Source organism: Facklamia lactis (assembly GCF_015863205.1).
In the GTDB taxonomy this organism is placed as follows: domain Bacteria; phylum Bacillota; class Bacilli; order Lactobacillales; family Aerococcaceae; genus Facklamia; species Facklamia lactis.
In genome coordinates this window covers 1-115,343 of record NZ_JACBXQ010000003.1, presented here as the reverse complement: position 1 = coordinate 115,343, position 115,343 = coordinate 1, and the positions used below count along the sequence as shown (strand labels likewise).

The following is a 115,343-nucleotide window of genomic DNA, read 5'->3' as shown; positions in this document are numbered from 1 at the left end:
GCAATCTATGCTAAACATTGATGATAATAAGTACACATTCGAAGTTGATCGTCGTGCTAATAAAACTCATATTAAACAAGCGGTTGAAGCTATGTTTGAAGGGGTTAAAGTTTCAAAAGTAAACACAATCAATGTCGATGGTAAAGCAAAGCGTATGGGTCGTTACCAAGGATTCACACGTAAATATAAAAAAGCGGTTGTTACCTTAACTGAAGATTCAAACCGCATTGATTTATTTGGCGAAGAAGCTGAATAGTATAAAAATACTTATATAGGAGGGTAACAGAGTGGCAATTAAACATTATAAAGCAGTCACTAACGGTCGTCGTAATATGACGGGTTATGACTTCTCAGAAATCACAACAAAAACTCCTGAGAAAAAATTGCTGATATCACAAAAGCAACGTGCTGGACGTAGCCGCCAAGGTAAAATCACAGTGCGTCACAAAGGTGGCGGAAATAAGCGTGCTTATCGCGTGATAGACTTTAAGCGTAATAAAGATAATATGGTTGGAACAGTTTCAACTATTGAATATGATCCAAATCGTTCTGCGAATATCGCTTTAATCCATTATGAAGATGGCGTTAAAACTTATATTCTAGCACCTAAAGGTCTTAAAGTAGGTCAAAAAATTGAATCAGGCGATAATGCTGATATTCAAATTGGGAATGCTTTAACTTTAGCAAATATTCCAGTAGGTACAGTCGTTCATAATATCGAATTGAAACCTGGTAAAGGTGGACAATTAGTAAGAGCTGCTGGGACAAGTGCTCAAGTATTGGGTCAAGAAGGAAAATATACTTTAGTAAGATTGAATTCTGGAGAAGTTCGTATGATCTTATCAACTTGCCGTGCAACAATTGGTACAGTTGGGAATGAGCAACATGAGCTGATCAACATTGGTAAAGCTGGACGTTCACGCTGGTTATCAAAACGTCCAACTGTTCGTGGGTCTGTTATGAACCCTAATGATCACCCGCATGGTGGTGGTGAGGGTCGTGCTCCAATTGGTCGTCCATCACCAATGACACCTTGGGGCAAGAAAGCAATCGGTGTTAAAACACGGAATGCTAAGAAAAAATCTAGCAAACTTATTGTTCGTGGCCGTAAGAAATAATCGCCAATAAAAATCGAAGGGAGGCTACAGTGTGACTCGTAGTTTGAAAAAAGGACCTTTTATAGATGAACATTTAATGAAAAAGGTAGAAGCGCAACAAGATGCTCAGAAAAAACAAGTGATTAAAACTTGGTCTCGTCGTTCAACAATTTTCCCTAACTTTATTGGGTTAACAATTGCTGTATATGATGGTCGTAAACATGTTCCAGTATTTATTCAAGAAGATATGGTTGGTCATAAATTAGGAGAATTTGTACCAACTCGTACTTATAAGGGACACGTTGATGAAGACAAGAAAACTAAGAAACGCTAATAAGAGGAGGTTAATAAGATGGCAGAACAAATAACATCTGCAAAAGCAATGGCTAAAACAGTTCGTATTGCTCCTCGTAAAGCACGTTTAGTAATGGATCTTATTCGAGGTAAGCAAGTTGGAGAAGCAATGGCAATTTTGAAATTTACTCCAAAAGCTGGATCGCCAATCATTGAAAAAGTCTTAAAATCAGCAATTGCAAATGCTGAACATAATTTTGACTTAGACTTAGAAACTTTATTTGTAAGTGAAGCCTATGTGAATGAAGGACCGACGATGAAACGTTTCCGTCCTCGTGCAAAAGGTTCGGCTTCACCAATCTTAAAACGTACAAGCCACATTACGATTGTGGTATCAGAAAAAGAGGAGGCTTAATTAATGGGTCAAAAAGTACATCCAATTGGAATGCGTGTTGGCGTAATTCGCGACTGGGATGCTAAATGGTATGCCGACAAACAATACGCTGACTATTTACACGAAGACATTAAAATTCGTGAATATCTATATAATAAATTGTCAGATGCCTCTGTTTCAACGATTCAAATTGAACGTGCAGCTAATCGTGTAGTAGTATCTATCCATACTGCTAAACCAGGAATGGTAATTGGTAAGGGGGGTTCTGAAGTTGATACTTTAAGAGCACATTTAAATAAACTTACCGGTAAACAAGTTCACATCAACATTGTTGAAATCAAAGAGCCAGCATTAGATGCAAAATTAGTCGCTGAGGATATTGCGCAACAATTAGAAAATCGTGTTGCATTCCGACGTGCACAAAAACAAGCAATTCAACGTGTAATGAAAGCAGGAGCTAAAGGTGTTAAAACAATGGTTTCTGGTCGTTTGAATGGTGCAGATATGGCACGTACTGAGCATTATACTGAAGGAACTGTTCCGCTTCATACACTACGTTCTGACATTGACTATGCCTGGGAAGAAGCCGATACACAGTACGGTAAGCTAGGAGTCAAAGTATGGGTTTGTCGTGGCGAAATTCTTCCTACAAAAAACGTTAACGAAAATTCTCAGAGAGGAGGGAACTAATCGTGTTAGTACCTAAACGTGTAAAACACCGTCGTGAATTCCGTGGTAAAATGCGTGGAGAAGCTAAAGGTGGTAAAACAGTAGACTTTGGATCATACGGTCTACGTGCGGTTGAAACTGGTTGGATAACAAACAGACAAATAGAAGCAGCTCGTATTGCGATGACTCGTTATATGAAGCGTGGAGGGAAAGTATGGATTAAACTTTTCCCTCATAAATCCTACACGAGCAAGGCAATTGGAGTTCGTATGGGTAAAGGTAAAGGGGCACCTGAAGGATGGGTTGCACCGACAAAACGTGGAAAAATTATGTTTGAAATTGATGGGGTAAGCGAAGAAGTAGCACGTGAAGCTTTTCGTTTAGCATCACATAAATTACCTATTAAGACTAAATTTGTAAAACGTGAAGAATATGGTGGTGAATCGAATGAAAATTAATGAAATAAGAGAATTATCCACTGCTGAAATGGTTGAGAAAGAAAAAGAATTCAAGCAAGAACTATTTAACCTTCGATTCCAATTAGCAACAGGACAATTAGAAAACACTGCCCGTTTACGTCATGTACGTAAATCAATTGCTCGCATCAAAACAGTCTTGCGTGAGCAAGAGTTGTCTAAGTAATAACGACAAAGGAGGCACTAATTAATGACTGAACGTAATCAACGTAAAGTATACCAAGGACGTGTGGTCTCAGATAAAATGGATAAAACGATCACTGTTCAAGTTGATACTCGTAAAACACATCCTAAGTATGGTAAACGTGTAAAATATTCAAAAAAATATAAAGCTCATGATGAGTTAAATCAAGCAAAAGAAGGCGACATCGTACGTATCATGGAAACTCGTCCATTATCAGCTACGAAACGCTTCCGTTTATTAGAAATTGTTGAAGAAGCAGTGATTATCTAATAATTGTAGAAATCGGAAGGAGGATTACTAAATGATTCAACAGGAAAGTCGATTAAAAGTTGCTGACAACTCCGGAGCACGTGAAGTTTTAACTATTAAAGTTCTGGGTGGTTCAGGTCGCAAAACAGCAAACATTGGGGATGTTATAGTTGCAACAGTCAAGCATGCAACGCCAGGTGGAGTTGTCAAAAAAGGCGATGTAGTAAAAGCTGTTATTGTTCGTTCGAAATCAGGAGCACGCCGTAAAGATGGTTCATATATCAAGTTTGATGAAAATGCTTGTGTAATTATTCGTGACGATAAGAGCCCACGTGGGACACGGATCTTTGGACCAGTTGCACGCGAGTTGCGTGATAACAACTTTATGAAGATTGTTTCATTAGCTCCAGAAGTTCTGTAATACTAGAAAAAGGAGGAAACAGTTCATGCGTATAAAATCAGGCGATAAAGTACAAATTATTGCAGGTAAAGATAAGGGCAAGCAAGGCACAGTTCTTAGCACAATGCCTAAAGAGAATAAAGTAGTTGTAGAAGGAATTAACATTGCAAAGAAACATCGCAAGCCTACACAAACACAAACTGGGGGGATTGAAGAATTCCCAGCACCTATTCACGTATCAAATGTCAAATTAGTAGATCCGGCAACAGGAGATGCTACACGTGTAGGGTATCGTTTTGAAGATGGTAAAAAAGTTCGTTTCGCTAAAAAAACAAATAATACTATTAATTAATTGGAAGGGAGGACATATTCATGGCAAATCGTTTGAAAGAAAAATATCTTAATGATGTAGCACCAAAGTTAGTTGAACAATTTAGCTATTCATCAATTATGCAAGTTCCGAAAGTTGAAAAAATTGTTATTAACATGGGTGTTGGAGACGCAACAGGTAATGCTAAAAATTTGGATAAAGCAGTTGATGAATTGACTTTACTATCTGGACAGAAGCCAGTGATTACTAAAGCGAAGAAATCAATTGCTGGATTCCGTTTGCGTGAAGGAATGCCAATTGGGGCTAAAGTAACTTTACGTGGCGAAAGAATGTACGAATTTTTAGATAAACTAATCTCTGTCTCATTACCACGTGTACGTGACTTCCAAGGTATTAGTAGCCGTTCATTTGATGGGCGCGGGAACTACACATTAGGTATTAAAGAACAACTAATCTTCCCAGAAATTAGTTATGACAACGTAGACAAAGTACGAGGAATGGATATCGTATTTGTAACGACTGCAAAAACTGACGAAGAATCTCATGCCTTATTAAAAGAATTGGGCATGCCATTTAAGAAATAATAAAGGAGGCATTATCATTGGCTAAAACATCAATGAGAGAAAAGAACCATCGTAAACCAAAGTTCAAAGTTCAAGAATATACACGATGCGAACGTTGCGGCCGTCCACATTCTGTGTACCGTAAATTCAAGCTTTGCCGTATTTGCTTCCGTGAACTTGCTTATAAAGGCCAAATTCCAGGCGTTAAAAAAGCAAGCTGGTAAGATATTGAACTAATAATTAAAGGAGGTAAATCCACATGGCAATGACAGATCCAATTGCAGATTTTTTAACTCGCATTCGTAATGCAAATAGTGTCGGACATAAAACTGTAGCAGCTCCATCTTCAAATACTAAAGTGGCAATTGCTGAAATCTTAAAACGTGAAGGTTTTATCAAGAACTATGAGGTTACTGAGGATAACAAGCAAAATGAAATCAAAATCTTCTTAAAATATGGTCGTAATAATGAAAAAGTAATTTCTGGCATCAAACGTATTTCTAAACCAGGCTTACGAATTTATGCTAAAACAGAAGATATCCCTAAAGTCCTTAACGGATTAGGTATCGCAATCATTTCAACATCTAATGGTGTTGTCACTGACAAAGAAGCTCGTCAAAAAGGTGTTGGTGGCGAAGTTCTAGCTTATGTTTGGTAAGATTAAATAAGAGTATAAAAAAAATAAGGAGGTGCAGCCCTGTGAGTCGTATTGGGAAATTACCTGTAACAATTCCAGCTGGCGTAACCGTATCAAAAGATGGTCATACAGTGACTGTCAAAGGACCTAAAGGTGAATTAAGTCGTCAAATAAGTCCAAATATTGAATTGAAAATAGAAGAAAATGAAATCACATTCGTTCGTCCTAATGATTCTAAAGAAAACCGTTCTTTACACGGAACAACACGTTCTATCGTAAACAACATGGTAGTAGGTGTTTCTGAAGGATTTAAAAAAGAACTTCAATTAATTGGGGTAGGGTATCGTGCTCAAAAACAAGGAAATAAACTTGTTCTGAATGTTGGTTTATCACACCCTGTTGAATTTGAAGCATCTGAAGGCGTATCTTTCGAAGTTCCTTCTAATACTCAAATTATTGTAGAAGGTTTCAACAAAGAAAAAGTTGGAGAACTTGCTGCCAATATTCGTGGTGTTCGTCCACCAGAGCCGTATAAAGGAAAAGGTATTCGTTATGTTGATGAATATGTTATCCGTAAAGAAGGTAAAACAGGTAAATAGAATTATTCTAACTTACCTACTCAAAAATAAACAAAAAAGAGGTGACCATTGTGATTACAAAACCAGATAAAAATAAATCTCGTAAAAAACGTCATAATCGTATTCGTAATAAACTTTCTGGTACTGCTGAGTGCCCACGCTTAAATGTGTTTCGTTCAAACACTAACATCTACGCTCAATTAATTGATGACGTAGCGGGTGTGACGCTTGCAAGTGCCTCTAGTACAGATGAGTCAATTGCTCAAGGAAATAAAACCGAGCAAGCAACTGCAGTTGGGAAATTAATTGCTGAACGTGCTAGCGAAAAAGGAATTAAGCAAGTAGTATTCGACCGTGGTGGATTTATCTATCATGGACGTGTTAAGGCACTAGCTGAAGGTGCACGTGAAAACGGACTAGAATTTTAAGAAAAGGAGGAAACCGATCGATGGTATTTATTAATCCAGATAATTTAGGCGAAATCGAGGAACGCGTTGTTGCTATTAACCGTGTTACAAAAGTTGTAAAAGGTGGACGTCGCTTACGTTTCTCTGCACTTGTGGTTGTTGGAGACAAGAACGGACATGTTGGCTTTGGTACAGGTAAAGCACAAGAAGTTCCAGAAGCAATTCGTAAAGCGATTGAAGATGCTAAGAAAAACTTATTAGCGGTTCCAATGGCAGGCACTACGATCCCTCATGAAGTAATCGGTGAATTCTGTGGTGGGCGTGTACTATTAAAACCAGCTCAAGCCGGTTCGGGAGTTGCAGCGGGTGGACCAGTACGTGCAGTTGTTGAATTAGCAGGTATCGCGGATGTAACTTCAAAATCATTAGGCTCAAATACACCAATCAATATGATTCGTGCGACAATGGAAGCTTTGAAGCAGTTGAAAATTGCTGAAGAAGTGGCAGAATTGCGTGGAAAATCTGTTGAAGAATTATTAAGTTAGGAGGACGATCCATGGCAAACTTAGAGATCACTTTAAAACGCAGCCTAATTGGCCGCAAAAAGAATCAAATTGCAACAGCTAAAGCATTAGGTTTAACTAAGACTCATAAGACAGTTGTTCACTCTGATAACGAAGCTGTTCGTGGAATGGTCCAATCCATTAGTCATTTAGTTGAAGTAAAAGAGGTTTAATTTTAGTATACTAGTATAAGGAGGTGCCAAAATGAAATTACATACATTAACTCCTGCGGCAGGCGCACGTAAGGAACGCAATCGTGTTGGACGTGGACAAGGTTCTGGTAATGGTAAATTAGCTGGACGTGGACAAGGTGGACAAGGTCAGCGCTCAGGTGGCGGTGTAAGATTAGGATTTGAGGGTGGACAACAACCACTTTTCCGTCGTTTGCCAAAACGTGGATTCCAAAATGTAAACCGCAAAGAGTATGCAATTGTAAACCTCGAGACTTTGAATAAATTTGAAGAGGGAACAGTTGTAACACCAGCATTATTAATTGAAGCTGGAATTATTAAGAAAGAATTATCAGGAATTAAAATTTTAGGTGAGGGCAAACTAGAGAAACAATTGACTGTTCAAGCAAATAAATTCTCTAAATCTGCAGAAGAAGCAATTATTGCAGCAGGCGGATCAATCGAGGTGATCTAATGTTTTCATTTATAAAAAATGCTTTTAGCTCACGCGATGTAAGAAGACGAATTCTTTTTACATTGTTTGTATTGGCAGTTTTTAGGTTAGGTTCTCATATCCCAGTACCTGGGGTGAACGCAAATGTGTTAGATTCATTAGCGACGAGTGGTTTGTTAGGTATATTGAATACTTTTGGTGGTGGAGCCTTAGGGCGGTACTCTTTATTTGCAATGGGAGTCTCTCCTTATATTACTTCATCTATCATTGTTCAATTGCTTCAGATGGACATTATTCCCAAGTTTACTGAATGGGCAAAGCAAGGTGAAGTAGGTCGGAGGAAGTTGAATCAATGGACGATTTACTTGGCCATTATTATTGCCTACATTCAATCAATTGGATTATCGTTTGGGATGAATCAGATGTCAGGATTAGGGCTCATTTCTAATCCTACGACCACTACTTATATGACAATTGCATTAGTATTAACAGCTGGAACAATGTTATTAGTTTGGTTAGGAGAGCAGATTACTCGTAACGGAGTGGGCAATGGACTTTCAATGCTGATTATGGCAGGTATTGTCGCTCAAGTTCCTAAAGAAGTCTATACTTTTGTGAATTCAATGTTGATCGGCGCTGGAGATAAATTAACAAGAAATGTTTTGATTGGTTTAGGAATTATCTTAGCCTTATTAGTTATGACAGTTATTGTGGTTTTAATGGAGCGTGCGCAGAGAAGAATTCCGATTCACCATTCGAAGAAATCAACAGGAGCACGACATATGGCTCATCTACCGTTGAAAATCAATTCGGCTGGTGTAATTCCAGTGATTTTTGCAACGTCCTTCCTTACAACGCCTCAGACAATCATTGGTTTGGTTAATCCAAATCCTGATGGAGCTGTTATGCAATTTGTATCTAAATTATTTAATATACAACATCCTTATGGGGCTGTGTTATATACAATTTTACTTATTGCATTTACTTTCTTTTACTCGTTAATTCAGGTTAATCCTGAGAAGGTTGCAGAAAATTTACAAAAGCAAAGCGCTTATATTCCAAGTGTAAGACCTGGAAAAGATACAGAAAACTTTATCACACAAATGATTAATCGTTTGAGTGGAGTTGGAGCTATCTATTTAACTGTTATTGCATTATTACCAATTGTTGTAAGTTTTATCTGGAAAGTACCAGGAAACATTGCTTTATCTGGAACCAGCCTTCTAATTGTAGTGGGGGTAGCTATTGAAACTGCTAAACAGATTGAAGGTCGTATGATCAAGCGTCGCTACCAAGGTTTCTTAAATTTATAATTGCAAGATGACAAATATAAAGGATGATTAATTTATGAATATATTATTAATGGGTTTACCGGGTGCTGGTAAAGGGACACAGAGTGAACAAATCGCAAATGATTATCTGGTCGTTCATATTGCCACTGGCGATATATTCAGACAAGCGATCAAAGAAGAAACACCTCTTGGTTTAGAGGCGAAGAGATATACTGACCACGGAAATTTAGTACCTGACGAGATTACAAATGGACTTGTTCGGGAGCGCCTGAGTCAAGAGGATGTGAAAGCTAATGGCTTCATGTTAGATGGTTATCCACGAACAATTCAACAAGCAAAAGCATTAAGTGAAAACATGGATAGTCTTGGTTCAAAAATCGATGCAGTAATTTATATAGATGTAGATCCAGAAGTTTTAAAGGCTCGACTCAGTGGCCGGATTTCATGTGGAAATTGTGGGGCAACCTATCATAAACTATATAATCCACCTAAGGTTGAAGACACTTGTGATGCATGTGGTGCTCATGAATTCTACCAAAGAGAAGATGATAAGCCTGAAAAGGTCGCTCACCGCATAAATCTCCAAATGGAATCAATTCAACCGATTTTAGAATATTATGAAGAACTAGGATTATTGCATAGAGTTAATGGAGACGATTCAATCGACCAAGTTTATAACAATATTCGCAAAATTTTGGGTTAGGTTGATTTCAAATTAAGGAGGCATACGAATGGCAAAAGATGATGTAATTGAAGTGGAAGGCACGGTTATTGAAACCTTGCCAAATGCTATGTTCAAAGTTGAGCTTGAGAACGGGCATGAAATTTTAGCACATGTGTCTGGTAAGATTCGTATGAATTATATTCGTATCTTACCTGGGGATAAAGTGACCATTGAGTTATCACCTTATGACTTAACACGCGGTCGCATTACCTATCGATTTAAGTAGTAATTTGAACTGAGGAGGTAAATAAGTGAAAGTAAGAGCATCAGTTAAACCAATATGTGAAAAATGTAAAGTGATTCGCCGTAACGGAAAAGTTATGGTAATCTGTTCAAATCCAAAACATAAACAACGTCAAGGATAATTAACTAGAAGGAGGTAAATGAATGGCTCGTATAGCAGGAGTAGATATTCCCCGTGAAAAACGTGTCGTTATTTCTTTAACTTATATCTATGGTATCGGTAAAACGACAGCACAAAAAGTTTTATCTGAAGCAAACGTTTCAGAAGATACACGCGTTAAAGATTTAACTAATGATGAATTAGACCGTATTCGTGAGATTATTGACAGAATTCGGGTTGAAGGAGATTTACGTCGTGAAGTATCAATGAATATCAAACGTCTACAAGACATTGGATCATATCGTGGATTACGTCACCGTCGTAATTTACCAGTTCGAGGTCAAAATACTAAAAACAATGCTCGGACTCGTAAAGGTCCTAAGAAACCGATTAGATAATTAATTTTTAAATAAAGGAGGTATAATTCATGGCAAAACAACAAGCACGTAGAGGACGCCGTCGTGTTAAAAAGAATGTAGAAAAAGGAATTGCGCATATTCGTTCAACATTCAATAACACAATCGTGATGATTACAGATGCGAATGGTAATGCAATTTCTTGGTCATCTGCAGGATCTTTAGGATTCCGTGGTTCAAAGAAAGCTACTCCATTTGCTGCTCAAATGGCATCAGAAGTTGCAGCTAAAGGTGCAATGGAACATGGAATGAAAACTGTTGAAGTAACAGTAAAAGGTCCTGGATCCGGTCGTGAGTCCGCTATCCGTTCATTGCAAGCGACAGGACTAGATGTTACTGCAATTCGTGATGTTACACCAATTCCACATAACGGTTGTCGTCCACCAAAACGCCGCCGGGTATAATGATAATTGTGTAAAAAATCGTTTGAGACTGAATTATCATCGCGACTAACGTTTTGAAAGGGGCAAATAAATCGATGATCGAGATTGAGAAACCAGATATTAGAACCATTGAAATCAGTGACGATGCTAAATATGGCAAAATTGTCGTTGAGCCACTAGAGCGTGGTTATGGAACAACCCTTGGAAATTCATTACGTAGAATTTTATTATCTTCGCTACCAGGAGCGGCTGTCACAAGCGTTCAAATCGAAGATGTTTTACATGAGTTTGCGACTGTTGATGGTGTTGTTGAAGATGTTCCGACATTAATCCTTCACATCAAAGAGCTAGCTTTAAAAACACATAGTGAAGATGATAAAGTAATTGAATTAAATGTTGCAGGTCCTAAAACAGTTACAGCTGCTGATATTATTCATGATAATGAGGTAGAGATCTTAAACCCAGACTTGTATATTTGTACATTGGCTGAAGGTGCACAATTAAATATGCAGATGAATGTGGCGAATGGACGTGGTTATGTTCGAAGTGAGCATAATAAACGTGAGGATATGCCAATTGGCGTATTACCTATAGATTCAATCTACACCCCAATCAAAAAAGTTAACTATCAAGTTGAAAATACAAGAATTGGGCAACGAAATGTCTATGATAAATTAACTTTGGATATTTGGACAGATGGTTCCATTAGTCCGGAGAAGGCGCTTAGTTTAGCTGCTAAAATTTTAACAGAACATTTAAATATTTTTGTTGATTTAAGTGATGAAGCTCGCCAAGCAGAAATCATGGTAGAAAAAGAAGAAGCTGAAAAAGAAAAAGTATTGGTTATGACAATAGAAGAGTTAGATCTTTCTGTTCGATCATATAACTGCTTGAAACGAGCAGGTATCAATACGATTCAAGAGCTAACTAATAAAACAGAAGCTGAAATGATGAAAGTTCGGAACTTAGGTCGAAAATCATTGGATGAAGTTAAGAATAAGCTCTCAGCTTTAGAATTAAGTCTACGCGAAGAAGATTAGCAAATAGTAAAGGAGGAAACCGAATGTCATACCGTAAATTAGGACGTAAAAGCGCACAACGTAAAGCTTTGTTACGAGACTTGACCACAGATGTCATCATCAATGAACGTATTGAAACAACAGAAGCTCGTGCAAAAGAAGTCCGTAAAACAGTAGATAAAATGATTACTTTAGGTAAAAAAGGTGATTTGGCTTCTCGTCGCCGTGCTGCAGCTTTTGTTCGAAATGAAATTGCTGATGCACGTATTGAAGGCGAAGAAGTTGTTGTTGAATCTGTATTAAATCGTTTATTCGATACATATGCTGAGCGTTATGCAGAACGCAATGGGGGTTATACACGTATTCTGAAAAAAGGTCCTCGTCGTGGCGACGGAGCACCGATGGTAATCTTAGAATTAGTGTAATAGTTTCAACATTTTGAATTCAAACGAGTTCGTAATTCACTTTTATGATGGAGAGTGTTATGATTTCAGAAATTCTAGAAGTCTAGCTCTATAGCAACCATAGAAATCTATGGATGGATTGAGGTGCTTACCTCAATCCTTGCTATCATCTTAAAGTGTTTTTTTTTAAGCTTTTTCAATATTAAAGTTAAGACGATAATAGTAATTGTAGTTTTAGCTTTGCTATAGAGAAAATTAAAAAGGGAGCAAAATATGTCGAAAGAAATAATTCGAGTCGAAGGGATCTCCTTTCGTTATCCAAATGGAGAGCATAATGCTCTAAGTAATGTTTCTTTTTCTATTAATCAGGGAGAATGGATTGCTGTTATTGGTCCCAATGGATCGGGGAAATCAACTATGGCCAAAATGCTGAATGGTTTGTTAGTCCCATTTGCAGGAGAAGTTCATGTTAATGGCATGCACCTTAATGATGAAACAGTTTGGGCTGTCAGAAAAACAATTGGAATGGTTTTTCAAAATCCTGATAATCAATTTGTAGGGGCCACGGTAGAAGATGATGTTGCTTTTGGCTTAGAAAATAATGGAATCGAACGTAACGAAATGAAGCAAAGAATTCAGTCAGCATTAGAGCAAGTTAGAATGCATCATTTTATGAAGAAAGAACCTGCCCGTTTATCTGGCGGACAAAAGCAAAGAGTGGCGATTGCCGGTATAATAGCTTTGTTACCAGATGTTATTATATTAGATGAAGCAACCGCTATGTTGGATCCATTAGGACGTGAAGAGATCATTAATGTAGTGAGAGAAATTAAAGAAAAATACAATTTGACGGTCATTTCTATCACGCATGATATTGATGAAGCAAATCATGCTGATCGAATTCTTGTTTTTCAAGAAGGAGAACTTCGCTATCAAGGGAGTCCCGAAAAGATATTTTCTGTAGGAGATGAGTTAATCAATATGGGCTTAGATATTCCTTTTACTCACAAGCTAAAAGCAGCTTTAACTACAAAAGGTGTTGAAGTTCCCGAAGAATATTTAAATGAGGAGGAGCTAATTCAATGGCTGTCCCAATCACTTTTGAAAATGTAGGTTTCACTTATCAACCGAACACTCCTTTTGAAGTAAAAGTTTTGGAAAATATTAATTTAAGTCTCCCTGAAGGTAAAGTGACGGCAATCATTGGTCATACAGGGTCAGGGAAATCCACCTTAATTCAGCATCTTAATGTACTATTAAAGCCGACTAAGGGGAAGGTATGGATAGATGGAAGAGAAATTTCAGCTAATTCAGATAATAAACAGTTAAAAAGTTTAAGAAAGAAAATAGGCGTGGTATTTCAATTTCCTGAATCTCAACTATTTGAAGAAACTATTATTAAAGACGTTATGTTTGGTCCTATGAATTTTGGTATTGAAGAAGAGGAAGCTGAACGAATAGCTAAAGAAAAACTTGCCTTAGTTGGGATTGACGAGGAGTTATTTGAACGCTCGCCGTTTGATTTAAGTGGAGGCCAGATGCGTAGAGTAGCAATTGCGGGGGTTCTAGCTTTAGAACCTGAAGTGTTGGTACTGGACGAACCCACAGCGGGACTAGATCCTAAAGGTCAATTTCAAATGCTAGAAATGTTTATGGAGTTGCAAAGAAAGAAAGGATTAACTTTAGTTTTAGTAACGCATCAAATGGATGATGTAGCTCAGTATGCTGATCAGGTTGTTGTCATGGAGAAAGGACAAATTGTGAAGCAGGGAAAACCGATAGAAATTTTTGCTGATCCTACTTGGTTAAAAGAGAAACAGCTCGGTTTACCTACAACATTAGAATTTTTAGAGCAATTAAATTCAGCTTTACCCTATGACCTTTATCAATATATCGAAGAAATTCCGTTGACAGTGAACCAATTATCAGCCAGCATCTTCAAACTATCTAAATTACCTAAAGTATAAGGAGAAGATCAAAAATGTCTGATAAAATTTTAATGGGTAGATATATACAACTGGAATCTGTGATTCATCAGCTAGATCCCAGAACAAAATTAATGGCAACTTTTTATTTTATTCTGATTGTTTTTTTAGCAGATAATCTTTTGGCATATGGAGTCTTACTTGGGCTAATTTTATTGGCTGTTTTTCTTAGTGATATTCCCATTGGATTCTTTTTAAATGGATTAAAACCAATGTTTTGGATTATCTTTTTTACGGTTATTTTTCAAGTGTTATTTACGCAAGGTGGAACCGTTTATTTTCAATTGGGCCCTATGATGATTACTTCATTGGGGTTAATGAATGGGTTATATATTTTTTTACGATTATTCTTAATTATTATGATGTCGACGATCTTAACTTTAACGACTGCACCTTTAGAATTAACGGATGGAATTGAGCATTTAATGAGGCCGTTGACAAAATTAGGTTTCCCTTCTCATGAAGTAGCCTTAATGCTCTCAATAGCTTTGCGCTATGTCCCCACTCTTCTAGACGAAGCTCAAACGATTATGAATGCCCAAAGGGCTCGAGGAGTGGAATTTGATGAAGGTTCTATTATGGATCGGATGAAAGCTATCATTCCTATCTTAGTTCCTCTTTTTATAAGTGCATTTAATCGAGCTGAAGAGTTAGCGACTGCGATGGAGGCTCGAGGTTATCAGGGGGCTGAAGGGAGAACGAAATATAGACAATTAGCATATGGGAAGAATGATCTCTTTGCTTTGACTTTACTGGGAATTGTGACAGTTTTAATTTTATTTCTTCGCTTTTATTAATAACGAGGTCTTTTTATCGCTATTTTTTCTTTGAAAGTAAAAATAGAGGAGTAAAAAGGCTTTTTTTTATTTGTAAAACTATGGGAAATTTAATTTACCCACTATAGAAAACGCATACATTTTCTGGTAAGGTATATTTGTTAGTGCTCAGAACGTTAAGAAGATGATAGGATTGAAGGAGGAAGTATTTTGAAAAACAGACTGGGTTTTGTGGGTGTATGTGGATGGGCGTTACTGACAGTAGGATTTTTGGAAGAAGTGAAGGCACAGACAATTGAAGAGAATAGCACGGTAGAAGTAAGAATGGCTCCTTTGCTAGAGGAAGAAGAGAATTCAATAGGAACATTTGAAACGGTAGACATCGTTGAGACTCCTTTAACTGAAGAAATGACAGCGTTTTCAGAACCGGGGAATTTAGAGGAAACGACTATCTTCGAAGAAGAGGTTACTCACACTGAAAACAAAGAGGAAGTTTTTTTGTCTGAGCCAATTGAAAGCACTCCTCAGAATACTACAAACGAGATTCCTATCATAAGTCATGGCGAGGTTGATCCAGATAATGACTCGGAAAATATGACTGAGGAAATGTATCGAGTGATCGTTCAAACTGATACTTTATCTGCCATCGATAAAGTAACTGATAGACATCATCCTGACTACCAGTTGGCTGTGAAAGAAAGTGAAGCTGAGGTCATTGCTCGCTATAATGAAATTCGAGATCTCCTCGCTTTACAGGGAACAACCTTAATTAAAGAGAAGGACTATTCAGGAATTTTTACGGGTTTTTCAGCGATTGTATCGCAATCTACGATTGAACAATTAAAGAATATGGAACATATTTTATCGGTTAATATTCAAAAAGAATATACAGCTCCTGTAGCAGAAGCCAATATGGTTAATTCCGGACAACTAATTGGATTGGATTTGTTATCGGAATATCAGTCCAAATACAAAGGAGAAAATATTCTAGTCTCAGTGATTGATACGGGATTTGATCCTTACCATCGGGATTTTATTTTAGCAGATGATATTGAAAAACGTTATGATCAAGCTGAAATGGAAACCATGATTAAAGAACTTGATTTACCCGGGAAGTGGTATTCTAATAAGGTAGTGTATGGGTATAATTATGCGGATAATGTTGATAGTTTACTGTCAACGGATGAACACGGCAATCATGTTGCGGGAACGATAGGTGCGAATGGCAAACTTGAAGAAGGTGGAATACAGGGAATAGCTCCCCATGTCCAACTGTTATTAATGAAGGCGTTCTCGGAAGATCAAATTAATAGTGCTGTTTATGAAGACGTGTGGCTGAAGGCTTTTGATGATTCTATTAAATTAGGGGCGGACATTATCAATATGTCATTAGGAATGCCGAGTGGCTTCAATATGCAAGGAGATACTCCAATGGCTTATGTGATTCAGAAAGCGCGAGAAAAAGGCATATTGCCAGTTATTGCTGCAGGAAATGATCGTAATTCAACTTGGGGAACAGATTATACCAATTTAGCATCTAACCCTGATAATGGTTTAGGAGGCTATCCAGCGAATGTTGAAGATTCACTTTCCGTCGGTTCTTTTGATAATATAAGTCAGATGCGTCGATATGTTGAAGCTAAATTTGGAGGAGAAACTGAAAAATTTATAGGAAGTTTTACCTATCCGGAGGGGGTCACTGATTATTTACCTTTAATGGAAGTAGGCAAAGGGACTTCGCTAGATTATGAATATTTTATTAGTGAAATAGGTGGACCTCTTAATTTGAGTGGGAAATTGGTGATAGTGGAGCGCGGTGAGATTTCATTCAATGAAAAATATCAATTAGCAAGAGATCATGGAGCAGCAGGAATTATAATTTATGACAACGTGGACGCGGAAGACACGTTTGAAATGACAGGAATTGAAAATCCAACGATTCCCATTATGTTTGTGACTCGAGATTCAGGTTTGCGTTTAATTGATCTATCAAAACAACAGAATGCCCTTACGGTTAAAATCTCTAAAGATCTCTTACCTTTTCCTGTTAAAACGGCAGATAATTTAAGTGAGTTTTCTTCTTGGGGCCCTGCAACAGATTTAACCCTTAAGCCAGATATATCAGCTCCTGGAGGTAATATTTATTCTCTAATGAGCGATGATCGTTATCAGGGAATGTCTGGAACTTCAATGGCAACCCCTCATATTGCAGGAGCAGCTGCTATCTTAATGCAGCGTCTTTATGAAGAAGGGATACTAAACGAAACACAAATAAGTAATAATCCACTTCAGGATGATTTAGTCATGTTGATGTTGATGAATACAGCTGTTCCAAAACTTAATACGCTAGATGCAGGTGCAAGTTACTATAGTCCTATTCAACAAGGAGCAGGCCTTTTAAATCTTTTTAATGCATTGAATAATCATGTGACGGTTATCGCAACTAACCAAACGGATACACGCAAAGATGGTAAATTGGAGCTTAAGGAAGTCACTGAACAATTTGATGTTCAATTATTTTTGCAGAATTATGGCAAAAAAGATATTACTTATCAACTGACCTATGCTTTGTTAAAAGATAAGGTAGGACCTAGTGGCCGTTATACAGAAACAACAGAACTTGTTCATGAAGGAGCATTAGGAAGCCTTACGGTTAAAGCAGGTCAGCAAGCAACAGTTAACCATCTAATTAGTACATTCGGAATCGATCAGAATCAATATGTTCAAGGTTATTTTTTCTTGACGAGCTCTGATGATTCGGTTAGTCCACTTTCCGTACCATTCTTTGGATTTAAAGGCGATTGGGATGCTTTGCCAATCCTTGATCAGATGGTTGATTTTGCTTCAGAAAATCAGGTTAATTTTAAACCGATAGTGTATGAGGATGGAAATCTTGATAAAACTGGCTTTGTAAATAAACGGCTTGATCAGGGCTGGGAGTTTTATAATGCTTGGAATATTGAGGAAGCTCCCTATGTGTTTGTTAACAGTCATGCACAAGAAGGCTATAAGAATACGGTTAGCCCAATATTATCATTTTTAAGAAATGCTGTAGATGTTCGTTTTAGTGTTGAAGATCATTTAGGTAATAAAGTGCGAGATTTAGTCATTCAAAATCGCGTGACTAAAGTGAACCGTCTTTATCAAAATGAGTATAATTTTCTTCAGGATTTAATGGGAACAGGTTGGGACTATACAAATACATTTGGTGAAAAAGTACCTGAAGGAATATATCGATATATTATTGAGGGTAAAATCGATATGAAGGATGCAATTACTCAACGATATGAATTTAATATTGTTTTAGATAATTCTCCTGTCGAACTGGTTGCTGAAAGAGAAGATCAATTTCTTTACCTTGATATAGAAGACCATTTATCTGGTATCTATGGTTATGAAATTTATAGCCAAGAAGGTGAACTAATTGATTGGTTAGCTGTTAATAAAGAAGAAACGCCTCAACTATTACAGAAAAAATTTACTTGGAAGATAGATGAGAACTACTTAGACCAGCCATTAATAATCTACGCATATGATAATTCCAGAAATAAAGTCAAGTTTGAGGTAGGAGTTGATGGTAGCTTAACAGTTTTACCTCTAACAAATGAAAATCAAACTCCAAGTCCTGAAGTACCAGTCGTGGAAGAGACTCGATTTAAACAATATGGGCAAAAGCCTGTTAACTTAGATGAATATGTCGATGAATCACAACTAGATACCATTGATTTGCCTCTTGTTACGACAAATTCTCCATGGGAGTACATGGGAGTTGGACAAAATGTAGATGAGGTTGAACTGAAAGGGATGATTAACAATTATCAAAAGGTTCATTATATTGAATATCGTGTGCTAACTGATACGGGAGAATTAGTTTTAGATTTTCAACCGGTTGCTTTTGAAGAAATAGATGAAAGTGTAGAGTTTTACAGTCCTATTCCATTACAAAATTTTGAAAAGAATGGCCTCTATTTGATTGAAACGATTGCTTATGTGCAAGCTCCTAGTGGGAAATTCATTCAACATCAAGTAGGACATCGGATACGTGTGGATCGAGAAGCACCTCAAATAAAGTTAGAACAAGTCTTCGGAGAGGATGAGGATCTCTTATATTTTGCAATTGATTTTACCGATAATATGAACTATGTAGAGCTATGGGCTGGAAACGATATGATTGGTAGAGTAGACAAAACATACGATTCTTTTGAACCTATTTTTGTTTCCGGACAACTACTTTATTCCATTGCAAAAGATCATATTGGTAAGGAGTTAACATTTTTTGTCTATGATGATTTTGGCAATCAAAGTGAAGAATCTTCGGTTTTAGTTCAACTGTTAGACTTAGTTAAGTTGCCTTTCGAAATCGAAAAAATCTTTAATCCAAATTTAGCAATAAATGAGGTGAAAGTGATTCAAGAGGGAGAAGAAGGAAAAGCCAATTTAGCTTTAGATGGAAGTCTTATTACGCTTACACAGCCTATTAATAGTATTATGGAATATGGTCCCGTTGAATTAGCTTTTGAATGGATTTATCAAATCAATGAAGCTTTACCTAAAGGAATCGAACGATTGATCCAACAAGGTGTGCCAGGGTTAATTAATCCTATTTCGGGTGAAATTTATCTGGATCCAATTGACCAAATTATTGAGGTAGGTGAAAAAATGGTTCCCATCACAGAGGTCAAAGACCATCCGAAGCCAGAGGACAAGTTACCAATTGTTAATGAGGGGTCGACTATTACCATTGAAGATGTGCTATTCTATTTAGAGCGTTTGAAAGAAAAAATGGCCCACCTTGAGGATTATTATCAAGGGCCTGATTTTGATTATGAGTTAGCTTTAGCTTTGATTGAAGAAGTAGAGAATAAAATATACAATCAGCCAAATAATGAAAAGTTATTAAGTTGGCAAAATGACTTGACTAAATATTATATGGCTCTAACACCTAAAGGTGGAACAACAATACCAGCGGGAGAAGCTTTTGATTCAGTAATGAAGACAGATGAGGCTTCTATCTTACCTGAAACAGGCGAAAAACCTCTATGGAATTCTAAAGTTTGGGCAGGGATTTCAAGTGTAATGGGAGTGTTAGGGATAGGATGGACGGTTAAGAAGAAACAATCATAAAATTTGATCTAAAAGAGCTAATAGTTAATCACTATTAGCTTTTTTTGTGTTTGATTTGCAAGTCTGACAAGGAAGCTTATAATAGAAAACAAATAGAAAAGAGGTGAATCGTTGCCCCGTTACGCAATAAAGTTAGAGTATGATGGTAGTAATTATGTAGGTTATCAAGTACAGCCCAATGGTCAATCGATTCAATCAGAACTTGAGAGAGCACTTAAGTTAATGGCGAAATTACCGAAAGATGAGCATATTCCCACTTCAGGATCGGGACGGACTGATTCAGGGGTTCATGCTCTCGGTCAAGTCGTTCATTTTGATTATCCAGTGCAGATCGCACCTCATAATCTGATGATGGCTTTAAATAGTATTTTGAGAGATGATATTAGAGTCATTAAGGCGAATCAAGTCTCAGCTGATTTTCATGCTCGATATGATGCCATAGGGAAACATTATAAATATCGGGTAGACACTCAACGTTTTCCCGATCCTTTTAAACGCAATTATACTACCCACCATCCATATCCTTATTCGTTTGATAGAATTCAGGCCGCTTTAGTCTCTTTACAAGGCAAGCATGATTTTACTAGTTTTTGTTCCACTAAAACAGACAAGCAAAACAAAGTTCGAACGATCTATCGACTAGAGCTAGAAGAAGATCAAAAAGCTCAGGAAATGGTTTTTTATTTTCATGGAAATGGTTTTTTGTATAATATGATTCGAATTATAGTGGGTACAGCTTTACAAATTGGTGATGGATTGAAACCAGTAGACGAGATGGAAAGGTTGTTAGAGATAAAAGATCGTAATCAGGCTGGACCCACAGCTCCTGCGCAAGGATTATATATGGTGGCTGTGGATTATGTACAGGATCCTTTTGAGAAAGAGGGGATGGATAATGACAAAGTGGAAGGTTAGAAAAGCAAATAAGCAAGATTTGCCACATTTACAAGCAATTTATGATTTAGGACGTTCTTTTCAGTTACAGACTGGTAATTTACAACAATGGGAAGCAGGCTATCCAGGACAGGCACAAATTGAACGAGATTATCAAGCAGGTCACCTTTATGTTTTAGAGGTAGAAGAAAGCGAGACTCTTCTTGCCGTTATGGCTTTAATTCCGGGTAAAGATCCTTGTTACGATCAAATAGAAGGATCTTGGTTGAATGAAGATGAGTATGTTACCATTCATCGTATTGCCAGTAATGGGCTGGTTAGAGGAGCAGGACGGTATCTATTAAAATGGGCACAAGATCGATATCCAAATATTAAAATTGATACCCACCAAGATAATGGTCCCATGATTCATCTTTTAAATAAGCTGTCTTTTGTAGAATGTGGCATTATTTATTTAGAAAATGGCGATCCAAGGAAGGCGTTTCAATACTATAAACGATAGGGAGTGAGCGGGAAATGTTAAAAGAATTTGATTTTGATAAAGTGGATAAAAGATTTGATTCATTTAAGCGGTCGGAATTAGGAGAACAGCTAGATCAATTGCAACGAATTGTTCAAGGTCTAAAAATACCTGTCTTAATTTTAGTAGATGGGTGGGAATCGTCGGGAAAGGGAGCAATTATCAAGGATCTGACCAGAGAGCTCGATCCCCGTTATGTTAGAGTAGAAGTCTTTGAAAAAGCAAATGATATTGAAAAGGCACATCCAGCATCATGGCGTTTCTGGCAAAAGATTCCTTCTAATCAAGAGATCGTAGTTTATGACCGATCTTTCTATTACCATGTTTTTAATCATGATAAAAAGAATCAGAAAAAATTAGACCAACGGGTGCGAGAACTATCTGAGTTAGAGAAGACTTTAATTGACAATGGCACGATTGTCATAAAACTTTTCTTAAACATTACGCAAAAGAACCAAAAGAAACGAATTCAAGAATTAGAAAAATCTTCACGAGCTAAGCTTTTATTATCAGACGAAGATTATCAGCAGAACGAGGATTATGAAAAGTATCAAGATTGGTTTGATCAAGTACTAGACGCGACCGATCAAAAATATAGTCCATGGCATATTATTGGAGCGGAAGACCGAAAATTAGCTTCAAAAACAGCTCTTGGAATTGTGATTGAAGAAATAAATAATGGCATGGAAAGAATTATTCAAATGCGCCAGCAAGAAGAATCAGTCAGCCGGGATCGCGAAAAGACTTATCGTTTATTAGAAGAGGTTGATTTAACACAAACAATTAGTGATGAAGCGTATGAGGAAGAGCTTCAACCATTGCAAGAAGAAGCCGCTGAATTAGTTTACCAATGTTACAGTGAAGACATTCCGATTGTCTTAGCCTTTGAAGGAATGGATGCTGCAGGAAAGGGAGGAGCGATTAAACGATTAACTCGTTACATAGACCCTCGTTCCTATAAAATTTATGGGATCAATGCTCCTGATTCTGTAGAAGATACGTTTCATTATTTATGGCGTTTTCAAAAGGAGCTTCCAAAGGATGGAGAGATGGTTATTTTTGATCGATCATGGTATGGACGTGTTTTAGTAGAGAGAGTAGAAGGGTTTGCACCTGAACGTGATTGGGAAAGAGCCTATGATGAGATTAATCAGATGGAGAGAACACTTTACGATCATAATACAGCAATTATGAAATTTTTCTTATATATTGATAGTAATGAGCAGGAGCGTCGATTCCAAGATCGAATGGAAGAACCGGCTAAAAATTATAAAATTACAGCTGAAGATTGGCGTAACCGAGATAAGACACCGCAATATATTGAAGCGATGAACGAAATGCTGAAGCGTACAGATACTGACTATGCGCCTTGGTATATAGTCGCAAGCAATCAAAAGAAGTATGCAAGGATTCAAGTTTTAAAACACTTTATTGCTTATCTTAAGGAACACTTATCACAGTAATGTGCTGTGAGATTTTTTAATCGTTTAGAAGTTCATAGAAATAGTAATAATTGTTGGGGAATCTGTTTACATATAATAAAATTAGAACACTCCTATTGCATTTATTGATGAAGAAATGTGACAGGAGTGTTTTAGAGTTTAAGGGAAAAAGCCCTTGAGAATTTATGGATCGTAAAAATTTTTCTAGACATCTAATCATTTTTTAATTTAACTCTTGAAAATATTTGAAAGGTTCATTATACTTTATTTTCAATGATTTAGTTTAGAGACGGTATGAGATGACTGGTTGCTCAAGAGAGTTTCAGATGCTACAATCATAGACGCTGTTATTTTTATTCGATTATTAGTATTTTTAAAAAATTGTGAGTAAAATATTTTTAGTTTTGGAATAGCTTGTGCGGCAGGTTTTTTTAGGATGATTACACTATTTAGGTAACGATAGAGTGAGAATGAAGTGATACATTAAGTAGCAATAATATTTGGCTACTTCTTGTGGAGTAGGGGAGAAAATAAATTGAAAAAGATAAGTTTTAAAATAGCAATAATTATTAGCTTAATTTACATGGTATTCTTACCATCTGTATTAGCACAAGAGGAAGGACTTGAAAAACCAGGAGTGCTTCAAGTAGGATTAGAAGCCAACTATGCGCCTTTTAATTGGTCACAGACTACAGCTGCAAATGGTGCTGTGCCAATTTCAAACTCAGAAGGTGAGTATGCAAATGGTTATGATGTTCAGATTGCAAAACAGCTAGCTGAAAGCTTAGGCCTGGGTCTAGAAATTGTTAAATTGGAGTGGGATGGGTTGCCTCCGGCTCTTCAATCTGGAAAAATTGATGCCATTATTGCTGGGATGTCACCTACACCTGAACGTAAAGAGCAAATTGATTTTTCGAATTCGTATTATACGTCCGATATTGTCCTAGTGGTTGAAAAGGAAAGTCAATTTGCTAATGCTAAAGCGTTGGAAGATTTTGAAGGGGCAAAAGTCACAGGTCAATTAAATACTTTTCACTATGACTTAATTCAACAGATTCCTAGTGTTGATCAGCAAACAGCAATGGATTCTTTTCCCACTATGATATCCTCTGTTTTAAGTGGGAAATCAGATGCTTACGTTTCTGAAAGACCTGGGGCAATGGCTGCTACTGCAGCTAATTCAGCTCTCACTTATATTAACTTTGAAGAAGGACAAGGCTTTGATACAGGAGAAATTGATACTTCTATTGCAATTGGTCTGCGTAAAGAATCACCTTTGCTTGATTCAATTAATACAGCTTTATCAGAGATTTCGGAGAAGGATCGTAATGATTTAATGCAAAAAATGGTTAATCTCAATGAAAGAGGTGAATCAGCAGGCTTTTGGTCTGAGGTAGCAGGACTATGGTCGACTTATAGCGGTCAATTTCTAAAAGGAGCACTGGTCACTCTACTAATTGCGACATTTGCAACACTTGTTGGATTCTTAATTGGCTTGTTGATTGCAATTTATCGATCAATTCCAGTGGAACAGAATGCTCATCCTCTACTTTATGGCTTGCATAAGATTGGGGATTGGATAGTTCTTGCCTATATAGAGATTTTTCGTGGAACGCCGATGATGGTTCAAGCCATGTTAATATATTACGGGTCAAAGTTATTTTTTGATCTTGACATGAGTTCTATGGTAGCTGCACTTTTGATTGTTTCCATTAACACCGGAGCTTATTTAGCGGAAGTTATCCGTGGGGGGATATCAAGTGTTGATAAGGGACAAAGTGAAGCTGCTAAAGCGATTGGAATGAATCACGTGCAGACAATGACACATGTTGTTCTACCTCAGGCAATTAAAAGTATTCTACCAACACTCGGAAATGAATTCGTCATTAATATTAAAGATACATCCGTCTTAAATGTTATCGCAGTAACGGAGCTATTCTTTGTGACTCGCTCTGTTTCTGGCTCTACTTATATGACGTTTCAGACTTTCTTTATTGCAGCAGTGATATACTTTATCTTGACATTTACTGCTACCCGTCTCTTAAACTTCTTTGAAGCAAAGCTTGAAGGAACTGACAATTATCAAGTATACACCTCGTCATCATATCCAGATCCAAAGGAGTTGAAGAAAGATGGCAAATAAAGTGATAGAAGTAGTCCATTTAGAAAAATCATATGGAGATCATCAGGTATTGCGAGATATAGATTTTATAGTGGAAAGTGGAGAAGTGATATCGATTATAGGGTCTTCCGGATCAGGAAAATCGACCTTGCTAAGATGCCTTAATCTTTTAGAAGAACCGACAAAAGGAGATATTCTATTTCACGGAGCATCCATTTTAAATAGTCGTTTTTCTAGAACCTCTTATCGAGCGAAAGTTGGAATGGTTTTTCAATCGTTCAATCTTTTTAAAAATATGAATGTTTTACAAAATTGCATATTGGGTCAGAAAAAAATATTAGGTTATTCAGAAGCAAAAGCTGAAGCGATTGCGCTGGAAAATTTGGATAAAGTTGGAATGGCTCCTTATCGCGAAGCGATGCCGCACCAATTATCAGGAGGACAACAGCAAAGAGTAGCAATTGCCAGAGCATTATCGATGGGTCCTGAAGTTCTATTGTTTGATGAGCCTACTTCTGCGTTAGATCCGGAAATGGTAGGAGAAGTACTGGATACGATGAGTCAATTGGCTAAAGAGGGCTTGACCATGATTGTGGTGACTCATGAAATGTCTTTTGCTCGTGATGTTTCTACACGAGTTGTATTCATGGACAAGGGATATGTGGTCGAAACAGGTCATCCACGACAAGTCATTAATCAACCTCAAAATGAGCGTACAAAAGCGTTTCTTTCTCGTTATTTAAATGATGATCGTCAATAAAAGAAATAAAAGACTTAGACAGCTGTCTAAGTCTTTTATTTAAATTATAAAGCTTTTCTTAACATGTCGTGTGGGGCAACTTGCTGTTTGACTTTCATTGTGACAATTTGCATCGCATGTGGAGCGACCTCGATTTGTTCTCCTTTATCATCCCACATACATTCAAGGGTCTCTTCATGATTATTAAGGCCAGGACCGTAGAATTCGATTTTTTCTCCTACCTTAAAGTTGTTTCGCTGTTGAACAGTAGCGATTTGAGTTTCAGGATTGTAATCAAGAACTTCACCGATAAAGGTATAATGAGGACGACGACGACGTTTACCAAATAATTGTTCATTTTCACTGGGTTCATTATAGAAGAAACCAGTCGCTAGCTCTCTCTGGGCAACTTTCCATAGCTCATCCTCCCATTCTTTCTTAAATGAATAAGCTTCAGGATCTTCAAGATAGGAATCAATGGCCTTTCGATAGACGTTCACAACGGTTGAAACATAATGAATTGACTTCATTCGACCTTCAATTTTTAGAGAGTCTATTTGGGCATCAATGATATCAGGAATATGGTGGATCATACCTAAATCGACGGCCGACATGGAGAACGGCTCTTTGATACCTGGTTCTCCTGCTCCGACCGCTTTCTTATGGTCAAGTTCTGGTAATTCGAATAAACCGTATTGCCAACGACATGATTGACAACAACCACCACGATTCGCATCACGGTTAGCCATATGATTGGATAAGGTACAACGTCCTGAATATGAAATGCACATGGCCCCATGAATAAAAGCTTCAATTTCAACGGAAGTATTGGCGCGAATTTCTTTGATTTCCGCCATAGAGACCTCTCTGCCTAGAACACAGCGGGTAAGGCCAGCTTCTTGCCAGAAATTTAAAGTTTCATAATTGACTGCTGATTGTTGAGTAGAGAGATGCATTTCTAAGCCAGGAGCTTCCATTGCACAGATTTGCATTAGAGCAGGATCCGAGATAATCACAGCATCTATGCCAATATCTCGAATCGTTCTGAAGAAATCACTCGCCCCTAATTCGTTGTGTTGATGAGTGACCATGTTAGCTGCTAAATAAACTTTAGCTTTGTGGTGATGAGCAAATGCAACACCTTCAGCCATTTCCTCAAAACTAAAGTTTCCTGCTCGACTTCGAAGTCCATATGCGTCCCCGCCTATATAGACAGCATCTGCTCCATAATGAATAGCTGTTTTCAATTTTTCTAGTGTTCCAGCTGGTGCTAACAGTTCTGGTCTTTTTAAATGGATTTTATTCACTATTGTCACCTACTTTACTTGATCTGCTTCATAAAGAAAGAAGCCTGTATCTAATTCACGATTTTGTGGATGAGAAACCCTGATTGTTTGATTTAAATCCTGTATAATTTGAGGATTAAAAGTACCCTCTAGAATATGGTTTCGTGCCTTGACAAAGCTGTCTGCGATCTCAATAAAATTTCTTCCCTGATTGAACAATCCGTCGATATACCAGTTTTGTACGTCAATACGATTCAAGTCTTCAAGATAGGCAAGTAAATTGAGATCCTTGTTCGCAAAGATGTGAGTCCCATGACTATCTGTATAGATTGAATAATGAGTATCTTCTTTATTAGGTTCAGAAAGGAAAAGTTGGCGATCGGTTACTTCTTGGCTCTCTTTCCCAATATAATTAAAATAATTCTTTAATAACTGGCGTTTGCTTTGGTGAATGCAAGACGCTCCATATACTTGATAAACGAGAGGGAGTTGAGCCAATGGAGAAATATCTTTCAGCTCAACAAAGGGGACTTCATTGGCGATGAGGGCACGTTTGGCCCCATACTTCGCCCAAAAATTTACTTGACCGGCACTCGTGACCAAAACAGCGGCATCGTAAAGGTATGGAAGAGCATAGTTAGGGTCTTTTAAAATTTGAATAAGCCCAGTGTCTCCTACAATGATTTCTTGAATACCTATATTTTTAATCATTTTTAAAAAAGGTTTCGCTTGAGCTATTTTGTCGTTATGTAAAATAGCATTCATGGCTACTATCACATGTTTATCATTTTTTAAAGCGTAGTCATTAATTTCTTCCATTTCTTCAATGGTAAAATAACCGGGGAGTCTTAATCCAAATATTTCCTCCCCAATAATAATTTCATCAATACCAATATCAATTAAGCATTTTGCTTGTTCAATTGATTCAGCTGTTGCAATCAACTTAATCATTTGAAACCTTCTTTCTTAAGATAATTTTCACAAATATATTTCCATTATATACAAATTCATGTTAAATTTAAATATGGGTCGTATTTTCTTCAGTTTTTCTGAAAAAAAGTCATTGTAGAAATGGAATAAGTGGGAATTTCTCTCATGAAATTTTAAAAAATATTATGAAAACTGATGTAAACGATTTCCGTTTCGTGTATAATATCAAAATATAGGGGGTGAAGTGATGGCAAACTTAGTTGACCAAATTAATTCACTTGAACAATTATCAGCAAGTAAAGAGGCTGAATATCAAGAAAGACTTGTTCAAATGAATAAGAAATTTGAAGACACTAAGCAAGGGCTTCAGCAAACAGCCGATGATGAGCTTGCTCAGTTTAGAGCAAAAGTTCAAGAATCGATTCAAAGTAAATTTAGTGTCACTGAAGCTAAATTGAGACAGGAAAATCAGGCCGAAATCGAAGAAATTGAAAAAGACCTGACGGACCGACGTGAAGAACTTGCACAGAAAATTGCTAAAAAGGTGGTGGAACAAATATGGCAATAGCGAAAATGGCTAAATTATCTGCTATTGTTGAAGAGAGTAATCGCAACCTTTTAATGAAGGAACTCCAAGTTTTGCAAAGGGTCGAAGTCAAACCGATTGATCCTACAGACTTGGCTGTTGAGCTCAATGCTGAAAAGAAAACAAGTTCTCAGTTTGAGGATCAGTTGGAAGATGTACGTTCAGCAATGAGATTTTTAGATAGTTACTTACCTGCAGCTAGCTTCAAAGAAAAGTATTTGACTCCTTTATCTGATATGTCATATGCTCAGCTTGAAAATCAGTACCAAGCGGAGGAAGTAAATCAGATTACGGCAAAGGTCTGGGAACAAAAACAGACTCTTGAGAAGATCGATTCAGAATTACAATCTTTGAATAATGAAGCAGACTTTCTCAACAAGTGGCGGAATTTAAAAGCTTTACCAGAATATAATGATGAAGCTTACAAACACACTAAATTGTATCTTGGGACAATTCCGCAGACTAGCGATAATGAGTTTATCAATGCAATAAAAAATGAACCAAAGTTATTAGTCGAAGAGATTTATCAGAATAAAGATGAAATAGGCCTAGTGATGGCAGCTGATCTTGATGATGCGTACGAGGTGAATCAAGTGTTAGCGCATAATCGTTTTCAAGCCTTAGAATATAAATTCACTGATTTACCAGCTAATATGTTACAAGAACGTCATGCTAAAGCTGAAAGTTTAAGAAATAAAGCAACTCAAACTCGTAAAGAGATTTCGACAATGAAAGCAGAGTATGAAGAATTAAAAATAGCTGAGGAGATGCTCTATGCTAAAGTGGAGAGAGAAAAAGCTCAAGACTTAGCATTATCAACAGAGCGCCTTTTTGCTGTTGAGGGATGGGTAGTAGCTGATGAAGCATCGGCCGTTATTAATAAGATTGAACAAACCTTAGGCTCGAATGTCTACATCGAGGTTTCTGATGTTGAAGAATCAGAGTACGAAGAGGTTCCAGTTGAATTAAAAAATAATCGTTTTGTCGAACCATTTGAAACAGTCACTTCAATGTATGGCTTACCAAAATACAATGGTTTTGATCCATCCGCTTCATTGACACCTTATTATTGGATTTTCTTTGGAATGATGATTGCCGATTTAGGTTACGGAATGCTATTATGGGTCGGAACTTTTATTGCACTTAAAGCTTTTAATTTAGATGCTGGAATGAGGAAGAATGTTCGCTTCTTCCATTATCTGAGTTACTCGGCGATGCTATGGGGCTTAATTTATGGATCGCTCTTTGGTGAATCCTTACCATTCCGTTTACTTTCTCCAACGGAAGATGTGATTGAAGTATTAGCGCTATCTATTGCTTTAGGTTTAATTCAAATTATTCATGGATTAGTTCTAAATACAATGATTAATTGGAAGAATGACCGGTTAGAAGCCGTCAAAGGTGGGGCAGCATGGATCGTGATGTTAATTGGTTTCTTAGTGGCTGTGCTTGGTCCAATGCTGTTTAATATTCAATCGTTACAACAGGTCGGTTTATGGATGTCAGCAATAGCGGCCTTAACGATCCTAGGTATTGCAATTATTAAAAGTAAAAATAAAGCTGCTGGATTGGCAGCGGGTCTATATGACTTATATGGTGTTTCGGGCTATTTAGGAGATATTGTGTCATATAGTCGTTTAATGGCCTTGGGTATTTCAGGTGGGTCTATTGCATTAGCCTTTAATATTTTAGTAGCCTATTTACCACCTGTAGCTCGTTTCTCAATTGGTATCTTTTTAATCATAGCATTACAATTATTTAACTTTGGATTATCAATGTTGAGTGCTTACGTGCATTCTGCGCGTTTGATTTTCGTGGAGTTCTTTGGAAAGTTCTACGAGGGTGGCGGAAGAGCATTTGCGCCATTAAAACTTTTAGGTAAACATATAAATATTAAATAAACTTTAGGAGGTTTTTTTATGGAATTCATGCAAGAACACGGTGGTTATATTTTAGCAGTTTTAGGTATTGCAGTAGCAGTAGTTTTCTCAGGGTTTGGATCTTCGATAGGTGTAGGAGAAGCTGGTTCTGCAGCGGCCGCTCTAACAAAAGATCAGCCTGAAAAATTCGTTCAATCTTTAATTCTACAATTATTACCAGGTACACAAGGACTTTATGGTTTCGCGATTGGTTTCTTGATCTTCTTACAATTAGATCCAGCAATGGATTTAGCTTTAGGACTTAAATTATTAATTGCTGCTCTACCAGTTGGTTTTGTTGGTTGGATGTCTGGTAAATATCAAGGTAAAGTATCTGCAGCAGGTATGCAAATCTTGGCTAAGCGTCCAGAGAAAGTTATTAATGCAATTATTTATGCGGTAATGGTAGAGACATACGCGATCTTAGCATTTGTATTCTCATTCTTATTAGTTCAAGGTTAAGGAGGACGAGCTTGTGGGGAATATCGAAACATTACAAAAAACAATAATGGAGAAAGTTCAAGCCACAGGTGAAGCCAAAGTTCAAGAACATCAACAAGCATTGACGGAAAAGCTTGACCAATTCAAAGCTAAACTTGCTGAACAAACTCAGCAACAACAGAATCACTTTGAACGTCAAGAGACACGTCGTATGGAAATCAAACAACAATCTTTAGAGAATGAATTACGTAATAGTCGTTTGTCTCATAAACAGGCTATGTTGAAGGATATTATTCGTGCAGTTGTACCTAAATTGAATGAATTAGAACCTGAGAAGTTTGTGGAACTTATTCACACTGCAATTGGTAAGATTGATAGTCAAGCACCATTTACAATAAAATTAGGTGCCAATTCACAATCATTTGCGAATGAAGAGTTAAAACAACAACTTAGAGGACAATATCCTCAAATAAATTTTGATGACCAATTGCTAGCTGATAAATCCGGTTTTATGTTGTCACAAGATGGCATAAATTTAAATTATACATTTGAAGATGTAGTGGATGAACTTACACCTCAGCTGTTAATTGAACTAGAACAAGAATTGAAAGCTTAAGGGGGGCTAATTATGACAGAGTTAGCGTATTCGGGTCTTAATACGACATTGCGCCTCTATGAAGCCCAACTATTGACACATTCTGATTATGATACGATGTTACAGATGGACTCAGTCGATAATGTCTTAGATTATCTTTCTAAGAGTGCATATGTTGTAACAGACGATGCTAAAAGAGAACGGAATTTTGAACCGATTCTTCAACAAAGATTGGAGCTGGTTTATCGCGAACTTTTAGAGGCGTGTCCAGACCCAAGAGTGATTGAAATATTTAGTTTGAAATATACATATCATAATTTGAAATTGTTGATTAAACAAACTTACTTAAATGTAGATTGTGAACATCTACTTATTCCAATCGGTAGTTATAGTATCGATCAATTGAAACAAGTGGTTGAATCCAAAGGTGTCAATGAAGATTTACATCCAATTCTGCAACAAGCAGTTTATGATGCGATTACTTCCGTAGAAGATACAAATGATATTTTTTCAATTGAAGTGATTATGGATACCGCTTATTTGCATCATATTCGTGAGAATGCAGAAGAGATAAATCATCCTGATGTCTTACGCTTTACTAAAATGAAAATTGATTTTCAAAATCTATTAACATTTGTAAGGGCTTATAACCAAGGACAGAGTAAATCTTTCGTGTTTGCGGCTTTATCTGATCAAGGTGCTGTAAGTCGTGATGATATTATTGAAAATTGGCGTAATCAAGATTTAAATGGTTTGGTTGATTCTTACCAAACAGCGGAATATATGATTAATTTGGATCCGATTTGGGATCAATTACATAATCAGACAGTTAATCCAACTGAAAATACCGCAGTCATTCAAAAAGAGTTCAGTGAAATTTTAAGATCTTATTCATTTGAACCTTTTGGTCCGATGCCAGTCTTAACTTATCTCTATTTCTTAGAAAATGAATTAGATAATGTACGTTTAATTTTAATTGGAAAAGAAAACCAATTAGATTCAAGTCTAATTAAAGAAAGGATGCGACCAATTCATGGCATATAAAATGGCAGTAGTAGGGAACCGTGATGTCGTCCTTGCTTTTAAATTGTTGGGCTTTGAAGTTTTTCCTGTTACTAAAGGAGATGAAGCAAGACAAATTCTTCATCAATTGGCTGAGGAAAAATTTGGCGTTATTTTAATGACAGAGAATATAGCAAAAGAAATACCAGATACAATTCGTCACTTTGACACCTTACCTACACCGGCAGTTATTTTAATCCCAACTCATAAGGGATCAGAGGGTATTGGAAAAGCTAAAGTGAATGCGAATGTTGAAAAAGCAATCGGACAAAATATCTTATAAAAGGAGGAATTATATGAGTACTGGAATCATTACTGAAGTTTCAGGACCTTTAGTTAAGGCTAAAGATATGGCAGATTCTTCTATTCGTGAAATTGTTTATGTAGGGAATTTGCAATTAACTGGTGAAATCATTGAGATGCACCAAGATATCGCATCAATTCAGGTTTATGAAGAAACTTCAGGTATTAAACCCGGTGAACCAGTTACAGCAACCGGACATCCTCTTTCAGTAGAATTAGGACCTGGATTATTAACTAAAATGTTTGATGGAATCCAACGTCCACTACAAGATTTCATGGTGAAAACTGAAAGTAACTTTTTAGTAAGAGGAACAAATGTTGAAATTTTAGATCGTGATCAGAAATGGGAGTTTAAACCTTCTAAATCAGTCGGCGATCAAGTTGTTGCAGGGGATATTATTGGGGTGGTTGATGAGACAAATATTATTGAGCACCGCATTATGGTACCTGTTGGGGTTGAGGGAACCATTAAATCGATTGAATCAGGCGAATTCACTGTTACTGAAACAGTTTGTGTAGTTGAAACAAACGAAGGTGATCGTGAGTTAACCATGATGCAAAAATGGCCAGTTCGTATTGGGCGTCCATATAAAGAAAAGACAACACCCAAAGCTCCTTTAAAAACAGGTCAGCGGGTGATTGATACCTTCTTCCCTATCACTAAAGGTGGGGTAGCAGCGGTTCCAGGTCCATTTGGAGCAGGAAAAACAGTTGTACAGCATCAAATTGCTAAATATGCAGATGTAGATGTGGTAGTTTATGTGGGATGTGGTGAGCGTGGAAATGAGATGACGGATGTTATCAATGAGTTTCCAGAATTGGTCGATCCTAAAACGGGCGAATCCATTATGCAACGAACCATCTTAATCGCTAATACGTCTAACATGCCAGTGGCCGCTCGTGAGGCTTCTATTTATACTGGTATTACGATTGCAGAATATTTCCGTGATATGGGATATTCCGTTGCTATTATGGCAGACTCGACTTCTCGTTGGGCTGAAGCGCTTCGTGAGATGTCAGGTCGTATGGAAGAAATGCCAGGTGATGAAGGATATCCAGCTTACTTAGGATCACGTATTGCAGAATACTATGAGCGTGCTGGTTTGGTGAAAGTATTAGGATCGGATGAACGAGTTGGTTCGGTATCAGCTATTGGAGCGGTTTCGCCTCCAGGAGGAGATACTTCGGAGCCTGTTACTCAGAACACTTTGCGTATCGTGAAAGTATTCTGGAGCCTAGATTCTAAATTGTCACAACAACGACACTTCCCAGCGATTAACTGGCTAGATTCTTATTCTCAATATTCAGCTGATGTACAGTCTCATAATGACCAACAAGTCGAAGCAGGATGGGGAGAAAAAGTACGTCATTGCTTGGCTTTACTTCAAGAAGAGTCCAGCTTGCAAGAAATTGTTCGTTTAGTAGGTCTAGATTCTCTATCTGAGAAAGATAAATTAACCTTGGCAATTGCGGCAATGATCCGTGAAGACTTCTTACAACAGAATGCGTTTGATGAGGTTGATACAACTACTTCAGAGCAGAAACAATTGAAATTATTGAAACTTATTACTTCTTTTGAAGATGAGTCTCGTCGAGCGATGGAGTTGGGAGCATACTATCAGGAGATTATGGATGGAACTTCAGAAGTTCGTGAACAAATTGCACGAGCTAAGTTTATACCGGAAGAAAACATCACTCAACTCGATGAAATTCAGGAAAATATTGTAAATAGTCTTCAAAAAGTCTTAGAGCAAGGAGGTTCACATCATGTTTAAGGAATATACGAATATCTCAGACCTATATGGACCTCTGATGATTGTAGATGGTGTAGAAGATATTGGCTATGATGAATTAGTAGAGATTGAAATGCATGATGGCGAGAAACGGATGGGCCAAGTATTAGAAGCTCAAGAAGGTAAAGCAGTTGTTCAGATTTATGGTGGAACTTCTAATATGAAGCTGTCAAATACAAAAGCGCGTTTCAAAGGAAAACCATTAGAATTTGCTTTATCAGAGGACATTGTAGGACGCATATTTGATGGAATGGGTAATATTATGGATAATGGTCCAGAAATTATTCCTGAAAAATTTGCTGATATTAACGGCCAGGCTATTAATCCAATGGCGCGTGACTATCCAGATGAATTTATTCAGACTGGAATTTCAACGATTGACCATTTAAATACCTTGGTTCGTGGACAAAAATTACCTGTATTCTCTGGTTCAGGCTTACCACATAAAGAATTAGCTGCTCAGATTGCTCGTCAAGCTACCGTATTAAATAGTGAAGAGAACTTCGCTGTTATCTTTGCAGCAATGGGAATTACCTATGATGAGGCCGAATATTTCATGGAATCATTCCGTGAAACAGGAGCGATTGACCGTTCAGTAATGTTTGTTAACTTAGCGAATGACCCAGCGATTGAGCGATTAGCAACGCCTAAAATTGCTTTAACAGCTGCCGAATATCTCGCTTTTGAAAAGGACATGCATGTTTTAGTCATCATGACAGATATGACCAATTACTGTGAAGCGTTACGTGAAGTTTCAGCAGCTCGTCGTGAAGTGCCAGGTCGTCGTGGTTATCCAGGATACTTATATACCAACTTATCGACCCTTTATGAGCGTGCTGGACGTCTAGTTGGATGTAAAGGATCTGTTACTCAAATTCCGATTTTAACCATGCCAGAAGATGATATTACGCATCCAATTCCTGACTTAACAGGTTATATTACCGAGGGACAAATCATTCTCGATCGTTCATTGGATAATCAAGGAGTACAGCCTCCAATTAATGTGCTTCCATCACTTTCACGTTTGAAGGATAAGGGTACGGGTGAAGGTAAGACACGAGGAGATCATGCTGCGACAATGAATCAGCTTTTCTCTGCTTATGCTAAAGGAAAAGAAGCAAAAGAATTAGCGGTTGTTTTAGGTGAATCAGCCTTATCAGACGTCGATAAAAAATATGTAGAGTTTACAGATGAGTTTGAAAAACTTTATGTTAACCAAGGTTTTGAAACGAATCGTGACATTTTTGAAAGTTTAGAAATTTCATGGAAATTACTTTCAATCTTACCTAAGAGTGAATTAAAACGTATTAAAGATGATATGATTGAGCAATACTTACCGGAAGGAGAGTAATGCTATATGGCAAACGTATTAGGTGTAAAGCCAACACGGATGGAATTATCGGCACTGAAGGGCACTCATGCGCTTGCAACACGAGGACATAAATTACTGAAAGATAAGCAAGATGAATTGATGCGAAACTTTATTGATATGATTCGTCGTAATAATGAATTGCGCGATGAAGTGGAAGCTAAACTGACTCAAGCTTTAAAATCTTTTGTTATGGCCAAATCATTAATGAATGAAAATTTCATTGAAGAAATTGCGGCGGTAACACAGAGTAATGTTGAATTAGATATTCATATGAAGAATATCATGAGTGTGAATGTTCCTGATATGGATTTTAATCTTGATGCGAAGCAGGGACCTATTCAATATGGTTATCTTAATTCTAATGCTGAATTAGATGAAGCATTAGCTGGCCTTAATCAATTACTTCCTAAGTTATTAGAATTAGTAGAAATTGAAAAAGCATGTCAGCTCCTTGCAGACGAGATTGAAAAAACACGTCGCCGTGTAAATGCGCTAGAGTATCGGATGATTCCTGATACTGAAGAAACCATTGATTATATCTCTATGAAGTTAGAAGAGAATGAGCGGGCAAATATTACCCGAATGATCAAGATTAAAGACTTATAGAATTTGTATTTAAAATACCCACTGCATTTTTGCAGTGGGTATTTTATTATATTTAAATTAAAATTGATTAATCTTCAAAGGTGTATTATAATCTTTTTATCATCAAAATTTAATTTTTTAAAAAGGAGAATAATATGGTCAAATACATTTCAAAAAGGACTTTTTATAGTCTGTTATCATTATTTGTGATTGTAACCATTACCTTTTTTCTGATGCGTTTGGCTCCAGGTAGCCCTTTTGCAGCAGATAAACAAGTAACTGCCCAAATCCAAGAACAACTTAATGAGCAATATGGACTTAATGATCCTTGGTATGTTCAGTATTTTAATTATTTAAAAAATGTTGCGATGTTTGATTTTGGCGAATCGATGAAATACAAGGGACGATCTACAAATGACATGATTGCGGAAAGTTTTCCTGTATCAGCTGCTCTAGGCGCCGGATCTCTTATTTTTGCCATTGTATTTGGCGTTCTTTCAGGCATTATTTCAGCAATGAATCACAATAAGTGGCCCGATTATTTGGCTACTTTATTAGCGGTTTTGGGGATATCGATTCCTTCGTTTGTTTTAGCAGGTCTTTTACAATATATTTTAGGTTCACAGTTACAGTTACTTCCTATTTCAGGATGGCAAGGCCCTGAACATATGATATTGCCTGCATTAGCATTAGGCTTAGGTTATATGGGGAATATCGCTAAACTAACTCGTTCCAGTTTATTAGAACAAAATACATCAGAATATGTAAAGTTAGCACGAGCAAAAGGACGAAAAAAGTGGGGAATAGCTTTCCACCATTCTTTAAAGAATGCACTTTTGCCAGTAGTCACTTATCTAGGGCCGTTAACAGCTGGAATTTTGACCGGAAGTTTTGTGATTGAAAATATTTTTGCAATTCCCGGGCTAGGTAGACATTTTGTTCAGAGTATTAATAACCGGGATTATACTGTGATTATGGGGATCACTGTTTTCTTTGCGATTGTACTGCTATTAGCAGTATTAATTGTAGACATCTTATATGTCTGGTTAGATCCAAGAATTCAATTGGAAGGGGATGAATAGACATGACAGAACAAGTACTTAGTCAAGAAAGTTTTGAAATTATTGGTGGTCGTGAATCGGAAACAGATATTTTAAGTAAAAAAACGATCTCTTTTTGGGAGCAGGTTATTCAGGCTTTTCTGCGTAATAAATTGGCGATTTTGGGCATGATACTTCTATTCATTGTGGCTTTAATGGCAATCTTTGTTCCAATTTTTTCTCCTTATGATTATGCAGAACAGTCCGGTCATTATAATATGCCTCCTTCGACGAGCAATTGGTTTGGAACGGATAATTTGAGTCGAGATGTTTTTGTTAGGACATGGATTGGGGCTAGAATTTCTTTAATCATTGCTTTTTCAGCAGCTCTGATTAATGTGGTGATTGGTGTAATTTATGGAAGTATTTCGGGATTAGTGGGTGGACGTGTCGATAATTTTATGATGAGAGTGTGTGATATTTTAAATTCAGTACCAGAATTATTGGTAATTATTTTACTCTTAGTTGTTTTAGATCAAGGTCTTTTGCCGATGATCGTTGCACTATCTCTGACTGGATGGATTCGAATGGCGCGAATTGTCCGGGCGGAAGTAATGTCCTTAAAAAATCAAGAATATGTCTTGGCTTCTCGAACATTAGGAGCGGGTGCTAGTCATTTAATTTCAAAACACCTTTTACCTAATGCGATGGGATCGATTATTGTGACCATGACTTTGCAGATTCCTGCAGCTATCTTTAACGAATCGTTTCTAAGCTATATTGGATTAGGCATTACACCCCCTTTAGCCTCTTGGGGAACAATGGCTTCTGAAGGAAACGAGGCCATTATGACGGCACCTTGGCGTTTATTCTTTCCTGCTTTGTTGATATCATTAACCATTTTTGCTTTTAATGCTGTAGGAGATGGTTTGCGGGATGCATTAGATCCAAAATTAAGAGATTAGGTGATATGATGAGTGATAATTTATTAGAAGTAAGAGATTTACACATCTCTTTCAAAACATATGCTGGAAAAGTTCAAGCAGTAAGAGGCGTAAACTTTGAAGTAAAACAAGGAGAAACGTTAGCAATTGTAGGAGAGTCAGGTTCAGGAAAAAGTGTGACTTGTAATGCAGTGATGCGCTTGATACCTCAACCACCTGGTCTTTATGAACAAGGACAGATAATTTTTAATGATCAGTCTCTTTTGGATTTAAGTGAACATGAAATGGCTAATATTCGTGGAAATGAGATCGCTATGATTTTTCAAGATCCTATGACATCTCTTAATCCTACGACAACCATTGGTAGACAAATAACAGAAGTGTATAAAATTCATAAAAAAGAAGTATCAGCAAGCCAAGCCAAAGAGAAGGCGATTGATTTATTACGTTTAGTCGGCATTCCAAATCCTGAAAAGCGTTTTAATGAGTATCCTCATGAATTTTCTGGAGGGATGAGACAACGGGTAGTGATTGCTATCGCATTAGCAGCAAATCCCAAACTTTTGATTGCAGATGAGCCTACCACAGCGCTTGATGTGACGATTCAAGCACAGATATTAGAGCTGATGAAAAAAATTCAAGAAGAGACTCAATCAGCTATTATTTTTATTACTCATGATTTAGGTGTGGTAGCGAATGTAGCGGATAAAGTAGCGGTTATGTATGCGGGGCAAGTAGTGGAGTATGGAAGTGTTAATGAAATCTTTTATAATCCTAAGCATCCTTATACATGGGGGTTATTAGGCTCTATGCCTGATTTAGAAAGTGATAATGCTGAAGATCTTTACACGATACCAGGAGCTCCTCCGAATTTAATTGATCCTCCAAAAGGTGATGCTTTTGCACCGAGAAATCGATTTGCTTTAGCAATTGATTATGAAAAGGAGCCTCCAGTTTTTAAGATAAATGACCATCATTTTGTAAAATCATGGTTAGCTCATGAGATAGCGCCTGATATAGCCATGCCTCAAGTGATTCAAGATCGAATAGATCGTTATCTATCGCAGGCTCAAGAGGAGGTTCAAGATGTTGGATACTAAATTAGTAGAAGTGAAGAATTTAAAGCAATATTTTGGTAAAAGTTCTCAACCTGTTAAAGCAGTGGATGGGATCTCCTTCGATATTTTTGAAGGAGAAGTTCTTGGATTAGTAGGAGAATCTGGTTCTGGAAAATCGACAACAGGTAGAGCTATTATTGGTTTAAACCAGATCACAGATGGTGAAATCTTTTATAATGGTCAGTTAATTAGTGGTAAACAAGATCAAAAAAATAAAAAGGCACTCGCTCGTGAAATTCAGATGATTTTTCAAGATCCTTACGCTTCTTTGAATCCACGAATGACTGTTGGAGAGATAATAGGAGAGGGTTTTGATATTCATGGATTGTATCGAAAACCTTCGGAAAGAAATCAAATAATAGAAAATTTATTAGATTCTGTTGGCTTAAATCCAGAACATATGAATCGTTATGCTCATGAATTTTCAGGGGGACAAAGACAGCGAATCGGGATCGCTCGTGCCTTATCATTAGAACCAAAATTGATTATCGCTGATGAACCTATATCAGCATTGGATGTCTCAATCCAAGCTCAAGTAGTTAACTTGATGAAACGATTTCAACGTGAAAAAGGTTTAACCTATTTATTTATTGCTCATGACCTATCGATGGTCAAATATATTTCAGATCGAATTGCAGTCATGTATCGAGGAAAAATTGTTGAATTGGGAAGGTCAGATGATATTTACCGTCACCCAGTTCATCCATATACAAAATCGCTACTTTCTGCAGTTCCTAATCCTGATCCGCTTAGTGAAAGTAAAAGACAACGATTGCCGTATGAGCATCAAGAATCGTTGGAAGAAAGTGAGATCAAGGAAATTTCTGAGGGGCATTTTGTTTCTGCAGGGCCTAGTCAAATAGAAGAGTGGATTTCAGCTAAAAATTAAAATAAGATTAAATAAATGATAAAACACCTTGATTAAATTAATTTTATTAGGTATTCTTATAACAAGATTCTAATATAGGAGGGGTAATATGAAAAGGTCACATAAAATTATTGTAGGTTTTCTAATGATGTTTCTTATTTTATCTAATTTTGTTGGAGTAATAAGTTCAATTTCAGCTCAAGAAGGGGCGAGTCTTAATCTCGCACTTAATGCTGAGCCACCAACTTTAGATCCTGGTTTAGCAACAGATTCAACTTCTGGATCGATTATTCGTAATGTGTTTGAAGGACTTACGCATAATAATAACGGTGAGATTCAGCCTGGTGTAGCAGAAGAATGGGAAGAAAGCGAAGATGGTCTGACATGGACTTTTAAATTACGTCAAGATGCTACCTGGTCGAATGGAGATCCAGTAACAGCAAATGATTTTGTTTTTTCTTGGAAGCGAGTTCTTGATCCAGCAACTGCTGCCACTTATGCGTCTATTTTATATCCAATTGAGGGGGCAGAAGCTTTTAATACAGGTGAGGGCAAGGCCGATGATGTGGGAGTTAAAGCAATCGATGATTACACGTTAGAAGTCAAACTAACTCATCCTACACCTTATTTTATCGAATTAACGTCATTTTATACTTATATGCCAGTTAATCAAAAAGCAGTGGAGGCTGACGAGCAAGGATGGGCTGCAGAAGCAGGAGATGCGTATGTAACGAATGGGCCTTTTTCACTTTCAGAATGGAATCATAATGCTAATGTGGTTCTAGCCAAGAATGCAGAATATTGGGATGTTGATAATGTTAAGCTTGACAATGTCAATATTCAAATTATTGAATCAGAAGCAACCGCTAATGCTGAATATCAAGCAGGGAATCTTGATTATTTAGGAACTCCTTATGGAACAGTTTCATTAGATTCAATCGATATGTACCGTAATAATAGTGAATTAAAGTCAGAACCTTATGCAGCTATTTATTGGTATAAAATCAATACGACTGATGAAAAATTACAAAATGTCAATTTACGTAAAGCTCTTTCTTTAGCGATTGATCGCCAAGCTTTAATTGATAATATTCTGAAAGGAGATCAAATTCCTGCAACAGGTTTGATCCCTCCAACTATTGAGGGCTTTGAAGAAGATCGAGGCTATCTCAAAGATAATGATATTGAATTAGCTAAAGAGTATTTAGCTACAGCAATGGAAGAGCTTGGAATTAAAGATCCAAGTGAGATTACAATTAATATTTCTATTAATGAATCAGAGGCGCATTCAACGATTGCCCAACATATTCAGCAAGGATGGGCACAAAACTTAGGGATAAATTCAGAAATTGATTCAACTGAATGGCAAGTTTATCTTGAAAAATTACAAGCTTTAGATTTCCAAGTGGGACGTATGGGATGGATTGCAGATTATAATGATGCCTCAACTTTCTTAGACATGTATCGAACAGCTAAAACAGGCAATAATGATACAGGATGGGAGAATGAAAACTTTAAGCAGTTATTGGATGAGGCCGCTGCTGAGACAGATGAAGCTAAACGTACACAGAAACTTTTAGATGCTGAAGCAGTGATGATGGAAGAAATGCCAGTGATTCCAATTTATTACTATACTTCAAATTATGTTGTCAAAGAAGGTATTGAGGGATTAGCCCCAGATGCTTTAGGAAATGTAAGTCTAAAAGATGTGGTGAAAAGCGCTGAATAAGTAATAAAAAAACAAGAAGAGCAGTTGATTGATCAGCTGCTCTTTTTTGCGTACACAAAATCCACTGGTTAGGTCGGTAAATATTTATTGTGATGATATTGAAAGCGGTGTCCATTTAAAACAAGCTGCCAGCAATCAAAGCTAGCAGCTTGTTTTAATGGATTGAATATTAGTCCGCCACATTATGATGAACTTTTTGCACGTCGTCGTCATCTTCTAGGGCATCGATTAATTTGTCGAATTTAGCTTGGTCTTCTTCGTTTAATTGGACTTCTGTTTGAGGGATCATTTCAGTTTCAGCTAATGAGAATTCTTGGACTCCGAAGCTATCTAAACATTCTTTAATCGCGGCGAAGTCTTCAGGTTGTCCATATACGACCACAGTACCATCTTCTGAATAGACGTCCTTAACGTCTATATCTGCTTCTAACAAGGCCATGGTAATTGCTTCTTCATCTTGATCTGCCATTACGAAAACAGCGGTATTATCGAACATATAAGATACGGAACCGGCAACTCCCATGTTGCCTCCATTTTTGTTAAAAGCCATGCGGACGTTGGCAGCTGTCCGGTTAACATTATTAGTTAGGGCGTCCACGATGATCATTGACCCATTGGGTCCAAAGCCTTCATAACGCAATTCTTGGAATGTTTCATCAGCAGACCCTTTGGCCTTGTCGATGGCTTTATTGATGACATGAGCAGGTACGTCATAGGTTTTAGCCCGGTCAATGACAAATTTTAATTTTTGGTTGCTTTCGGGATCCGGGTCACCTGATTTTGCGGCAGCATAGATTTCAATACCAAATTTGGCATAAATTCTTGAGGTTTGTTGGTCTGTTTTTGCTTTCTTTTCACGGATGTTCATCCATTTACGACCCATACAGTTCACTTCTCTTTCATTATTTTCTGTTAGTATTATAGCGGAAAATTCACTTCATTTATAGTGTTTTTAGCGATTCATCCAGCCGCCATCAATAGGTAGAACCGATCCTTGGATATAATCGGCCCCATCAGAAGCCAAGAATAAGGTGAGTTGGGCAACTTCATCGGGGCTAGCCCATCTTTGGTTGGGTGTTTGTTCACATACCCAGTGTGCCATTGGATGATCCCCTTCAAAATCAGCAGTATTCATGGGAGTAGCAATTGCCCCTGGAGCAATTGCGTTAGCACGGAGACCATGTTTGGCGTAATCGTAGGCCATTTGTTTTGTAAAACCAATGATGGCATGTTTACTCGCTGTATAGGCAATGCCGCCACCCCCAGCCCCTAAACCAGCAATTGAACCCATGTTAATTAAGCGGGAACTCTTTTGGTCTAGCAGGAGGGGTAAGAGTCCTTTGGTAAGGTAAAATATCGAATACAAGTTTGTCTTGATGATCTGATCAAATAGGTCAGGCGAAGTTTGGTCGAGAGGTAAGAATTGGTCCAAGCGACCGGCTGTATTACATAAAACATGTAGGCATGTAAAGTGCTGTTTAAAAGTTGTGATCGCCTCATTAACTTCTTCTATTGAAGAAAGGTCTGCTTGTTTGAAATAAAATTGTTGGGGATAGTCTTGACTGAGTTGGATAACTTCTGGTGTCTTTTGTCGATCAATTCCAAATAGACGATGACCTGCTTTTAAAAAAGCGGCCGCCTGGGCCGCTCCAATACCAGAACTAACCCCAGAGACACAAACGGTCATAGGGTCTGGTAGTTGTTCTTGTATCCCTATTGGGATCTGTGTTGAATTATTCATGGACGATCTCCCAATCGGTAGCTAAAATATCACAGACGGTGGGTTGGAACATCGATAAGCCTTCTCCTTGGACTTGAATCATTAAAAAAGGGGTTGTTTCTTGTTGAAGAATTTGAGTATCTTTAACTAAGAAAATATAATCTTCAGCTCCAGACCAACCTAAGCGGACAGCTTTTTGTCCTTTTTTAATTAGGGGTAAAATACTTTCAAAAGTCATACTTTCCTCCTTTTAATCTTGCGGGTACATTTCATTAATACGAGCTTGTAATTCCTTATCGTTAACAAATTCTTCATATGTAGAATTGATGCGGTCAAATGCCCCAGTCGGTGTGATTTCGATCACGCGATTGACCGTCGTGTTCAACACTTCATAGTCATGAGAAGCAATTAAAATAGCACTTTTAAATTTGACTAAGCCATCATTCAGAGCGGTAATGGATTCTAGATCGAGATGGTTAGTAGGTTGATCCATGACGAGCACATTAGCTTTGGATAACATCATTTTTGATAAGAGACAGCGAACTTTTTCACCACCGGAAAGGACATTAACAGGCTTCATCACATCATCGCCTGTAAATAACATTCTACCGAGAAAAGATCGTAAGAAGGTATTGTCACTTTCTTCTTTAGAGGCATATTGTCTTAACCAATCGACGATTGGAAGTTCCACTCCTTCGAATTCATCAGCTGAATTACGAGGTAAGTATGTTTGAGAAGTAGTGACTCCCCATTCAAAAGTGCCAGAATCAGCCGCTGAATTACCCATTAATATTTCAAAAAGAGCCGTAATGGCATTATCATTTTTTGAAACAAAAGCGACTTTATCGGTACGGTTTAAAGTAAAAGTGATGTTGTTAAATAATACTTCTCCATCAATTGATTTTGATAGATTATTGACGCTTAATAAATCATTTCCAATTTCACGTTCTGGTGAAAATCCTACGAATGGATAACGACGACTTGAAGGCTGAATATCGTCAAGGGTAATTTTATCGAGTAATTTTTTACGAGAGGTAGCTTGCTTGGATTTAGATGCGTTTGCTGAGAAACGGGCGATGAACGATTGAAGTTCTTTGATTTGTTCTTCTTTTTTAGCATTTTGGTCAGCCGCTAGTTTAGCTGCAAGTTGACTGGATTGTAACCAGAAATCGTAGTTCCCGACATAGATTTTAATTTTACCAAAATCAACATCAGCCATATGAGTACAAACAGTGTTTAAGAAATGGCGATCATGAGAAACGACAATAACGGTATTAGGGAAGTCCATAATGAAGTCACTTAACCACTCAATGGCTTGAGCATCTAAACCGTTAGTAGGCTCATCTAATAGTAAATTATCAGGTTTACCAAATAAGGCTTGAGCGAGTAAGACTTTAATTTTGTCGGCTTCAATTAAATCACTCATTTTGTTGTTATGCATGTCAGTCGGTATTCCCAAACCTTGTAGCATATTAGAAGCTTCAGACTCGGCTTCCCAGCCACCCATTTCAGAAAATAACCCTTCTAGTTCACCTGCTCTGACACCATCTTCATCCGAAAAGTCAGCTTTCATGTAGATTGCATCTTTTTCTTTTTTGATTTCATAAAGTTCTTTATGTCCCATCATAACGGTTTCAATCAATGAATGTTCTTCAAAGCCATAGTGGTTTTGACTGAGAACAGCCAGACGCTCATTAGGATCCATCGAAACATTTCCAGTCGTTGGAGCAATTTCGCCTGCAAGAATTTTTAGAAAAGTAGACTTACCAGCACCGTTTGCTCCGATAACTCCATAACAGTTACCAGGAGTAAAGTTAATATTTACATTCTCGAAAAGTTTTTTATCAGGAAATTGAAGACTTACATTAGATACGTTGATCATAACAATGACCTCCTATAGGTTGATGATAATAGTAGACATACGATAATATTCTAGCATTTAATTGAATAAAAAGCATTAAAGAAAGTAAAAAGAAGGTCACATAAGTGACCTTCTGAGGTTTAAATGTTTCGGATCCAATGTAAGAATTTTTGCCAGAGGTTTTGTGATAACTTTTTGGTAGTTCTGTTGGTTGGGTTAGAAGCGTTTTTAGAGAGTCGACCTAATTTTGGCTTTTTGTGCAGATTCTCTAGGTTTTCTAATTTCTCATTGAGTTTTTGCTGTTTTTCTATGGACTGTTGAATTAAGATTTCTTGAGAATTAATTTTATTGTCTTCTTCTTGAACGGGGCGAGTGTATTCTTCGTTAGATTGTAATTCACGTGCTTTCATATTATCAGAGAGTTGTAGTTCTAGATAGTCAATAATTTCAGCTTCGATATCTTTATCGAGAATTGGAAATTCAATTTCGACGCGCTTGATCATATTTCTTGTCATCATGTCAGCAGACGACAGGAAGAGATGTCGATCACCATTACGATAGAAATAATAAATGCGTGAGTGTTCGAGTAATCTTCCGACAATACTGCGTACCCGAATATTTTCGGAAATACCCGGAATGCCAGGACGTAGACAGCATATGCCTCTCACAATTAGGTCAATTTGAACACCTGCTTGGCTTGCCTGATAAAGTTTTTCAATCAAAGGTTTATCAGTAAGAGAATTCATTTTAGCAATGATGCGACCATTTCCATTTATCGCATGGGATTCCATTTCTTCATCAATATAGTCCATTAAAGAGTCACGGATTGCAAATGGAGAAACATGTAAATGATGATATTCTGGCAGACTAGAGTAGCCACTTAGGTAATTAAAGAAATTGGTTGCATCATCTGTTAAGCCACGATGAGTGGTAATAATACCCATATCAGTGTATATTTTGGCGGTTTTATCATTGTAGTTTCCTGTTCCTAAGTGTAGATAGGGTTGAATAGTATTATCTTCTTTACGAATGATTAAGGAAATTTTTGAATGAGTTTTTAATTCGCTAACCCCATATAATACATGGCAACCGGCATCTTCGAGTTCTCGTGCCCAATAGACATTATTTGCTTCATCGAAACGAGCTTTCAATTCAACTAATACAGTGACTTCTTTACCATTCTCTGCAGCTGTTTTGAGGGCTGAAATGATCGGTGAATTTTTAGAGACACGGTATAATGTTTGCTTGATGGCAATGGTTCGAGGTTCCTCTGCGGCATGAGCAATTAATTCAACAACAGGCTGGAAAGAATCGTAAGGATGGTGAAGGAAGATATCGTGATCGCGGGCTGTTTTAAATAATTCTTCGCCAGTGTGTTTTGGGTTTAAATAGGGCTCATAAGGTTCAAATAAATATTCGGGATGTTTAGCTCCAATTTCTGAGCGTATATCAAACAAGAAGGTCAAGTCTAAAGGTCCGTCAATTAAGTAGACGGCTCTTTCTTCAAGTTCAAAAGTTTCTTGTAAATAATGAATCTGTTGTTGTGAGAATTGTCCAAGTCTAGAGGTATCAATCTCAATTCGGACAGCCATCCCATTTTTTCTTTGTTTAACATAATTTTCAATTAAAGCCAAAAGATCAGAGGCCCCATCTTCGATAATTGAGAAATCAGCATTTCGAGTGATGCGAAATGGATAAGCGTAGGTAATTTCATAACCTTCAAAGATACGATCCAAATAATGAAGAATAATCTCTTCTACTAATACGATATTATTTTTTTGTCCTTTTATGACAAAGTAACGATCGACTAATTGTGGAATTGGCACAATCGCGCGATGTTCCTCCCCATCCTTGCTAAGTTTTACCATAATATTGATGACTTTATTGACTAAGTGTGGGAAAGGACGATAGGCATCAATGCCTAAAGGTGATAAGGTAGGTAATAAAAGTGTTTTGAAATAGTATTCTACTTCAGCTAATTCAGAGCTAGATAATTCGTCCATACTTTTAATTTGATATCCAGTGTTAGGGAGTAGAGCCATCAGTTCTTTATAGCGTTTATATTGCTTTTCGACATTCCGGTGGTTGCGTTCGCTAATTTGAGTGAGAAGAGCGTCAGGTGACAGATAAGTTTTATTCTCTGAGATCTCGATACCTGCTAAATATTGATCATAGACTCCGGCCACTCGAACCATGAAGAATTCATCGAGATTAGAGGATCCAATTGCAAGGAAATTTAATTGTTCAAGGAGCGGGTTATTACTGTCATAAGCGTCTTCAATACAACGTAAATTGAAGTCCAACCAACTTAATTCTCGATTGAAATAGTAATTAGGATCGGCAAAAGGGCCTTCGCTATCAAGACTGGTGGGGGCGTATTTTTCCTTATTAGACAATGCTTTTTTCTTTGCTTTTTTATTATCTGCCATATTATATTACACCTTTCTATATTTATTGATTAAGGGGAGTTTCAATATAGTTTAGACGGATGTGATCATCTAGCGCACGTTCTAAGTGTTTAAGATGACGTTCAGCTCGATACTGTTCAGCTACGATTGGGCCGTGGTGATAAATATCGAGTCGATACTGGTTGTGTTCAGCTACGATCTCTAAATGATGAATAGGTGCAGTTTGTGAATCGTTAAGTGCTTCACTGAATTTAATAAGTCCACCTAGCTGTTGAAGTTGAAATAATTCTGACTCATTAAACCAGTTAACAAAATTGTCACAGTATTGATAGAGAAGTGATTTATTACGAAAACTGCTGAGTAAAGCTAGACGAACACGATATTTATGAGAAAAGCCTTCTAAATTCATATTAGACAAGAGATAAAAAGTATGTTGTGAATCTGCTTCTTGACTGATAAATTGACCACAGTGATAAAGATAGGAGGCTAACTCTAATTCTAAATGTTGACTGTATGAATATTCCATCTGCCCTAAATCACAGAGCTGGCGGTAAAGAGTTAAAACAATATTCGTACGAATAGTGGCTGCCTTGGTATTGATTTTAAAATCACGACACACCTTTTGAATGGATCTTACTTTTACTAAATCTGGATGGATAGGTTGATTGTAGTGATCATTTAAGTAGTGCATAATGATTCCTTCACGTAGCCCCTGATTAGAAATATATAAGGTAGGGGCCTTTACTGTATGTATTAATTCAAGGAAGGCGAGGTTTGCTTGAATAATTAAATCTGTTCGGTCTGAACTAAGTCCATCAATGTTGTCCATTTCTTCGTAGCTAGTCGAAGCAAAAAGTTCTAAAGTAGTGAGTAAATTAAATTCTGATAAGCGATAGCCGTGTATCCCTGCAATTGGGTAATGTTGTAGGCGTTGGTGAACTTGAGCAATATTTCGTGCTGATCCCCCAACGGCAACAATGGGATAGCGAATTTTTTTAAGCCACGGAATACTTTTAAATTGCTTTTTGATATAGGCACGAGCTTCTTCAATTGCTTTGGGATCATTATGACTACGATCTTGAAAGAACATTTCTTTTAGTGACACAACGCCGAAAGGAAATGAGTGAAATTCCTTTAGCTGTTTGTCTTCAACCAAAGTGAGTTCACAAGATCCTCCGCCAATGTCAATGGTGACGATGTTGCGTAAAGACATGGTATGAGCAATGGCGTACTGTCCGTATGAAGCTTCTTGTTCTTCGGTAAGGATTTTTATGTCAATACCTGTTTCTTGTTTAACCGTTTCTAAAATTTGTGCCTGGTTAGCTGATTGTCGAATTGCGGCGGTAGCCATGATTAATAAGTCATTGACTTGATGGGCTTTGGCTGTATGGCTAAAGCCGGCAAGCGTCTCGGTTAACAAATTAATGCCTTCTTGATTCATTACAACTTTTGCATGGTTATCTTTGACTAAAAAGCGTGATAAACGAGCAGGGGTTTTCAAGTTAGTGACTTCATTGATATCATAAAATTCATTGATTCCGTAAATTACTAAACGTATGGTATTGGAACCAATGTCGATTAATCCGATTTTGTTGGAATACATATTTTCCACCGTTCTATTGTAGTTTGGATAGGACAGTCTTAATGGCATCTGGAAGGTCGAGAGTTGAATTGACAACTTGACCATTTAATTTGATAAGTCCTACTGTATAAAGGTTAGCATAAGGGAATTGTGATTCGGCAATTTCTTGGAGGGCAGCAATTTTTTGTTGATTGGTTGCTCCTTGCTGGCGGATATCTGAGTAAAGGCCGATAATAGGAATCCCAGCTTGATAAGCCACCCCAATCTCACTTGCAACACCAGGGTCGATCGTTTGGCCATCTAGGATGGCTACCATCATATCGCAATTTAGCAAAACCTCTGTATCAAGAGTTGCAATCATTTTTGAATCAGCATAGCCTTCTTTATCATTGATTTCAGCTTGTTCTTGAGGTAGATAAATTTCTAACTCAGGAATTGCCTGTCGAAGTTGATCAACCACTTTTTGGTTGAAAGCTAGTTCCATTTCGCTGAAGAGAGGACTAGCAAAGTATAATTTTGCCATTAGTTAGTCTCCTTTGGTAATAAGATATCTTAATTATAACGAAGCTTTGAAGTTTGCTCAATGAAGTTGTAATATGCTTCTTTTTGTATTATAAGTTATTTTACAAATTAAGGGTAATAAACATTTAAAAATTAATAAATATTAATTAAAAAAATCCTTCAGTCTAAGCGTGAAGGATTTTTAAAGGTTTCTATTTAAAGTATCGTAGACGTAAAGCATTGATTAGCACTGAAACGGAGCTTAGGCTCATTGCTAATGCAGCAATCATTGGATTTAAAAGGGGTCCACCTAAGAGGTAGAAGATTCCCATGGCAAATGGAATTCCGATAATATTATAGGCAAAAGCCCAAAATAAATTTTGCTTGATATTTTTGATTGTAGCGTGACTCAATTTAATAGCGGTTGGAACAGCATCTAATTGATTATTCATCAATACAATATCGGCAGATTCGATTGCGATGTCTGTTCCAGAACCGATGGCCATTCCGATATCTGCCTGTGCCAGAGCGGGGGCATCATTGATACCGTCTCCCACCATGATGACATGTCGCCCTTGTTTTTGAAACTTTTGGACGATAGCAGATTTGTCTTCAGGCATAACTTGGCTAAAGACTTCATCTACCTTAACATTTTGGCCGATTTTCTCAGCAGTCTGTTGCTGATCCCCTGTCAGCATTACCACATTAAGTCCCATTTGATGTAATTTTTCAATGGCTTGTGGACTGGATTTCTTTATAGGATCAGCAACCGCAATGATGCCTATAACCTTGAGATCTACAGCGATAAACATAACTGTTTTTGCTTGAGTGGATAGCTGTTCCGCTTGATCGATTATTTCAGGTGAAATGGGATGCTGAGTGATTTCTTTCATCAATTTTAGATTGCCAATATGAATGGTTTTTTGTTTTAATTTAGCGACTATTCCTTTTCCTGTGAGACTGTCGAAATATTCGAGTTTGCTAGGACGAATATTATTTTCTTCCGCATATTGAACGATGGCTTCTCCTAAAGGATGTTCTGATGCAGCTTCTGCAGAGGCGATTAAATGAATGATCTCTTTATTCTTGCATTCATCTATTGTATAGAGATCTGTAACTTGAGGATGGCCTTCAGTAATGGTTCCAGTTTTATCTAACAAGATTGTGTCGGCATTGTGGGTAGATTCTAAAGCAGCTCCACTCTTGATAAGAATTCCTTTTTGAGCTCCGTTGCCTGTTCCCACCATAATAGCGGTTGGAGTCGCTAAACCTAAAGCACAAGGGCAGGCAATGATTAAGACACTTATGAAGATTTGTAATGCGAAATCAAGGGGTTCTTTCATGATGAAGAACCAGAAGAGTCCGGCTAAGATTGCTAATAGGATAATAGTAGGAACAAAGTATGCTGAAATTTTATCGGCTAAATTTGCGATGGGAGCTTTGCCGGCTTGTGCATCTTGTACCATTTTTACAATTTTTGCCAGTGTGGTATCTTGCCCCACCTGTGTGACTTCGTAGATAAAACTTCCGCTTTTATTAAGACTTGCTCCAATCACTTTATCCTGAGGCCCCTTGTTAATTGGAATGCTTTCGCCTGTTAGCATCGATTCATCGATGGCTGATTGACCTTCGAGAATGATTCCGTCTACTGGAAGGCTTTCGCCGGGTTTAATTTGGATATGGTCACCTGGCTGAAGTAATTCGATGGGGACTAGTTCTGGCTCACCATTTGAATCGAGTCGTCTTGCTTGTTTGGGTGTTAGATCCATTAGAGACTTGATAGCAGAAGATGTTCTGCCTTTGGCCAAATTTTCCATATACTTTCCAAGTGTCATCAGGGTGATAATAACAGCAGCAGATTCAAAGTACAGATTTGGATGGCCTTCAATTGCTTTATTAGTTGCCAGTAAGAGAATAGTCATGACAATACCTTGGATGAAGGCAGCTCCAGTTCCCAACGCAACCAAAGAATCCATATTAGGATGTAAATTGATTAGGTTTTTTAACCCACGTTGAAAAATATGACGCCCTAAATAGAGGACAGGTAAAGTGAGTACAAGTTGGAGAACAGCATTTCTAGCAGGGTGAATCATTCCATCAATAGCTGATGGGATCGGTAGACCTACCATGGGACCCATTGTTAATAAGAATAGCGGAACCGTGAAAAGAATCATGAGTAAGAGTTGTTTTTTCTGCTTCTTTCTTTCTTCTGCTTTTCTAGTTAAATCTGCTTGGTATTGTTCGTTAGCAGAACGAGCCAATGTTGCATGATAGCCTATTTTTTCGACGGTATCGATGATTGCTTGGGTGTTCGCTTGATTCTCCCACTCGACAAGCATTGTTTCAGTGGCTAAGTTGACCTGGGCAGATTTAATGTTTGGTAAAGTTTGAATATTTTTTTGAATTGTTTGTGCACATGAGCTACATGTTATTCCTTCTAAGGTGTAACGTTGTTGTACAGACTCAGTGTCAGCTTGATGGTAATTATTATCTTGATTTAAAATAAGTTGGTAGCCATTTTTTGCGATTGCTTCATCGATTTCTTGTAAGGAAATTTGTGTGGGATCGTAATGTAGGGTAACAAGTTCAGCGATTAAATTCACTTCTGCTTTTTCAACCCCTACTAATTCATTTAAAACTTTTTCAATTCGTGTAGCGCAGGATGCACAGTGCATGCCTTGAACAGGATAGCTTTCTTGGTTCATATAATTCTTCCTTTCTAATTTGTTATAAGAGAAGTATTTATAAAGTTAGGAGCACGAATGACAGTTACATTGGCCTGGATGACACTGGCATTCAATTTTTAAAGGAGCAGAGGCTATTTTTTTTTCTAAGAGTTGGATGAGTTCTTTACACTGATCCTGTGAGAGTTGATGGTTGTGAATCAGGTGTTCAATCGCTTCTTTACGTTTGGTGGTGCAGATTCTGCTCATCAAAGCATTTAAGTTTTGATAATTTGCAGTCTCTTGATCAATGGTTGCCGAATATAAAAAGGGTTTGGTTTGTGTATTTTGTACTAAGATTCCTTTTTGAGTCAGTCGATTTATTAAGGACTTTATAGTTCCTTCTTTCCAGTTAAGGAATTGAAAGGCAGTATCAATTATTTCGCGAGCTGTGAGGGGATTGTTAGCCCATACAATCCGCATAATTTCCCATTCAGCGGCAGAAATTTCTACAAAATGAGGGGTTTGCAAGTTTTTCACCTCCTATAAGTTTACGTCTGTAATCTAACTTCAGTTTACATATGTAATCTATAAATGTCAAGTCAATGATCGCATTTTGTATGCGTTCCGTTTATAATAGTGGAAAGAGGTGATTAAAATGAAGAGAAACATCAAAATTAGTGCATTACTAGGATTGAGCTTATTACTAGTTGCTTGTAATCAAAACACCCCTCAAGATAAAGCGTCGGTTGAGAATGCTGTGGTTGAAGATAATCGGTCAGAAGCCCAATTAGCTGAAAATACAGCCCCTTCAATGAATAGTGCAGAAGAAAGTCAAACCACAGAAGTAGACACCGATGGTCAGTATCTTATTTATTCGGCCAGTCTTGATTATGAAGCTTTAGAATATGATTTAGCAAAAGAGGAAATTGTAAAACAAATTTCGGCAGCTCAAGGGAAGATTCAGTTTCAAAATGAAGGACAATATGAAGCAGGGGGAATGGCTTCGAGTAATAGTAAATTACGAGAGTTATCCTTAACAGTGAGAATACCCCAAGATAAATTTGCTAGCTTTTTTGATCAACTTCAAAATTTAGAGCAGGCTGAAATGACTAATGCTTCGCAAGGTTCTGAGGATGTCACGAAGAGTGTGACCGACCTTGATATTCGAATTCAAGCAGTAGAAGACCGAATTGAACGCTTAAATGAATTAAATAAAAAAGCTGATAAAATTGAAGATATTATGACAATCCAGACAGAAATTGAAAATGGAATTGTGGAGCGCGATCAGTATTTAGCTCAACAGTCACAGTTAACAGATCAAGTTGATCTCTCTACGGTCACGATTAATTTGAGAGAAACGCTGACAAGTGCGAGAGAAGAGAATGAAAAGTATAGCTTTGGGAATCGACTCTCTACTACATTCAAAGAAACTTTGGTTAATACTAGAAGGTTATTTGAAGATTCTGTACTATTCCTAATTCGTATACTTCCGGTTCTTTGCTTATTATTGATTGTCTTTTTAATTTATTGGTACCTGATAAGACCCATCATAAAAGCATTATTCTCAAATAAAAAAATTAAAAAGACAGAAAAGAAAGTGAAACCTTTTAATGAAAATAATAAGGAAAAAGAAATAGAGAGTCATGAGGAGACAATCATAACTTCAAAAGAGGAAGCGGATAAATAGCTGTTGAAAAGAGAGGATTTTAAGTCTACTATATATGTAAGGTATGCAGTATAGGATAAAAATGTTTAAAGTGGAAAAGGAGCGATGAGATGTTTCAAGCATTAGAAGATAATATTAAGGGAAAAGGGATTAAAATTGTTTTTCCGGAGGGGAATGACCCCCGAGTATTAGGAGCAGCGGTACGCTTACATGCAGAGGATATTGTGGATCCCATTCTTATAGGAAATAGTGAAGAAATACAACAATTAGCGGAGCAAAAGAATTGGAAGATAGATGGTATTACCATTTATTCTCCAGATACCTATGAACAAATGGATGAAATGGTCGAAGCCTTTGTGGAACGTCGAAAAGGAAAGAATACGCAAGAACAAGCCGTTGAAATGTTGAAAGACCCAGCTTATTTTGGAACAATGTTAGTCTATCAAGATCTTGCGGATGCTATGGTTTGTGGAGCGGTTTATTCTACAGGAGATACAGTGAGACCCGCTTTACAAATTATTAAAACTCGGCCAGGAGTTTCGTTAATATCTGGGGCATTTATTATGGTTCCTCCGCATGAGAATGGACAAAAGCTAGTCTTTGCAGATTGCGCTATTAATATTAATCCTGATGCTGAATCTCTAGCTGAAATTGCAATTGAAAGTGCTAAGACTGCGAAAATGTTTGGGATTGATCCTAAAGTTGCTCTATTAAGCTTTTCTTCTCATGGTTCCGCAAAATCACCAGAGGTAGATAAGGTTGCTGAAGCGACTCGCATTGCGCAAGAAAAAGCTCCAGATTTAATGATTGATGGTGAATTACAATTTGATGCCGCTTATGTTCCAGAAGTTGCCAAACAAAAAGTTCCTGATTCTGAAGTTGCTGGAAAAGCTACAGTTTTTGTGTTTCCAGAGGTCCAATCAGGGAATATTGGCTATAAGATTGCTCAGCGTTTAGGTAATTTTCAAGCAGTGGGACCTATTTTGCAAGGTTTAGCTAAACCCGTTTCAGACTTATCAAGAGGTTGTGTAGAGGAAGATGTCTTTAAAGTAGCCATCATTACCGCTAACCAATTTTTAATTAATTAAAATAAAAAAAACGCCCTTTAGGGCGTTTTTTAAATTATGAATTATTTATTTATTCAGTAACAGCCTCAGCGTCCTCAGCTTGAGGTTCCTCTTCTGCTAGTACATCTTCTTCTGCAGGCGCTTCTTCTTGGAGGATATTAACAGGAATATCATCAATGGTACCGAAATACCAATCTACTTGGTCACCATCTGATAAAGTTTGAGAAACGACACCTAATTCAGCGTAGGCTCCATTAAACAAATACATCCATGTATTTGGAGCATAATCATTTTCAATTCCATTAATTGAATCGATGACTCCTTCTGCTTCGTTAAAATTAAATTCTAGATCTTCTGCAGCATTCATCGCATCTAAGATACTGACATTCCCGATGTTTTCAATTTTAAATTCATCGACTTTTTCACCATCTTCGTAAATTGCGATCGTAGCAGTGCCTTCTTCGCCTTCTGCACTGTAGGTTTTCTTATCAGTGTCTTCATCAGGTTTATCGGCATCTTCAGATGAACCTTCTGTCTCTTCTGATTCTTTAGACTCCTCACCATCAGCTTGTTCGCTTTGGTCAGTTTTTTCATTACTTTCCTTATTATCAGTATCTTCCTTTGATGTTTCAGTAGATTCTGTTGGAGCATTTTCCACAGGTGTTTCGGGTTCTTCTTTTTTATTTAGACTATCACACGCTGCTAAGAATAGAGCTAATAAAGGAATCAACGCTAGTTTTAGCCATTTTTTCATAACACAGCCTCCTTTTTTAATATATACTAAAATTAGCAATAAATTGCCTAAAAGTCAAATGATTCGCAGATAGAGAGTGTTTTATATATAATAAAAAGAGAGTGGAATAGACTGGAGATCAGATATGAAAGAATTGATGAGTCACAATATTGAGGAGACGCAAAGGTTTGCTGAGCAATTAGCAAATAATGTTCATGGAGGAAGTCTTATTTTATTGATGGGACCGCTAGGAAGTGGTAAAACAGCCTTTGCTCAAGCTTTTGGGAAAGCTTTGGGGATTAAGCGGGCGATTAAAAGTCCAACTTATACAATTGTGAAGGAATATGAATTACCAGATGTAGGTAAAGCGCAACGTTTTATTCATATTGATGCCTATCGCTTAGAAGAAGGTGGGGCAGAAACCATCGATATCGATCAATATCTTGATCAGAATCATATCTGTATGATTGAATGGCCTCAATTTGTGCAAGACTATTTGCCCGATAATTATATTGAAATTCACTTTGACTTTCTAAGTGAAAAGCAAAGGAAGTTAACCGTTGTGTTGGCAGAAAATGCTGATATGAACCATCAAAAGCTTATTAGAAATTGGTTAGAATAGCTTAAGAGGAGGATTCAATGGTTGATGGAAATCAAAGAATTTCCGCTCAGACATTTGATGTGGAAGAGATTATAACAACAATTCGACAGGCTGAACCGATTGATGCACGAGCCATTTTAGGTTTAATGCGTCATGTAGGGCGTGATACTAAGTATCTAACTTTTGGACCAGAAGGCTCTTTTTTGAATGTGAAACAGGAGAGGCAGTTAATTGAGCAGTATGCTCAAGCCGAACGCAGTATTTTGTTGGTAATAGAGGTAGATGAACAAATTATTGGGATTGCTAATCTAGCAGTGCTAGATAATGATAAGCAGAGCCATGTGGCAGAAGTAGGAATCTCCATTATCAAAGAGTATTGGGGATATGGGATAGGTAGAATTGCATTAGAGAGTTTAATTGAGTTTGCAACGAGTGTTGGCATTATGGTCTTAACTTTAGAGGTTGTAATTGAAAATCAACGGGCTATTAATCTATATAAACGTCTAGGGTTTGAAATAAAAGGTACTTTGAGCAAGAGACTAAGATCAGGACAATTGTATTTTGACTCGTATGTTATGGAAAAAATACTTTGTTAATCGTGATATCAACTCTCTCATAATAGCTTTACAATGTACTTACTTTTCTTTAGAATAGATGGGTGATTATATTTGAGAGGGAAAGAGATAATGAAAGATTTTAATAATACATACCCTGATATTAAATGCTTTGAAAATGAACCATTATCAAAATATACTTTTACTAAAACAGGCGGGAAAGCGGATTTATTAGTTTTCCCCAAAAGTATTCAAGAAGTTAAGGAAGTAATTGATTGGACAAATCAAAGTCAGATGAGCTTAACGGTGTTAGGGAATGCTAGTAATCTAATTGTTCGAGATGGAGGCATTCGTGGAGTGGTCATGATGTTGACCGATATGAAAGCAATCCAATTAATGGAAGAAGAATTGATCGAAGTTCAAAGTGGAGCAGGTTTAATAGAGGTCACTCATTTTGCTCTCGAGCATCAGTTGACAGGGCTAGAGTTTGCCTGTGGAATACCAGGTTCCATTGGAGGCGCGGTATTTATGAATGCCGGGGCCTATGGCGGTGAAGTTAAAGATGTGATTCAGGAAGTCGACGTTTTGACGCGTGATGGAGTGTTTAAAAATTATGTAAATTCTGCTTGCCACTTTTCTTATCGGCATTCTGTTTTTCAAGATAATGATGAAGTTATTTTAGCAGTAAGATTTAAATTAACCAAAGGTGATGTACAGGCAATTAAACAAGAGATGGATCGTTTGACTTTTTTAAGGGAGTCAAAACAGCCTCTAGAATATCCATCGTGTGGAAGTGTTTTTAAGCGGCCTGAAGGTTACTATACTGGGAAGTTAATTCAAGATGCAGGTCTGCAAGGCTATCGTATCGGAGGAGCCGAGGTCTCCCAAAAGCATGCGGGATTTATTGTGAATGTGGATCAAGCGACTGCAACAGATTACACCGATCTCATTGCATATATTCAGCAAACAATCTGGAATTTAAACCATGTACAATTGGAAACAGAAGTAAAAATAATCGGTGAAGAAGCTTAGTAATAAAGGCGTTTGCCCACAAGGGCAAACGCCTTTATTTTTTTGTTTTTATAGTATTAAATAGCTAAATAGGTGTGCTATAATCAATCTCGAAGTTTTGACCAATATAAATAAAGAAAAGGGTGTCAGCCATGAATGATAAAACCTATAGTGTTGAATTGATAAATGTTTCTAAGTCATATGATGATCAACTTGTTTTAAAAAATATTGATATGGAGTTAGAGAAAGGGAAATTCTATACATTGTTAGGTCCATCAGGCTGTGGAAAAACTACCATTTTAAGAATTATTGCAGGTTTTACTCAAGCGAGTCAGGGCCAAGTATATATTGAAGGAAAAGAAGTAAATAAGATTCCAGCAAATAAGCGCCAAGTGAACACGGTTTTTCAAGATTATGCTTTATTTCCTCATATGAGTGTTTTTGAAAATATTGCATTTGGCTTAACCGTTAAAAAAGTTGAAAAACAGATCATTAAAGAAAAAGTTGAGAATGCTTTAAGGCAAGTACAATTGCAAGGGTATGCTGATCGTCGTATTGATGAAATGTCTGGGGGACAAAGACAAAGGGTCGCGATTGCTCGTGCATTAGTGAATGAGCCTGAAGTTCTTCTGTTAGATGAGCCTTTATCTGCCTTAGATTTAAAGTTGAGAACAGATATGCAATATGAACTTCGTGAACTCCAGCAAAGATTGGGGATTACATTTGTGTTTGTCACGCATGACCAAGAAGAAGCGCTCGCAATGTCCGATTGGATTTATGTAATGGATCGTGGAGAGATTGTTCAATCAGGAACGCCTTCTGATATTTATGATGAGCCTATTAATCGTTATGTCGCTGATTTTATAGGGGAATCTAATATTATTAAGGCGACGATGATAGAAGATTATCGAGTCAATTTTGTGGGGAGAGATTTTGACTGTGAGGATGCAGGTATTCCTGCGGGAGAGGCAGTCGAAGTAGTCATTCGCCCTGAAGATGTTCAAATTACTTTGCCTGATCAAGGCCAAATCAATGCAGAAGTAGATACAATGCTCTTCAGAGGAATGTTTAATGAAATCATCGCTTATGACGAACAGAACAATGAGTGGATGATACACACTCCGCAAAAAGTCGAAGTGGGACAAAAAATTGGAATGAAGATTGGTTCGAATGAAATTCATGTGATGCGTTTCAATGAGACAGAAGAAGAGTTTGATGCTCGCCTAGAACAATATGAGGAGGCGGGAGATGAAACAGTCTAGATTGCATTTGTTAGCAATTCCTTATTATTTATGGTTGTTGCTATTTGTTATTGCTCCTTTATTACTGTTGTTACAACAATCTTTTATTAGTACGGATGGTTCTTTTACGCTTAAGAATTATCAACATTTTTTTACATCGGCTAATTATTTGCGAATGACAGTGGCCTCTTTTTGGTATGCATTTTTAGTAACGCTTTTTACGTTCGCCTTAGCTTACCCTTTAGCTTACTTTTTATCACGGAGTCAGCGCAAAGATTTATGGTTGATGCTTGTTATACTCCCTACATGGGTTAATTTATTATTAAAAACATATGCTTTTATTGGTTTATTAGGAAATGCTGGGCCAATAAACACTCTGTTAGAATCTCTTGGATTGGGGACTCAGCAGCTTTTATTTACAGATGCTTCATTTTTATTAGTGGCTTCTTATATTGAATTACCTTTTATGTTTTTACCGATATTTAACTCTATTAATGAAATTTCTCCTAATCTGATGGAAGCAGCTACAGACTTGGGGGCTAGTAAATGGACCATCGTTAGACGGGTAGTGTTTCCATTATCATTAAGAGGTGTACGAAGTGGAATACAGGCGGTTTTTATTCCGTCACTTTCCTTATTTATGTTAACGCGTTTAATTGGAGGGAATCGTGTAATCACTTTAGGAACAGCCGTGGAGCAACATTTTCTCGTGACACAAAATTGGGGGATGGGAGCAACCATTGGAGTGGTATTAATGTTTGCAATGTTCTTAATCCTGTTTATGACTCGAGACCGTTCTAAAGCAGGGGGGAAAGTAGATGCTTAACAAAAAAAGTTCCTTTAAATGGTCAAAGCTATATATTGTGGTTGTTTTTTTATTGATGTATGCACCACTTTTCTATTTGATGATTTATTCATTTAATAGGGGTGGAGATATGACTCATTTTGCTGGCTTCACTTTAGAGCACTATCAAAGTTTATTTGAAGATGTGCGCTTGATGACCTTTATTTTAAATACTTTTATTATTGCGCTTTTATCTGCTCTTCTAGCTACGGTAATCGGGACATTAGGGGCTATCGCTATTTATTATTATCGCTCGAGTCGCCAAAGACAAATGACTTTAAATCTAAATAGTGTCTTAATGGTCACGCCAGATGTAATGATGGGAGCTAGCTTTTTATTGATGTTTTCTATATTAATTCCGATTAAATTTGGGTTCATGACAGTTTTATTATCTCATATTGCTTTTAATGTACCGATTGTGGTTTTAATGGTATTGCCTCGGCTATATGAAATGAATCCATCAATGATTACTGCTGCAATGGATCTTGGGGCAAATCAAAATCAAATTTTAACTCGTATTATTTTACCGAGTATTAGAAGTGGTATTTTTGCAGGGTATTTTATGGCTTTCACTTACTCTTTAGATGATTTTGCCGTAACATTTTTTATTACAGGGAATGGCTTTTCAACTTTATCTGTGGAAGTTTATTCGCGTGCTAGAACAGGAGTCAGTTTGGAAATTAATGCTCTATCGACCTTAATGTTTCTGGTGGCATTAGGACTTGTCTTTGGCTATTACTCTCTTCGTCGTGGTGAAGAGAAGCGAAAGCTTATTAAGCAACGGAAGAACAAGGAGGTAATTTAGATGAAAACATTTATAAGATCAACCTTGTTTATTCTTCTGATCGTTCTTGCAATGTTAATTGGAAGACATTTTTTACAGAGCAGCCAAGGATTAAATGGTAATAAAGTGATTAATTTTTATAATTGGGGAGATTATATCGATCCAGAACTTTTAGAACAATTTCAAGAAGAAACGGGATACGTAGTGGTGTACGAAACGTTTGATTCTAATGAGGCGATGTTGACAAAAGTGCAACAAGGAGGGACGAATTATGATTTAATAGGTCCAAGTGAATACATGGTAGAAAATATGATTGAACAGAACTTATTGGAAGAAATCGATCATGACTTGTTGCCCAATCTCAAACATATTTCTCCTGATTTTCTAGATCAAACATTTGATCCGGGGAATAACTACTCAATTCCTTATTTTTGGGGGACCTTAGGGATCTTGTATAATACGCAAGAAATTAAAGAGGGAGAAATTACAGGGTGGAATGATCTGTGGAATGAGAAGTATCGTGAGAAAATTATGATCATAGATGGGGCCCGTGAAGTGTTGGGAATTGGCTTACAATCGTTTGGTTATTCTTTGAATGAAACGGATAGTCAACAATTAATGAAAGCTGCCAAGAAAATGAAAACATTAATGCCAAATATCTTAGCTCTCTTAGCCGACGAGATCAAAATGTATGCTGTGATGGAAGAAGCTCCTATAGCTATTACTTATTCTGGTGAAGCAGCTTCAGCTATTGATGAGAATGAGAATTTAGCTTATATGGTTCCCGAAGAGGGATCGAATATTTGGTTTGATACACTTGCTATACCTAAAGGGGCTCAAAATATAGAAGGGGCTCATGCTTTGATGGATTTCTTGATGCAGCCAGAGGTGGCCGCACAAAATGCAGAATATATTGGCTATGCCACTCCTAATGGCTCTGCGTTGAACTTGATGGATCCAGAAATTATTGAAGATCCTGCTTTTTACCCTGATCAAGCCTTGGTGGATAAGTTAGAAGTCTATCGTGATTTAGGTCAAGAAAAACTAATTGAATATAATGATCTTTACCTTGAAATTAAATTAGAACCAAGATAAACATCTTGTTTACATAAACTTTACAATTGTTAAAATATTTAGAAGCAATCTTTACATAAAATTTACAGTAACTTGGGGTTAAAATTCACATTTAATTGTTACACTGATACTAATCAGATAATAATTGAGGGGGATTTTATGGATATAGCTTTAGATCATAAACGCCTAACAATAGAAGACATTAATAAGCCGGCGGCTACTTTTCTAATTGAGCGTTTTGACGTTCCTGAGCTTTTAGATAAAGTCATCCTTACAGTATCAACACCTAGTGATGAGGATAAAATTGCCTGTATTTTAGTGTATGATTCTTTATATGATTTACGAGCAGAGTATCGAGATATCCACCATAGCAAAAGGCTTATTATTGCTGAAACCGATATTGAATCTTCAACTGGAACCAGACCCGGTCCCATCGCTTCAGGAGAATGGATTCTTGTTGTTCACTTGCAAGACCCTTTAAGTAAACAACATTGGCACTGTGAGTATGAGATTATGGGTCGAAAGAATTGAATAGTAAAGAAGACTTAATTGATTAAAGAACAAAAGTTGAAGATTTTATAACTTTTGTTCTTCTTTATTTATATAAATAGCCGACTTTTGAACTTTCAGTTATAATAGATTCATATTTGATTAGTTTTGCTTGATTAGCTTATTTTGCTATCAGCAAAAAGTGAAGAATGATGATATGAATGGGAAAAGAGGAAGATTATTGATCAGAAAAGGTGTTATTACAGTGGTAGTACCTTGTTATAATGAGGCTGAAACTTTAATGCAGTTTGTTGAGGCCATTAGACAGGTTCAAAAGGAGTTAGTAGGGGTTAGACTGGAACTTTTATTAGTGAATGACGGTTCCACTGACAATACGCTTTCTTTAATCAAAGAGCTTGCAGGTAGTTACCCAAATCTTATTGAATATCTTTCTTTCTCTCGCAATTTTGGGAAAGAAGCGGGATTATATGCTGGCTTACAGCATGCGCATGGAGAGTGGGTTGCAATAATGGATGCTGATTTACAAGACCCACCAGAGTTGTTGCACGAAATGTACCGTTTGATTCAAGATCCTGAAGTTGATGTAGTGGCGACGAGAAGAACTTCAAGAGAAGGAGAGCCGCCTGTTCGATCTTGGTTTGCAAACTTATATTATAAGTTAAATAATTCAATCTCTAAAGTTAAATTAGCTGAGGGTGCGCGTGATTTTAGATTGATGCGTCATCAAGTCGTGGAATCCGTCATAGCACTTCCTGAAAATAATCGCTTTTCCAAAGGGATTTTTTCATGGGTGGGGTATAACGTTGTCTATTTAGAATATTCGAATGTTGAAAGAAGTGCAGGAACGTCTTCTTGGTCATTCTGGTCACTATTTGATTATGCGATTGAAGGACTTATCTCATTTTCAGATGTGCCCTTAACTTTGGCTAGTGTGATAGGGTTTTTATCCTTTTTTCTGGCCGTTTTATTTGGTGGGTATATTGTGCTTGAAACACTAATAGCAGGGGTTAAGACCCCAGGATGGGCCTCTCTCGCAGTCATTATATTAGGGATGGGCGGGTTGCAACTTCTATGTCTTGGGATAGTAGGAAAGTATATTGGTAAGATCTTTATTGAAGGAAAAGGACGTCCTATCTATATTTTGAAAGAGCAAAGATTATTTGAAGATAAAGACGAAAATATCGCTTCCAACTAAAGTTGAAAGCGATATTTTAATTATTCAGATTCAGTTTTTAGAGGGCCTGTTCCTGGTAGATTATTTGCGATATTAGTCGCCCATTGTTGGTCTACAATAAGGAAGCGTCCGAGATGTTGTTTGTTTAATTCTTTGCCAAACTTATCGAGTACAAATTCAGATAGAGTAGGATGGTAGTCGACTAGAAGTTGTTCGTCTTCTGTTAAATACAAGAATTTGGGTTCATCATCTTTGACCATAAAATAGCGATTAATAACTTTTCGATCAGGTTCTTGCTGGGCAAAAAGTCCATCTGTTAAGAGTTTGACCACTTCAATTGTTTGGTCATCCATTCCAACATCTGAAATTTGGATTTTTTCAACTAATTGAGGAACAGAAGTTGTAATTCTTAAATGATAATCACTGGCGTCAATTTCTTCTTCTTTTAAAATTTGTTCCAATCCATTGATGATTTGATCTCGGTTTTCATTAAAATTTGGTGCAACATAGATCAGTAGTTTTTTTTCTGGATCATGGTACATGATTTGTGTTTCAATTTGCCGGTTAGTGCCACAATGTTCACATTTGAAACCAAGTAGAGAACCATTGAGTAATTCTTGTTTGAGTTCTGGATGTAATTGTGCATTAATAGCTGTTTCAATTAAACGACTTGATTTTGTTTGACAAATAGGACATTGTACATGGATTGTTTGTGGCATGATAGAACCTCCTCTAGGATCTTTTTTAGACTTCTTTTTAATTATAACAAATGACCATTGGTTTATAAAAGTATATGGAAGAATATTTGTTATCGCCTTCACATTGCGCTGATAACTGTGCTATAATCCTAATGGTAAGGCTACCAAAAAGGGGGGAGATCATGAGAGCTATATTGTTATATGAAGGATCCTATGGGTCGACAGCTGTTTATGCTCGAGCTATTAAAGAATCATTTGATCTCCCTGTGTGTGATCTTCAAGAGGTTGAACCTCAAGATCTAAAAGAATATGATTTGATTATTATTGGGACAAGCATCATTTCTAGGGAGATTTATCAAGTTGATAAGATTGAAGCCTTATTTACAGCATATCCAGAAAAATTTTGGATTCTTTATACAGTAGGATTGTCTACCCCGGAACTGACTAATTTCGATAAGATTTTGATAGAAAATTTTTCGCCGGCAGTTAGATCACAGTTAGTGCTGTTTCATTTTCGTGCTAGAATTGTCAGCAAACGCTTTTTATTAATGTATCTGGCCTCTAAGCGAATGAGAAAACAACCGGGAACAACGATTGATGATGTGATTTTAGGACCGGAAGAAATGCATCTTCTTAATAAGTTTGGTGCTACAGTTGAACTTTCAGATTTAAAACAGGTTCAAAAATTAGTAGACTATATACGTGTGCTTGAACAATATTATGTTTAAAGGAGAGAAACAAATGCAAGAAGCAAAAAAAATTGTAGGACGTTATGCGGCAACTTATGTCGAAGATGGGATGGTAGTTGGTCTTGGAACAGGTTCAACCGCTCATTGGTTTATAGAAGAAGTTGGTCGACGATTTCAAGAAGGGGAATTACAACATATTATTACGGTTTCCACATCCGATGCTTCGAGTGAACAAGCGAAAGCATTAGGTTTACCTCTAAAGTCATTAGATGATGTGAATCATATTGATTTATTGGTAGATGGAGCGGATGAGACAACTCGGCAATTTGCAGGTGTCAAAGGCGGGGGTGGAGCTTTATTACATGAAAAAATTATTGCGGAACATAGTAATAAAATAATTTGGATTGTTGATGAGAGCAAATTAGTGAATCAGTTAGGAAAGTTTCCGCTGCCAGTAGAAGTTGTTCAATTTGGTTCGTGGAAGCTTTTTGATGCCTTTGAAAGTGCTGGGATGAACCCCTCATTTAGAAAGAGTACAGAAGATTCATTATTTGTGACTGATTCTGGTAATTATATTATTGATCTGCATTTAGAAGAAATCCCTCATCCACAACAGATCGCCATGGAAATTAAGCATATGGTTGGGGTTGTAGAACATGGTTTGTTCTTGAACTATGCCAATATTATTCTTGTTGCTAAAGCAGATGGTTCCATCACTAAAATTGAAAGATCGAGAGTAGAGCGTAAGTAAGGAAATAAGAGGTAATAAAAATGAGAATGGTCGATTTAATCCGAAAAAAACAAGAGAATATTGAATTGAGTGAGCTAGAGATTCAGTTTATTATTAAAGGATTCACTGAAGGCATTATTCCAGACTATCAGATGAGTGCTTTTAACATGGCCACCTATTTTACAGGAATGACCGATCAAGAAGTGAGTGATTTAACCATGGCCATGGTTAAGAGTGGTGATCAAATTGACCTTTCTGAAATAAAAGGAATTAAAGTTGATAAGCATTCAACAGGTGGTGTCGGAGATACGACAACCTTAATTTTGGCACCACTTGTAGCTGCTTGTGGAGTTCCAGTAGCTAAGATGTCTGGTCGAGGTTTAGGCCATACAGGGGGGACGATTGACAAATTGGAATCCATACCAGGTTTTCAATTTGAGTTTTCACAGGATGAATTTATCGAATTAGTCAATCGTCATCATGTGGCTATTGTTGGACAAACAGGTAACCTGACACCTGCGGATAAAAAATTATATGCTTTGCGAGATGTAACGGCTACTGTTCAATCAATCCCCTTAATTGCTAGTTCCATTATGAGTAAGAAGATAGCTGCCGGTGCTGATGCGATTGTTTTGGATGTAAAAGTCGGAGAAGGGGCTTTTATGAAGACCCTTGAAGAGGCACAAGATTTAGCGCAAACAATGGTTAGAATTGGACAGAATGTCGGGCGCAAAACGTTAGCGGTGATTTCCAATATGGATCAGCCGCTTGGGAATGCCATTGGTAATACTTTAGAAGTGATAGAAGCTGTGGCAACCTTAAAGGGACAAGGACCGGCTGATCTTACAGAGTTATGTTTATTATTAGGGGCTCAGATGCTAGTAGCATCTAATTTGGTCACGAGCTTAGAAGCAGGTGAAAGACTTTTACAGGATAAAATAGAATCAGGAGCTGCCTTAGAAAAATTTGGTGAATTTATTGATGCTCAAGGTGGTGATTCTAGTTTTATAAATGATTCTAGTTTGTTGGGCAGCGCTCGATATCAAATTCCTTTTAAAGCTAAGCGATCAGGAATTTTGAGTCATTGGGTGGCTGACTCTGTAGGGGAAGCAGCGATGGTATTAGGCGCTGGGCGCGCGTTAAAAGATGATAAGATTGATCCAACTGTTGGGATTGTCCTACAAGCAAAGGTAGGGGATAAGGTGCAGGAGGGAGATGTTTTAGCGATCATCCATTCGAATGATGAGAATGTGGCTGATTCTTTATCACGCATGGAGGCGGCTGTGGAGATTTCAGATTCTGTTGAATTGCTACCTTTAGTATATGACATTATAGAATAATTTGATTAGAAGAAGGGATAAAATTGTCAGCCAATAAAACTTTTAAGTATGTTCAAATAGGTATTTATGCAGCCTTAATTATTGTTGCCATTACTTATATTCGTATTCCGATGCCTTCTGCAATTTCTAATAGTTTCGTTCATCCAGGAAATGCTTTGGTTATTTTAGCAGTTTTGTTGATGGGATTCAAAAGAGGTGCAACAGCTGCTTGTATGGGCTTGTTTCTTTTTGATTTAATGAATGGATATTTAGCGGTAGCTCATTTTACAGTGTTAGAAAATTTAATAGTTTTATTAATTGTTGCGGTAGTCTACCAATTTATCTTTAAAAATAAAGATCATTGGGGTCATATTGTAAGTTTGGGTATTTTAGGAGCCTTGATTAAGATTATCGTCATCTTTATTAAATTTATAATCCAACAAATGCTTCTAGGGTCTGCATTTCCTGCAGCTTTGGCGATGGCCGTAACAGGAATGCCAGCCAGTTTGTTTACTGGTTTAATAACGATCATTTTAGTTCCGCTCTTATATTTTCCCATGAAGAGAATTTTTGAGCGTTATCATGTAATTGGAGAATAAGAAAAAGCCCCAACGGGGCTTTTTTTATACGTGTGAATTTACTATTTGGGATTTAGGGAGACAAGATTGGTAATGAACACGTTTGAGATTAGGAATAGATAGCATAAAGCAGAATGAGATGATATAGAGTCCTGCTAGAAAAATCATCACAATATTCATGTTAAAGTGGTCAAGCAATAACCCGATGATAACGGAGGAGAAGCCTCCCACTGCCCGACCTACATTTAAAATGGTATTATTGGCAACGGTTCGTATTTCATAAGGGTAGAGCCGAGTAATCATGGCCCCATAGCCTGCAAACATCCCATTGACGAAGAATCCCATGATCGCTCCGCCAATTAATAAAGTGGTTAAAGAATGGACATAGGTAAAAGCAAAGACAGCACAGGCCGATAAAATTAAGAAACTTCCATAACCGAATCGAGGCCCTAATGTATCTAATAGTTGACCAAATACAAGCATTCCGATGGACATTCCGATGATTGTTGAGATCATCCAGATGTTTGAACTTCCAAATGAGATGCCTAAACTCTTTTGCATCATAGTAGGTAACCAATTCATCATGCCGAAATATCCAGCAATTTGGACAGTTGTCATAACCATAAGAGCGATAGTCTGATGGGTTAGTTGACGATTTTTAAAGAGATCCGATATCTTACCTGCTTTAGAGGGGTCAGCAGTTTCTGATCCATGGTCAGCAACTTTTGTTGAATCAATTCCCCAATGCATCCAAGCAACGAATAGAAGTGGAAAGAAGCCGATTGCAAATAATCCTTGCCAACCGAATATTGGGGCAATTAAACTGGCTAGGACAGCGGCTATAATGGATCCAATTTGCCCCATTATGCCATTTAGAGAAGCTGTACGTCCCATTCTTTCTGCTGGGACAATTCCAGCCATGATGGATAATGCAACCCCATATTCTCCTCCGACACCGACTCCTGCTAAAAAGCGCAAAGCATATAAAATCCAAATATTGGGTGAGAAGGCGATTAGCCCTGTAGCAAGTGCAAAAATAGCAACGGTCCATTTAAGAATCGTAAGTTTATGATGTCGATCCGCTAATACACCAAAAACAAGTCCACCTAACAACATTCCAAAATTTGTAATCGTTCCAATCCACCCAGCCTGAGTACCGCTGATTTCTAAATCTGCCATAATCGATGAGAGAGAAAAAGCAAGAAACATGACGTTGATATCATCTAAACCAGATGAAATCATTGAAGCAATGAGTGCACGACGATTGTGTGGAAAGTTATTCATTTTATTATCTCCTTTTAATAGAAACTCTCGTGGTTTCTTTAATTATTAGTACTATTATTTATTGAATAGGATTATTTTGGCTCCAGTCTTTAGGAGAGAGGTACCAGTTTCTTAAAGTTTCTTCTTGATTTTTAAATTCAGGCAATTTAACAGCTTCTTGAATGAGAATTTGGTAGTCTGTTAGGGAAAATAGAGGGTATCTTTGTTGAGCGAAATTTTGTTTGCCAGTTTCTAAAAGGTAATTAAAGATTGATAGGACTCCAATGACTTGTGCGCCCTGGTAACTAACCGCATCGGCAGCTTGGATGACACTACCTCCAGTTGAAATGAGATCCTCAATCATTAGGACACGCTTTCCTTCTTGTAGAAGGCCTTCTATGCGATTCTCCATACCGTGGTCTTTCTGGCTAGAGCGAACATAAATCATCGGTAAGTTGAGAGCTTGAGCTAGAAAGGCGGCATGGGGAATTCCTGCAGTGGCAGTACCTGCAATGAGTTCAGTTTGGGGAAAACGTGTTTCAATAATTTTAACCATGGCTTCAATTACTTTTTGTCTTACTTTGGGATAGGAAATAATGAGTCGGTTATCACAATAGATAGGGGCTTTTAGACCACTTGCCCATGTGAAGGGAGGGTTGATTTGTAATTTTACCGCGCCAATTGTTAATAAATCTTGAGCGATTTCAGCCGCTAATAATTCTTCTTCTGGGTTACGCATTGTCTATCTCCTTTCTCGTTTGGAGGATCATTTTAACCGCTTGTTGGTAGACTTGTTCAGGATCATTTGACCGTGTGATGGGGCGACCAATGACTAAGAAGTCGCATTTGTTACGGATGGCTGAAGCGATATCTAAGGTACGCTTTTGGTCATCGGTGTGTGGAACATGTTGCGATCGAATCCCAGGTGTCACCGTTAAAAAATGTGAGTGGGTGACTTCTTTGATTAGGTGCGCCTCTTGTGGAGAACAGACAACACCATCAAGTCCGGCTTGGAGTGCCAATCGAGCGTAATGCTGAACACAGTCTTCCATACTGCTACTAATTAATTGTTCAGTTATGAGTTGTTCATGAGAGGTTGAGGTTAATTGCGTGACTGCAATTAAGAGAGGTTGAGACTGGATGTTAGCAGATAAAAGCCCCTCTTTGGCAGCGGTCATCATTTCTTGGCCACCTGCGGCATGTACATTTACCATGGCAATACCTAGTTGAGCTAAGATTCGCATACTTCTTTCTACGGTGTTGGGAATATCATGTAATTTTAAATCTAAGAAGATCTTATGTCCCTGATCGACTAACGATTTTACAAATTCAGATCCTGATAAATAATAAAGTTCCATACCGATCTTAAGATTAAGTGGCTGGTGTTTCGGCATTTTAGTTAAAAAATCTTTAGCATCTTGAACGGAGGCGAAATCAAGGGCGATAATGGGTTGATGTTTATCAAGCATTGGATTCTCCTTTCAAATAATAAAAAGCCTAACCAACATGTTGGTTAGGCTTAAAAGCATACAAAAAGATGGGTACCAATAATTCTATAAAAGAGTTTTATTTAGTACGAAGGGGTTGCTTTCATGCTTCACAGAACATGTTTAAAGACAATATTAAATTGTAGAAATTATAAAACTAATCGTTTGAATTGTCAAGTTCTTTTTTAGAACGATTGGCTAAAGTCTGAAAGTCAATTTGACGAGATTTTGCCCAATCTAATAGGGAATGGGTTAGGACAATATCCGTAGCTTGCAAGTCATGGATGCTTTTGCAGTTTAATAGTAGCATCATATGCTGGATAGCAGTCTTCCATTGATTGACAAGCTGGATGGTAGGGTCGATACCCTCATGGGCAACAGAATGGAGGAACTTTCCTGCAATTCCAGCGGAACGAGCTCCTAGGGCTAATGATTTAACAATATCAAGAGAATGTCTAATGCCTCCTGAAGCCAAAATTTCTACTTCATGTAAATGATGAGACGCTTCCAAAAGTGATTCAGGTGTGGTTTGTCCCCAAGATCCCAAATCAGAAAAGTCTAGAGTGTCCCGTCGGTCATTCTCAATATGAACGAAGTTGGTTCCGCCTCTACCACTGATATCAATGGTATGAACGCCTAGATGAATCAGTTTTTGAATGGTTTCTTGACTCATCCCAAAGCCAACTTCTTTAATAATCACTGGAACAGAGAGCCCATTAACGATTTCTTCGATATTTTTTGCCCATGATCGAAAGTCACGGTCTCCTTCTGGCATGACAACTTCTTGCGGGAGATTTAAATGGATTTGTAGGGCATTAGCTTGAAGAAGATCAACTGCCTTCTGAGCATTCTCCAGGCCGTGATGTGCCCCCAAGTTGGCAAGTATAAAGCCTTGTGGGTTAGCTTCTCGAATAATGGTATAGGTTTCTTTGACAGTGGGGTCACTGAGAGCAGCAGATACGGAACCCACTCCCATAGCTAGACCTGTCTCGCGTGCAACAACAGCTAATCGGTAATTATATTCTTTTGATTGGGTATGACCGCCTGTCATCCCATTGATATAAAAAGGGAAAGGATGATAAGAGTTTGCCCAAGAGGTTGAAAGGTCAATTTCTTCTAGTCGAATATTTGCTAATGAATGATGGACGAAACGAATTTGATCGAAAGGATTCACTTTAATGTCATTTTGTTGATCTAAAGCGAGACGGATATGATCTGCCTTTCTTTGTTGAGAGAGGCTAGGATCTTGAGACTTGAATTGGGTCATGATTACTCCTTATTTTGTGATGATTTAGAGAAAATGATTTTGCAATTGAGAGGCTCAATGCCGTTTTGTTTCCAAGCTTTTTGTATCATTTGAATTTTCGATGGGTCAAATCCTAAAGCGATGCCACAATCGCCCCCGCCTGCGCCAGAGGATTTAGCGGAGAAAGAATAAGATTGGGCAATTTCGATTAATTGTTGAAGAGGTTTCGTTTCGATCGGCAATCCATATGCTGTCCCTAAGTTAAGTAAAAGTTGGCGATAATGGTGGATTGATTGTAGGATGAGTTCTTCTTGATGATCAATTAATGCTTCTTTTAATTGATCGACACAGGGTTTTGCCTCTTGTAAAAATTTTTGGTAAGCGGTTGGGTCTTGAATAAGTAATTGTTGTAAGCGATCTACAAGATTTTCAGTGGAGGCCGGCTGTTGTGTCCAGCCAATGAGTAAATGAAGATTAGCAGGAGCCTGTAACGATTCAATGATGAGATCTGGCCAATCTTCTGTTAAGAGATCAAGATATGAAGCATGTAAGACCCTGCCTTCTAGCCATCCACGATCAGCTGCTTGATAATAGACCCAGCCTCCCATGACATTACAAGCAAGGTCACCAAAGCTTCCTCTTGATTTTAAGCGTAACATCGTGATAACAGCTAATTTGAAGTAGGTGATCTTGGATCGAGCTTCTAGACCATGAGCTTTCAAAATGGCTTGAATACACGCTACGGTAACGGCACCACTTGAACCAAAACCATATTTTTGGCCTTGAGGGTTAGTGAGTTCAGAGTTTAGATCAATTTGGCAATTTCTGAAGGGTATTTTTAATTCCGCTAAGAGAGCTCGACATGTTTTAACGGCTTCAATCACATAATTCCATTTTTCGAATTGTGAGGTTTCTACTTTTGATGAGTCCTCATTAGTATCAAAATAAATGTTTAATGGAGGATAATCTTTCTGATGATTGAATAATTCGCAATAGGGTAGGTCGTTAAAGCTGACCTTTGCCTGGATATATTGATCCAGTCCTATAAGTATAGCAGCTTGCTGTGGAGCAAGAATCGCATATTCTCCTACAATATATAATTTACCTGGAGCAAGCGCTTGAGCCTGTTTGGGAAGGGGAAAGCGATCAAAAAGTTCCATCTTACACCCCCGAAACATCTAAGGCGAATGGCGCTGGTCCAACTTGAGAGATGATAATCTGGCTCTCATCAAAATAATGTAATAATTGTTCTTTAATCTGCTGGCTTTGTGAGTAGGGACATAGGATTTTAACATTCGGTCCTGCATCCATTGTATAGTAGCAAGTTAAACCATTGTGGCGCATGTTCTTAATTAATTCCATCGCTTTGAGTGAATCGGATTCAAAATAAGTAAAACTAGGATTAGCAGCTAACATGGTAGCGTGCATTTTCATCGCGTTATGCTCGGCTATTTCTCCGATTTGTTTAAGATCTTTTTGTTTAATGGCAGATTTAATTAATTCCAAGTCTTTTGCGACTTCTTCCGGCCATAATTTATAAAAAGGAGAAGTTTCAATGGTGTGTTGCATCGCCTTGCGACTCGAGAATTTTTTTGATTGATGGTTGAGAACAAGTGCGATCATTGCAATATCCCAATCAGCTGAATCAAAAGGACGAGCAAAGCTAGAATTGGAATCTTCTCCAGAACCTTTCTCCCATTCTACAAAGCCCCCAAAAAGGGAACGAGAAGCCGATCCTGATCCTTGTCGGGCCATGATTGATAGCTCGTGTGGATTTAAATTTAAATCCAAGGCATCATTACACGCACAAGCTAAGGCTGCAAATGCACTAGCAGATGAGGCTAAGCCAGCTGCTGTTGGGACATAATTATCACTCGTAATCTTGACAGGTAAAGTGACACCAGCGGTGCGTCTAAATAAATCAACATAGTGGCTTACCTTAGTCGTTGCTTCATGACTTTGGGGATGGCCGTTTAAAATAAATTGATCATTAGCAAATTGATCTGAGAATTCAACTTGAGTCTGCGTATAAAAAGCCTCCAAAGTTAATGAGAGGCTTGAAGTAACTGGAAGAATAAGTTCTTGATTTCTTTTGCCCCAATACTTGATGAGGGCGATGTTGGTATGAGCTTGGTATTTAGCAATCCGAGCTTGTGTCATAGTCTCTCTCCTTATTCTACTACTTATCATGTGATAGATTTAATAACCAGGTTTTAGAAGCACCTGCTTTCGTCATCGCTTCTGAGATGATCTCTCCATGGTGTCGATCTTCAGCTAAGGCGATCACGCATCCCCCTAAGCCTCCACCTGTCAGTTTAGCGCCGAGAGCTCCTGCTAGCCATGCTGCATTGACAATTCGATCTAGTTCTTGGTTAGAAATACCTAATTGATTTAAGTAATAATGATTGTAAGTCATGAGGCGACCAAGTTCTGTTCTATCACCAAGACGTATGGCTTGATAAGCCTGGTTAACAAAACGTCCAATCGTTGCCATTGCTTGTTCGACAAAGTGCGGTTTCACTTTTTTTAACTCATGAACATGATTGACTGCTAAACTTGTACGTCCTGCTTGACCTGAATCAGCGACAATTAGAAACGCATCAAGATCTAATTTAAAGGAGTGAGGCTTCTGGCTTTTCCGATAAATAATAGGATTAGAACTAGAAGTGACAAGTGTATCGATCCCCGAGGTAGATTGGTGAGCAATGACTTCTGCTTCATTTGTAATAAGTCGTAGTTGGTAATCGGAGATTTGGACATGATAGAAATCACAAATGGCTCGGATCAGTGCGACGACGACTGCGGCAGATGACCCCATTCCACGTTCTTGTGGGATAGTTGATTCAATCTTAATATCGAGAGGAATTTCTTTAAGTCGCATACTCTCAATCGCAAGGTGAAGGGCTGTTTTTAAGTTTTCTAAATGTTCAGGGATTTGTTCTAGCGGCCCTCTATAATATTGACAGTCAATGGAAGTATAGGGCTTATGACTAGCATGCACTTTAACTTCGACTTGGACTGCTGTGAAAGGCATCGCAATCGCTGGATAGTCATAAACAACAGCATGCTCTCCCATTAGGATTATTTTGCTATGAGCTTGCCCTGTCCCGATTTTTTTAATAGGTGGGGCAGGAACTTTAGGGGTTAAATGGTTATAACGAGGATCCATAATATCCTCCTCTCTTGAAATGTTCTATATAATTAGGATAAGTTATGCTAAAATAAGAGCAAATTATGTTTAAATAACTTGGTTTCAATTGAGTATTTTATCATAGATTTACTATGATGTGTATTAATTCAGTTGAAGTGTTGTTTTAGTAGGAGGTTAAGATGACTTTTGCGATAAATAATCGCTATCAAAGCTATAATCGAGAGGAATGGCAAAAGTTTCAATCCAGTGAATTAGAAATTCTTCCTATTGAGGAATTAACAGAGTTAGTTTCAATTCATGACCGTTTAAGTCAGGAAGATGTTCGAGAAGTGTATGGTCCATTGCTTCATTATATTGAAATGGACTATGTGTACTTGGATGCCTTTAATCGATCGAAGCAATCTTTTTTTGATAAGAATAAAAAAGATAATGGCGGCTACCGTCATGTCCCATTTATTATTGGTATTTCTGGAAGTGTGGCAGTTGGTAAAAGTACAGTAGCGAGAGTGCTCCATCAATTGTTAAGTGAAACTTTTCCAGAACGACAGGTTCAAATGATTACAACCGATGGTTTTCTTTATCCGAATGAAGTGCTAGAGCAGAGAGGGATGCTTCGTAGGAAAGGTTTTCCTGAATCCTATGATATGGGGCTCTTAATTGAATTCATGACCCATGTTAAAACCAAAGATTCCCCATTTTCTGTTCCAATTTATTCGCATGAAGTATATGATATTATTCCAGGTAAATATGAAATAATTGACAGCCCAGATATTCTAATTGTTGAGGGGATTAATGTCCTGCAATTGCCGTCTAACCAACAAATATATGTGAGTGATTTTTTTGATTTTTCGATATATATTGATGCAGAGCAGGATCTTATCCATCAATGGTTTGTGGAACGTTTTTTACTCTTGTTGGAAATGGCGAAGTCCGATCCTAATAACTATTATAATAAGATGACACATTTTACTAGAGAACAGGCAATTGCTTATGCAGATGATGTTTGGTGTCATATTAATTTACCGAACCTGATTCAACACATTAAACCAACACGTTCAAGGGCAGATATTATTTTACATAAGACTCACCAGCATTTATTTGATTTTATTCACGTTAGAAAATATTAAAAAAGGAGATATATATGATTCCACAAATAGAAAAAATGATTGTCTTAGACTTTGGTAGCCAATATAATCAACTCATTTCCCGTCGGATTAGAGAATTTGGAGTTTTTAGTGAGCTTTTACCTAATGACACCAGTGCGGAACAAATTAAAGCAGAGGGCAATGTGATTGGTATTATTCTCTCTGGAGGGCCTCATAGTGTATATGGAGAGGAATCCTTCTCTGTGGATCCAGAGATTTTTGAATTAGGCATTCCGGTCTTAGGTATTTGTTACGGGATGCAATTAACGACTCAATTATTAGGTGGAAAGGTCGAAGCAGGGAATCAAGCGGAATATGGCCGTTCTTCCATAAAAGTGAAGAATCATCAGACAGGAATTTTTGCAGGACTTGCTGAAACAGAAGAAGTCCTCATGAGCCATAATGATCTAGTGAGTCAAGTGCCGGAAGGCTTTGAAGTGACGGCTTCAAACGACCATTGTCCAATTGCAGCATTTGAGAATGCTGACCGACAAATCTATGGTGTCCAATTCCATCCAGAAGTTCGTCATTCGATTCACGGAAATGAAATGTTGCGGAACTTCACTTTTGAGATCTGTGGGGCGACAGGAGACTGGACCATGGAGAATTTTATTGAAATTGAAATTGAGAAAATCCGTCAACGTGTAGGAGAGCGTAAAGTTCTCTTAGCATTATCTGGAGGAGTTGATTCTTCAGTCGTTGGTGTTCTGCTTCAAAAGGCAATTGGTGATCAATTAACTTGTATTTTTGTTGATCATGGTTTACTTCGTAAAGATGAGGGTGACAAAGTGATGGAGTCTCTTAGTGGAGACTTTGGATTGAATATCATTCGTGTAAATGCCAAAGAGCGTTTCTTTGATAAACTTAAAGGAGTCATTGATCCGGAACAGAAACGTAAAATTATTGGGAATGAATTTATCTATGTGTTTGATGACGAAGCTTCTAAATTAGAAGGGGTTGATTTCTTAGCCCAAGGAACTCTCTATACGGATATTATTGAATCCGGTACTAAGACGGCGCAAACCATTAAATCTCACCACAATGTGGGAGGCCTACCAGAAGATATGGAATTTGAATTGATTGAGCCTTTGGATACGCTCTTTAAAGATGAGGTGCGAGCTCTAGGAACCACACTAGGCATGCCTGACTCTTTAGTTTGGCGCCAACCTTTCCCAGGACCCGGTCTAGGGATACGCGTTTTAGGAGAGATTACAGATGAGAAAGTGGAAATCGTGAGGGAATCAGATGCTATTCTTCGTGAAGAAATCTCACTCAACGGTTTGGAGCGTGATATTTGGCAATACTTTACCGTCTTACCTAATATTCGTTCAGTAGGAGTTATGGGAGATGGACGCACCTACGATCATACGGTAGCGATTCGGGCGATTACTTCGATTGATGGGATGACGGCAGAATTTGCCCGTATTGATTGGGAAATCTTACAAAAAATTTCCAGTCGTATTGTCAATGAAGTAGCGCATGTTAATCGTGTTGTGTATGATATCACTGGTAAACCCCCCGCAACAGTGGAATGGGAGTAGAAATAATCATAAGTGATTATTTCTACGTCCGTCCAACGATTGCTAAGCTGATAAGCGAAAGCAGAGTTGTTGACGGCCCATCTGCGTATCAAGAACAGAAATGTGACGAATAGGAACATTTCGTGACTTGAGGAGAAGAATGGGAATTGAATAAATATAGTAAGTAATAAAATCAGCACCACCCGTCTAACGGTGGTTTGCTCTGAGCCTATAAGGCTCAAAAACCTGCCCGCGCCTCAAGACGCGGGCTTTCACTTTGATCAAGCCTCAGTGCACTTGACTCGTCACCTGCCTCTCAAGAGGCGTTGGTATCACTCCAAACCCTAACCCCTAAAGGGGTCCTCAAATTCCTTAACACTTAATTTGTCTAACGCTCTATCATGTTTTTCTTGTTCTTGTATATACTTTCGAATGGTTTGTTCATTGAGTCCGACTGTACTTACATAATACACTTCCGCCCAAAAGTGTCTATTTCCAAATTTATACTTCAAGTTGGCGTGTTTATCGAACATCATCATCGCACTTTTTCCTTTTAAATATCCCATAAAACTTGATACACTTATTCTTGGTGGGATACTCACCAACATGTGAACGTGATCTGGCATTAAGTGTCCCTCTATTATCTCTACCCCCCTTGTATTGACATAACCTTTTTAATATTTCGCGAAGACTTTCTCGGTATTGATTGTATATTATTTTTCTTCTATACTTTGGTATGAACACAATATGGTACTTACACATCCATTTTGTGTGGGCTAAACTATACGATTTATTAGCCATTCTTATATCTCCTTTCTTAGTTTAATGAGGCTTGAACACCAACATTTTACTATTTAAGGAGATATTTTTGTATAACTTTCGTCGCGCACCCGCATAGCGGGTGGTTTATGTTTCGCACGAAAAGCGTGCTCAACCGACTAAAGTCAAAATTAGTACAAATAACCTTGAGAATGTTCTCAGGGTTATTTGTCTTTTATAAGAGTCCCACCGATAATTATTCTTGGTTTTTACCAATAATCTGACCAAATGTTGATAAAAACACAAGGGAAATATGGTATGATTATTAATAGTATGATTGATAATTATTATATATATTATTTACAGAGTAGGAGACTTTAATGGATAATAAAAGTAAAAATAATCCGGAAGAACAAATATTAGACACCATAAATGTCCCAGAATTACATAAATGTTTTAATGACTCACAAGGGATAATCGATGATTTAAAGTTACCAAAAGTAAATAGTAATTTAATACCGAATCCTATTTTACCTTTAAGTGATAATTACATGAAGTCAGTAGGTAAAATAATAAATAGTTATAAGAATGTTATTGAATTACCAACTTATAATTTTAGTGAAATGATAACAGTGATTAAGCCTATGACAGTAAATTTCAATGAAAATTTTAAAGAAGCAATAATTAATATTTCAAGTATTTCTGAATCCGTAAGTGAAATACTTCAAAGTGTAAATTCATTTATGAAGAAAATAGATTTTACTGGGCTTATAGACTCTCTTAACGATAGTAAAAAGAAGCGAATTGCGTATTGTTTAGTATATGATATATATCCGCCTTTGACTCATATCGATTTCATCTCAGCCGTGGCAGTGCCTTTTGAAAATCAGCAGGATGCGGATATTTTTTTAATTGAGTTATTGAAATATTTTGAAGAGGAGCATAATAAAACAACTTATGATTTTATTCCTTTATCTTTGAGAACATACCATGAAATTAACAAATTACAAGAATTAGAGAAACTAGGTTTTTACAAGTTGATGGTGATTTTTTGCATAGAGAGAATAGAGTATATTTTAACTGAGATGCAATTAGCTGAAGAAGGATCTACCTTAGCAAAAGTAAAAACTAATCAGCCTGCTTTTAGGGAATTTATTGATTTAACAAATATCAAAAATCAATATTTAATTGATTTAATTAAACAAATTACTTATATAAAAGAATTTCATGAAAAAAATTATCTTGAAGTTAATCTCTTTAAAAGATTTTCAGATATAGAAGAATTATATAATAATGGGGTGTTGCCACTAAATAGAAATCTTTATATGCATGGAAGAGTTAACGATAATCAGGTTGACTATTTAACGGTTCAAAAATCATTATTAGCTTTTTCATTTTTTGAACAATTGTTTGTTTTGAAAAAACAGGATATAAAGAAATCCGTTTTAAGAAAGAATAGACATTATGGTTTGTCAAAAATAACCAAAAATAAGAGTTCTTTATTTTTACTATATAAAAATAGGGTCAATAACCATAGAAAAAGTCGAAACCCAAAAAATTAAAAGAAAAACCCTCATTACATTACAAAATAACATCAATATTTAGATTAGTTTCGTTTGACACCTGATCATAAAATATTTATGTGAAAAATTAGGTACAGTATTATGATTATAAAAATATCTTGGTAGGTGAAAAATGATAACGAACTGAGCACTAGGTAGATTAGAAGAAGTTAATATAAGAGATTTATGGGTACATGAGCAATATGATTTTTCGAACTGGCTAGCTAAAGAAGAGAATATTGAATTATTGAACGATACTGTGGGGTTAACATTAACTGATTTTGAAAAGGAAGTCTATGTTGGTTCGTATCGTTGTGATATAGTGGCAATAGATGAGACAACGGGGTTGAAAGTTATTATTGAAAATCAACTTGAGTCAACTAATCATGATCATTTAGGGAAAATTATTATTTATGCTTCAGAACTAGATGCTAATGTTATTATTTGGATTGTAAAGGAAGCAAGAGAAGAGCATAAAAGTACCATTGAATGGCTAAATAATAATATGGTAAAAGAAATTTCCTTCTTCTTATTAGAAAATAAAGCATACAAGAATGGTGATTCACAACCAGCACCTATGTTCAGAATTGTTGAAAAACCAAATGATTTTATTAAAAGCGTCATTAACGAAGGTGAATTATCAAAAAGACACGCTGACAGACTAAAATTTTGGACTGATTTTAATAGAGTGGTTACTGAAAACGGAAAGCCTTTTAACATTAGAAAAGCGATTACAGATCATTGGTATGATGTTGCTATAGGAACAAGTGATGCTCACATCAGCATAACATTAGTCAATAAAGCTGGATATATCGGTGTAGAGCTATACATACCTGACAATAAAGATTTATACGATAACATATTAAAATATAAAGATGAAATTGAGGACAATTTAAATTTCGAAATGTATTGGGAAAGAATGGATGATAAGAAAGCTTCCAGAATTAAAACATTGATTCCAAGCTTGAATTTTAATAACCAAGATAACTATCCAGAGCTCATGAACAAAGTGATTGAAAGAGTTATTTAGATGCGTGATGCATTTAAAGGTTATATCTAGGAGACTATAAAATACCCGTAAAGAATAAATGGGATTAGCAAAATAGTGAATACCTTGTAATAATAACGTTTATAAGATTTTAAAAAGATTAAAGCTCGTTTTTTTGTTTCGAGTTCATTAGTAGTACTTGTAAGAAATGATATTAACACTTAAATATGGAATTTTACAATAGAATTTCTTGTCATTATTAATACGAGCGCAATAGTAACGATCTGTATGGGTTTTAATCTATCCACTAGAGAAATAAAACATATTTTAGTTTTTATTTAGCTTTATATTAGTATATATATTAAAGAATAATAACCTGGAGTGAGAGTTATGAATAATGAACAACGGCCAAATGAAAAGGAAACTGAAGTACTTACTTTATTTTATAACAGATTCTACAGTTTATATAATGAAATTCTTGATGATAGCTTCATTCAGCAAAGTTCAATGATTAGATTTTATAAATTGAGAGAGGCTTTCTCAATTTATAAAGAGATTTGTAATTATGAACCAATTAAAGAATACCTAAAATGGAAAAAAAAAAGGTGGAGGGCCCTTTTTTGAAGGAATTATTGCGGATAATTTATTTAATTTTATCAGGAATTTGTTATCTCATTTTCCGGTTTTCGATTCATGGGATGAAGTTTATATAAATAAAAACCTCGCAACATGGGATAGAGTTAGTCAAATAGATAAGTTTCTATCAAAGGTAACAGAGTATAAAATTGACGATAAACCGGAAGTGAAATATAGAATTTGGGAAGTGGAAAAGAAAAAAATGACCTATTTTTCAGTAGTTTTTCCAAGTGAATATGATGAAGGAAAAAATATTTATTTAAAGGATATTATTTCTGAAGAGATTGGTATTAAATTTTGTATCGCATTAATGAAAAAAATAATTGACACTCAAATTGAAAATCCTGAAGATGAAAAAATAATAATAATGTCTCAAGTATATTTCCCCAATATCAATAAGCAATAAGGGGGGGCAAATGGGATCAATGATTACATTAGGAATTGGAAAAATGGAAATTGATTGGAGTAGAACAATTGCTTCAATGAAGGTGGGAATGAATTCTTACGAAAAAAATATAGTTAAGGTTATTTAGTAGGTCAAAATAACTACTCTTTTTTGAAATATCTTTTTGGATAAATGAGTTTTGACAAATTATAAAAATTTTCTGGATTAAAAAAGTTATACATAAATACTATTGTATAGTAACAATAAAACGTTGGGGGTAATTTTTTGATTGAACAAGTGATAATAAGAAATTATCGGAAATTTAAACAGATTAAGTGGAATCCGAGTTCTGGATTAAATGTTATTGTTGGGAATAATCAAGCAGGCAAGTCCACTCTTTTGGAAGCCATTAATCTAGCTTTAACTGGTCGATTAAACGGAAAATGGTTAGTAGATGAGCTTAATCCTTATTTGTTTAACAACCAAGTGGTTAGTGAATTCTTTGAGGGTAATCCACAAGAAACTGTTCCACCTGAAATTAGTATTGAAGTTTTTTTTAGTAAGGAAAGTCAGCCACAAATTCTGAGAGGTAAAGTTAATTCTCTGAATATTGATTGTCCGGGAATACTTCTAAGGATTTTACCAGATCCTGAATACCTTTCAGATTTTAAGCAGTATTTAAGTAACGATGTTCCAGCTATACTACCAACGGAATTTTACACAGTCGAATGGAAGGGGTTCCATGGACAACCGATTCGTAGAAAGCCTCATGATATTAGAGTAGCTAATGTTGATAGTAAAAAATTATCAACCTTTAGGGGAATGGATTATCGCTTGAGGTCACTCATTGAAAACATGCTATCTGATTCTGAAAGAACAAATATTTCTGCAAATTATCGAAAATCTGTTTATGAATTAACTAATTCTCTTTTAGAAAATGTTAATGAAAGAATAAAAAATGAAGAAGGAAATTTTTCAGGAAATTTAAAATTAGGTATGGATCAATCTCCCTTCTCTAATTGGGATAATTCGATTGTTCCTCAAGTTAATGATGTGCCATTTAATTATTCTGGAGAAGGACAACAGTTACTAATGAAACTATATTTATCAATTAGTGATAATGAAGAAAACAATAATTATTACTTTATTGAAGAACCAGAAAATCATTTGTCACATACTAGTCTTTACGAGGCAATCACTATCATCCAAAATAATCTTACAGATAGTCAGGTATTCATTACAACACATAGTTCGTATGTAATGAATCGTTTAGGATTAAATAATATTACAATGATTTATGATGGTAATTTAGCGAATTTTGAATCGCTGTCTAATGAAACTATTAAATTTTATCAAAAAGCATCTGGATTCGACACTTTAAGAATTGTATTAGCAAAAAAATTGGTATTAGTGGAGGGACCTTCTGATGAAATGATTTTTAATAAAGCTTATTTTCAAGTACATGATAGATATCCTTTGGAAGATGGAATAGATGTGATTACTACTGGAATAAGTTATAAGCGTGCTCTAGAATTGTGCAAAGCATTAGATCGACCAGTAGCCGTTTTAAGAGATGCTGATAAACGTGATAAAAGTTATTGGGAAGCTGACACTTCTGAATTTTTAAAGGATGGATTTCGGCAGATATTCGTCGGAGATAAAGAATTTGGACAAACTCTTGAACCACAATTGATATCAGCAAATTTCCATGAGTTAGATAAATTTAAAAAAATTATTTCTTTTGATGGAGATGCAAATAAGCTTGATGAATATATGAAAAAAAATAAGACTTCGATCGCATTAAATATTTCACTTAGTGAAGAAAAAATAAAAATTCCCTCATATATAGAAGAAGCTGTAACCTTTATAGGAGAACTATGATGAGGAATAAAATTATTTTTGCTCCTGCTGGGGGAAGAAAAACACAAAGATTAATAGAATTAATTCAAGAAGGTAAAGATAAAAAAATTCTAGTAATAACATATACTTCAACTGGGCAAGAAGTATTAAGACAAAGAATCAATAAAACAATAATGAAAAATAAAGTCACTATTGTCGGATGGTATCAATTCTTACTACATCATATTATTTATCCGTATTCTTCTGATTACGTTAAAAATTTAAAAGTAACTGGGTTTAAATTTTTGGAAAATGACAACTTTACCTCGCGTTTGAAAGGAATTAATCGTTATATTAGCAAAGATGGTGAAGTTTATAGTTCACGAATTAACCTATTCTCAAATAAAATTATTGAAGCTGGAGATGGAGATTGGATTGATCGTTTAGAAAAACTATATAATGAAATTTACATTGATGAGTTACAAGATTTAGCTGGAAATGACCTAGATATCATTAATCTTTTGTTTAAATCTAAAATTAGAATAGTTGGAGTTGGTGATGTCAGACAGTCTATTTATCAAACAAGTCGATTGGATACCAAATATAAAAAGTTTAACGGTATAAATAAAATAAGTTGGTATAAAAATATTGAGAACAGTGGAAAAGTTGTTATTAGCAATGAAAATGAAACTTGGCGATGTAATCAACAGATTATAGATTTTGCAGATTCAGTCATTCCACCGAAATTAAATTTTCTTCGTACCATTTCAAATAATTTAGAGGTTACTGGTCATGATGGAGTTTTCGTTATTAATAAAGATCAAGTGATGGATTATTATAAAAAATATACACCTCTTGTCTTAAGAACAGATATTAGAACGAAGGTGCCGGATGGAATACCTTCTGTAAATTTTGGAAAATCAAAGGGATTAACTGTTGATAGGACACTGATATACTCAACTAGACCCTTTAGTGAATTTCTAAAAGATAGAACCAAAACACTAGCTAATAAGTCAATTTCAGCTTTATACGTAGCGTTAACTAGAGCTAAATATTCGGTTGCTATAGTAGTTGATAAGGTTGAAGATTATGATATTCCATGTTGGACAAATCATCAACCTTAAAATATTAAATTGCCCTAGTTATAGTGTTATATTTCTTTGTGTAACTTTATTTGTAAAACTATGGGTATATCTATTTTGTGAAATGAAAACTTTAATAAAAAATTATGATTAAAGTCTAAATGTAATTAATTATATATATGTATGACCCAATTTTGACCCAAAAAGTTTTGATAAAACAGAATTGTATATATAATATGAATAAAACACGTAATAATAAAGATTAAAATTAACTATATCCAATATAAATCGATATGATCTATTGAATTGGAGTAATCACATTTGGAGCTATAACTGCTTAATAGCAAGGTTTATGCCGTGTTGTAAAAAGTAATAGAACACAAGAATAGATAACATAAATAAAAAAACAGCTTATAAACCCAATTGTATCAGGGGTTTATGAGCTGTTGTTTTGTTATATTGGTCTTACAATAACCTTTTTTAGTATAAAAAGGTAAGGAGAATAATAGGAGTCTTCAAAGGGAAATAAAAATTCTGGAAGAAGACAACTAGACTATGGTTCAAGAAAGATATAGATGTTATTGGTGATGAAATAGGTATTAATAGAAAGAGGGAATACTAAATATTGCTATTATCAATGTTTAAGTACTCAAAGTTAGAAAATTTGTTTTTAAGTAGAGTGATTATATTTTACGTTTAAACAAAATATATAATTATAAGCAAAATAATTATTAGATATGCATTTGGCATTCTGATTTTTTATTATAATTAATTTATAATATTGCCAAGTTTACTTTTCATATATATAATATATATAAAGTAAACTTGGCAAAGGAGGATTAAGATGGATAAAAAGGATGTTTTAAAAATGGCTCAAAGAGAAAAAAATGATGAAAGAGAAATTTTTGTGAATGATAAATCAAGTGTTTGGATTTCAAGGATGTTAATTGCTATTGCAGGGTTTATCTCTGCAATTAGAGACTCCCATAATTTACCTTTTTTTGATATTTTAGCAATGCTTTGTTTGTCCATCGGTGCAGGTGAACTATATAAATATTATATAAAGCGGGAAAATAAACATTTATATCTTTTTTTTCTATTGTTTGTAATAGGAATAAGCGCTACAGTAATTTTTTTAAAGGATCTTTAGTATGGATGAGAAGCTAGAACTAAAAAATAATTTAAAAGAAATACGAAGAGAATTACAGTTAACTCAAGAAGCCTTATCAAAAATGGTTGGAGTATCAAGAAATACAATATCATCAATAGAAACGGGTCAATATACACCATCAGCAAAATTAGCGTATTTATTATGTTTAGCACTAGAAAAAACTTTTGAAGAAATTTTTTATATTTCTACTCGTGATAATTAAACTTTGTATACTATAATATATATTATAGTTTTTTATACATTTGTTCTCCTATTGCTTTAATACGAAATCATTAAAATTTAAAATTTGAGTTACAGATGAGATGATTTTTGTGTTGTTTTAGTTAGTTTTAAATATGGGAAGAGCCCCTAGATCCGCATAAAGATTTAGGGGACTTGTTATGTTGAGATAATGTTTTAATTTAAAGTTTAAAATTTAAAAGGACTTAGAATGCTTATTCATCATAGGTACATAATATATCTGGAGAGTTTATTCGATATTCAATGTTGATGTACTCGATTTAAAGCCGAGATTCTTTTTCAATTTCGTATGTTGGTTTAAGCACTTCCGCTGCTTTGTTTTTAAGTGTGTATATTATCTCACATTCAGAAAGAAAATTATGATCATGGCTGACTGAGATAATGGTGTAGTTGCTGGTCTCTTTGAGTTGGGTCAAGGTCTCTTTAATTGATAGACTGGTAGCTTGGTCTAAGGCTGCATTTGCTTCATCAAGAAGAAGAATGGGTGTCTTGCGGAGTAGGGCTTGGGCAAGATTGAGTCGTTGTTTTTGCCCACCACTTAATAAATCTCCACTTTCACCGACGGGTGTCTCAAGCCCCTGAGGTAGGGTTTGGATGAAGTGATAGAGATCAACCTTTTTTAAAACATCTGTAAGTTCTTGTGTACTTGCTTGAGGCTTGACTAGGCATAAATTCTCGCGAATGGTTCCAGGGAAGAGAACTTGGTCTTGAGAAACATAAGCCATTTTAGACCGCAAGCTCTTGAGATCGTATTGATCAATTGGGATACCATCAATTAATAGGTCACCACTTTCTACTGCGTAAAATCCGAGGAGTAGATCAAGGATAGTTGATTTACCGATTCCACTTTTACCAATAATTCCGATCCATTTACCAATCGGAATATTCAGCGACAGGTCCTGGAAGATCAGTTCACGATCCTGATTGTATCTAAAGGTGACATCCTTAAAAATGATCGATTGCTGAGGGTCAAAAGGTTTGGATCCTGAATTTTCAATATCTTTTAGGTTGATAAGATCAGCTAAAGGTTTAAATTCAGCCAGTTGCTTTTTGAACTGATAATTGGTAGTTAAAATATTGTTAGCGTTTGCATAAAAGACAGTGAGGTAAGACAAAAGAACGACGATGGTTCCGATAGATAATTGATCTTGGATAACAAAGATAGTAGAAAGGATAAAGATGACACCGGTCAAGATTTGGTTGACGACATTGCTAGTCCATAAGCCACTCAAATTATCGAATAAAGCGATCCGCCCCCAAATTGTAATGGAGTCATCCAGTGTATCCTGTAATTGATTGACTTGTTGTTCTTTTAACTGATTGGCTTTAATGAAGCGGATAGATCTTAGACTATCTGTGATGATTTGAGTCATACGGCCATTGCAATTAATCACTCGTTGAGTCATACCTTGGACTTTCTCTGCAAAATAATTGCTAGGAAAGTATGCGAGAGGGAAATAAAGGAGTAATAAGAGAGCAAAGGACCCATGTAAGTTAAAAACAAAGACCACGATAATGATACTAATGATAAAGTTAGCTAAGATTTGTGGTAAATCAGCAATCCAAAACATGACATAGCGAATGGTCTCTTGACGTATATAGGTGGCTAACTCACCACTGTTTGTTTGGTCAAAGAATGTGAGCTTCTGTTCTAGTACATTCTTGAAAGCTTTTGTTGTTAATTGACGTCCAGACCTTCGAGCTAGTACAGCGATAAAATATTTATAGTAGGTATTAATACTAGCCATTATAAGGGGAATTGATAGAAAAAGAATGGCTGATTGAATGACTCGGCTCATGTTTCTGTTGGGAATCCATTGATCGATAATTCTTTGCATGATTAATGGCGGAATTAAACCGATTCCTTGAATCAATATGACTAAAAGAAAGGACAGTAACATGTAGCGTCTTTTGTTGGTAATAGATAACGAATTAATAATGTTAGTTTCTGTTTTATTCTTCATTAAACTAAACCTCTTTATTTTAATTTATATATATATTCTATTGTATAATTTCGCTCAAAAATTACAATGTTCATTAAAGAAATTTAAAAAGGGGTATTTAGGTTTGGTAATGCTTATGTACATCCTTTGAAATATGTTGTTTTAGATCCAGATGGTTATTATTTGAGAATTACAGAGTAAGATTAACTTCAGGATAGAAGCAGTTTGTTACTTATGCTACTGAGTGAAAGAGAAATAATAGATACAATAAATATAATTGCACAAAACACCACGTTTGATACGTGGTGTTTTTTTACTATTACAAAGGCATAAGGATAATTTGTAGAACAAGAATATATTAAATTAATAAATAAATCAGAAACGAGATACAAGTTATCATGAGAATGTTATGAGCATATAAAATAGACATATTTGACGTATTTATTATGATTGTTGATTTGATTTTAAATATACTCAAACATAATATTAATTTGTATTGAAGGGAGGAAATATAATAAATGATTGTTTTAGTGGAATAAAAGATTGGAAGGAGATTATGGAAAAATTGATTGAAATAAAGAATTTAAATAAGACAATTGATCAAAATGTTATATTATCAGATATATCCTTCAATATACCAGATTCGTCATTTTATGGAATAATTGGTGAAAGTGGAGCTGGAAAATCGACATTATTAAAATGTATGAATAAACTTACTGATTTTCAACAAGGCCAAGTTATTATCGATAAATTCGATGTTAAGGAACTAGCTGAAGAAGACCTCCGACTACAAAGGTTTAATATGGGGATGATTTTTCAGAATTTTGCTTTGTTGGAGCAAAAAACAGTTTATAAAAATATTTCATTACCATTAGAACTGTGGAATTATGATTTAAATGATATAAAAGAGCGGGTATATAAATTAGCTAAACTAGTGGATATCGAGAAGCATTTACATAAGAGGCCACGTGAATTAAGTGGAGGACAAAAACAGAGGGTTGCAATAGCAAGAGCTTTATCTAGTCAGCCAAAGTACCTATTATGTGATGAATGTACCTCTGCATTGGATCCTGAAAATTCAATAATGATTATGGATTTATTAAACCAAATTCAGGAAGAACTGGGTGTTACTGTAATCATTGTGACGCATGATATGCTGATAGCTAAAGCTTATTGCACTCATATTGCGTTTCTAAAATCAGGAGAATTGCTTGCTGCGGATAACGCTGAAATAGTTGTAAAAAATTATCCAGATATTTTTTTAGATGATTATACAAGGAGGGAGTTTTAATGTTTGAATCCACACGTTTAATGGATTATCTCCCGACAGTTATCATACCTGCGATTTTTGATACTTTAAAAATGTTAATTATTTCTGCCAGTTTTACTGTCTTATTAGGACTAGTATTAGGATTTATCCTTTTTTCTACTAGTGAAAAGGGGTTACAGCCAAATAGATCCATTTATGCGGTCCTTAGCAGGGGAACGGATATGATAAGATCCTTTCCTACCATGATACTGATTGTAGCATTATCACCATTAACTCGAATATTGGTGGGCACTACGATTGGAATATGGCCTGCTATAGTATCAATTAGCATTGGAAGTATTCCTTTTGCCGGCAGGATGACAGAGAGCGCTTTAAATACTGTAAGTTCGGAAGTCATCACAGCAGCAAGGTCTTTTGGTGCTACCAATAAACAAATTATCACAAAAGTCATGTTAGTAGAGGCGCTTCCACAATTGATAGATAATTTCACTATCTTGATTATTAATATGTTAAATATGACTGCCATGGCAGGTGCGATAGGTGCTGGAGGATTAGGTGCTGTTGCTTTAACTTATGGTTATCAGCTCTTTGACTATGGAGTGATGTATTTTATTGTTGCTTTACTAATAGTATTAGTAATAATCATTCAGATTGTGGGTAATAAATTAAAAAATAAAATACAGTAGGAGTGTAAAAATGAAAAAATTGTTATTTACTTTTCTAGGCTTAATTTTGTGTGCTAGTTCTCTATTTAAAATTTATATAGTAAGTGCTGAGGAAGAAAAGGCTATCAAAATAGGGGTCACTTCAGTTTCAAATATCACCTATGAAGCAATTAAAGATCATTATGAGAAATTAGGTTATAAAACTGAAGCGATAATGTTTGATACAAATCCTGTATTACTAGAAGCCCTTGCAGCAGGGGAAATTGATATTTCCTTAGGACAACATAAAGTTTTTGTTGAAAACTTTAGTAAAACAAAAGGGGTTGAAATTGAAGTTGTAAAACCTTATGGATACTATACGGGTATTGGGTTATATTCTGAGAAGTATACAACCGTTGAAGAAATCCCAAATGGTGCAACCATTGCAATAATGAATGATTCAATGAACATGAATGTGGGATTGCGAATGCTTGAAGAAGCTGGATTCATTAAAGTAAGCGATAATGTAGAATCAGCTACTATAGTAGATATTGAAGAATATCTAAAAGACGTTAAAATCGTAGATATGGAACAACAACAAACTGTTTCATCATTAAAGGATGTGGATGCCGCAACTGTCTTTTTTACGCATATGTCTAACGCTGGATTGATCCCTGACAACTATATAATAAGAGATAATGTGATGATTAATTATCCAATGGGGCCTATTGTTAAGTCAGAGTTTGCAACTGAGGATTGGGCAGTAGATTATGCTAAATGTTTTAAAATTGAAGAGGTCCAAAGTGAAATAGAAGAAAAATTACCTGGTGTATTTGAATTTTATGAAGATGATTCACAGGTAAAAGAGTAAATGATGATGAATAAATTTTTTGTAGATGTAAATTGGTTGAAAGATCATTTAAATGAATCAAATCTTGTAATTCTAGACATGCCGTATGGAATGAATGAATATATCAAAGAAGATGATAATGAGAAAAGAGAGTATAACAATGAACATATTCCAAGGGCCATTAAAATTGATAAAGAAGAACTTCAGGGTGAAGATTCGGATTTAAATTTATATGAAGCAGACAAATTGAAGGATGTTTTCTTAAAGAAAGGCATAGATTGTAAGACATTACTTGTAGTATATTCAGATGGTATTATTGCATCAAGTAGAGTCGCACTAGCTGCATATTGGCTAGGTGTTGACAATGTGAAAATTTTATTGGGTGGAATTAATAGTTGGAAAAATGCAGGCTTTGAAGTTACAGCCGAGATCAAAAGTATCGTTCCAAAAACAGATTTTGGCTGTAAAGTTCCGAGAAGACCTGAATTTCTTATTTCAACCCCTGCTGAAGTCATTAAAGAACAGAGTGAGAACCCAAATTTTGTTCTGGCTAATATTAGAAGTTGGGAAGAATATATTGGAACCAAAAGTGGTTACCCGTATATTAAAGGGACTGGTTCTCCACTAGGCTCAGTCTATGCTAAAGCAAGCACTGATCGAGTTAATGTTGAATATATTTTAAGTGAAGAAGGTAACTTTTGTGATTTAGATCAGCTATTTACAGAATGGAAGCAGTGGGGAATTACTAAAGATAAAGAAGTTGCTTTATTCTGTGGAGCAGGATGGAGAGCTGCGGCAATTTTCTTTATACTTAAAGAAAATGGATGGGCAAATATTAAGGTGTATGATGGTGGATGGTACCAGTGGACAAAATATCATAATCGAGACCCTAAAAGATATAAAATACAAGTGGGTAGTCCCAAGACCGAAGAAGGTATCAATATTATAGGAGAAGAATAGTTAAGGCATAGATCCATCTTAATAAAGAATGAATAAAATGAGGAATCAAAAACAATATGCGATAGTTATAATGTCGTATATTGTTTTTGATTATAAATAATTAAGAAACTTAATAGTCGTATCACCCGTATATACTTTTGTTATAAATGAAAAAGACATTAAAGGAATCAAAAATAAATATTGACACATTTTAAATGATTCGTTATAGTGAGAATATAAATAAAAATGTAACCGGTTACTTAGTGTTCGATATCGTTTTAGTAGTTTAAATATTTTTTTAAACCATAATGTAACCGGTTACAAACAGGAGTAACCATGAATATAAAGAAAATAGCACAATTATCAGGAGTTTCAGTAGCTACAGTATCGCGAGTCATAAATGAAAAAGGAAATGTTAGTGACGCAACTAAACGAAAAGTCAACGCGATTATTGAGAAATATAATTATGTTCCCAACATTAATGCAATCAATTTGAGTAAAAATGAATCTAATTATATTGCAGTTCTCGTTCCAGATATAACAAATTCATTTTTTGGACAAATAATTGATGGGATCACCAAAGTTATAAATCAAAAAGGATATCATCTTATTTTACTAAACAGTGATGAAAATATTGATATTGAAGTTTCTCATTTAAGGGCGCTGGGACAGTATAATTTAGCGGGGATTTTTTATACACCGGTGCATAGGGTAAACTCTTTATCTACTGGTTTAGTTCAAAAATATAATAAAGCAGGTATGCCGTTTGTATATATTGATAGAGATTTAGAGGATATAGAAAATTCAGGGGTATATGTTGATAACTTTAAGGGGGCATATCAGGCGACGCAATATTTAATTAATAAAAATTGTAAGCGTATCGGAGCGATTACTGGACTTCATAATACCAAACCAGGTCTTGAAAGATATTGTGGTTTTATAAAAGCCTTAGAAGATTATCATGTTAATGCTGATGAACTTTTGATAAAGACTGGAGATTTTAAATTTGATAGTGGATATAAATTGACAAAAGAATTAATGGAATCCTCTACTGCACCAGATGCGATTTTTGTGATGAATAATTTAATGGCTTTAGGGAGTATTAAATATGCAGTTGAGAATAAAGTGGACTTAACTAACGATCTTACTTTAATTTGTTTCGATAATTTAGAAATGTTTCAGTGGTTTGAGTTGCCCATATCATATGTCGATAGGCCTACCACTGAAATGGGGCAAGTTGCTGCTGAGTTGATGTTAAAGAAAATTAAGGGTATCGAGAGCGAAAAATTCGAGAACATTGTTTTAAAAACACAATTAATAATTAATGAATAGGGGGACTTAGTGTGTCTAAGAAAGGTGTTGTATTTGGAAGTTTTGTAGTTGATTTAATGGGAAGAGGAGATCACTTACCTAAACCAGGAGAAACAGTATTTGGAAATTATTTTAAGCAGGGCCCTGGAGGTAAAGGGTTTAATCAAGGAGTCGCAGCTTTTAAATCGGGATCAGATATACAGATGATAACAAAGATAGGTCAAGATCTATTTTCAGAAGTTTTGATATCAACAATGGAAGAGTTAGGAATGGATCAAACAAATATTCTGGTATCTGAAGAACATCCTACAGGCATTGCACTTATTTCAGTCGATGAAAATACTAGTGAAAACCAGATTTTAGTAGTTCCAGGAGCATGTAGCCATATTACAGATAAAGATATAGAGTCTGTTCAAAATTTGATCCAAAATGCTGATTATTTGTTACTTCAACTAGAAACAAATGTATCTTCAATTGAAAAAGTAATGCAAATAGCTAAAGAAAGTAATGTAAAAATTATATTAAATACTGCGCCTATTCAACCAGTTAGTGATGAAATATTAAAAGGTTTATATTTAGTGACACCGAACGAAGTAGAGGCTGAGTATTTAACGGGGATAAAAATTACAGACGAAAAGAATGCTGAGCTTGCTGCCAAAAAATTAATGGCAAAAGGAATTCAGAATGTTGTTATAACGCTTGGTAAGAAGGGGGCTTATATATATTCTGATGAATATATAGGTATCATACCAGCTTTTAAAGTTGAGGCAGTTGATACAACGGGTGCCGGTGATGCTTTTAATGGAGGATTATTAACCGGTTTGCTTGAAGGGAAAAGTTTAAAGAATGCAGCAATGTTTGGCAATGCAGTTGGGGCTTTATCAGTTAAAAAAATGGGGACAACACCAGCAATGCCGAATAGAAATGAAATTGATAATTTTTTATCAGAACAAATTTAAAAGGAGGTAGAAAATGATTAAAAAAGGTATATTTCATCCTCAGTTACTTAAATTACTTGGAGAAGTAAGGCATATGGACACCATTATCATTGGTGATGCAGGTCTTCCTGTTCCTGAGGGAGTTACACGTATTGATTTGGGATGGATTGAAAATGAGCCAAGATTTCATAAAGTTTTAGAAGAAATAGTTAAAGTACTGGTTATAGAAAAGGCTACCTTTGCTAATGAAGCTAAAGATATCAGTCCTGATTTTTTACAAAAATCTATTTCAATTTTGCCTGAAGGGCTAGAAATAGACTATATTCCACATGTTGATTTAAAAGAACAGTCTAAGCAATCGAAAGCCATAATTCTTAGTGGAGAGTTTACAGGTTATACAAATATAATCATTACTTGTGGTTGTGCATATTAGTTATTTTTGAGGAGGAGGAATGATGGGAGAATTAAAGGATAATATTTTAGTGATGGACTCAATAACTAAAGAATTCCCAGGTATTAAGGCTCTAGATAATGTTAGTTTTTCGGTGAGAGAAGGTGAAGTTCATGCCCTTTGTGGAGAAAATGGTGCAGGCAAATCCACGTTAATGAAAATATTATCCGGTGCACAAAAGCAATCATCAGGCACAATATTTATAAATGGTGTTGAATGCGAATTTGATTCCACTGTAGATGCAGTAAGCAAAGGAATATCAATGGTTTATCAAGAATTTAACTTAGTTAATGAATTAACCATTGCAGAAAATATATTTATTGGTAGACTTCCCCAAAAAGGCTTTATAATCGATTGGAATCAGCTGTTTATGGATGCAGAAGCGATTCTGAATAAGTTGAGTTTTGATATTGACCCTCATAAAGTGGTTAGTGAAATAAGTGTTGCAGAGGCTCAAATGGTAGAGATCGCTAAATCTTTGTCTCTAAATTCAAAAGTGATTGTCTTAGATGAGCCAACCGCTGCTTTAACTGAAGAAGAAATAAGCACCCTATTTACTATGATAAAAGAACTGAGAAGCAAAGGTATAGCAGTAATATATATTTCTCATAGGATGGATGAGATTTTTGAAATTAGTGATAGAATTACGGTCCTAAGAAATGGACAGTATGTTGACACAAAAGAAACAAAAGGAACCGATTATGATGAAATCGTTGCGATGATGATTGGTCGGTATGTGGACTCTCTATTCCCTGTCAGAAAGCCTAAAACGGCTGATTATATTTTTGAAGTCAATAATTTGTCAGGAAAAATTGTCGATAATATTAGTTTTAAACTTAAAGGTGGAGAAATATTAGGTGTTGTTGGCTTACTAGGGTCTGGTAATTATGAACTCACTAAATTAATCTATGGATCATCGAACAAAAAAATCGGTGAAATGATATTAAATGGAGAGCGAATTAACATTAATTCTCCTTATGACGCAATAAAAAATGGGATTGGTTTGGTTCCCGAAGATAGAAAACGAGATGGGCTAGTACTTGATGCTACAGTTAATAATAACATTGTATTAAGTTCCTTAGATAAAATATCAAATAAGAAGCTATTAAACTTTGGGAAAGAACAGCGGGTTGTAGACGACCTAATAAAAAAATTGAATATAAAAGTTTCAGACCCTAATAAACAAATTGTTAATAATTTAAGTGGGGGTAATCAACAAAAAGTATTGTTTGCAAAAGTATTTAATAACACTCCAAAGGTATTTATGTTCAATGAGCCAACACGTGGGGTTGATGTGGGAGCAAAAGCAGAAATCTATCGGATAATTGATATCTTAACGGATTCAGGTGTGAGTGTCATTATAGTTTCTTCTGATCTAGAGGAAGTAATAGGAATGTGTGATCGTATTATAGTTCTAAAAGATGGAAAACTTGTGCTTGAAAAGGAAAAAGATAATACGACGCAAGAGGAACTGTTGGCTTATGCATCTGGAGGTGTCAAATAATGGAAAAGAAATCAAAATTAGATGTACTATCAAAATTTAATCGCTATAGGTCTTTGGTATTGTTGGTAATCATGATTATTCTAGCAGCATTACTTTCACCGAGTTTTTTAAGTTCAAATAATATTTTAAATGTACTTAGACAGGTCGCTGTATTTGGGACTGTAGCAGCAGGTATGACCTTTGTAGTGTTGACAGGAGGAATAGACTTATCCGTTGGATCAATACTCGGGCTCTCAGGAGCAATATCAGCAAGTGTAATGGTATCCACAAATAGTTTATTACTATCGGTATTAAGTGGGATTTTTATTGGGGTGATTGCAGGTGTAGTAAATGGGTATTTTATTTCTAAAGTAAGAATTCCAGCCTTTATTGTAACCTTAGCTACGATGACTTTAATTAGAGGGATCATTCTAGTTTATACAAATGGCTCTCCGATTTCGGCAAGGATAGATTCGTATAGATTCTTGGGGCAGGGGTCATTACTTGGGGTTCCCATGCCTGTTATTATTATGTTGATTATTTTTATTATAGGTTTCATTATACTGCATTACACAGTATATGGTCGTGAGGTTTATGGAATAGGAGGTAATAAGGAGGCAGCGAGATTATCAGGTATCAAGGTGGTAAAGACAGAATGGATGGTTTATATCATTAGTGGTTTGACAAGTTCAATTGCTGGGATTCTCTTAACTGCAAGGCTAGGATCAGCTCAGGCAACTGCAGGACAGGCAATAGAAATGGATGCGATTGCAGCAGCTATCATTGGAGGGACAAGCTTAAGTGGAGGAACTGGTTTTATTTTACCAACTATAGCGGGAGCAATAATACTGGGATTAATAGACAATATTCTTACTCTTATGAATGTCAATCCTCATGCAACACATATTGTTAAAGGTTTAGTTATTCTAATTGCTGTTGTTTTTGATAAAAAAATGAATGAAATTACAAAAAAATCAAGTTTAAAAGGAGAATAAAAAAATGAAATATGTTAATAAAGTTGTTGCAGCTATGTTGATGATGGGGGCCATTTTGGGAATGATTACTCTGCACGTAGAGGCGCAAGATAAATATACGATTGGTTTGTCCATGAATACTCAAACTAACCCATTTTTTGTTACGGTTACTGAGGGAGTTAAGGATGCAGCAGAAGAATTAGGAATAGAGCTAATTGTTACAGATGCACAAAATAGTCCAGAAACACAATTAACTGATATTGAAAATATTTTAGCTAAAAGTCCCGACGCACTAATCATTGACCCAACTGATTCGGATGCTATTATTCCGGCAGTTGAGTTAGCAAATGAGGCAGGAGTGCCAGTGTTTACGATGGATCGTCAAACAAATGGAGGAGAAGTTATTTCTCATATTGGATATGATGCGATTAAATCTGGTAAATTGGCTGGTGAATATCTAGTAGAACAATTAGGTGGTAAAGGTAAAGTTGTAGAATTACAAGGGATTATGGGAACTAACGTAGCTCAAGATCGCTCAGAAGGGTTCAATAGTATCATAAGTGAAAATCCAGATATGGAAATTGTTTCTCAACAATCTGCTAACTTCGATCGTGCTGAAGCTTTAACTGTTATGGAAAATATTTTAACAGCAAACCCCGAAATTAATGGTTTATACGCTGCGAATGATGAGATGTTATTAGGAGCAATGGAAGCAATTGAAGCAGCAGGTAGAACAGACGAAATCATAGTTATTGGTTGCGATGGTTTAGACGAAACATTAGAAGGGATCAAAGGTGGATCGATCAATGCGACCGTTGCTGAACCACCTTACTTTTTAGGGGAGTCAATTCTTAAGGTTGCTTATGACCATTTAGAAGGTAAAAAGATTGAAGAAATGGTTTTATTAGATAATGAAGTGGTGACACAAGACAATGTTGACGCACATCTCGAGTAATGGAAAGGAATCTTTAAATGGAGTTAAACAGATATATTGATCATACTTTATTAAAGGCAGATGCTAACGAAGCGGATATTAAAACGCTTTGTGAAGAGGCAATTCAATATGAATTTAAATCTGTTTGCATTAATCCTACTTGGGTTGAAGTATGTACAAATATTTTGAAAGATTCAGAAGTGTTAGTTTGTACAGTGATTGGGTTCCCCTTAGGGGCTAATCACACTGATATAAAAGTATTTGAAGCAAAAAAAGCTGTAGCTGATGGAGCAGATGAAATTGATATGGTAATAAATATTGGATGGGTAAAAAATCAATGGTTTGATAAAGTGAGAAGAGAGATTGATTTAATTCTAGATGCTATACCTGATAATATTATTGTTAAAGTAATCATTGAAACAGCTCTATTAACTGAAGAAGAAATTCGAAAAGTATCTCAAATAGTGAAAGAAAGTAAAGCAGATTTTGTAAAGACATCCACTGGCTTTTCAACGAGAGGAGCTTCTTTAAATGATATTAAAATTATTAAAGAAATAATAGGCAATTCAAAATTGATTAAAGCAAGTGGCGGAATAAGAAATTTTGATGAAACGATACAAATGATTAGACTGGGATCTGATAGAATCGGCGCTTCAAGGGGAATTGATATTATGGAGGAGTCAAAAAATAGATAGACATCAAAATATGTTGGTATGATAAATTGGAAGAAAAAATCAGTGTCGAAGATTTTGTATAGATAAGTGCCAATTGTGAAGATAGGTGAAATTGGTGATTTGGTCGCAGAGTAGGAATAAAATCTAATTACTATAGAGTCAATGTACAAAAAGCATCACGTTTTAAGCGTGATGCTTTTTGTACATTGAGATCGTAAAGAATTAAATGACAATACAATGTCCAATGTAACTGACATTAAATGGTGTTTCAAATTATATTGTAAGCGCTACAATGTAAATAGATACTTAAAGTAAGTAGGTGATAATTAATGATTTCTAATATTGCAAATAATATATTAAGTCAACTACTAGAAGAAGGTGATTATACAACCTCACAAATTATTGCAGCAAACCAAAATATATCTACTAAAACAGTATACAGAGCAATTGCTGAGATTAGGGAAGTTTTTGGAGCAGATATAATTGAGAGCAGTAAAGGGAAAGGATATAAACTTAACTTTGAGGTATATATTGATAATGTAAATAATTTATTTGTAAATAAGAATAATAATGGGAATTATACAAGACACAGGAGAGCTTTAATTCTTTATCACTTATTATTATTAGCACCTGAAAAAATAAGTGTTAAGAAACTATCGGAAAAATATTATGTAAGTGAATCATCGATAACTAATGATTTAGATTTTATAGAAGAGATGCTATCAGATTCCAATTTATTATTACAGAAGGAAAATACAGGAACTTCAATACAAGGTTCTGAAGTAGAAATTAGAAAATATTTGATGAAAATTGTGAATGAGAACTTAATATATAATCAATCTTCTATTTTGTTTAATAACATTAACTCAGAGTCGTTAGAGTTAATGACAAACGAATTTTCTAAAGAAAGTATTCAAGCAATTGATGATATTTTATCTAGCTGTTTAGAAAAAAACAAATATTTGGTAGAAAATCCATATTATACGAACTTGCTAACACATTTAGTTATTATGTTGAAGAGGTATGATAAAGCAGATTATGAAATGAATTGGCAAGAAATTAATGAATTTAAGAAAGTCGAGTATGAATTAGCTAAAGAAATTATTAATAAAATCGAAAGAAAGTTTGGTATTAATATTAGGGATGTTGAAATTTCGTACGTCTATGCATTTTTAGTATCTTCACGAAAAGTAATTAATAGATCAATTATTCAAAATGAGGAAAACGATATTAAGATTAAGCCTAACGCTTCTACTGCAAAGATTGTGAATGAAATTATTTATAAAATGGAAGTAGAAACAGGCGTACCATTTTCAAAGGAAATAACTTTAAAGCGTTCACTTTTGCTTCATATTCAACCACTTTTGAATAGGCTGAAATATGGTGTGATCATAATTAATCCTATTATTAAAGAAATAAAGCTTGAATATAAGAATATATTTCAGACATTAAAAAAGATTATAAAGAATATCAAAACAAATAATATTTGTAATCTTACGGATGATGAAATTGGATTTATTTCTATCTATTTTCAAAATACGATAGAAAAATTGGTGGCAACATTTAACGTATTAATAGTTTGTAATACAGGAATTGGCACCTCTCATTTGTTGAAAACGAGGGTCATAAACCATTTTCCTACCCTCAAAATTATAGATGTCTTATCAACTGATGAGATAGCCAATTACGAGTGTCAAGAAGTAGATTTTATACTTACTACTGTGAAACTACCTGAGGTTGGAGTTCCACAATTATTAGTAAGTGCTTTATTGGATAAGAAAGATATTAATTTAATCAATGAATTTATGCTAAATATGAAGGGGAGATGAGAGAAATGGATATGAAAGATTTTTTATTTGAAGATTTGGTTAAAGTAGATATGAATTCTACTAATAAGAAAGAAGCAATTAATGAATTGAGTGAACTACTCTATGAGAAAAACTGTATTAATGATATAGAGGCTTTTGTAAAGGATGTATATCTAAGGGAAGCAGAAGGAGACACTAATATAGGTCAAGGTATAGCGATACCACATGGTAAATCTGAACATGTATTAAAAACTAGTTTAGCAATTGGAAAAATTAATCCAATTGAATGGGATAGTTCTGATGATGAAAAGGTTGAGTTGGTCATCTTATTTGCTGTAAGAATGGTTGATAAAACGTCAGTACATTTAAAATTGCTTTCACAAGTGGCATCAAAGTTAGGTAATGACGAAGTATTAGAAAAGTTGAAATCAGCAAATTCACCATCTGAAGTTTTAAGTGTGTTTTTTTAAAATATGAAAGGAGGAAAAAAATGAAAATAGTAGCAGTGGTAGCTTGTACTTCTGGAATTGCTCATACATACATTGCCAAGGAAAAATTGTTTTCTGCAGCCACTAAAAAAGGTCATCGAATTAAAATAGAGACTCAAGGAACTATAGGTATAGAGAACGAGTTAACTAATGAAGATATAAAAGAAGCAGATATTGTCATATTGGCTACAGATATTCAAACGATAGGAAATGAAAGATTTATAGACAAAAAGAAAATTAAGGTACCAACAAATATTGCTGTTAAAGCAGCTTCACAGCTGATTGAAAAATTAGAAAAAGAATATATAAAGGAGGAATAAATGTGAAAAAATTTGGTAATGAATTAAAAAGACATGCATTAACAGCTATAAGTTACATGCTTCCATTAGTAGTAGCATCAGGTTTATTGATTGCGATAGGAAATTTAATGGGAGGACAAGTAATTGAGGATTATTCCCAATCATTTACGATTGCAAGTTCTTTAACTAGTTTAGGAGTAATGGGAATGGGGCTTTTATCCCCCTTTATTGCGGGATATATTGCTTATTCAATTGCTGAAAGACCGGGCATTGCTCCTGGATTTTTGATGGGATTAATTGCTAACTCATTAGGAGCAGGTTTCTTAGGTGGGATGATCGGAGGATATTTAGTTGGATATTTTATTTTATGGATGAAAAACACCATAAAAGTACCTAAATGGGCGGAAGGGTTAATGCCTATGATGATTATTCCAACAATATCATCAATAGTTGTTGGTTTGATAATGTTCTTTGTTATCGGTGGCCCAATATCATGGTTAACAATTCAATTGACTAATTATTTACAAAGCTTAGATGAATCATCAAGGGTAGTATATGGATTTATTTTTGGTATTTTAGGTGCTTTAGACTATGGAGGTCCAATCAGTAAAGTGCCAAATTTGATGGCGGATGGTCTTTTATTAGAAGGAGTACTTGAACCAGAAGCAATTAAAGTCGTAGGAGCAATGGTTCCACCTGTAGGAGTAACATTTGCATGGGTGCTTTCTAAAATCTTCAAAAAACCAATATTTACTAGAAGAGAGGAAGATGCAATTAAAGTTGCTTTTCCTATGGGATTAACCATGATCACGGAGGGGGTTATCCCAATTGCAATGAATGATTTGTTACGTACGGTATTTGCTACTGCAATGGGAACAGGGGTAGCGGGAGCAATTAATTTTTATTTTCAAAATGGATCACCAGTCCCATCTGGAGGTGTTTTTGTAATACCAGCAATGACTAAACCTATGATTGCTATCACTGCTTTAATTATCGGTTCATTAGTTACAGGTTTAATCTTAGTACTCATAAAGAAAAAAATTACAGTCGAAGAGTACGATTCTCTAGAAATTAAAGATGAGGAAGAAATGGATTTATCAGGATTTAGTATTGAATAATAACGAGAAAAGGAGAATAAATAATGTTAATTACAATGAAAGAAATGTTAGAAACTGCTAAGGATTATAAATTTGCTGTAGGAGCCTTTAACATTTCAGACGCCAATATGTTTAGAGCAGTTGTAGAAAAATCCGAAGAACTAAATGCCCCAGCTATTATTGCAATACATCCGGATGAACTTAGTTTTATTACCAGTGAATTTACTGAATATATTAAGAAAAGAGTTTCTAATAGTCATGTACCATTTGTGATACATTTAGATCATGGTGGTTCAATTGAAGATATAATTAATGCGATTTATAACGGATTTACTTCGGTAATGATTGATGCATCTCACCATTCTTTTGAGAAAAATATTGAAATAACCAAAAAAGCCGTAGATATTGCACATGCTGTAGGAGTTTCTGTTGAGGGAGAATTAGGAACAATTGGTGATACTGGCGAATCTATAGAGGGTGGGGTTACCGAAATCACTTACACCAGACCTGAAGAAGCAGATGAGTTTATTAAAAGGACAGGTATTGATTCACTAGCAATCGCAATAGGGACAGCGCATGGAATCTATCCAAAAGGATTTGTACCAAAATTGAAGCTTGATTTGCTTGAGAAAATTACTACAATCGTGGATAAACCATTAGTGTTACATGGCGGTTCTTCAAATGCAGATGAAGAAATAAAACGTGCAGTTGAGATAGGTATTCAAAAAATTAATATATCGAGTGATATTAAAAAAGCATTTTTTGATAAAGCTGATCAATTATTAAAAGAGAAATTTATTTATGAACCAAACACTCTATTTCCTCCTTGTATAGAAGAAACTAAAAAAGTAGTTGAATATAAAATGAATTTATTTAATTCAATTGATAAAGCATCTGTTTTTTATAAATAAAAATAGAGGAGCGATAAGCAATGCCTTTAGTTTCATTAAAAGAAATCCTACCTGATGCAAGAAAAAATAATGTAGCAGTTCCAGCATTTAATGTCGTAAAATTTGAAATGATTATCGCTGCTATATCTGCAGCAGAATTAGAAAAATCACCAATTATTATAGAGTATACGGAAGGTGATGATAAAAGGATTTCATTGGAATTAATTGGAAAATTTGCCAATTATTTAGCTAATAAATCACCGATTCCTATTTGTGTTCATTTAGATCATGGTATGACTTTTGATGCGATAAAACGTGCTGTTGATAGTGGTTATACGTCAGTAATGATTGATGCTTCTTCTTTATCTTTTGAGACTAATATTTCAGAAGCTCAAAAAATTGTGAATCATTGTAAACCCTTAGGGATTTCTGTTGAGGCTGAGCTAGGAAGAATTGAAAAAGGATTAGAAAATTATACAGATTTGAGTTTAGTTAAAAGGTTTGTGGAAGAAACTGATATTGATGCCTTGGCTATTTCTTTTGGGACAGAACATGGTGTATATAAAAAAGAACCTCAGCTAGATTATGATTTAATAAATAAAGTTTGTTGTGAAGTATCAATACCTTTAGTAATGCATGGAGGTTCAGGAATAAATAGAGAGGTATATATTAATGTCATAAAAAATGGTGTTAGTAAAATTAACTATTATTCTGCAATGTCTAATAAAGTTTTGAATAAAATTATTAATAAATTAGAGACTGATTTTGAAATAGATAATAGATATTTGCAAGATTTTGTTGATATGGAGTTAACGTATTTTATTGAAGAAATGAGAGAAGTCATTAAATTATTTAATAATTAATGCTGAATTATAGGTATCCTTTCAATAGGATGCCTATTTTAATCGTTACTATTTAAAGCGAAAGAGTGCTATGTTAATTATAAATAAGAGCCATACTGAAATGTGGTATTATTTTTATTATTGGAGGATTATCATGAAGAATAAATTATATGGAAGTATAGAAGCGGGTGGAACAAAATTTGTTTGTGCAGTTGGGAACGACAAACTACAAATTATTGATGAAATACAAATTAAAACTACGTATCCAGAAGAAACCTTAGAGAAAGTTGTGAATTATTTTAACCAATTTTATGATGCCTTAGTAGCGATCTCGATAGGTTCTTTTGGTCCTATTGATAATATTAAAAGTTCATCTAGGTATGGGTATATAACTTCAACACCGAAAAAAAGATGGCAGAATACGGACGTAGTTGGACAGTTAACAAAACATTTTGATTTGCCAATTTATTTTACAACTGATGTAAATGCTTCAGCATATGGGGAAGCGGTTATTAGAAAGGAAATTAAAGGATTGGTATATTTTACTATAGGGACTGGAATTGGAGCTGGTATTATACAGAATGGAATGGAATGGAAATTGGAACAATAGGACATACTGAATTTGGACATATATTTGTTGCTAAACATTCGGAAGATACTAACTTTACTGGAGTTTGCCCTATTCATGGAGATTGTTTAGAAGGACTCGCGTCTGGTCCAAGTTTAAACGCACGGACAGGTTATAAGGGTGAGCAGTTAGAAAAAGACGATCCAGTATGGGAAATACTAGCGTATTATATTGCACAGGCCGCAATGATAGCGACCTTAAGTTATAGACCAGAAGTAATAGTTTTAGGAGGAGGCGTAATGTCTCGGCGATATATGTTAGAATTGGTAAGGGATAAATTTCTAGAACTTTTAAATAATTATGTAGAAATACCCCCAATAGAAGATTATATTGTCTTACCTATAATAAAAAATAATGGTAGTGCTACGATTGGCAATTTTTGTTTAGCGAAATCAATAGCAAATTAATAAAGTCGAAATCACTTTGGATCTCTTTATTAAATTTTTATAAAAATGTCAGTGATAAAATAATCAATTTTGATCTTATAACATTAGTAATATTGTATGTGGATGCAAGAAAAATTTGGTAGTATTATTTTAAATGATCGTTATCTGTTTATAAGGTTGATGGGCTTCAAACACTCGTTATAAAATTGAAAGTGTTACAAGAAAACTTAAAGGAGAAGAGAAAGTGTCTAATATTAATCTTGGTAAGTTATTTTATAAGATAAGTAAAATATTAATAGGTCTAGTCTTGCTTTTGTTAATAATGAGCGTACGTCCCTTGTCCTTAATAAATAGTGCGCCCGATTCCGGATCAGAGAATATTGTCAATATAAAGGACTATGGTGCAAAGTTTAATGACCCTACATTTGATAATATGCCGATCATTCAAAAAATTCAAGACGATCTAACTGAAAAAGGTGGGGGAACAATCTACATACCTGATAATGGTGATTTATATATTAAACCGCATTTAAAACTTCAATCTAATATACATTTTTTGGGAGATGAAACAAAATCAACAATAAAATTAACCCCTGATACAAAAAATTTTTGGACGATTTTTTTAATTGAACATGTAGAAAATATTTCATTTAAAAATTTAGAAATTAATACAAATAAAGAACAGCGGACAGATTATGATATTGCAAAAGAACCACAAATGATTTTTTCACTAGCAGAGTCTCATCATATCGATGTAGAAAATAATGACTTAATAGGGAATGGAGTTTGGATATATGCGTCTCATATTAATGAAGAAATTGATTATAGTACTGAGCTTAGTTTTAATAATAATATTGTGATCTGGAAAGCAGGAGACTCATCAAAAAAGAATAATTTACCTAAAGGGGTATCTATAGATAATTCAATTTTATATTTTGATGCATTGGATTATGATGTTCACAATAATACGTTTATTACACAAGATGGTACTAAAAATATGACAGCTATAGAGGCGCATGGTGCTAATGTGGAGGTGAGTAATAATACTATTGACGGGTTTAGAACGGGGCTGATAGTTTGGTCATTAGTTCAAAATACACCGAGAACTAATGACATTAAAGAGAATAATTTTTTGGTAGAAAATAATCTCTTTAATAATGTTGAAAATGGGGTTACAATTGGAGCTTCGACAGGAGCAAAAGGAGATTTTGATATAAAAGGTGTTGAGATTATAAACAATAAAATATTGTTAAATCCTGACAAATTTGATAGAGGTTCAAGTCGGGGAATAGAAATTTATATTCCAAACAAAGAAGCTAGTGGCATTGGAGAAAACATTAAAATCGATAGTAATGTTATTCAAAGTTTTCCAGATAAGACTATATATAAAGATTCGAGTAGTATATATAATTTTACGGGAATAAATATTAGTAGTGGAGAATTAGATAATATACAAATCACAAATAATGATATTATAAACAATCCTGGGTTGGGCATAAGCCTAAGTAATACTTATCCTGAAACTATTCAAATTACCAATAGTGTCATTACAGATAATACAGTAATTGATCAATTTTCAAATGAAAATATCACAATATCAAATATGGATAAAGATTTACCAGTAAACATAAAAGAATCACGAGAAGTGATGTTATTAAATTTAATACTTGAAAATAATCGAGTTATATATATAAGAGAAACAGATCAATAAATAGATAGTGATTAGTGGATTATCAAATTTTTGTGTATAGCCTATTTTGTATTTGAGGTTTCTAAAAAATAAAATATTGTCTGAGTAATGAATTTATACCCTGAATATTCCTTTTCCTAAAGACTTTGGATGTATAAAAATCTTGTACCAATGTAAAAGGTCTTTTTATTTGAGGTTTCGTACAATTATATTTACTATTAATATAATGACACAATAAGGAGGAGTAAAGATGACCAAAGAAGCTTTAATGGAGAAAGTGCTTAAGTGCAAACAAGCCTGTGACCATTGTTTCGAGATGTGTCTTCAAGAAGAAGATGCGAATGCTATGGTAGATTGTATTCGAACAGACCGCGAATGTTCAGAAGTGTGCGGAATGGTTCTACAATTGGGGAACCGGGATAGTGTTGTTTTTAACGAAATTGTGATCGCTTGTGTGAAAATCTGCAAAGTTTGTGCTGAAGAGTGTGAAAAGCATGCAGAGCATCATGAACACTGTAAGGAATGCGCAGAGGCTTGTCGTGAATGTGAAGCTGCTTGCGAAACTTTTTTGAAATAATCAATCGAGAGTCTAAAAGTAGACAAATCAGCCTGGATTTAACTCAAGGCTGATTTTTTATTTTATGTTAATATAAAGGTGTAGAAAAACTTGTGATAGATTTTTGATTTTAAACTGTTTGGAACTCCTCGGAAGTGCCATAAAATACTTTTATTGATGTAAAGTACACAGTTAGCATTTTGGTGATAGAAGGGAGTCATTAGAATAAACTAAAAAATATCATAAATGGATCAACTCCAAAGCCTATAATCAATATTTGTTCTAGCTAATTCTAAGCTTTCTTCATTGAATTATAATAGATTCTTGCGATAATGAAGATAGACAATCGATAAATTTGTTAGAAATAAGAAAGTAGGGATGAGAATGACTAAAAAATTATTAACTTGGATAATCGCTTCCGTGATAATGCTTGGGCCACTGACGCTATCCGTTTACGCAGACAAGGTTGAAATTGAATCGGTCTTTACATATGGTGAAACACTCGACAATAATCAGTTTGAACAAACAAAGAGGATGTTAGGCGTTGAAGAAGGAACGAAAGAAGTGCCTGTCTATGTCAATGAACTGAATGACTTGTTAAATGATACTTATCCTTATAATCAAGTCTATAGTTCTGCGTATATCACTCCAGCACGGAATGATGGACAAATTACAGTCGAAATATTAACACCAGACACTATTACTTCAATTACTCCTCTGCAGTATCAAAATGCAGCCATTACGGCGGGTGCTATTGATATTAATATAGCGGTAGCCTCAGCTGTAAAAGTAGATGGATCTGGTGCTTTGGCGGGGGTGTACAAAGCCTTTCAAGATCAAGGTATTGCATTAAATGATCAGGCCATTACGGTTGCGCAAGAAGAATTGCAGGTTGTTTCAGATATTAATAATCAGCATCAGGATAGTGCTGGGTATGATCCGGAACTCTTGAATGGAGCGATCACCGAAATAAAAAATGAGATTCAAACCTTAAAAGAAGAAAATAATGGCTCCATTACGGCGGATCAAATTAACTCTATTACCAATACAGTTATTAATAATTACAATTTACAAAATATTTTGACGGAAGAGAATATTAATAATATTTATCAGTTATCTGGACAATTCAATCAGTTAAACTTTACAGCTGAACAGCGCCAACAATTGCAGAATCTCGGAGATCAAATTTTAAGCGATGGCGGAGACTTATTTAAAGAAGCTAAAACAAATCTAGAAAATTTAGATATTTCTTTATCCCTTGATGAAGAGACAAAGAATTGGTTCCAGAGTACATGGGATTCAATCACTACAAGTGTCAGTGATTTTTTTGCAGGTATTAAGGAATGGTTTGAAAATTTATCGAAATAACTATAAGTTGACTTATTTTTGAAATAAACAGCTATCTCTTTTTTAGAAAAAAAGGGTTTAGCTGTTTTTAATATATAATGATAAATTTATTTCTTATTATTCTTTTAATTTGAAATAGATTATTCATTGTGGTTTATATTGAGATGCAAGGATTGTAGTATTTTGTGATCATATAAATCGATATTATTACTAATAATATAGACAAGCACACTCCACATTCCCCCGTGTTGGTAGATTAAATCAATTTCATTTTGATCATCTTTGATGTCTGTATTATGAAATTCTATAAGCACCTCAAGTGAGGGAAGAAAGACCATTTGTATCAGTCCGTTGATTGTTAAAAGATGAATGAGCTCTTTCTCTTTGTACCAGAAAGAGTAAAATGCATCATCGACCGAATGCCCCTTTTTAACTTGACTTCGTAATTCTTCTGTATAAAGTTCGATAGTTTCTTTCACTATCTCTTCAATTAATTCCATCGTATTATTATAATAACGATAAAAAGTTCTCCTTGAAACTTTTGATTCCTCACATAGTTCAATAATAGTGATGTCGGTTAATAATTTTTTCTTTAATAAATTGATCATGCCTGTTTTGAATAATTCTTTCGTTTTTTGTATACTAGCTACTTTCTTCATCCAATTTCTCCTTTTTTAGACACAACATTCCGCGTTATGTAGCACTTACAGAAATAATATAGATAACCTTCTTGATTCTGAGTATATTATATTTGTCGCAGATGTGCCACGAAAAGGAGAAGGTTTATGAAAAAGTATTATATTGATAATATGAAAAGTTTTGTTGTTATTTTAGTCGTGTTATTTCATGTGGTAGCTAGCTTTGCTTCCAATAATTCAGTTTTGAATTATCACGCTAAAGGAATTGCTTGGTTTGATTCGGTTGGTTATTTAGTTTATCCATGGTTTATGATTTTGATGTTTATTATCAGTGGAATGACGGCTCATTATTCCTTGAAAAAAAGAAGTCCCAATATGTTTATGAAAGAGAGGATAAAAGGAATTTTGTTACCTTTTATTGTCTATCAATTAACAATAGGGGCGCTGACTTCATTATTTTCTTTTAGGGTTACAAATTTATTAGAAAAGTTATCCGCAGAAGTTCCCGCCTCTGTCATTCATGTTATTCGAATACTGAATGGGATGGGCCCCTCTTGGTATCTTTTACAATTATTTATTACGTGTTTTATCTTTTGGGTCTTACTGAAAATTTTTAAAATCAATAAATTTCAAGATAAATGTAGTCGAATTAACATGCTTGGCTTAATTCTATTAATCATACCAGTTTTTATCTCGGCTCAACTTGCATATATTGGTTTTACTTTTAGATTTTTCTTATACACTTTGTCTTTTATTTTGGGCTATCTTGTTTTTGCAAGTGAAAATGTGCTAGCAATTCTTGCTAAGTATAAAATTCAGCTCAGTGTAGGAGCAATTTGCTTAGGCATTCTCCAAATGATTATTTATTGGGGACAATCTTTTATGTCAATTGTGAATGAACCTCTCGTGATGTTGTTTTCTTGGATCACAGTTTTAGCAGTAATTGGCATATTTTATCAATCTTTTAATCAAACAGATAAATGGAAGACTTTTCTCTCAAATAATTCATATGGGATTTACTTATTTCACTATCTACCGCTAACAATCGGTGCATATTTAATGGATTATTATCAAATTGGTTTAGTTACTAGATATCTTCTTCTAACTATTTTTACGTTTGTTTGTTCATTAATAATGACTATGATCATAAAAAGACTTCCGCCAATCTCAACTTTATTTGGCGTTAAGTAATGCATTTTTGAATAAATATTTCTAAAAAGACTCTTCCTTTGAAAGATAGGGTCTTTTTATTTACTAACTAACAATCAGTCTATGGCCTTATGATTTAAAATTATAGTTTGTTAGGCTTGACTCATATGAGCTTATATAAGTTTTATTCCAGACCAGAATATTCCGACATTCTATTTGTGAGGTGATAATAAGTATTTAGATCATACGATCATTTCTCATTCCAGAAGTACATTATTTGATAAATGAGTTTAGTTATTAGACTTAACGAGATGAGGTACATCTTTCGTTATTATGTAGCACTTGATGGAATCGTCTAGTTTTTCTATAGAAAACTTAGTATATTCTATGTGTCGCAGATGTGACATATAGAAAGTGATAGGTTATTGGAATTTGTTTAAGAATAAATGTTTATAATGAATAATTAAATAAAAGGGAGAAAATTTATGGGCTTCAGAGAGAAAACACGAGGTAAAAAAGCAATTAAACTTGCATTAGTTTTTGTTCTAGTATTAGCTGCCGGAGTCATTGCATATAATTATTTGCTTTTAAATAAAAAAGAAATTAGTGGGGAGGAAGAAGCCAGTAGTTATCCTACTGTGGAGCTACTAAAGCAGGAGCCTGTTTCGATTGAAGGGGTTGCTCAATTTGAATCAGATACTTCCTATTTCTTTGATCCAAGTAAGGGTGAAATCGATCAAGTAAAGGTAAAAAATGGAGAAACGGTAAAAAAAGGAGATGTTTTATTCACTTATAAACAAGCTGAAATAGATGAACAAGTAGAAGATACTAATAAAAACATTGAGGATCTGAAAACTGAACGAGAAGCCTTAGTTGAAGCCTTAAGCAAGAGTACAGAATTAAGCTACAATGATCGTGGGGATCAAATAGAAGAAAAAGATGTAAATGGTGAAACAAGAACTATTATAGTGAAATCCATCGATGAAGAAGATGATTTAGATAGTGTAGATGCCAACGGTGAGTTAAGTACGAGAATGCAAATTAAACAGAAAAATAGTGAACTTGAAACAGCAGAAACACAACTAGAGCGATTAAAAAAGAAACAAGATTCTAAAGTTACTGCCAAATTTGCTGGTGAGGTGATGCTTGATGAGCTTGGGATAGATGATTCAAGTATCCCTCTTGTTAGAATTATTAGTCCGGAAGATATAAGGATTCATGGATCAGTAACGGAATATGAATATTACCTACTCAAAAAAGATCGACCGGTTAAGATATATGTGAATGCAGAAGATCGAGAAAGTGATGGTAAAATTAGCGATTTTGAATCGGTTCCTAATGCACCATCCACTAATGGACAACTTTCAGATATGAATGGCTCATCTTCTGAACAAATGGTGAAGAATGTTGCTGAAACAGACGCGCAATATGCTTTTGAAGTTTTACCTGACACTTATATTAAGCCTGGATTCTCGGTGAAAATTCAAATTCAAATGCCAGGTTTGCTTGTTCCTAAAGATGCCATTCATCAAGAGGGTGACTCAACTTATGTTTATAAATTAGTAAATAATAAGGCGATCAAAACAAAAATCGAATTAGAAAAACAAGGAAATAGTAAAATTGCTGAGTCTGGTCTGGGTGAAGGGGATATTCTTATTCTAACGGATGAAACATTAGATGATGGGCAAGAAATAGTGGCAGAAGAGAGCACCGAAGAAGGGGACGTTGAATAATGGAAGCTATTCAAAAGAATATTGACCAGTCCTTTAATTCAGGAAATAAAACACCCTTAATTCAAATTATTAATTTAAATAAGTATTACAAAATCGGTGAAGAACAAGTGCAAATTTTAAAGGATACCAATCTTGAGATATATCGAGGTGAATTTGTATCGATTATGGGGCCATCAGGATCAGGTAAATCAACTTTGATCAATGTTCTGGGCTTTCTTGATAATAAATTTGAAGGAGAGTTCCGTTTTAATGGAAAGGCACTGGAGCACCGTACGGATAAGCAGATCTCTTATTTAAGAAATCAGGTGGTGGGGTTTGTTTTTCAGGATTTTAACTTGATATCAACTCTTACGGTTAAGGAAAATATCCGCCTTCCGCTCTTATATGCTGGGTATTCAGCCAGAAAAACTAATAATGAAGTCAAATGCGTTTTAGAAAAAGTAGGTTTATCTGATAAAGAAAATCATAAGCCAAGTGAGCTATCAGGTGGACAAAAACAAAGAGTTGCTATTGCTCGAGCCTTAATTACAAAACCGGATTTTATTATTGCTGATGAACCCACAGGGGCACTTGACACTAAAAATTCTTTAATGGTGATGGAGATTTTAGAAAAGCTTCATCAAGAGGAAGGGGTCACTGTTGTAATGGTAACCCACGATCCAACTCTACAGAAATTTGCTGATCGACATATTGTTATTGTGGATGGTCGAGTGAGTAAAGTCGATCGAATTTTGAATGCTGAAGAATTATCTATCCAATTTAACAAAATGACAAATTCAGATGAGGAAGAGAAGCCAAAAGTTGGAGGGGGATTGCGATGAAAATTAGTGAAATTTTTAAATCATCGTTGACGACGCTTAAAAAGAATGGTCGTCGCACCTTTTTAACGATGATTGGAATTATTATTGGAATTTCATCAGTCATCACAATAATGAGCCTAGGGAATGGTTTTACAAAGGAAACCATGAGTGCTATTTCCGGATGATGTTGCTGGAAGGCGAAGCCAGGAGTTTTCTTTTAAACCTATAAATCCCGATGCTGATGCGAAATTAATGTCCCCTTTTTCAGAAGAAGATTTTGTTATGATCAAAGATCTACCAGGTGTGACAGATATCAAGCATGGTTATTTAGATGCGGTAAAATCGGCTTATGTTGATATTAAAATTCAAGATGAATCTTATTCGTTAAACAGTGCTTTAAGTGATCAAACGAATCATAAAATGTTGGTCGGTCGTAATTTACAAAAAATCGATAATGAAAATATGTCTAGGTATACAGTGATTGATGAAAAAACGGCACAAGATTTGTTTTATGGCGTAGATAATGCTTTACATCAATCGTTAACACTTAATGGTCAAGAATATACCGTAATTGGTGTTTATGAAAATTCTAGACAAGATTTTAAAGATAGTTTTATTAATGGACAAGATCAAACTCATCTCGATATACCTAGAGCAACTTTTGACATGTATAATCAGCAAAAGAATGAAAATTTATATATTACGGTGTATTATGATAATAAAGTTGATATGAAACAATTAAGTGATAAGATAAAGGATCACTTAAATGACGAAGGGTCATTAAATGGTCAAGGCTCCTATTCTTATTTTGATATGTCGGAGGCTATGAATAAGGTGAGTGAAGTCTTGAATATGATTACTTATTTTGTTTCTGCGGTAGCAGCTATTTCTCTCTTTATTGCAGGTGTAGGGGTTATGAATATGATGTATATATCTGTATCGGAACGAACAAAGGAGATTGGGATTCGTCGATCTTTAGGAGCTACTCAAGCAAGTATCCGATGGCAGTTTTTACTTGAAGGGATTGTCATTACTACAATAGGCGGGATCATAGGTTATGTCCTAGGAATATCCGTTGCCAACTTGATTGGTGATTTTATTCCTTTTAAACCACTTGTCGATATTTCCACTGCGATTGTCTGTGTGCTTATATCGATATTAATTGGGATTATTTTCAGTGTTTTTCCAGCTAATTCGGCAGCGAAGAAAAATGTGGTTGAAATTTTGAGATAGTTGTCAAATATTGATGAAAAAATGATTTGGAGTTGATTATTTGCCCTCTGTATGGGCTTGCCTATTCAGATGTTATTAAGTTATTTTAAAGAGCAAAAGCCCCAAAACAAGTAGTTTTGGGGCTTTTGCTCTATGATAAATAATGTAGGACAAGTTAAAAAATCCGCAATAATAGGGTCATATTGAATAGCAAACATTGGGCCCTGTTATATCTCTCTTATTTTAATCTCGATTAATAACTGGTGTATTTGCTCATTCCAATCAGGGCTAAGAATCAGTGCTTTAATGGAGTTTAACTCTTGTTTTGTCGCAACTTCTAAATGTGGAATGTCAACAGTTTCTTAGACACTTTTCATGTGTAAATTTTTATACGCAACAGGCGTTAAATAACGTAATGAAGAATGTGGTCTAAAATTGTTGTACCCATTCACATAATCAAATAATTCTGTTTCTAGCTGGTTCAAGCTTTCAAATCTCATTTGTTTTACAAATTCAGTTTTGATTGCTTTCATCGTCGCTTCTGCAACAGCGTTATCATAAGGACAGCCTTTTGTGCTTAATGAACGTTTGATTTTAAATGTTTTTAAAACTTCATCTATCAATTTGTTGTCGAATTCTTTACCTCTATCTGTATGAAATAATT

121 protein-coding genes and 2 pseudogenes (1 of these 123 running past the window's edge) are annotated in these 115,343 nt (G+C 35.7%); 99 read left to right on the top strand and 24 right to left on the bottom strand.

The window, feature by feature from the left end; genetic code table 11:
• The 35 genes from HZY91_RS06065 to HZY91_RS05895 all read left to right on the top strand — a co-directional run.
• Positions 1-256: the 3' portion of a 50S ribosomal protein L23 gene (locus HZY91_RS06065; RefSeq protein ID WP_197115381.1), read on the top strand. The gene continues 41 nt to the left of window position 1, outside the view; 256 of the gene's 297 nt are visible here — the last part of the coding sequence; its start codon lies beyond the left edge, outside the window; the stop codon is at positions 254-256.
• Positions 257-287: 31 nt separating this feature from the next.
• Positions 288-1,118, top strand: coding sequence for a 50S ribosomal protein L2 (gene rplB, locus HZY91_RS06060; RefSeq protein ID WP_197115380.1), 831 nt, complete (start codon positions 288-290; stop codon positions 1,116-1,118).
• 31 nt (positions 1,119-1,149) lie between these two features.
• On the top strand, positions 1,150-1,431 hold the full coding sequence (gene rpsS / locus HZY91_RS06055) for a 30S ribosomal protein S19 (RefSeq protein WP_197115379.1): 282 nt from the start codon (positions 1,150-1,152) through the stop codon (positions 1,429-1,431).
• A gap of 18 nt (positions 1,432-1,449) precedes the next feature.
• Positions 1,450-1,806: a 50S ribosomal protein L22 gene (gene rplV, locus HZY91_RS06050; protein ID WP_197115378.1), complete on the top strand. Its 357-nt coding sequence runs from the start codon at positions 1,450-1,452 to the stop codon at positions 1,804-1,806.
• A gap of 3 nt (positions 1,807-1,809) precedes the next feature.
• Positions 1,810-2,475, top strand: a complete 666-nt coding sequence (gene rpsC, locus HZY91_RS06045; RefSeq protein ID WP_197115377.1) for a 30S ribosomal protein S3 — start codon at positions 1,810-1,812, stop codon at positions 2,473-2,475.
• A gap of 2 nt (positions 2,476-2,477) precedes the next feature.
• On the top strand, positions 2,478-2,912 hold the full coding sequence (rplP, locus tag HZY91_RS06040) for a 50S ribosomal protein L16 (RefSeq protein ID WP_197115376.1): 435 nt from the start codon (positions 2,478-2,480) through the stop codon (positions 2,910-2,912).
• The gene (gene rpmC / locus HZY91_RS06035; RefSeq protein WP_197115522.1) at positions 2,902-3,096 is read left to right on the top strand and encodes a 50S ribosomal protein L29; all 195 of its coding nucleotides are present in this window, start codon (positions 2,902-2,904) and stop codon (positions 3,094-3,096) included. The genes rplP and rpmC overlap by 11 nt, the downstream gene beginning before the upstream one ends.
• Before the next feature lie 24 nt (positions 3,097-3,120).
• Entirely contained in the window at positions 3,121-3,384 is a 264-nt protein-coding gene (gene rpsQ, locus HZY91_RS06030; protein ID WP_090289510.1) for a 30S ribosomal protein S17, read from the top strand.
• Positions 3,385-3,415: 31 nt separating this feature from the next.
• The gene (rplN, locus tag HZY91_RS06025; RefSeq protein WP_197115375.1) at positions 3,416-3,784 is read left to right on the top strand and encodes a 50S ribosomal protein L14; all 369 of its coding nucleotides are present in this window, start codon (positions 3,416-3,418) and stop codon (positions 3,782-3,784) included.
• A 25-nt stretch (positions 3,785-3,809) separates the two neighbouring features.
• A complete protein-coding gene (rplX, locus tag HZY91_RS06020) occupies positions 3,810-4,115 on the top strand; it encodes a 50S ribosomal protein L24 (RefSeq protein ID WP_197115374.1) in 306 nt (101 codons plus the stop codon).
• Positions 4,116-4,135: 20 nt separating this feature from the next.
• Positions 4,136-4,678, top strand: a complete 543-nt coding sequence (gene rplE, locus HZY91_RS06015) for a 50S ribosomal protein L5 (RefSeq protein ID WP_197115373.1) — start codon at positions 4,136-4,138, stop codon at positions 4,676-4,678.
• 17 nt (positions 4,679-4,695) lie between these two features.
• The gene (locus HZY91_RS06010) at positions 4,696-4,881 is read left to right on the top strand and encodes a type Z 30S ribosomal protein S14 (protein ID WP_197115372.1); all 186 of its coding nucleotides are present in this window, start codon (positions 4,696-4,698) and stop codon (positions 4,879-4,881) included.
• Positions 4,882-4,916: 35 nt separating this feature from the next.
• Positions 4,917-5,315, top strand: coding sequence for a 30S ribosomal protein S8 (rpsH, locus tag HZY91_RS06005; protein ID WP_197115371.1), 399 nt, complete (start codon positions 4,917-4,919; stop codon positions 5,313-5,315).
• A gap of 41 nt (positions 5,316-5,356) precedes the next feature.
• Entirely contained in the window at positions 5,357-5,893 is a 537-nt protein-coding gene (gene rplF, locus HZY91_RS06000) for a 50S ribosomal protein L6 (protein WP_197115370.1), read from the top strand.
• A 41-nt stretch (positions 5,894-5,934) separates the two neighbouring features.
• A complete protein-coding gene (gene rplR / locus HZY91_RS05995; RefSeq protein ID WP_328752194.1) occupies positions 5,935-6,300 on the top strand; it encodes a 50S ribosomal protein L18 in 366 nt (121 codons plus the stop codon).
• Between the two features lie 20 nt (positions 6,301-6,320).
• Positions 6,321-6,824, top strand: a complete 504-nt coding sequence (rpsE, locus tag HZY91_RS05990; RefSeq protein ID WP_197115368.1) for a 30S ribosomal protein S5 — start codon at positions 6,321-6,323, stop codon at positions 6,822-6,824.
• Positions 6,825-6,835: 11 nt separating this feature from the next.
• Positions 6,836-7,015, top strand: a complete 180-nt coding sequence (rpmD, locus tag HZY91_RS05985; RefSeq protein WP_197115367.1) for a 50S ribosomal protein L30 — start codon at positions 6,836-6,838, stop codon at positions 7,013-7,015.
• Positions 7,016-7,046: 31 nt separating this feature from the next.
• Positions 7,047-7,487, top strand: coding sequence for a 50S ribosomal protein L15 (rplO, locus tag HZY91_RS05980; protein WP_197115366.1), 441 nt, complete (start codon positions 7,047-7,049; stop codon positions 7,485-7,487).
• Positions 7,487-8,779 carry a preprotein translocase subunit SecY gene (gene secY / locus HZY91_RS05975; RefSeq protein ID WP_197115365.1) on the top strand — a complete coding sequence of 431 codons (1,293 nt, stop codon included), beginning with the start codon at positions 7,487-7,489 and terminating at the stop codon, positions 8,777-8,779. Before rplO ends, secY begins: the two co-directional genes overlap by 1 nt.
• A 34-nt stretch (positions 8,780-8,813) precedes the next feature.
• The gene (locus HZY91_RS05970; protein WP_197115364.1) at positions 8,814-9,461 is read left to right on the top strand and encodes an adenylate kinase; all 648 of its coding nucleotides are present in this window, start codon (positions 8,814-8,816) and stop codon (positions 9,459-9,461) included.
• 28 nt (positions 9,462-9,489) lie between these two features.
• The gene (gene infA / locus HZY91_RS05965; protein ID WP_023391463.1) at positions 9,490-9,708 is read left to right on the top strand and encodes a translation initiation factor IF-1; all 219 of its coding nucleotides are present in this window, start codon (positions 9,490-9,492) and stop codon (positions 9,706-9,708) included.
• Between the two features lie 25 nt (positions 9,709-9,733).
• Positions 9,734-9,847, top strand: a complete 114-nt coding sequence (gene rpmJ, locus HZY91_RS05960; protein ID WP_197115363.1) for a 50S ribosomal protein L36 — start codon at positions 9,734-9,736, stop codon at positions 9,845-9,847.
• A gap of 22 nt (positions 9,848-9,869) precedes the next feature.
• On the top strand, positions 9,870-10,223 hold the full coding sequence (gene rpsM / locus HZY91_RS05955) for a 30S ribosomal protein S13 (protein ID WP_197115362.1): 354 nt from the start codon (positions 9,870-9,872) through the stop codon (positions 10,221-10,223).
• A gap of 29 nt (positions 10,224-10,252) precedes the next feature.
• Positions 10,253-10,645, top strand: a complete 393-nt coding sequence (gene rpsK / locus HZY91_RS05950; protein WP_197115361.1) for a 30S ribosomal protein S11 — start codon at positions 10,253-10,255, stop codon at positions 10,643-10,645.
• A 74-nt stretch (positions 10,646-10,719) separates the two neighbouring features.
• Positions 10,720-11,664, top strand: a complete 945-nt coding sequence (locus tag HZY91_RS05945) for a DNA-directed RNA polymerase subunit alpha (RefSeq protein ID WP_197115360.1) — start codon at positions 10,720-10,722, stop codon at positions 11,662-11,664.
• Positions 11,665-11,687: 23 nt separating this feature from the next.
• Positions 11,688-12,068 (top strand): 50S ribosomal protein L17, encoded by a 381-nt coding sequence (gene rplQ, locus HZY91_RS05940; protein WP_197115359.1) that lies wholly within the window; start codon positions 11,688-11,690, stop codon positions 12,066-12,068.
• 252 nt (positions 12,069-12,320) lie between these two features.
• Positions 12,321-13,160: an energy-coupling factor ABC transporter ATP-binding protein gene (locus HZY91_RS05935; protein ID WP_197115358.1), complete on the top strand. Its 840-nt coding sequence runs from the start codon at positions 12,321-12,323 to the stop codon at positions 13,158-13,160.
• Positions 13,130-14,014, top strand: a complete 885-nt coding sequence (locus HZY91_RS05930; RefSeq protein ID WP_197115357.1) for an energy-coupling factor ABC transporter ATP-binding protein — start codon at positions 13,130-13,132, stop codon at positions 14,012-14,014. Before HZY91_RS05935 ends, HZY91_RS05930 begins: the two co-directional genes overlap by 31 nt.
• A gap of 14 nt (positions 14,015-14,028) precedes the next feature.
• A complete protein-coding gene (locus tag HZY91_RS05925) occupies positions 14,029-14,829 on the top strand; it encodes an energy-coupling factor transporter transmembrane component T family protein (protein WP_197115356.1) in 801 nt (266 codons plus the stop codon).
• 189 nt (positions 14,830-15,018) lie between these two features.
• Positions 15,019-19,932 carry a S8 family serine peptidase gene (locus HZY91_RS11150; RefSeq protein WP_197115355.1) on the top strand — a complete coding sequence of 1,638 codons (4,914 nt, stop codon included), beginning with the start codon at positions 15,019-15,021 and terminating at the stop codon, positions 19,930-19,932.
• A 111-nt stretch (positions 19,933-20,043) separates the two neighbouring features.
• Complete coding sequence (gene truA / locus HZY91_RS05915; protein ID WP_197115354.1) at positions 20,044-20,847, top strand: tRNA pseudouridine(38-40) synthase TruA; 804 nt, start codon at positions 20,044-20,046, stop codon at positions 20,845-20,847.
• Positions 20,828-21,328: a GNAT family N-acetyltransferase gene (locus HZY91_RS05910; protein ID WP_197115353.1), complete on the top strand. Its 501-nt coding sequence runs from the start codon at positions 20,828-20,830 to the stop codon at positions 21,326-21,328. Before truA ends, HZY91_RS05910 begins: the two co-directional genes overlap by 20 nt.
• A gap of 14 nt (positions 21,329-21,342) precedes the next feature.
• Positions 21,343-22,809 carry a phosphate:AMP phosphotransferase gene (locus HZY91_RS05905; protein ID WP_197115352.1) on the top strand — a complete coding sequence of 489 codons (1,467 nt, stop codon included), beginning with the start codon at positions 21,343-21,345 and terminating at the stop codon, positions 22,807-22,809.
• Between the two features lie 514 nt (positions 22,810-23,323).
• A complete protein-coding gene (locus tag HZY91_RS05900) occupies positions 23,324-24,931 on the top strand; it encodes an ABC transporter permease subunit (protein ID WP_438940306.1) in 1,608 nt (535 codons plus the stop codon).
• Positions 24,921-25,670: an amino acid ABC transporter ATP-binding protein gene (locus HZY91_RS05895; protein WP_197115351.1), complete on the top strand. Its 750-nt coding sequence runs from the start codon at positions 24,921-24,923 to the stop codon at positions 25,668-25,670. Before HZY91_RS05900 ends, HZY91_RS05895 begins: the two co-directional genes overlap by 11 nt.
• A 44-nt stretch (positions 25,671-25,714) precedes the next feature.
• Here HZY91_RS05895 and HZY91_RS05890 read toward each other — a convergent pair whose 3' ends face one another.
• Together HZY91_RS05890 and HZY91_RS05885 are read right to left on the bottom strand one after the other, a co-directional pair.
• A complete protein-coding gene (locus HZY91_RS05890) occupies positions 25,715-26,959 on the bottom strand; it encodes a peptidase U32 family protein (RefSeq protein ID WP_328752283.1) in 1,245 nt (414 codons plus the stop codon).
• 6 nt (positions 26,960-26,965) lie between these two features.
• Positions 26,966-27,886 (bottom strand): peptidase U32 family protein, encoded by a 921-nt coding sequence (locus HZY91_RS05885; RefSeq protein ID WP_197115350.1) that lies wholly within the window; start codon positions 27,884-27,886, stop codon positions 26,966-26,968.
• A 226-nt stretch (positions 27,887-28,112) separates the two neighbouring features.
• On the opposite strand from HZY91_RS05885, the gene HZY91_RS05880 reads away from it, so the two are divergent.
• The 14 genes from HZY91_RS05880 (at position 28,113) to HZY91_RS05815 (ending at position 42,220) form a co-directional block, all read left to right on the top strand.
• The gene (locus HZY91_RS05880; RefSeq protein ID WP_197115349.1) at positions 28,113-28,433 is read left to right on the top strand and encodes a hypothetical protein; all 321 of its coding nucleotides are present in this window, start codon (positions 28,113-28,115) and stop codon (positions 28,431-28,433) included.
• On the top strand, positions 28,424-30,352 hold the full coding sequence (locus HZY91_RS05875) for a V-type ATP synthase subunit I (protein WP_197115348.1): 1,929 nt from the start codon (positions 28,424-28,426) through the stop codon (positions 30,350-30,352). Before HZY91_RS05880 ends, HZY91_RS05875 begins: the two co-directional genes overlap by 10 nt.
• A gap of 18 nt (positions 30,353-30,370) precedes the next feature.
• Positions 30,371-30,832, top strand: coding sequence for a V-type ATP synthase subunit K (locus tag HZY91_RS05870; protein ID WP_197115347.1), 462 nt, complete (start codon positions 30,371-30,373; stop codon positions 30,830-30,832).
• Between the two features lie 13 nt (positions 30,833-30,845).
• Entirely contained in the window at positions 30,846-31,427 is a 582-nt protein-coding gene (locus HZY91_RS05865) for a hypothetical protein (RefSeq protein ID WP_197115346.1), read from the top strand.
• Positions 31,428-31,439: 12 nt separating this feature from the next.
• Complete coding sequence (locus HZY91_RS05860) at positions 31,440-32,450, top strand: V-type ATPase subunit (RefSeq protein WP_197115345.1); 1,011 nt, start codon at positions 31,440-31,442, stop codon at positions 32,448-32,450.
• Positions 32,440-32,751, top strand: coding sequence for a V-type ATP synthase subunit F (locus tag HZY91_RS05855; protein WP_197115344.1), 312 nt, complete (start codon positions 32,440-32,442; stop codon positions 32,749-32,751). Before HZY91_RS05860 ends, HZY91_RS05855 begins: the two co-directional genes overlap by 11 nt.
• A 13-nt stretch (positions 32,752-32,764) precedes the next feature.
• Complete coding sequence (locus HZY91_RS05850; protein WP_197115343.1) at positions 32,765-34,546, top strand: V-type ATP synthase subunit A; 1,782 nt, start codon at positions 32,765-32,767, stop codon at positions 34,544-34,546.
• Complete coding sequence (locus tag HZY91_RS05845) at positions 34,539-35,915, top strand: V-type ATP synthase subunit B (protein WP_197115342.1); 1,377 nt, start codon at positions 34,539-34,541, stop codon at positions 35,913-35,915. Before HZY91_RS05850 ends, HZY91_RS05845 begins: the two co-directional genes overlap by 8 nt.
• A gap of 6 nt (positions 35,916-35,921) precedes the next feature.
• Positions 35,922-36,542, top strand: a complete 621-nt coding sequence (locus HZY91_RS05840) for a V-type ATP synthase subunit D (RefSeq protein WP_197115341.1) — start codon at positions 35,922-35,924, stop codon at positions 36,540-36,542.
• A gap of 134 nt (positions 36,543-36,676) precedes the next feature.
• Positions 36,677-37,603, top strand: coding sequence for an ABC transporter permease (locus HZY91_RS05835; RefSeq protein WP_197115340.1), 927 nt, complete (start codon positions 36,677-36,679; stop codon positions 37,601-37,603).
• A 2-nt stretch (positions 37,604-37,605) separates the two neighbouring features.
• On the top strand, positions 37,606-38,526 hold the full coding sequence (locus HZY91_RS05830; protein WP_197115339.1) for an ABC transporter permease: 921 nt from the start codon (positions 37,606-37,608) through the stop codon (positions 38,524-38,526).
• Between the two features lie 5 nt (positions 38,527-38,531).
• On the top strand, positions 38,532-39,605 hold the full coding sequence (locus tag HZY91_RS05825) for an ABC transporter ATP-binding protein (protein WP_197115338.1): 1,074 nt from the start codon (positions 38,532-38,534) through the stop codon (positions 39,603-39,605).
• Positions 39,592-40,512, top strand: coding sequence for an ABC transporter ATP-binding protein (locus tag HZY91_RS05820; protein WP_218957753.1), 921 nt, complete (start codon positions 39,592-39,594; stop codon positions 40,510-40,512). The genes HZY91_RS05825 and HZY91_RS05820 overlap by 14 nt, the downstream gene beginning before the upstream one ends.
• Before the next feature lie 88 nt (positions 40,513-40,600).
• The gene (locus HZY91_RS05815; RefSeq protein WP_197115337.1) at positions 40,601-42,220 is read left to right on the top strand and encodes a peptide ABC transporter substrate-binding protein; all 1,620 of its coding nucleotides are present in this window, start codon (positions 40,601-40,603) and stop codon (positions 42,218-42,220) included.
• A 169-nt stretch (positions 42,221-42,389) separates the two neighbouring features.
• On the opposite strand, the gene HZY91_RS05810 is transcribed toward HZY91_RS05815, so the two are convergent.
• The 9 genes from HZY91_RS05810 to HZY91_RS05770 form a co-directional block, all read right to left on the bottom strand.
• Positions 42,390-43,103, bottom strand: coding sequence for a YebC/PmpR family DNA-binding transcriptional regulator (locus HZY91_RS05810; RefSeq protein WP_197115518.1), 714 nt, complete (start codon positions 43,101-43,103; stop codon positions 42,390-42,392).
• Between the two features lie 69 nt (positions 43,104-43,172).
• Entirely contained in the window at positions 43,173-43,961 is a 789-nt protein-coding gene (locus tag HZY91_RS05805) for a 3-oxoacyl-ACP reductase (protein ID WP_197115336.1), read from the bottom strand.
• Entirely contained in the window at positions 43,954-44,178 is a 225-nt protein-coding gene (locus HZY91_RS05800; RefSeq protein WP_197115335.1) for a DUF2829 domain-containing protein, read from the bottom strand. The genes HZY91_RS05805 and HZY91_RS05800 overlap by 8 nt, the downstream gene beginning before the upstream one ends.
• Before the next feature lie 12 nt (positions 44,179-44,190).
• Entirely contained in the window at positions 44,191-45,822 is a 1,632-nt protein-coding gene (locus HZY91_RS05795; protein ID WP_197115334.1) for an ABC-F family ATP-binding cassette domain-containing protein, read from the bottom strand.
• A 119-nt stretch (positions 45,823-45,941) separates the two neighbouring features.
• Positions 45,942-48,230 carry an RNA degradosome polyphosphate kinase gene (locus HZY91_RS05790; RefSeq protein WP_197115333.1) on the bottom strand — a complete coding sequence of 763 codons (2,289 nt, stop codon included), beginning with the start codon at positions 48,228-48,230 and terminating at the stop codon, positions 45,942-45,944.
• Between the two features lie 22 nt (positions 48,231-48,252).
• Entirely contained in the window at positions 48,253-49,812 is a 1,560-nt protein-coding gene (locus HZY91_RS05785; protein WP_197115332.1) for a Ppx/GppA family phosphatase, read from the bottom strand.
• Positions 49,813-49,825: 13 nt separating this feature from the next.
• Positions 49,826-50,314: a nucleoside 2-deoxyribosyltransferase gene (locus tag HZY91_RS05780; protein WP_197115331.1), complete on the bottom strand. Its 489-nt coding sequence runs from the start codon at positions 50,312-50,314 to the stop codon at positions 49,826-49,828.
• A 190-nt stretch (positions 50,315-50,504) separates the two neighbouring features.
• On the bottom strand, positions 50,505-52,997 hold the full coding sequence (locus tag HZY91_RS05775; protein ID WP_197115330.1) for a heavy metal translocating P-type ATPase: 2,493 nt from the start codon (positions 52,995-52,997) through the stop codon (positions 50,505-50,507).
• A gap of 45 nt (positions 52,998-53,042) precedes the next feature.
• A complete protein-coding gene (locus tag HZY91_RS05770; protein ID WP_197115329.1) occupies positions 53,043-53,486 on the bottom strand; it encodes a CopY/TcrY family copper transport repressor in 444 nt (147 codons plus the stop codon).
• A 127-nt stretch (positions 53,487-53,613) separates the two neighbouring features.
• On the opposite strand from HZY91_RS05770, the gene HZY91_RS05765 reads away from it, so the two are divergent.
• Both HZY91_RS05765 and pta read left to right on the top strand, forming a co-directional pair.
• A complete protein-coding gene (locus HZY91_RS05765; protein WP_197115328.1) occupies positions 53,614-54,645 on the top strand; it encodes a DUF4349 domain-containing protein in 1,032 nt (343 codons plus the stop codon).
• Between the two features lie 89 nt (positions 54,646-54,734).
• On the top strand, positions 54,735-55,712 hold the full coding sequence (pta, locus tag HZY91_RS05760) for a phosphate acetyltransferase (protein WP_197115327.1): 978 nt from the start codon (positions 54,735-54,737) through the stop codon (positions 55,710-55,712).
• 49 nt (positions 55,713-55,761) lie between these two features.
• Here the strand turns inward: pta and HZY91_RS05755 are convergent, their stop codons facing one another.
• On the bottom strand, positions 55,762-56,445 hold the full coding sequence (locus tag HZY91_RS05755) for a DUF4430 domain-containing protein (protein ID WP_197115326.1): 684 nt from the start codon (positions 56,443-56,445) through the stop codon (positions 55,762-55,764).
• Positions 56,446-56,569: 124 nt separating this feature from the next.
• On the opposite strand from HZY91_RS05755, the gene tsaE reads away from it, so the two are divergent.
• The 9 genes from tsaE (at position 56,570) to HZY91_RS05710 (ending at position 64,238) form a co-directional block, all read left to right on the top strand.
• Entirely contained in the window at positions 56,570-57,046 is a 477-nt protein-coding gene (tsaE, locus tag HZY91_RS05750; protein WP_197115325.1) for a tRNA (adenosine(37)-N6)-threonylcarbamoyltransferase complex ATPase subunit type 1 TsaE, read from the top strand.
• 17 nt (positions 57,047-57,063) lie between these two features.
• Positions 57,064-57,621 carry a GNAT family N-acetyltransferase gene (locus tag HZY91_RS05745; RefSeq protein WP_197115324.1) on the top strand — a complete coding sequence of 186 codons (558 nt, stop codon included), beginning with the start codon at positions 57,064-57,066 and terminating at the stop codon, positions 57,619-57,621.
• Positions 57,622-57,711: 90 nt separating this feature from the next.
• Positions 57,712-58,611 (top strand): UDP-N-acetylmuramate dehydrogenase, encoded by a 900-nt coding sequence (murB, locus tag HZY91_RS05740; protein WP_197115323.1) that lies wholly within the window; start codon positions 57,712-57,714, stop codon positions 58,609-58,611.
• A gap of 131 nt (positions 58,612-58,742) precedes the next feature.
• On the top strand, positions 58,743-59,852 hold the full coding sequence (locus HZY91_RS05735; protein WP_197115322.1) for an ABC transporter ATP-binding protein: 1,110 nt from the start codon (positions 58,743-58,745) through the stop codon (positions 59,850-59,852).
• Positions 59,839-60,657 carry an ABC transporter permease gene (locus HZY91_RS05730; RefSeq protein WP_197115321.1) on the top strand — a complete coding sequence of 273 codons (819 nt, stop codon included), beginning with the start codon at positions 59,839-59,841 and terminating at the stop codon, positions 60,655-60,657. Before HZY91_RS05735 ends, HZY91_RS05730 begins: the two co-directional genes overlap by 14 nt.
• The gene (locus tag HZY91_RS05725; RefSeq protein WP_197115320.1) at positions 60,650-61,480 is read left to right on the top strand and encodes an ABC transporter permease; all 831 of its coding nucleotides are present in this window, start codon (positions 60,650-60,652) and stop codon (positions 61,478-61,480) included. Before HZY91_RS05730 ends, HZY91_RS05725 begins: the two co-directional genes overlap by 8 nt.
• Complete coding sequence (locus tag HZY91_RS05720) at positions 61,481-62,554, top strand: ABC transporter substrate-binding protein (RefSeq protein ID WP_197115319.1); 1,074 nt, start codon at positions 61,481-61,483, stop codon at positions 62,552-62,554.
• Between the two features lie 138 nt (positions 62,555-62,692).
• Positions 62,693-63,064 carry a hypothetical protein gene (locus tag HZY91_RS05715; RefSeq protein ID WP_197115318.1) on the top strand — a complete coding sequence of 124 codons (372 nt, stop codon included), beginning with the start codon at positions 62,693-62,695 and terminating at the stop codon, positions 63,062-63,064.
• Positions 63,065-63,266: 202 nt separating this feature from the next.
• Positions 63,267-64,238, top strand: coding sequence for a glycosyltransferase family 2 protein (locus HZY91_RS05710; protein ID WP_328752280.1), 972 nt, complete (start codon positions 63,267-63,269; stop codon positions 64,236-64,238).
• Positions 64,239-64,258: 20 nt separating this feature from the next.
• On the opposite strand, the gene HZY91_RS05705 is transcribed toward HZY91_RS05710, so the two are convergent.
• Positions 64,259-64,936, bottom strand: coding sequence for a CpXC domain-containing protein (locus HZY91_RS05705; RefSeq protein ID WP_197115316.1), 678 nt, complete (start codon positions 64,934-64,936; stop codon positions 64,259-64,261).
• Positions 64,937-65,097: 161 nt separating this feature from the next.
• Between HZY91_RS05705 and HZY91_RS05700 the strand changes: the two genes are divergently transcribed.
• From HZY91_RS05700 to HZY91_RS05685, 4 genes are read left to right on the top strand one after another with little or no spacing between them, the layout of a single operon-like run.
• The gene (locus HZY91_RS05700) at positions 65,098-65,643 is read left to right on the top strand and encodes a flavodoxin domain-containing protein (protein ID WP_197115315.1); all 546 of its coding nucleotides are present in this window, start codon (positions 65,098-65,100) and stop codon (positions 65,641-65,643) included.
• 13 nt (positions 65,644-65,656) lie between these two features.
• Positions 65,657-66,355 (top strand): ribose-5-phosphate isomerase RpiA, encoded by a 699-nt coding sequence (rpiA, locus tag HZY91_RS05695; RefSeq protein ID WP_197115314.1) that lies wholly within the window; start codon positions 65,657-65,659, stop codon positions 66,353-66,355.
• Positions 66,356-66,375: 20 nt separating this feature from the next.
• The gene (locus HZY91_RS05690) at positions 66,376-67,674 is read left to right on the top strand and encodes a pyrimidine-nucleoside phosphorylase (RefSeq protein ID WP_197115313.1); all 1,299 of its coding nucleotides are present in this window, start codon (positions 66,376-66,378) and stop codon (positions 67,672-67,674) included.
• A 23-nt stretch (positions 67,675-67,697) separates the two neighbouring features.
• Positions 67,698-68,252, top strand: a complete 555-nt coding sequence (locus tag HZY91_RS05685) for an ECF transporter S component (RefSeq protein ID WP_197115312.1) — start codon at positions 67,698-67,700, stop codon at positions 68,250-68,252.
• A 24-nt stretch (positions 68,253-68,276) separates the two neighbouring features.
• Here HZY91_RS05685 and HZY91_RS05680 read toward each other — a convergent pair whose 3' ends face one another.
• The 7 genes from HZY91_RS05680 to mvk form a co-directional block, all read right to left on the bottom strand.
• Positions 68,277-69,515 (bottom strand): MFS transporter, encoded by a 1,239-nt coding sequence (locus HZY91_RS05680; protein ID WP_197115311.1) that lies wholly within the window; start codon positions 69,513-69,515, stop codon positions 68,277-68,279.
• 58 nt (positions 69,516-69,573) lie between these two features.
• Entirely contained in the window at positions 69,574-70,233 is a 660-nt protein-coding gene (gene pyrE, locus HZY91_RS05675) for an orotate phosphoribosyltransferase (RefSeq protein ID WP_197115310.1), read from the bottom strand.
• Positions 70,226-70,963 (bottom strand): orotidine-5'-phosphate decarboxylase, encoded by a 738-nt coding sequence (pyrF, locus tag HZY91_RS05670; RefSeq protein WP_197115309.1) that lies wholly within the window; start codon positions 70,961-70,963, stop codon positions 70,226-70,228. The genes pyrE and pyrF overlap by 8 nt, the downstream gene beginning before the upstream one ends.
• Positions 70,964-71,138: 175 nt before the next feature.
• Positions 71,139-72,248, bottom strand: coding sequence for a type 2 isopentenyl-diphosphate Delta-isomerase (gene fni, locus HZY91_RS05665; protein ID WP_197115308.1), 1,110 nt, complete (start codon positions 72,246-72,248; stop codon positions 71,139-71,141).
• A 2-nt stretch (positions 72,249-72,250) separates the two neighbouring features.
• Entirely contained in the window at positions 72,251-73,387 is a 1,137-nt protein-coding gene (locus tag HZY91_RS05660) for a phosphomevalonate kinase (protein WP_197115307.1), read from the bottom strand.
• Between the two features lies 1 nt (position 73,388).
• Positions 73,389-74,387 carry a diphosphomevalonate decarboxylase gene (gene mvaD / locus HZY91_RS05655; RefSeq protein WP_197115306.1) on the bottom strand — a complete coding sequence of 333 codons (999 nt, stop codon included), beginning with the start codon at positions 74,385-74,387 and terminating at the stop codon, positions 73,389-73,391.
• A 19-nt stretch (positions 74,388-74,406) separates the two neighbouring features.
• On the bottom strand, positions 74,407-75,396 hold the full coding sequence (mvk, locus tag HZY91_RS05650; protein ID WP_197115305.1) for a mevalonate kinase: 990 nt from the start codon (positions 75,394-75,396) through the stop codon (positions 74,407-74,409).
• A 161-nt stretch (positions 75,397-75,557) separates the two neighbouring features.
• Here mvk and coaA point away from each other — a divergent pair, with 161 nt between their 5' ends.
• On the top strand, positions 75,558-76,505 hold the full coding sequence (coaA, locus tag HZY91_RS05645; protein ID WP_197115304.1) for a type I pantothenate kinase: 948 nt from the start codon (positions 75,558-75,560) through the stop codon (positions 76,503-76,505).
• A 14-nt stretch (positions 76,506-76,519) separates the two neighbouring features.
• A complete protein-coding gene (gene guaA / locus HZY91_RS05640) occupies positions 76,520-78,064 on the top strand; it encodes a glutamine-hydrolyzing GMP synthase (RefSeq protein ID WP_197115303.1) in 1,545 nt (514 codons plus the stop codon).
• Between the two features lie 323 nt (positions 78,065-78,387).
• On the opposite strand, the pseudogene tnpA reads toward guaA, so the two are convergent.
• Positions 78,388-78,844, bottom strand: a pseudogene (tnpA, locus tag HZY91_RS05635) (IS200/IS605 family transposase).
• Between the two features lie 338 nt (positions 78,845-79,182).
• On the opposite strand from tnpA, the gene HZY91_RS05630 reads away from it, so the two are divergent.
• The 7 genes from HZY91_RS05630 (at position 79,183) to HZY91_RS05600 (ending at position 86,667) form a co-directional block, all read left to right on the top strand.
• Entirely contained in the window at positions 79,183-80,364 is a 1,182-nt protein-coding gene (locus tag HZY91_RS05630; RefSeq protein WP_235991612.1) for a hypothetical protein, read from the top strand.
• Between the two features lie 247 nt (positions 80,365-80,611).
• Positions 80,612-81,394 (top strand): DUF4268 domain-containing protein, encoded by a 783-nt coding sequence (locus HZY91_RS05625; protein WP_218958245.1) that lies wholly within the window; start codon positions 80,612-80,614, stop codon positions 81,392-81,394.
• Between the two features lie 622 nt (positions 81,395-82,016).
• Positions 82,017-82,394 carry a hypothetical protein gene (locus HZY91_RS05620; protein ID WP_197115302.1) on the top strand — a complete coding sequence of 126 codons (378 nt, stop codon included), beginning with the start codon at positions 82,017-82,019 and terminating at the stop codon, positions 82,392-82,394.
• Between the two features lie 264 nt (positions 82,395-82,658).
• Entirely contained in the window at positions 82,659-84,254 is a 1,596-nt protein-coding gene (locus tag HZY91_RS05615) for an ATP-dependent nuclease (RefSeq protein ID WP_197115301.1), read from the top strand.
• The gene (locus HZY91_RS05610; protein WP_197115300.1) at positions 84,254-85,336 is read left to right on the top strand and encodes a UvrD-helicase domain-containing protein; all 1,083 of its coding nucleotides are present in this window, start codon (positions 84,254-84,256) and stop codon (positions 85,334-85,336) included. Before HZY91_RS05615 ends, HZY91_RS05610 begins: the two co-directional genes overlap by 1 nt.
• Positions 85,337-86,138: 802 nt before the next feature.
• The gene (locus HZY91_RS05605) at positions 86,139-86,444 is read left to right on the top strand and encodes a DUF6442 family protein (protein WP_197115299.1); all 306 of its coding nucleotides are present in this window, start codon (positions 86,139-86,141) and stop codon (positions 86,442-86,444) included.
• A gap of 1 nt (position 86,445) precedes the next feature.
• Positions 86,446-86,667 (top strand): helix-turn-helix transcriptional regulator, encoded by a 222-nt coding sequence (locus tag HZY91_RS05600; protein WP_197115298.1) that lies wholly within the window; start codon positions 86,446-86,448, stop codon positions 86,665-86,667.
• A 298-nt stretch (positions 86,668-86,965) separates the two neighbouring features.
• On the opposite strand, the gene HZY91_RS05595 is transcribed toward HZY91_RS05600, so the two are convergent.
• Positions 86,966-88,669 (bottom strand): ABC transporter ATP-binding protein, encoded by a 1,704-nt coding sequence (locus HZY91_RS05595; protein ID WP_197115297.1) that lies wholly within the window; start codon positions 88,667-88,669, stop codon positions 86,966-86,968.
• Positions 88,670-89,204: 535 nt separating this feature from the next.
• Here HZY91_RS05595 and HZY91_RS05590 point away from each other — a divergent pair.
• The 21 genes and pseudogenes from HZY91_RS05590 to HZY91_RS05490 all read left to right on the top strand — a co-directional run bounded on the left by HZY91_RS05590 (position 89,205) and on the right by HZY91_RS05490 (position 109,168).
• Positions 89,205-89,939, top strand: a complete 735-nt coding sequence (locus HZY91_RS05590) for an ATP-binding cassette domain-containing protein (protein ID WP_197115296.1) — start codon at positions 89,205-89,207, stop codon at positions 89,937-89,939.
• Entirely contained in the window at positions 89,939-90,604 is a 666-nt protein-coding gene (locus tag HZY91_RS05585) for a methionine ABC transporter permease (protein WP_235991505.1), read from the top strand. The genes HZY91_RS05590 and HZY91_RS05585 overlap by 1 nt, the downstream gene beginning before the upstream one ends.
• A 10-nt stretch (positions 90,605-90,614) precedes the next feature.
• Positions 90,615-91,433: a MetQ/NlpA family ABC transporter substrate-binding protein gene (locus HZY91_RS05580; protein ID WP_197115295.1), complete on the top strand. Its 819-nt coding sequence runs from the start codon at positions 90,615-90,617 to the stop codon at positions 91,431-91,433.
• A gap of 6 nt (positions 91,434-91,439) precedes the next feature.
• On the top strand, positions 91,440-92,372 hold the full coding sequence (locus tag HZY91_RS05575; protein ID WP_197115294.1) for a sulfurtransferase: 933 nt from the start codon (positions 91,440-91,442) through the stop codon (positions 92,370-92,372).
• Between the two features lie 315 nt (positions 92,373-92,687).
• On the top strand, positions 92,688-93,683 hold the full coding sequence (locus HZY91_RS05570; RefSeq protein WP_197115293.1) for a LacI family DNA-binding transcriptional regulator: 996 nt from the start codon (positions 92,688-92,690) through the stop codon (positions 93,681-93,683).
• Between the two features lie 11 nt (positions 93,684-93,694).
• A complete protein-coding gene (rbsK, locus tag HZY91_RS05565) occupies positions 93,695-94,621 on the top strand; it encodes a ribokinase (RefSeq protein ID WP_197115292.1) in 927 nt (308 codons plus the stop codon).
• A 13-nt stretch (positions 94,622-94,634) separates the two neighbouring features.
• Positions 94,635-95,033 carry a D-ribose pyranase gene (rbsD, locus tag HZY91_RS05560; RefSeq protein ID WP_197115291.1) on the top strand — a complete coding sequence of 133 codons (399 nt, stop codon included), beginning with the start codon at positions 94,635-94,637 and terminating at the stop codon, positions 95,031-95,033.
• Positions 95,034-95,055: 22 nt separating this feature from the next.
• The gene (locus HZY91_RS05555) at positions 95,056-96,555 is read left to right on the top strand and encodes a sugar ABC transporter ATP-binding protein (protein ID WP_197115290.1); all 1,500 of its coding nucleotides are present in this window, start codon (positions 95,056-95,058) and stop codon (positions 96,553-96,555) included.
• Positions 96,555-97,529 carry an ABC transporter permease gene (locus HZY91_RS05550; RefSeq protein WP_197115289.1) on the top strand — a complete coding sequence of 325 codons (975 nt, stop codon included), beginning with the start codon at positions 96,555-96,557 and terminating at the stop codon, positions 97,527-97,529. The genes HZY91_RS05555 and HZY91_RS05550 overlap by 1 nt, the downstream gene beginning before the upstream one ends.
• Before the next feature lie 4 nt (positions 97,530-97,533).
• Positions 97,534-98,463, top strand: coding sequence for a sugar ABC transporter substrate-binding protein (locus HZY91_RS05545; protein WP_197115288.1), 930 nt, complete (start codon positions 97,534-97,536; stop codon positions 98,461-98,463).
• 17 nt (positions 98,464-98,480) lie between these two features.
• On the top strand, positions 98,481-99,137 hold the full coding sequence (gene deoC, locus HZY91_RS05540) for a deoxyribose-phosphate aldolase (protein WP_197115287.1): 657 nt from the start codon (positions 98,481-98,483) through the stop codon (positions 99,135-99,137).
• A gap of 308 nt (positions 99,138-99,445) precedes the next feature.
• Complete coding sequence (locus HZY91_RS05535; protein ID WP_197115286.1) at positions 99,446-100,945, top strand: BglG family transcription antiterminator; 1,500 nt, start codon at positions 99,446-99,448, stop codon at positions 100,943-100,945.
• 5 nt (positions 100,946-100,950) lie between these two features.
• A complete protein-coding gene (locus tag HZY91_RS05530; RefSeq protein ID WP_235991611.1) occupies positions 100,951-101,394 on the top strand; it encodes a PTS sugar transporter subunit IIA in 444 nt (147 codons plus the stop codon).
• Positions 101,395-101,414: 20 nt separating this feature from the next.
• Complete coding sequence (locus tag HZY91_RS05525; RefSeq protein ID WP_197115284.1) at positions 101,415-101,732, top strand: PTS fructose transporter subunit IIB; 318 nt, start codon at positions 101,415-101,417, stop codon at positions 101,730-101,732.
• A gap of 2 nt (positions 101,733-101,734) precedes the next feature.
• On the top strand, positions 101,735-102,829 hold the full coding sequence (locus HZY91_RS05520; protein WP_197115283.1) for a PTS fructose transporter subunit IIC: 1,095 nt from the start codon (positions 101,735-101,737) through the stop codon (positions 102,827-102,829).
• 23 nt (positions 102,830-102,852) lie between these two features.
• Positions 102,853-103,719, top strand: a complete 867-nt coding sequence (locus tag HZY91_RS05515) for a ketose-bisphosphate aldolase (protein ID WP_197115282.1) — start codon at positions 102,853-102,855, stop codon at positions 103,717-103,719.
• Between the two features lie 20 nt (positions 103,720-103,739).
• Positions 103,740-104,561 (top strand): class II fructose-bisphosphate aldolase, encoded by an 822-nt coding sequence (locus HZY91_RS05510; protein WP_197115281.1) that lies wholly within the window; start codon positions 103,740-103,742, stop codon positions 104,559-104,561.
• Between the two features lie 133 nt (positions 104,562-104,694).
• A pseudogene (gene scrK, locus HZY91_RS05505) lies at positions 104,695-105,575 on the top strand (fructokinase ScrK).
• 223 nt (positions 105,576-105,798) lie between these two features.
• Positions 105,799-107,265 (top strand): glycosyl hydrolase family 28-related protein, encoded by a 1,467-nt coding sequence (locus tag HZY91_RS05500; RefSeq protein WP_197115280.1) that lies wholly within the window; start codon positions 105,799-105,801, stop codon positions 107,263-107,265.
• A gap of 229 nt (positions 107,266-107,494) precedes the next feature.
• Positions 107,495-107,821 carry a four-helix bundle copper-binding protein gene (locus HZY91_RS05495; RefSeq protein WP_197115279.1) on the top strand — a complete coding sequence of 109 codons (327 nt, stop codon included), beginning with the start codon at positions 107,495-107,497 and terminating at the stop codon, positions 107,819-107,821.
• Positions 107,822-108,184: 363 nt separating this feature from the next.
• Entirely contained in the window at positions 108,185-109,168 is a 984-nt protein-coding gene (locus tag HZY91_RS05490) for a DUF1002 domain-containing protein (RefSeq protein ID WP_197115278.1), read from the top strand.
• Positions 109,169-109,287: 119 nt separating this feature from the next.
• Here the strand turns inward: HZY91_RS05490 and HZY91_RS05485 are convergent, their stop codons facing one another.
• A complete protein-coding gene (locus HZY91_RS05485) occupies positions 109,288-109,806 on the bottom strand; it encodes a TetR/AcrR family transcriptional regulator (protein WP_197115277.1) in 519 nt (172 codons plus the stop codon).
• A 126-nt stretch (positions 109,807-109,932) separates the two neighbouring features.
• On the opposite strand from HZY91_RS05485, the gene HZY91_RS05480 reads away from it, so the two are divergent.
• The 5 genes from HZY91_RS05480 to HZY91_RS05460 all read left to right on the top strand — a co-directional run bounded on the left by HZY91_RS05480 (position 109,933) and on the right by HZY91_RS05460 (position 114,700).
• Positions 109,933-110,976 carry an acyltransferase family protein gene (locus HZY91_RS05480; RefSeq protein WP_197115276.1) on the top strand — a complete coding sequence of 348 codons (1,044 nt, stop codon included), beginning with the start codon at positions 109,933-109,935 and terminating at the stop codon, positions 110,974-110,976.
• 443 nt (positions 110,977-111,419) lie between these two features.
• Positions 111,420-112,667, top strand: coding sequence for an efflux RND transporter periplasmic adaptor subunit (locus HZY91_RS05475; RefSeq protein ID WP_197115275.1), 1,248 nt, complete (start codon positions 111,420-111,422; stop codon positions 112,665-112,667).
• The gene (locus tag HZY91_RS05470) at positions 112,667-113,488 is read left to right on the top strand and encodes an ABC transporter ATP-binding protein (protein ID WP_197115274.1); all 822 of its coding nucleotides are present in this window, start codon (positions 112,667-112,669) and stop codon (positions 113,486-113,488) included. Before HZY91_RS05475 ends, HZY91_RS05470 begins: the two co-directional genes overlap by 1 nt.
• Complete coding sequence (locus HZY91_RS05465) at positions 113,485-113,652, top strand: ABC transporter permease (protein ID WP_197115273.1); 168 nt, start codon at positions 113,485-113,487, stop codon at positions 113,650-113,652. Before HZY91_RS05470 ends, HZY91_RS05465 begins: the two co-directional genes overlap by 4 nt.
• Positions 113,636-114,700 carry an ABC transporter permease gene (locus HZY91_RS05460; RefSeq protein ID WP_197115272.1) on the top strand — a complete coding sequence of 355 codons (1,065 nt, stop codon included), beginning with the start codon at positions 113,636-113,638 and terminating at the stop codon, positions 114,698-114,700. Before HZY91_RS05465 ends, HZY91_RS05460 begins: the two co-directional genes overlap by 17 nt.
• Before the next feature lie 341 nt (positions 114,701-115,041).
• Here HZY91_RS05460 and HZY91_RS05455 read toward each other — a convergent pair.
• Positions 115,042-115,343 (bottom strand): integrase core domain-containing protein (locus tag HZY91_RS05455; RefSeq protein WP_197115271.1); only part of this gene is annotated, 302 nt, incomplete at its 5' end.

What these genes read in the sequence shown, in the direction of transcription:
- HZY91_RS05875 (WP_197115348.1), top strand. Translation starts at nt 28,424, where the DNA reads ATGGCAATAGCGAAAATGGCTAAATTATCTGCTATTGTTGAAGAGAGT.
- HZY91_RS05495 (WP_197115279.1), top strand. Translation starts at nt 107,495, where the DNA reads ATGACCAAAGAAGCTTTAATGGAGAAAGTGCTTAAGTGCAAACAAGCC.
- HZY91_RS05765 (WP_197115328.1), top strand. Translation starts at nt 53,614, where the DNA reads ATGAAGAGAAACATCAAAATTAGTGCATTACTAGGATTGAGCTTATTA.
- HZY91_RS05610 (WP_197115300.1), top strand. Translation starts at nt 84,254, where the DNA reads ATGAGGAATAAAATTATTTTTGCTCCTGCTGGGGGAAGAAAAACACAA.
- HZY91_RS05715 (WP_197115318.1), top strand. Translation starts at nt 62,693, where the DNA reads ATGGATATAGCTTTAGATCATAAACGCCTAACAATAGAAGACATTAAT.
- rpsQ (WP_090289510.1), top strand. Translation starts at nt 3,121, where the DNA reads ATGACTGAACGTAATCAACGTAAAGTATACCAAGGACGTGTGGTCTCA.
- HZY91_RS05465 (WP_197115273.1), top strand. Translation starts at nt 113,485, where the DNA reads ATGAAAATTAGTGAAATTTTTAAATCATCGTTGACGACGCTTAAAAAG.
- HZY91_RS05720 (WP_197115319.1), top strand. Translation starts at nt 61,481, where the DNA reads ATGAAAACATTTATAAGATCAACCTTGTTTATTCTTCTGATCGTTCTT.
- HZY91_RS05830 (WP_197115339.1), top strand. Translation starts at nt 37,606, where the DNA reads ATGACAGAACAAGTACTTAGTCAAGAAAGTTTTGAAATTATTGGTGGT.
- HZY91_RS05490 (WP_197115278.1), top strand. Translation starts at nt 108,185, where the DNA reads ATGACTAAAAAATTATTAACTTGGATAATCGCTTCCGTGATAATGCTT.
- HZY91_RS05595 (WP_197115297.1), bottom strand. Translation starts at nt 88,669, where the DNA reads ATGAAGAATAAAACAGAAACTAACATTATTAATTCGTTATCTATTACC.
- HZY91_RS05535 (WP_197115286.1), top strand. Translation starts at nt 99,446, where the DNA reads ATGATTTCTAATATTGCAAATAATATATTAAGTCAACTACTAGAAGAA.
- HZY91_RS05970 (WP_197115364.1), top strand. Translation starts at nt 8,814, where the DNA reads ATGAATATATTATTAATGGGTTTACCGGGTGCTGGTAAAGGGACACAG.
- HZY91_RS05470 (WP_197115274.1), top strand. Translation starts at nt 112,667, where the DNA reads ATGGAAGCTATTCAAAAGAATATTGACCAGTCCTTTAATTCAGGAAAT.
- HZY91_RS05880 (WP_197115349.1), top strand. Translation starts at nt 28,113, where the DNA reads ATGGCAAACTTAGTTGACCAAATTAATTCACTTGAACAATTATCAGCA.
- rpsC (WP_197115377.1), top strand. Translation starts at nt 1,810, where the DNA reads ATGGGTCAAAAAGTACATCCAATTGGAATGCGTGTTGGCGTAATTCGC.
- HZY91_RS05790 (WP_197115333.1), bottom strand. Translation starts at nt 48,230, where the DNA reads ATGGCAGATAATAAAAAAGCAAAGAAAAAAGCATTGTCTAATAAGGAA.
- HZY91_RS05515 (WP_197115282.1), top strand. Translation starts at nt 102,853, where the DNA reads ATGTTAATTACAATGAAAGAAATGTTAGAAACTGCTAAGGATTATAAA.
- HZY91_RS05885 (WP_197115350.1), bottom strand. Translation starts at nt 27,886, where the DNA reads ATGATTAAGTTGATTGCAACAGCTGAATCAATTGAACAAGCAAAATGC.
- HZY91_RS05755 (WP_197115326.1), bottom strand. Translation starts at nt 56,445, where the DNA reads ATGAAAAAATGGCTAAAACTAGCGTTGATTCCTTTATTAGCTCTATTC.
- rpsH (WP_197115371.1), top strand. Translation starts at nt 4,917, where the DNA reads ATGGCAATGACAGATCCAATTGCAGATTTTTTAACTCGCATTCGTAAT.
- HZY91_RS05930 (WP_197115357.1), top strand. Translation starts at nt 13,130, where the DNA reads ATGGCTGTCCCAATCACTTTTGAAAATGTAGGTTTCACTTATCAACCG.
- HZY91_RS05905 (WP_197115352.1), top strand. Translation starts at nt 21,343, where the DNA reads ATGTTAAAAGAATTTGATTTTGATAAAGTGGATAAAAGATTTGATTCA.
- rpiA (WP_197115314.1), top strand. Translation starts at nt 65,657, where the DNA reads ATGCAAGAAGCAAAAAAAATTGTAGGACGTTATGCGGCAACTTATGTC.
- HZY91_RS05630 (WP_235991612.1), top strand. Translation starts at nt 79,183, where the DNA reads ATGGATAATAAAAGTAAAAATAATCCGGAAGAACAAATATTAGACACC.
- HZY91_RS05690 (WP_197115313.1), top strand. Translation starts at nt 66,376, where the DNA reads ATGAGAATGGTCGATTTAATCCGAAAAAAACAAGAGAATATTGAATTG.
- HZY91_RS05730 (WP_197115321.1), top strand. Translation starts at nt 59,839, where the DNA reads ATGAAACAGTCTAGATTGCATTTGTTAGCAATTCCTTATTATTTATGG.
- HZY91_RS05945 (WP_197115360.1), top strand. Translation starts at nt 10,720, where the DNA reads ATGATCGAGATTGAGAAACCAGATATTAGAACCATTGAAATCAGTGAC.
- rplX (WP_197115374.1), top strand. Translation starts at nt 3,810, where the DNA reads ATGCGTATAAAATCAGGCGATAAAGTACAAATTATTGCAGGTAAAGAT.
- mvaD (WP_197115306.1), bottom strand. Translation starts at nt 74,387, where the DNA reads ATGACACAAGCTCGGATTGCTAAATACCAAGCTCATACCAACATCGCC.
- HZY91_RS05555 (WP_197115290.1), top strand. Translation starts at nt 95,056, where the DNA reads ATGGGAGAATTAAAGGATAATATTTTAGTGATGGACTCAATAACTAAA.
- HZY91_RS05575 (WP_197115294.1), top strand. Translation starts at nt 91,440, where the DNA reads ATGAATAAATTTTTTGTAGATGTAAATTGGTTGAAAGATCATTTAAAT.
- tsaE (WP_197115325.1), top strand. Translation starts at nt 56,570, where the DNA reads ATGAAAGAATTGATGAGTCACAATATTGAGGAGACGCAAAGGTTTGCT.
- HZY91_RS05815 (WP_197115337.1), top strand. Translation starts at nt 40,601, where the DNA reads ATGAAAAGGTCACATAAAATTATTGTAGGTTTTCTAATGATGTTTCTT.
- HZY91_RS05860 (WP_197115345.1), top strand. Translation starts at nt 31,440, where the DNA reads ATGACAGAGTTAGCGTATTCGGGTCTTAATACGACATTGCGCCTCTAT.
- pyrE (WP_197115310.1), bottom strand. Translation starts at nt 70,233, where the DNA reads ATGCGTAACCCAGAAGAAGAATTATTAGCGGCTGAAATCGCTCAAGAT.
- HZY91_RS05910 (WP_197115353.1), top strand. Translation starts at nt 20,828, where the DNA reads ATGACAAAGTGGAAGGTTAGAAAAGCAAATAAGCAAGATTTGCCACAT.
- secY (WP_197115365.1), top strand. Translation starts at nt 7,487, where the DNA reads ATGTTTTCATTTATAAAAAATGCTTTTAGCTCACGCGATGTAAGAAGA.
- rpsM (WP_197115362.1), top strand. Translation starts at nt 9,870, where the DNA reads ATGGCTCGTATAGCAGGAGTAGATATTCCCCGTGAAAAACGTGTCGTT.
- HZY91_RS05605 (WP_197115299.1), top strand. Translation starts at nt 86,139, where the DNA reads ATGGATAAAAAGGATGTTTTAAAAATGGCTCAAAGAGAAAAAAATGAT.
- HZY91_RS05805 (WP_197115336.1), bottom strand. Translation starts at nt 43,961, where the DNA reads ATGAATAATTCAACACAGATCCCAATAGGGATACAAGAACAACTACCA.
- coaA (WP_197115304.1), top strand. Translation starts at nt 75,558, where the DNA reads ATGACTTTTGCGATAAATAATCGCTATCAAAGCTATAATCGAGAGGAA.
- HZY91_RS05735 (WP_197115322.1), top strand. Translation starts at nt 58,743, where the DNA reads ATGAATGATAAAACCTATAGTGTTGAATTGATAAATGTTTCTAAGTCA.
- rpsK (WP_197115361.1), top strand. Translation starts at nt 10,253, where the DNA reads ATGGCAAAACAACAAGCACGTAGAGGACGCCGTCGTGTTAAAAAGAAT.
- HZY91_RS05925 (WP_197115356.1), top strand. Translation starts at nt 14,029, where the DNA reads ATGTCTGATAAAATTTTAATGGGTAGATATATACAACTGGAATCTGTG.
- infA (WP_023391463.1), top strand. Translation starts at nt 9,490, where the DNA reads ATGGCAAAAGATGATGTAATTGAAGTGGAAGGCACGGTTATTGAAACC.
- HZY91_RS05705 (WP_197115316.1), bottom strand. Translation starts at nt 64,936, where the DNA reads ATGCCACAAACAATCCATGTACAATGTCCTATTTGTCAAACAAAATCA.
- HZY91_RS05545 (WP_197115288.1), top strand. Translation starts at nt 97,534, where the DNA reads ATGAAATATGTTAATAAAGTTGTTGCAGCTATGTTGATGATGGGGGCC.
- guaA (WP_197115303.1), top strand. Translation starts at nt 76,520, where the DNA reads ATGATTCCACAAATAGAAAAAATGATTGTCTTAGACTTTGGTAGCCAA.
- HZY91_RS05585 (WP_235991505.1), top strand. Translation starts at nt 89,939, where the DNA reads ATGTTTGAATCCACACGTTTAATGGATTATCTCCCGACAGTTATCATA.
- HZY91_RS05810 (WP_197115518.1), bottom strand. Translation starts at nt 43,103, where the DNA reads ATGGGTCGTAAATGGATGAACATCCGTGAAAAGAAAGCAAAAACAGAC.
- HZY91_RS05775 (WP_197115330.1), bottom strand. Translation starts at nt 52,997, where the DNA reads ATGAACCAAGAAAGCTATCCTGTTCAAGGCATGCACTGTGCATCCTGC.
- HZY91_RS05870 (WP_197115347.1), top strand. Translation starts at nt 30,371, where the DNA reads ATGGAATTCATGCAAGAACACGGTGGTTATATTTTAGCAGTTTTAGGT.
- rpsE (WP_197115368.1), top strand. Translation starts at nt 6,321, where the DNA reads ATGGTATTTATTAATCCAGATAATTTAGGCGAAATCGAGGAACGCGTT.
- pta (WP_197115327.1), top strand. Translation starts at nt 54,735, where the DNA reads ATGTTTCAAGCATTAGAAGATAATATTAAGGGAAAAGGGATTAAAATT.
- HZY91_RS05550 (WP_197115289.1), top strand. Translation starts at nt 96,555, where the DNA reads ATGGAAAAGAAATCAAAATTAGATGTACTATCAAAATTTAATCGCTAT.
- HZY91_RS05745 (WP_197115324.1), top strand. Translation starts at nt 57,064, where the DNA reads ATGGTTGATGGAAATCAAAGAATTTCCGCTCAGACATTTGATGTGGAA.
- HZY91_RS05680 (WP_197115311.1), bottom strand. Translation starts at nt 69,515, where the DNA reads ATGAATAACTTTCCACACAATCGTCGTGCACTCATTGCTTCAATGATT.
- deoC (WP_197115287.1), top strand. Translation starts at nt 98,481, where the DNA reads ATGGAGTTAAACAGATATATTGATCATACTTTATTAAAGGCAGATGCT.
- HZY91_RS05795 (WP_197115334.1), bottom strand. Translation starts at nt 45,822, where the DNA reads ATGATCAACGTATCTAATGTAAGTCTTCAATTTCCTGATAAAAAACTT.
- rplQ (WP_197115359.1), top strand. Translation starts at nt 11,688, where the DNA reads ATGTCATACCGTAAATTAGGACGTAAAAGCGCACAACGTAAAGCTTTG.
- HZY91_RS05485 (WP_197115277.1), bottom strand. Translation starts at nt 109,806, where the DNA reads ATGAAGAAAGTAGCTAGTATACAAAAAACGAAAGAATTATTCAAAACA.
- HZY91_RS05845 (WP_197115342.1), top strand. Translation starts at nt 34,539, where the DNA reads ATGTTTAAGGAATATACGAATATCTCAGACCTATATGGACCTCTGATG.
- rplN (WP_197115375.1), top strand. Translation starts at nt 3,416, where the DNA reads ATGATTCAACAGGAAAGTCGATTAAAAGTTGCTGACAACTCCGGAGCA.
- rplE (WP_197115373.1), top strand. Translation starts at nt 4,136, where the DNA reads ATGGCAAATCGTTTGAAAGAAAAATATCTTAATGATGTAGCACCAAAG.
- HZY91_RS05840 (WP_197115341.1), top strand. Translation starts at nt 35,922, where the DNA reads ATGGCAAACGTATTAGGTGTAAAGCCAACACGGATGGAATTATCGGCA.
- rplO (WP_197115366.1), top strand. Translation starts at nt 7,047, where the DNA reads ATGAAATTACATACATTAACTCCTGCGGCAGGCGCACGTAAGGAACGC.
- HZY91_RS05570 (WP_197115293.1), top strand. Translation starts at nt 92,688, where the DNA reads ATGAATATAAAGAAAATAGCACAATTATCAGGAGTTTCAGTAGCTACA.
- HZY91_RS05825 (WP_197115338.1), top strand. Translation starts at nt 38,532, where the DNA reads ATGATGAGTGATAATTTATTAGAAGTAAGAGATTTACACATCTCTTTC.
- HZY91_RS05850 (WP_197115343.1), top strand. Translation starts at nt 32,765, where the DNA reads ATGAGTACTGGAATCATTACTGAAGTTTCAGGACCTTTAGTTAAGGCT.
- HZY91_RS05525 (WP_197115284.1), top strand. Translation starts at nt 101,415, where the DNA reads ATGAAAATAGTAGCAGTGGTAGCTTGTACTTCTGGAATTGCTCATACA.
- HZY91_RS05510 (WP_197115281.1), top strand. Translation starts at nt 103,740, where the DNA reads ATGCCTTTAGTTTCATTAAAAGAAATCCTACCTGATGCAAGAAAAAAT.
- HZY91_RS05580 (WP_197115295.1), top strand. Translation starts at nt 90,615, where the DNA reads ATGAAAAAATTGTTATTTACTTTTCTAGGCTTAATTTTGTGTGCTAGT.
- HZY91_RS05935 (WP_197115358.1), top strand. Translation starts at nt 12,321, where the DNA reads ATGTCGAAAGAAATAATTCGAGTCGAAGGGATCTCCTTTCGTTATCCA.
- HZY91_RS05590 (WP_197115296.1), top strand. Translation starts at nt 89,205, where the DNA reads ATGGAAAAATTGATTGAAATAAAGAATTTAAATAAGACAATTGATCAA.
- HZY91_RS05835 (WP_197115340.1), top strand. Translation starts at nt 36,677, where the DNA reads ATGGTCAAATACATTTCAAAAAGGACTTTTTATAGTCTGTTATCATTA.
- HZY91_RS05785 (WP_197115332.1), bottom strand. Translation starts at nt 49,812, where the DNA reads ATGTATTCCAACAAAATCGGATTAATCGACATTGGTTCCAATACCATA.
- rbsD (WP_197115291.1), top strand. Translation starts at nt 94,635, where the DNA reads ATGATTAAAAAAGGTATATTTCATCCTCAGTTACTTAAATTACTTGGA.
- HZY91_RS05530 (WP_235991611.1), top strand. Translation starts at nt 100,951, where the DNA reads ATGGATATGAAAGATTTTTTATTTGAAGATTTGGTTAAAGTAGATATG.
- HZY91_RS05820 (WP_218957753.1), top strand. Translation starts at nt 39,592, where the DNA reads ATGTTGGATACTAAATTAGTAGAAGTGAAGAATTTAAAGCAATATTTT.
- fni (WP_197115308.1), bottom strand. Translation starts at nt 72,248, where the DNA reads ATGACCCAATTCAAGTCTCAAGATCCTAGCCTCTCTCAACAAAGAAAG.
- rpmC (WP_197115522.1), top strand. Translation starts at nt 2,902, where the DNA reads ATGAAAATTAATGAAATAAGAGAATTATCCACTGCTGAAATGGTTGAG.
- HZY91_RS05895 (WP_197115351.1), top strand. Translation starts at nt 24,921, where the DNA reads ATGGCAAATAAAGTGATAGAAGTAGTCCATTTAGAAAAATCATATGGA.
- HZY91_RS05600 (WP_197115298.1), top strand. Translation starts at nt 86,446, where the DNA reads ATGGATGAGAAGCTAGAACTAAAAAATAATTTAAAAGAAATACGAAGA.
- mvk (WP_197115305.1), bottom strand. Translation starts at nt 75,396, where the DNA reads ATGGATCCTCGTTATAACCATTTAACCCCTAAAGTTCCTGCCCCACCT.
- HZY91_RS05855 (WP_197115344.1), top strand. Translation starts at nt 32,440, where the DNA reads ATGGCATATAAAATGGCAGTAGTAGGGAACCGTGATGTCGTCCTTGCT.
- murB (WP_197115323.1), top strand. Translation starts at nt 57,712, where the DNA reads ATGAAAGATTTTAATAATACATACCCTGATATTAAATGCTTTGAAAAT.
- HZY91_RS05480 (WP_197115276.1), top strand. Translation starts at nt 109,933, where the DNA reads ATGAAAAAGTATTATATTGATAATATGAAAAGTTTTGTTGTTATTTTA.
- pyrF (WP_197115309.1), bottom strand. Translation starts at nt 70,963, where the DNA reads ATGCTTGATAAACATCAACCCATTATCGCCCTTGATTTCGCCTCCGTT.
- HZY91_RS05475 (WP_197115275.1), top strand. Translation starts at nt 111,420, where the DNA reads ATGGGCTTCAGAGAGAAAACACGAGGTAAAAAAGCAATTAAACTTGCA.
- HZY91_RS05660 (WP_197115307.1), bottom strand. Translation starts at nt 73,387, where the DNA reads ATGGAACTTTTTGATCGCTTTCCCCTTCCCAAACAGGCTCAAGCGCTT.
- rpmD (WP_197115367.1), top strand. Translation starts at nt 6,836, where the DNA reads ATGGCAAACTTAGAGATCACTTTAAAACGCAGCCTAATTGGCCGCAAA.
- rplV (WP_197115378.1), top strand. Translation starts at nt 1,450, where the DNA reads ATGGCAGAACAAATAACATCTGCAAAAGCAATGGCTAAAACAGTTCGT.
- HZY91_RS05700 (WP_197115315.1), top strand. Translation starts at nt 65,098, where the DNA reads ATGAGAGCTATATTGTTATATGAAGGATCCTATGGGTCGACAGCTGTT.
- HZY91_RS05800 (WP_197115335.1), bottom strand. Translation starts at nt 44,178, where the DNA reads ATGACTTTTGAAAGTATTTTACCCCTAATTAAAAAAGGACAAAAAGCT.
- HZY91_RS05780 (WP_197115331.1), bottom strand. Translation starts at nt 50,314, where the DNA reads ATGGCAAAATTATACTTTGCTAGTCCTCTCTTCAGCGAAATGGAACTA.
- HZY91_RS05725 (WP_197115320.1), top strand. Translation starts at nt 60,650, where the DNA reads ATGCTTAACAAAAAAAGTTCCTTTAAATGGTCAAAGCTATATATTGTG.